General features: G+C 72.8%; 80 protein-coding genes and 3 tRNA genes. 56 read left to right on the top strand and 27 right to left on the bottom strand.

What is annotated here, in order from left to right:
* From AC4BG9_RS17845 to AC4BG9_RS17830, 4 genes are all read left to right on the top strand, one after another.
* Nucleotides 1–302: hypothetical protein (locus AC4BG9_RS17845; protein WP_490572467.1), on the top strand; the 302-nt coding region annotated here is incomplete at its 5' end.
* 147 nt (nt 303–449) lie between these two features.
* Entirely contained in the window at nt 450–1,220 is a 771-nt protein-coding gene (locus tag AC4BG9_RS17840) for an electron transfer flavoprotein subunit beta/FixA family protein (protein ID WP_490572466.1), read from the top strand.
* Nucleotides 1,221–1,234: 14 nt separating this feature from the next.
* A complete protein-coding gene (locus AC4BG9_RS17835) occupies nt 1,235–2,188 on the top strand; it encodes an electron transfer flavoprotein subunit alpha/FixB family protein (protein WP_490572465.1) in 954 nt (317 codons plus the stop codon).
* A gap of 256 nt (nt 2,189–2,444) precedes the next feature.
* A complete protein-coding gene (locus AC4BG9_RS17830; RefSeq protein WP_490572464.1) occupies nt 2,445–5,345 on the top strand; it encodes a DEAD/DEAH box helicase family protein in 2,901 nt (966 codons plus the stop codon).
* Here AC4BG9_RS17830 and AC4BG9_RS17825 read toward each other — a convergent pair.
* Together AC4BG9_RS17825 and AC4BG9_RS17820 are read right to left on the bottom strand one after the other, a co-directional pair.
* Entirely contained in the window at nt 5,314–5,862 is a 549-nt protein-coding gene (locus AC4BG9_RS17825) for a GDSL-type esterase/lipase family protein (protein WP_490572463.1), read from the bottom strand. The two genes, AC4BG9_RS17830 and AC4BG9_RS17825, sit on opposite strands and share 32 nt — an antisense overlap.
* A complete protein-coding gene (locus tag AC4BG9_RS17820) occupies nt 5,859–7,370 on the bottom strand; it encodes a lysyl oxidase family protein (protein ID WP_490572462.1) in 1,512 nt (503 codons plus the stop codon). Before AC4BG9_RS17820 ends, AC4BG9_RS17825 begins: the two co-directional genes overlap by 4 nt.
* 90 nt (nt 7,371–7,460) lie before the next feature.
* Here AC4BG9_RS17820 and AC4BG9_RS17815 point away from each other — a divergent pair, with 90 nt between their 5' ends.
* From AC4BG9_RS17815 to holA, 13 genes are all read left to right on the top strand, one after another.
* Nucleotides 7,461–8,711, top strand: a complete 1,251-nt coding sequence (locus AC4BG9_RS17815) for a glutamate-5-semialdehyde dehydrogenase (protein ID WP_490572461.1) — start codon at nt 7,461–7,463, stop codon at nt 8,709–8,711.
* Between the two features lie 35 nt (nt 8,712–8,746).
* Nucleotides 8,747–8,896, top strand: a complete 150-nt coding sequence (locus tag AC4BG9_RS17810; RefSeq protein WP_490572460.1) for a hypothetical protein — start codon at nt 8,747–8,749, stop codon at nt 8,894–8,896.
* Entirely contained in the window at nt 8,893–9,534 is a 642-nt protein-coding gene (nadD, locus tag AC4BG9_RS17805) for a nicotinate-nucleotide adenylyltransferase (RefSeq protein ID WP_490572469.1), read from the top strand. The genes AC4BG9_RS17810 and nadD overlap by 4 nt, the downstream gene beginning before the upstream one ends.
* Complete coding sequence (rsfS, locus tag AC4BG9_RS17800) at nt 9,531–9,989, top strand: ribosome silencing factor (protein ID WP_490572459.1); 459 nt, start codon at nt 9,531–9,533, stop codon at nt 9,987–9,989. Before nadD ends, rsfS begins: the two co-directional genes overlap by 4 nt.
* A complete protein-coding gene (locus tag AC4BG9_RS17795) occupies nt 9,982–10,608 on the top strand; it encodes a histidine phosphatase family protein (protein ID WP_490572458.1) in 627 nt (208 codons plus the stop codon). The genes rsfS and AC4BG9_RS17795 overlap by 8 nt, the downstream gene beginning before the upstream one ends.
* 71 nt (nt 10,609–10,679) lie before the next feature.
* Nucleotides 10,680–10,752 (top strand) — tRNA-Ala (locus AC4BG9_RS17790).
* 462 nt (nt 10,753–11,214) lie between these two features.
* Nucleotides 11,215–11,661, top strand: coding sequence for a hypothetical protein (locus AC4BG9_RS17785; protein WP_490572457.1), 447 nt, complete (start codon nt 11,215–11,217; stop codon nt 11,659–11,661).
* A gap of 172 nt (nt 11,662–11,833) precedes the next feature.
* Entirely contained in the window at nt 11,834–12,214 is a 381-nt protein-coding gene (locus AC4BG9_RS17780) for a DUF4870 domain-containing protein (RefSeq protein ID WP_490572456.1), read from the top strand.
* Nucleotides 12,215–12,386: 172 nt separating this feature from the next.
* On the top strand, nt 12,387–14,903 hold the full coding sequence (leuS, locus tag AC4BG9_RS17775; protein ID WP_490572455.1) for a leucine--tRNA ligase: 2,517 nt from the start codon (nt 12,387–12,389) through the stop codon (nt 14,901–14,903).
* 70 nt (nt 14,904–14,973) lie between these two features.
* A complete protein-coding gene (locus AC4BG9_RS17770) occupies nt 14,974–15,831 on the top strand; it encodes a DegV family protein (protein ID WP_490572454.1) in 858 nt (285 codons plus the stop codon).
* 68 nt (nt 15,832–15,899) lie between these two features.
* On the top strand, nt 15,900–17,027 hold the full coding sequence (locus tag AC4BG9_RS17765) for a ComEA family DNA-binding protein (RefSeq protein ID WP_490572453.1): 1,128 nt from the start codon (nt 15,900–15,902) through the stop codon (nt 17,025–17,027).
* Between the two features lie 5 nt (nt 17,028–17,032).
* Entirely contained in the window at nt 17,033–19,456 is a 2,424-nt protein-coding gene (locus AC4BG9_RS17760; protein WP_490572452.1) for a ComEC/Rec2 family competence protein, read from the top strand.
* An 81-nt stretch (nt 19,457–19,537) separates the two neighbouring features.
* The gene (gene holA, locus AC4BG9_RS17755; RefSeq protein ID WP_490572451.1) at nt 19,538–20,524 is read left to right on the top strand and encodes a DNA polymerase III subunit delta; all 987 of its coding nucleotides are present in this window, start codon (nt 19,538–19,540) and stop codon (nt 20,522–20,524) included.
* A gap of 120 nt (nt 20,525–20,644) precedes the next feature.
* On the opposite strand, the gene rpsT is transcribed toward holA, so the two are convergent.
* Nucleotides 20,645–20,905: a 30S ribosomal protein S20 gene (rpsT, locus tag AC4BG9_RS17750; RefSeq protein ID WP_490572450.1), complete on the bottom strand. Its 261-nt coding sequence runs from the start codon at nt 20,903–20,905 to the stop codon at nt 20,645–20,647.
* 130 nt (nt 20,906–21,035) lie between these two features.
* The gene (locus tag AC4BG9_RS17745; protein ID WP_490572449.1) at nt 21,036–21,995 is read right to left on the bottom strand and encodes a phosphotransferase family protein; all 960 of its coding nucleotides are present in this window, start codon (nt 21,993–21,995) and stop codon (nt 21,036–21,038) included.
* A 136-nt stretch (nt 21,996–22,131) separates the two neighbouring features.
* Between AC4BG9_RS17745 and lepA the strand changes: the two genes are divergently transcribed.
* From lepA to hemW, 6 genes are all read left to right on the top strand, one after another.
* A complete protein-coding gene (lepA, locus tag AC4BG9_RS17740) occupies nt 22,132–24,003 on the top strand; it encodes a translation elongation factor 4 (RefSeq protein ID WP_490572448.1) in 1,872 nt (623 codons plus the stop codon).
* Nucleotides 24,004–24,006: 3 nt separating this feature from the next.
* Entirely contained in the window at nt 24,007–24,927 is a 921-nt protein-coding gene (locus AC4BG9_RS17735; RefSeq protein ID WP_490572447.1) for an aminoglycoside phosphotransferase family protein, read from the top strand.
* A gap of 11 nt (nt 24,928–24,938) precedes the next feature.
* Nucleotides 24,939–25,586, top strand: coding sequence for an MOSC domain-containing protein (locus AC4BG9_RS17730; RefSeq protein ID WP_490572446.1), 648 nt, complete (start codon nt 24,939–24,941; stop codon nt 25,584–25,586).
* A 33-nt stretch (nt 25,587–25,619) separates the two neighbouring features.
* Nucleotides 25,620–27,086, top strand: coding sequence for a peptide MFS transporter (locus AC4BG9_RS17725; RefSeq protein ID WP_490572445.1), 1,467 nt, complete (start codon nt 25,620–25,622; stop codon nt 27,084–27,086).
* A gap of 163 nt (nt 27,087–27,249) precedes the next feature.
* Nucleotides 27,250–29,070: an AMP-dependent synthetase/ligase gene (locus AC4BG9_RS17720; protein WP_490572444.1), complete on the top strand. Its 1,821-nt coding sequence runs from the start codon at nt 27,250–27,252 to the stop codon at nt 29,068–29,070.
* 111 nt (nt 29,071–29,181) lie between these two features.
* Nucleotides 29,182–30,402, top strand: coding sequence for a radical SAM family heme chaperone HemW (gene hemW, locus AC4BG9_RS17715; protein ID WP_490572443.1), 1,221 nt, complete (start codon nt 29,182–29,184; stop codon nt 30,400–30,402).
* A 30-nt stretch (nt 30,403–30,432) separates the two neighbouring features.
* On the opposite strand, the gene AC4BG9_RS17710 is transcribed toward hemW, so the two are convergent.
* From AC4BG9_RS17710 to AC4BG9_RS17700, 3 genes are all read right to left on the bottom strand, one after another.
* Entirely contained in the window at nt 30,433–31,287 is an 855-nt protein-coding gene (locus tag AC4BG9_RS17710; RefSeq protein ID WP_490572442.1) for a DUF3097 domain-containing protein, read from the bottom strand.
* 59 nt (nt 31,288–31,346) lie between these two features.
* The gene (locus tag AC4BG9_RS17705; protein WP_490572441.1) at nt 31,347–31,724 is read right to left on the bottom strand and encodes a hypothetical protein; all 378 of its coding nucleotides are present in this window, start codon (nt 31,722–31,724) and stop codon (nt 31,347–31,349) included.
* 70 nt (nt 31,725–31,794) lie between these two features.
* The gene (locus tag AC4BG9_RS17700; RefSeq protein WP_490572440.1) at nt 31,795–32,556 is read right to left on the bottom strand and encodes an MBL fold metallo-hydrolase; all 762 of its coding nucleotides are present in this window, start codon (nt 32,554–32,556) and stop codon (nt 31,795–31,797) included.
* 117 nt (nt 32,557–32,673) lie between these two features.
* On the opposite strand from AC4BG9_RS17700, the gene hrcA reads away from it, so the two are divergent.
* From hrcA to AC4BG9_RS17685, 3 genes are read left to right on the top strand one after another with little or no spacing between them, the layout of a single operon-like run.
* Entirely contained in the window at nt 32,674–33,705 is a 1,032-nt protein-coding gene (hrcA, locus tag AC4BG9_RS17695; protein ID WP_490572439.1) for a heat-inducible transcriptional repressor HrcA, read from the top strand.
* A 35-nt stretch (nt 33,706–33,740) separates the two neighbouring features.
* The gene (dnaJ, locus tag AC4BG9_RS17690) at nt 33,741–34,919 is read left to right on the top strand and encodes a molecular chaperone DnaJ (RefSeq protein ID WP_490572438.1); all 1,179 of its coding nucleotides are present in this window, start codon (nt 33,741–33,743) and stop codon (nt 34,917–34,919) included.
* 11 nt (nt 34,920–34,930) lie between these two features.
* A complete protein-coding gene (locus AC4BG9_RS17685) occupies nt 34,931–35,668 on the top strand; it encodes a 16S rRNA (uracil(1498)-N(3))-methyltransferase (RefSeq protein ID WP_490572437.1) in 738 nt (245 codons plus the stop codon).
* Nucleotides 35,669–35,708: 40 nt separating this feature from the next.
* Here AC4BG9_RS17685 and AC4BG9_RS17680 read toward each other — a convergent pair whose 3' ends face one another.
* The 3 genes from AC4BG9_RS17680 to AC4BG9_RS17670 are packed head-to-tail and all read right to left on the bottom strand — an operon-like array spanning nt 35,709 to nt 38,277.
* Nucleotides 35,709–36,653: a Gmad2 immunoglobulin-like domain-containing protein gene (locus AC4BG9_RS17680; RefSeq protein WP_490572436.1), complete on the bottom strand. Its 945-nt coding sequence runs from the start codon at nt 36,651–36,653 to the stop codon at nt 35,709–35,711.
* A complete protein-coding gene (locus AC4BG9_RS17675) occupies nt 36,650–37,756 on the bottom strand; it encodes a Gmad2 immunoglobulin-like domain-containing protein (RefSeq protein ID WP_490572435.1) in 1,107 nt (368 codons plus the stop codon). The genes AC4BG9_RS17680 and AC4BG9_RS17675 overlap by 4 nt, the downstream gene beginning before the upstream one ends.
* Complete coding sequence (locus AC4BG9_RS17670; RefSeq protein WP_490572434.1) at nt 37,753–38,277, bottom strand: SigE family RNA polymerase sigma factor; 525 nt, start codon at nt 38,275–38,277, stop codon at nt 37,753–37,755. Before AC4BG9_RS17670 ends, AC4BG9_RS17675 begins: the two co-directional genes overlap by 4 nt.
* A 156-nt stretch (nt 38,278–38,433) precedes the next feature.
* Between AC4BG9_RS17670 and AC4BG9_RS17665 the strand changes: the two genes are divergently transcribed.
* From AC4BG9_RS17665 to era, 10 genes are all read left to right on the top strand, one after another.
* On the top strand, nt 38,434–38,802 hold the full coding sequence (locus tag AC4BG9_RS17665; RefSeq protein WP_490572433.1) for an HIT domain-containing protein: 369 nt from the start codon (nt 38,434–38,436) through the stop codon (nt 38,800–38,802).
* Nucleotides 38,799–39,995, top strand: coding sequence for a hypothetical protein (locus AC4BG9_RS17660; RefSeq protein WP_490572432.1), 1,197 nt, complete (start codon nt 38,799–38,801; stop codon nt 39,993–39,995). Before AC4BG9_RS17665 ends, AC4BG9_RS17660 begins: the two co-directional genes overlap by 4 nt.
* Nucleotides 39,996–40,103: 108 nt before the next feature.
* The gene (locus AC4BG9_RS17655; protein WP_490572431.1) at nt 40,104–41,114 is read left to right on the top strand and encodes a PhoH family protein; all 1,011 of its coding nucleotides are present in this window, start codon (nt 40,104–40,106) and stop codon (nt 41,112–41,114) included.
* A complete protein-coding gene (gene ybeY, locus AC4BG9_RS17650; protein ID WP_490572430.1) occupies nt 41,111–41,572 on the top strand; it encodes an rRNA maturation RNase YbeY in 462 nt (153 codons plus the stop codon). The genes AC4BG9_RS17655 and ybeY overlap by 4 nt, the downstream gene beginning before the upstream one ends.
* A 25-nt stretch (nt 41,573–41,597) precedes the next feature.
* A complete protein-coding gene (locus tag AC4BG9_RS17645) occupies nt 41,598–42,920 on the top strand; it encodes a hemolysin family protein (RefSeq protein ID WP_490572429.1) in 1,323 nt (440 codons plus the stop codon).
* The gene (locus tag AC4BG9_RS17640) at nt 42,913–43,296 is read left to right on the top strand and encodes a cytidine deaminase (protein WP_490572428.1); all 384 of its coding nucleotides are present in this window, start codon (nt 42,913–42,915) and stop codon (nt 43,294–43,296) included. The genes AC4BG9_RS17645 and AC4BG9_RS17640 overlap by 8 nt, the downstream gene beginning before the upstream one ends.
* 60 nt (nt 43,297–43,356) lie before the next feature.
* Nucleotides 43,357–44,727 carry an FAD-binding oxidoreductase gene (locus tag AC4BG9_RS17635; RefSeq protein ID WP_490572427.1) on the top strand — a complete coding sequence of 457 codons (1,371 nt, stop codon included), beginning with the start codon at nt 43,357–43,359 and terminating at the stop codon, nt 44,725–44,727.
* The gene (locus tag AC4BG9_RS17630; RefSeq protein WP_490572426.1) at nt 44,724–46,007 is read left to right on the top strand and encodes a class I SAM-dependent methyltransferase; all 1,284 of its coding nucleotides are present in this window, start codon (nt 44,724–44,726) and stop codon (nt 46,005–46,007) included. Before AC4BG9_RS17635 ends, AC4BG9_RS17630 begins: the two co-directional genes overlap by 4 nt.
* Nucleotides 46,008–46,020: 13 nt before the next feature.
* Nucleotides 46,021–46,797, top strand: coding sequence for a siderophore-interacting protein (locus AC4BG9_RS17625; RefSeq protein WP_490572425.1), 777 nt, complete (start codon nt 46,021–46,023; stop codon nt 46,795–46,797).
* Complete coding sequence (gene era, locus AC4BG9_RS17620; protein WP_490572424.1) at nt 46,794–47,723, top strand: GTPase Era; 930 nt, start codon at nt 46,794–46,796, stop codon at nt 47,721–47,723. Before AC4BG9_RS17625 ends, era begins: the two co-directional genes overlap by 4 nt.
* Nucleotides 47,724–47,747: 24 nt before the next feature.
* On the opposite strand, the gene AC4BG9_RS17615 is transcribed toward era, so the two are convergent.
* Both AC4BG9_RS17615 and AC4BG9_RS17610 read right to left on the bottom strand, forming a co-directional pair.
* Nucleotides 47,748–48,581 carry a septum formation family protein gene (locus tag AC4BG9_RS17615; protein ID WP_490572423.1) on the bottom strand — a complete coding sequence of 278 codons (834 nt, stop codon included), beginning with the start codon at nt 48,579–48,581 and terminating at the stop codon, nt 47,748–47,750.
* 122 nt (nt 48,582–48,703) lie between these two features.
* On the bottom strand, nt 48,704–49,189 hold the full coding sequence (locus tag AC4BG9_RS17610; RefSeq protein WP_490572422.1) for a flavodoxin family protein: 486 nt from the start codon (nt 49,187–49,189) through the stop codon (nt 48,704–48,706).
* Between the two features lie 177 nt (nt 49,190–49,366).
* On the opposite strand from AC4BG9_RS17610, the gene leuA reads away from it, so the two are divergent.
* The gene (leuA, locus tag AC4BG9_RS17605) at nt 49,367–51,136 is read left to right on the top strand and encodes a 2-isopropylmalate synthase (protein WP_490572421.1); all 1,770 of its coding nucleotides are present in this window, start codon (nt 49,367–49,369) and stop codon (nt 51,134–51,136) included.
* A gap of 37 nt (nt 51,137–51,173) precedes the next feature.
* Here the strand turns inward: leuA and AC4BG9_RS17600 are convergent, their stop codons facing one another.
* A complete protein-coding gene (locus tag AC4BG9_RS17600; RefSeq protein WP_490572420.1) occupies nt 51,174–53,951 on the bottom strand; it encodes a PAS domain S-box protein in 2,778 nt (925 codons plus the stop codon).
* A gap of 77 nt (nt 53,952–54,028) precedes the next feature.
* Between AC4BG9_RS17600 and AC4BG9_RS17595 the strand changes: the two genes are divergently transcribed.
* Together AC4BG9_RS17595 and recO are read left to right on the top strand one after the other, a co-directional pair.
* Nucleotides 54,029–54,889, top strand: coding sequence for an alpha/beta fold hydrolase (locus tag AC4BG9_RS17595; protein WP_490572419.1), 861 nt, complete (start codon nt 54,029–54,031; stop codon nt 54,887–54,889).
* Between the two features lie 29 nt (nt 54,890–54,918).
* Nucleotides 54,919–55,647 carry a DNA repair protein RecO gene (recO, locus tag AC4BG9_RS17590; protein WP_490572418.1) on the top strand — a complete coding sequence of 243 codons (729 nt, stop codon included), beginning with the start codon at nt 54,919–54,921 and terminating at the stop codon, nt 55,645–55,647.
* A 9-nt stretch (nt 55,648–55,656) separates the two neighbouring features.
* Here the strand turns inward: recO and AC4BG9_RS17585 are convergent, their stop codons facing one another.
* The 5 genes from AC4BG9_RS17585 to AC4BG9_RS17565 are packed head-to-tail and all read right to left on the bottom strand — an operon-like array spanning nt 55,657 to nt 59,636.
* A complete protein-coding gene (locus AC4BG9_RS17585) occupies nt 55,657–56,433 on the bottom strand; it encodes an isoprenyl transferase (RefSeq protein WP_490572417.1) in 777 nt (258 codons plus the stop codon).
* Nucleotides 56,434–56,442: 9 nt separating this feature from the next.
* Nucleotides 56,443–56,895 carry a Fur family transcriptional regulator gene (locus tag AC4BG9_RS17580; RefSeq protein ID WP_490572416.1) on the bottom strand — a complete coding sequence of 151 codons (453 nt, stop codon included), beginning with the start codon at nt 56,893–56,895 and terminating at the stop codon, nt 56,443–56,445.
* On the bottom strand, nt 56,882–57,901 hold the full coding sequence (locus AC4BG9_RS17575; RefSeq protein ID WP_490572415.1) for a metal ABC transporter permease: 1,020 nt from the start codon (nt 57,899–57,901) through the stop codon (nt 56,882–56,884). The genes AC4BG9_RS17580 and AC4BG9_RS17575 overlap by 14 nt, the downstream gene beginning before the upstream one ends.
* On the bottom strand, nt 57,898–58,707 hold the full coding sequence (locus AC4BG9_RS17570) for a metal ABC transporter ATP-binding protein (RefSeq protein ID WP_490572414.1): 810 nt from the start codon (nt 58,705–58,707) through the stop codon (nt 57,898–57,900). The genes AC4BG9_RS17575 and AC4BG9_RS17570 overlap by 4 nt, the downstream gene beginning before the upstream one ends.
* Nucleotides 58,701–59,636, bottom strand: a complete 936-nt coding sequence (locus AC4BG9_RS17565) for a metal ABC transporter substrate-binding protein (RefSeq protein WP_490572413.1) — start codon at nt 59,634–59,636, stop codon at nt 58,701–58,703. Before AC4BG9_RS17565 ends, AC4BG9_RS17570 begins: the two co-directional genes overlap by 7 nt.
* An 80-nt stretch (nt 59,637–59,716) precedes the next feature.
* Between AC4BG9_RS17565 and AC4BG9_RS17560 the strand changes: the two genes are divergently transcribed.
* From AC4BG9_RS17560 to AC4BG9_RS17540, 5 genes are all read left to right on the top strand, one after another.
* Complete coding sequence (locus AC4BG9_RS17560; protein ID WP_490572412.1) at nt 59,717–60,037, top strand: antibiotic biosynthesis monooxygenase family protein; 321 nt, start codon at nt 59,717–59,719, stop codon at nt 60,035–60,037.
* 47 nt (nt 60,038–60,084) lie between these two features.
* On the top strand, nt 60,085–61,482 hold the full coding sequence (locus tag AC4BG9_RS17555) for a glycine--tRNA ligase (RefSeq protein WP_490572411.1): 1,398 nt from the start codon (nt 60,085–60,087) through the stop codon (nt 61,480–61,482).
* A 35-nt stretch (nt 61,483–61,517) separates the two neighbouring features.
* Complete coding sequence (gene dusB, locus AC4BG9_RS17550) at nt 61,518–62,666, top strand: tRNA dihydrouridine synthase DusB (RefSeq protein WP_490572410.1); 1,149 nt, start codon at nt 61,518–61,520, stop codon at nt 62,664–62,666.
* A gap of 190 nt (nt 62,667–62,856) precedes the next feature.
* Nucleotides 62,857–63,789 carry an SH3 domain-containing protein gene (locus tag AC4BG9_RS17545; protein ID WP_490572409.1) on the top strand — a complete coding sequence of 311 codons (933 nt, stop codon included), beginning with the start codon at nt 62,857–62,859 and terminating at the stop codon, nt 63,787–63,789.
* Nucleotides 63,790–63,859: 70 nt separating this feature from the next.
* Nucleotides 63,860–65,125 carry a deoxyguanosinetriphosphate triphosphohydrolase gene (locus tag AC4BG9_RS17540; RefSeq protein ID WP_490572408.1) on the top strand — a complete coding sequence of 422 codons (1,266 nt, stop codon included), beginning with the start codon at nt 63,860–63,862 and terminating at the stop codon, nt 65,123–65,125.
* An 11-nt stretch (nt 65,126–65,136) separates the two neighbouring features.
* Here AC4BG9_RS17540 and AC4BG9_RS17535 read toward each other — a convergent pair whose 3' ends face one another.
* Genes AC4BG9_RS17535 through AC4BG9_RS17520 form a run of 4 tightly spaced genes read right to left on the bottom strand, consistent with a single transcriptional unit; the run spans nt 65,137 to nt 67,179 of the window.
* Entirely contained in the window at nt 65,137–65,466 is a 330-nt protein-coding gene (locus AC4BG9_RS17535) for a hypothetical protein (RefSeq protein WP_490572407.1), read from the bottom strand.
* Between the two features lie 24 nt (nt 65,467–65,490).
* On the bottom strand, nt 65,491–66,525 hold the full coding sequence (locus AC4BG9_RS17530; RefSeq protein WP_490572406.1) for a YihY/virulence factor BrkB family protein: 1,035 nt from the start codon (nt 66,523–66,525) through the stop codon (nt 65,491–65,493).
* A 2-nt stretch (nt 66,526–66,527) separates the two neighbouring features.
* On the bottom strand, nt 66,528–66,749 hold the full coding sequence (locus AC4BG9_RS17525) for a DUF3618 domain-containing protein (RefSeq protein ID WP_490572405.1): 222 nt from the start codon (nt 66,747–66,749) through the stop codon (nt 66,528–66,530).
* Nucleotides 66,742–67,179: a phage holin family protein gene (locus tag AC4BG9_RS17520; RefSeq protein WP_490572404.1), complete on the bottom strand. Its 438-nt coding sequence runs from the start codon at nt 67,177–67,179 to the stop codon at nt 66,742–66,744. Before AC4BG9_RS17520 ends, AC4BG9_RS17525 begins: the two co-directional genes overlap by 8 nt.
* 51 nt (nt 67,180–67,230) lie before the next feature.
* Between AC4BG9_RS17520 and dnaG the strand changes: the two genes are divergently transcribed.
* The 10 genes from dnaG (at nt 67,231) to AC4BG9_RS17470 (ending at nt 76,493) form a co-directional block, all read left to right on the top strand.
* Nucleotides 67,231–69,150, top strand: a complete 1,920-nt coding sequence (gene dnaG / locus AC4BG9_RS17515) for a DNA primase (protein ID WP_490572403.1) — start codon at nt 67,231–67,233, stop codon at nt 69,148–69,150.
* Nucleotides 69,151–69,154: 4 nt separating this feature from the next.
* Nucleotides 69,155–69,694, top strand: coding sequence for a hypothetical protein (locus AC4BG9_RS17510; RefSeq protein ID WP_490572402.1), 540 nt, complete (start codon nt 69,155–69,157; stop codon nt 69,692–69,694).
* Between the two features lie 78 nt (nt 69,695–69,772).
* Nucleotides 69,773–69,845, top strand: a tRNA-Asn gene (locus AC4BG9_RS17505).
* A 182-nt stretch (nt 69,846–70,027) separates the two neighbouring features.
* Entirely contained in the window at nt 70,028–72,016 is a 1,989-nt protein-coding gene (locus AC4BG9_RS17500; protein ID WP_490572401.1) for a CotH kinase family protein, read from the top strand.
* A gap of 66 nt (nt 72,017–72,082) precedes the next feature.
* Nucleotides 72,083–72,613: a hypothetical protein gene (locus AC4BG9_RS17495; protein ID WP_490572400.1), complete on the top strand. Its 531-nt coding sequence runs from the start codon at nt 72,083–72,085 to the stop codon at nt 72,611–72,613.
* A gap of 83 nt (nt 72,614–72,696) precedes the next feature.
* Nucleotides 72,697–73,563 carry an ABC transporter ATP-binding protein gene (locus tag AC4BG9_RS17490; RefSeq protein ID WP_490572468.1) on the top strand — a complete coding sequence of 289 codons (867 nt, stop codon included), beginning with the start codon at nt 72,697–72,699 and terminating at the stop codon, nt 73,561–73,563.
* Entirely contained in the window at nt 73,560–74,453 is an 894-nt protein-coding gene (locus tag AC4BG9_RS17485) for an ABC transporter permease subunit (protein ID WP_490572399.1), read from the top strand. Before AC4BG9_RS17490 ends, AC4BG9_RS17485 begins: the two co-directional genes overlap by 4 nt.
* On the top strand, nt 74,450–75,370 hold the full coding sequence (locus AC4BG9_RS17480; RefSeq protein WP_490572398.1) for an ABC transporter ATP-binding protein: 921 nt from the start codon (nt 74,450–74,452) through the stop codon (nt 75,368–75,370). The genes AC4BG9_RS17485 and AC4BG9_RS17480 overlap by 4 nt, the downstream gene beginning before the upstream one ends.
* Entirely contained in the window at nt 75,367–76,074 is a 708-nt protein-coding gene (locus AC4BG9_RS17475) for an ABC transporter permease (protein ID WP_490572397.1), read from the top strand. The genes AC4BG9_RS17480 and AC4BG9_RS17475 overlap by 4 nt, the downstream gene beginning before the upstream one ends.
* A gap of 80 nt (nt 76,075–76,154) precedes the next feature.
* The gene (locus tag AC4BG9_RS17470) at nt 76,155–76,493 is read left to right on the top strand and encodes a hypothetical protein (protein ID WP_490572396.1); all 339 of its coding nucleotides are present in this window, start codon (nt 76,155–76,157) and stop codon (nt 76,491–76,493) included.
* Between the two features lie 22 nt (nt 76,494–76,515).
* On the opposite strand, the gene AC4BG9_RS17465 is transcribed toward AC4BG9_RS17470, so the two are convergent.
* Nucleotides 76,516–77,256, bottom strand: a complete 741-nt coding sequence (locus tag AC4BG9_RS17465) for a PIG-L deacetylase family protein (RefSeq protein WP_490572395.1) — start codon at nt 77,254–77,256, stop codon at nt 76,516–76,518.
* Between the two features lie 29 nt (nt 77,257–77,285).
* Here AC4BG9_RS17465 and AC4BG9_RS17460 point away from each other — a divergent pair.
* Nucleotides 77,286–77,359: transfer RNA gene (locus AC4BG9_RS17460), tRNA-Ile, on the top strand.
* A gap of 78 nt (nt 77,360–77,437) precedes the next feature.
* Here the strand turns inward: AC4BG9_RS17460 and AC4BG9_RS17455 are convergent.
* From AC4BG9_RS17455 to AC4BG9_RS17440, 4 genes are all read right to left on the bottom strand, one after another.
* Nucleotides 77,438–78,061 carry a DUF3618 domain-containing protein gene (locus AC4BG9_RS17455; protein WP_490572394.1) on the bottom strand — a complete coding sequence of 208 codons (624 nt, stop codon included), beginning with the start codon at nt 78,059–78,061 and terminating at the stop codon, nt 77,438–77,440.
* The gene (locus AC4BG9_RS17450) at nt 78,037–78,489 is read right to left on the bottom strand and encodes a phage holin family protein (RefSeq protein ID WP_490572393.1); all 453 of its coding nucleotides are present in this window, start codon (nt 78,487–78,489) and stop codon (nt 78,037–78,039) included. Before AC4BG9_RS17450 ends, AC4BG9_RS17455 begins: the two co-directional genes overlap by 25 nt.
* Nucleotides 78,486–79,301: a hypothetical protein gene (locus AC4BG9_RS17445; RefSeq protein ID WP_490572392.1), complete on the bottom strand. Its 816-nt coding sequence runs from the start codon at nt 79,299–79,301 to the stop codon at nt 78,486–78,488. Before AC4BG9_RS17445 ends, AC4BG9_RS17450 begins: the two co-directional genes overlap by 4 nt.
* A gap of 164 nt (nt 79,302–79,465) precedes the next feature.
* On the bottom strand, nt 79,466–80,920 hold the full coding sequence (locus AC4BG9_RS17440; protein ID WP_490572391.1) for a serine/threonine-protein kinase: 1,455 nt from the start codon (nt 80,918–80,920) through the stop codon (nt 79,466–79,468).
* 94 nt (nt 80,921–81,014) lie between these two features.
* Here AC4BG9_RS17440 and tyrS point away from each other — a divergent pair, with 94 nt between their 5' ends.
* A complete protein-coding gene (tyrS, locus tag AC4BG9_RS17435) occupies nt 81,015–82,280 on the top strand; it encodes a tyrosine--tRNA ligase (protein ID WP_490572390.1) in 1,266 nt (421 codons plus the stop codon).
* Nucleotides 82,281–82,814 lie beyond the last annotated feature (534 nt).

Below are 82,814 nucleotides of genomic sequence, written 5' to 3'. Positions count from 1 at the left end.
GGCACGGGCACCTACCAGGGCTCCGTGACCCCGACGCCGACCCCGACCCCCACGCCGACGCCGACCCCGACGCCGACTCCGACCCCGACGCCGACGCCGACGCCGACTCCGACGCCGACCCCCACCCCCACGCCGACGCCGACCCCCACCCCGACCCCGTCGGTGACGCCCACGCCGACCCCGACGCCGACCCCGTCGGTGACCCCGTCGCCCACCCCCAACCCGGGTGGCGACTGGTTCACCCAGCTGCTCAACGCCCTGAAGAAGCTGGCCTGCCGCATCTTCAGGTGCTGATCAACTGATACCCGTGACACCGCCTCACCGGGCGGTGTGAGAGACCCCACCGTGGACCGAGTTCCACGGTGGGGTCTCGCGGTTGTAACCTCGCGATCACATTCGAGTGCACAGGAGGGGCCTTCGGGCCACACACCATGAACATTGTTGTCTGTGTGAAGTACGTCCCCGATGCAACTGCAGATCGCCAGTTCGAGTCCGACCAGACCGTCGACCGCGTAGGTGTCGACGGCCTGCTGTCCGAGCTCGACGAGTACGCCGTGGAGCAAGCCCTCCAGATCAAGGAGAAGGCAGGCGACGGCGTGGAGGTGACCGCGCTCTGCGTGGGCCCGGAGAAGGCGGTCGACGCGGTCCGCAAGGCCCTGCAGATGGGCGCCGACAAGGGCGTGCACGTGGTCGACGACGCGATCGCCGGCTCCGACGCCATCGCCACCTCGTTGGTTCTCGCCAAGGCCGTGGAGAAGATCGGCCCCGCCGACCTCGTCATGTGCGGCATGGCCTCGACCGACGGCGCCATGAGCGTCGTCCCGGCGATGCTCGCCGAGCGGCTCAACCTGCCTCAGGTGACCCAGGCCTCCGTCGTGGAGACCCAGGGCGACCAGGTCCGGATCAAGCGCGACGGCGACGCCGCCACGGAGGTCATCGGTGCCACCATGCCGCTGGTCCTCTCGGTGACCGACCAGTCCGGGGAGGCTCGCTACCCGTCGTTCAAGGGCATCATGGCGGCCAAGAAGAAGCCGCTGGAGACCCTCTCGCTCAGCGACCTCGGCGTCGACGCCGGCGAGGTCGGCCTTTCGGTGGCCTGGTCGGCCGTCGAGGAGACCACTGCCCGCCCGCCGCGCACCGCCGGCGAGATCGTCAAGGACGAGGACGGGACCGGCGCCAAGGCGCTGACCGACTTCCTCGCCTCGAAGAAGTTCATCTGAGGAGCGTGTGAGCCATGTCTGAAGTTCTCGTTGTCGTCGACCATGTCGACGGTGCGGTCAAGAAGCCGACCTACGAGCTGCTCACCATCGCCGCGCGCCTTGGTGAGCCCTCCGCGGTCTTCATCGGTGGAGCCGACAAGGGTGCCGAGGTCGCCGAGGCCGTCAAGAAGTACGGTGCCGAGAAGGTCTACGTCGTCGACGACGCGCAGATCAAGGGCTACCTGGTGGCGCCCAAGGCCGAGGCGCTCCAGCAGCTGGTGGAGAAGACCTCTCCGGTCGCGGTGCTGATCCCCTCCTCCGTCGAGGGCAAGGAGGTGGCGGCACGACTGGCGATCAAGACCCAGTCCGGGCTGATCACCGACGCCGTCGACGTCCAGGAGGGTCCGGTGACCACGCAGTCGGTCTTCGCCGGCAACTACACGGTCACCGCCAAGGTCACCAAGGGCACGCCCATCATCACCGTCAAGCCCAACTCCGCGGCCCCGGAGGAGAAGGCCGGCGCCGGCGCCGTCGAGGAGTTCGCGGCGACGATCTCCGACGCAGCGAAGACCGCCCAGATCGTGGCTTCGCAGCCCCGTCAGGCGTCGGGTCGTCCTGAGCTGACCGAGGCCGCGATCGTGGTCTCGGGCGGCCGTGGCACCGGTGGCAACTTCGAGCCGGTGGAGAACTTCGCCGACGCGCTCGGTGCCGCGGTCGGTGCCTCGCGTGCCGCCGTCGACTCGGGCTGGAAGCCGCACACCTTCCAGGTCGGTCAGACCGGCAAGACGGTCTCCCCGCAGCTCTACGTGGCCGCGGGCATCTCCGGTGCGATCCAGCACCGGGCCGGCATGCAGACCTCCAAGACCATTGTGGCGGTCAACAAGGACGAGGAGGCGCCCCTCTTCGAGCTGGTCGACTTCGGCGTCGTCGGCGACCTGCACACGGTCCTGCCGGCCGCGACCGAGCAGATCAACGCCCGCAAGGGCTGATCGACCGCACGCGTCCACGACGCCCCGTCACCTCCGGGTGACGGGGCGTCGTGCCGTTCCGGGGTCGCCGACCGGCGCCCCGACCCGTGCCCCGACCCGTGCCCCGACCCGTGCCCCGACCCGTGCCCCGACCCGTGCCCCGACCCGTGCCCGACCCGTGCCCCGCCCCGTGCCCCGACCCGTGCCCCGACCCGTGCCCGACCCGTGCCCCGACCCGTGCCCCGGCCTCGGTGACCGGGCGGTTAGCGTGTCGGCCATGACGGTCCCGCCGCCGCTGCGCACCCACCAGCGGAAGGCACTGGAAGCCCTCGAGCAGGCGTGGTCGCTGGGACGACGCCGTGCCTGGGTGGTGCTGCCACCCGGAGCGGGCAAGACAAGGGTCGGGCTGGAGACCGCGACCCGGCACCTCGCCGCGGGAGACGTGAGCCACGTGGTGGTGCTCAGCCCCAACACCGCCATCCAGGATCAGTGGGTGCGAGCGGCACGCTCGCACGATCTCGAGGCAGGGACGGACCGCGAGCTCCCCGGTCGGCTCACCTCGCTGACCTACCAGTCCCTGGCGGTCTTCGACCCCGACGCGGAGGTCGGCGACGACCCGGAGCAGCCGGACGACCCCGGGCCCCGGACGCCCGGCTCACGTACCGCGCCGGGCCCCTTGCTCGACCGTCTCCATCCCCGCGGCCGTGAGCTGGTCGGGAGGCTGGCCGGCCAGGACGGTCTGCTGCTCGTCCTGGACGAGTGCCACCACCTCGTCGAGGTGTGGGGGCGTCTGCTGGCAGAGCTCCTCGAGCTGCTCCCGGGAGCGCGGGTGCTGGGTCTGACCGCGACGCCCCCCGAGGCGCTGCGGGGCGACCAGGCCGAGCTCGTCGACGAGCTCTTCGGCTCCACCGTCTTCGCGGCCGGCGTGCCGTCGGTGGTGCGGGAGGGCGATCTCGCACCCTTCGCCGAGCTGGCCTGGCTCACGACCCCCACCGAGCACGAGGAGCAGTGGCTCGCGGAGGAGGCCGTCCGCTTCGCGGAGCTGACCACGCGGCTGACCGACCCTACGTTCGGTTCCGTCTCCTTCCTGACCTGGATGGACCTGCGCGCCGTCGTCCCCGTCCCCGAGGTGATGTCGTGGGCGGCCCTGGCCAAGGGGGAGCCGGGGTTCGCGCGCGCCGCCCTGCGCCTCCACCACGCCGGTCTCCTCGCCCGGCCCGCCGGCGCCCGGCTGCTCGAGGAGCACCGGCGACCCCCGAGCGTGGAGGACTGGATGCTCCTCCTCCAGGACTGGCTGCTCAAGCAGGTCGTCCCCAGCCCGGACCCCCGCGACCATGAGGCGGCCGAGGTGGTGCGGTCGGCACTCCCGGCCGTCGGGCACGTGTGGACCCGGAACGGGATCCGGCGTGGGCGCTCGGGCGTGGACCGGGTCCTGGCCCGGTCCGAGGCGAAGACCCGCGCAGCGGTGGAGATCGTGGCGACGGAGTCGGCGGAGCTCGGGGAGCGGCTGCGGATGCTGGTGCTCTGCGACCACGAGCGGGCGGCGGCGACGCTGCCCAGCGGGCTGCACGGGGTGATCGCCCAGCAGTCGGGCTCGGCGGTCGCCACCCTGGCCGCCCTGGCCGGGGACGGGGCGACGCGCCTGCTCGCCCCGGTGCTGGTCACCGGCTCGACGGTCGCGGCCGCCCCCGAGACGGTGGAGGCGCTGCGCGACCACGTGGCGCGGACCGAGCCGGAGCTCGCCCGGCGGCTCGTCCTCGAGCCGCTCGAGGAAACCGGTCTCTGTGCGCTGGTCGGAGGCTGGAGCGCCCGACGCTGGGTCCGGCACGTCACGACGTTCTTCGAGGAGGGGCACTGCCAGGTGCTGGTCGGCACCCGCGGCCTGCTGGGGGAGGGGTGGGACGCGCGGCGGGTGACCGGGCTGGTCGACCTCACCACCGCCACCACGCTGACCGCCGTGGTGCAGACGAGGGGCCGCGCCCTGCGCACGGACCCGGCGTGGCCCGAGAAGGTGGCGGTCAACTGGTCGGTGGTGTGCGTCTCGGAGGCGCACCCCAAGGGCGACAACGACTGGGCCCGGCTGGTCCGCAAGCACCAGGGCTTCCACGGGGTCGACGAGGACGGCGACGTGGTCGACGGGGTCGCGCACCTGGACTCGTCCTTCTCGGCCTTCGCCCCGCCGCCCGTCGCGCAGTTCGCCGACGTCAACGCCCGGATGCGGCGGCGCAGCGGCCGGCGCCCGGAGATCGCGGCGCGCTGGCAGGTCGGGACGCCGTACCAGGACCGGGTGGTCCCGACGCTGCGGGTGGTGTCCGGGTTCGACCGGGCAGGGTCGGGCCGACCCGTCGCCCCGGTCCCCGCCGGGGACGCCGTGGTGCGGCTGCCCCGACCCGACCCGGCGCGAGTCGTGCCGACGGCCGAGGGCGTCGTCCTCCGCTCGTCGTCGGCGTCCCCGGGCCCGCGATCGGGTGGGCTGCTCGCGCTCGGTGGGATCGGACTGGTCAGCGGGGTCGGCGGCGGTCTGGTCGCCACCGGCGAGGGCGCTCTCGGTGCGGCCGGGGTCCTCGCCGCGGTCGGCCTGGGAGGAGCGGGGGCGCTGGCCGAGGTGGGCCGCGGTCGCATTCGCGACCTCAACCGTCGGGCCCGCGAGCAGCTCACGCTCGCCTACGGCGTCCCCTCGGTGCACCGGGTGGCGTGCGTCGTGGCCGAGGCCCTGCAGGGGGTCGGTGCGGTCCGCAGCGGCTCCGCGGAGGTGGTCGTGGAGGCGCATCCCGGGGGCGAGCACCGGTGCCGGCTCTCGGGGGCCACCACCGAGGAGGCGGCGCTCTTCGCCGAGGCGCTGGACGAGGCGCTGGGACCCATGGGGACGCCCCGCTACGTGCTGGCGCGGTACGTCGGACGGACCCCCGAGAACCCCCTCGGACCCGTCCTCACCGCGCGGGGGGCGCGGCGTCGCCTGGGGCGGCTCCGTCCCGAGGGGGTCGTCTGGCACAGCGTCCCCACGGTGCTGGGCACCCATGCCGAGCGCGCCCGGCAGTTCGCCCGGGCCTGGGACCACTGGATCGGTGGCGACCGGCTCCTCTACACGGGCTCGCCGGAGGGGGCGGGGGTGCTGGCAGCCCAGCACGGGAGCGACCCCTTCGCGGTCACGACCGTCGTGCGCCGCCACTGGACGTGAGCCCGGCGGCCGTCGCCACCTCGGGCAGGAGCACCTCGTAGGCGGCGGGCGTCAGGTGAACGCCGTCGTCGAGGAAGGCCCGCGGACCCAGCGGCCGCAGCAGGGAAGCGGAGTCGACCACCGTGCCACCGGCGCCGAGCACGACCTCGGCGAACGTCGCGCGGTAGGTCTCGACTCCAGCGTTGGTGCGGTCCGCAGCACGACGCAGCCGGGCCTCGTCCACTCCGGGGGGTGCCAGCAGGACGACGGGTCGCACCAGCGCGCGCACCACCGCGGCCAGCGCCGCCGCGCCGTCCGCGACCGGAACCCGCTTCCACGGCGCCGCGTCGTTGGTGCCGACCGAGATCACCACCGCACCGCACCCGGCCACGTCGACGCCCTCGACCTGCGCCGGGAGGTCGGAGGTGAAGGCGCCGCCGCGGGCCCGGTTGAGCACGTCGGCGCCGAGTGCGGGGACGCTGCTGCCCAGTCGTGCGAGGTGGCTGTCGCCGAGGAGCAGGATCCGGGCCGGACTCACCCCACCACGTCCTCGCGGACCAACCCGACCGGAGGGACCTTCACCGTGCGGGCCCCCGGGCGCCCGCCGAGGTGGATGCGTCTCATGCTCACATTGTTGCCGGTGTCGTGCTCGACCAGCCGGCCTGACGGGTTCGCCTCCACCGCGATCCAGTACCACCCGTTCGGCAGGCCCTCGATCTTGAAGGCCTGCCCGGCGCGGTACTGCATGTAAGTGTCCCCGGACCCGGCCGCGAGCACCTCGCGGACGGCCAGCGAGCCGGGGGTGCCGCACGCGGTGCTGAGGTCGGTGCCCTCCGGCTGCCAGTCGGCGCCGGGGACGGTGTAGTCGATCGCGTCGGTGTTGGCCAGGCAGAAGGAGACCTTGCCGGAGGTGGCGACCGGCGACCGGTCGGCCCGCAGCAGGCGGTAGCGGGCGAAGTCCTGGAAGTGCCAGTGCTGGTGGTTGGCCCGGTGGAACTTCATCTCGCCCACCACCTGGTGGCCGACCTGGTTGCCCTCGGTGTCGAAGAAGTACTGGTAGGCGTCCATCACGTCCTGCTGGCCCCGCCGGAAGCCGTCGACGACCAGGGGCGAGTCGCCGGCGTTCCAGACCGTGGCGGAGAACCGCAGGTGCGTGCTCCTGCCGTTGAGCTCGATCCCGGAGGCCGGGAGGGAGCGCAGGTCGGGGCGGGGTCCCGCCGCGCTGCCCGCCGCCTCGGTGGCGGGCCTGGTCGGCGCCGGGAGCGGCACCCCCCGGGACGCCGTGCGCTGTCCGCCCGCCTGCGCGTCGTGCTCGTGCTGGTGCTCCCCGCCGCGCCTCACCTTCAGGGTGGTGGTCAGCCGGCGCGAGGCCGACGGCAGGCCGAACGCGTCGGCCCAGCGCCGGTTGACCCGGATGGCCACGTCGTACCGGCCCGGTGCCAGGCGCACGGCCCGGGTGTCCCAGGTCAACGGCGCCGCCCACCCGGCCTGGACGCCCTGCACCGAGCCCACCGTGAACGGGTTCCACGGACAGCCCAGGGGGTAGGGCGACGTGGCCGGGGCCTCGGGGTGGGCCCGCTCGCCCCCGTTGTTGAGGCACGCGTCCACCCGACGGGTCTCCACCAGGCGTCCCCGGCGGTCGCGGTACTCGACCCGGAGGAAGTTGGAGAGGCCCTGGAAGTCCCGCTGCAGGCCCGCGGGCACCGTGCCGCTCAGGGGGCCCGCCGTCCAGGTGCCGGAGATCGGCTCGTCCCAGCCGCGGCGGTGCGTGCGCACCTCCAGGGGCGAGGAGCCGGCGACGGCGCGGACGCCGAGGTCGGCCCAGACACGGTCGCGGGGCCCTTCGGTGGTGGCCTCCACGAGGCGGGGCGCCCACAGCGTGAAGGGCGCCGCCTCGTCGGCCGCGGCGGCGCCCGCGGGGTGCTGCTCGGCGCTCGCGCCCCCTGCCTCCACGGCCACCAGGCCCGTGCCGAGCACCGCCGTCACTGCCGCGGCCACCGTCCCGGCCACCGCCGCGCCGGTCCTGCCTCGTCGCGTCGTCGACATGTCCGTCCCCCTGGTTGCCGTCGTCCTGCGGTGGCGCCGTCCTGCAAGACCGGCATCCGCCATCATGGCGGTCGATCTAGGGTGGGCGCCATGAGCGACACCCACGAGTTCCAGCAGGTCGCCCTCCGCGCCCGGGTCGCCAGCCACGACCTGGCGCTGGCCACCCGCGAGGTCAAGGACCGGGCGCTGCACGCCATGGCCGACGCATTGGAGGAGCGCTCCGCCGAGGTGCTCGCCGCCAACGGGACCGACGTGGACCGCGCCCGGGAGAACGGCACCCCGGAGAACATCATCGACCGCCTGCGCCTCGACCGGGACCGTCTGGGGGCGATGGCCCAGGGGCTGCGTGACGTCGCCGGTCTGCCGGACCCGGTCGGCGAGGTGGTGCGGGGCTCCACCCTGGCCAACGGGCTCGAGCTGCGCCAGGTGCGCGTCCCCTTCGGCGTCGTGGCGATGATCTACGAGGCGCGGCCCAACGTCACGGCCGACGCGGCGGGGATCTGCCTCAAGTCCGGCAACGCGGTGCTGCTGCGCGGCTCCTCGAGCGCCAGGTCCTCCAACGCCGCGGTGGTCGCGGTGCTGCGCGACGCCGTCGCGAGCGCCGGCCTGCCCGCGGACGTCGTCCAGCTGGTGCCGGGGGAGAGCCACGAGAGCGTCAAGGTGCTGATGCGGGCCCGGGGACTGGTCGACGTGCTGATCCCCCGAGGAGGGGCCGGCCTGATCCGGTCGGTGGTGGAGGAGTCGACGGTGCCGGTGATCGAGACGGGCACCGGCAACTGCCACGTCTACGTCGACCGTGCCGCCGACCTGGACCGTGCCCTGGCGATCGTGCTCAACTCCAAGACGCACCGGACCAGTGTCTGCAACGCCGCCGAGTCGCTGCTGGTCCACGAGGACGTCTCCGGGGTCTTCCTGCCGCGCGTGGTGGAGGCCCTGCAGGCCGCAGGGGTCACCATCCACGGCGACGAGGCGTTCGCCGACTTCGACGGTGTGCAGGCCGCCACCGACGAGGACCACGGGGCGGAGTACCTCTCCCTGGACATCTCGGCCCGGGTGGTGGGGTCGCTCGACGAGGCGGTGGAGCACATCCGCCGCTTCTCCACCGGGCACAGCGACGCGATCGTCACCGACGACATCGACGCCGCCCGGAGCTTCGTGGCGCGGGTCGACTCGGCTGCGGTCCTGGTCAACGCCTCGACCCGCTTCACCGACGGCGGCGAGTTCGGCTTCGGGGCCGAGATCGGCATCAGCACCCAGAAGCTGCACGCCCGCGGGCCCATGGGCCTGCCGGAGATGACTTCCACCAAGTACGTCGTCACCGGGGCCGGGCACGTCCGCTGACGGGTGCCCCGAAGGGTGCCGCTAGGATCGACGACATGGCGCACAACGACCTTCTCCTCGCGGCGGCCGAGTCCCACACCTGGGCCGGCGTCAACCCCTGGGCCGTGGGTGTCATCACCCTGGTCGTCTTCCTCGCCCTGCTGGGCGCTCTCATCGCCTTCGGCGCGGGACGCGAGCACAGCTGAGCGTGCGTGGCCCACGCCGGGTCGGGGTGATGGGCGGGACCTTCGACCCCATCCACCACGGCCACCTCGTGGCCGCCTCCGAGGTGCAGGCGTGGTACGACCTGGACGAGGTGGTCTTCGTGCCCACCGGCGATCCGTGGCAGAAGTCCGAGCGAGCCGTCTCGCCGGCCGAGCACCGCTACCTGATGACCGTCATCGCGACGGCCTCCAACCCACGCTTCCGCGTCTCCCGGGTCGACATCGACCGCTCCGGCCCGACCTACACCATCGACACCCTGCGCGACCTGCGCGTCGAGCTGCCGGACGCCGAGCTCTTCTTCATCACCGGCGCCGACGCCCTCGCCGACATCTTCACCTGGCGAGACGCCGAGGAGCTCTTCGAGCTCGCCAGCTTCGTGGGCTGCACGCGGCCGGGCTACGAGATGGACGCCAAGACCCTTTCCGCGATCCCGGCCGACCGCGTGGAGATGGTCGAGATCCCGGCCCTGGCGATCTCCTCCACCGACTGCCGCCGGCGGACGCGGCGCGGTGAGCCCGTCTGGTACCTCGTCCCCGACGGGGTCGTGCAGTACATCGCCAAGCACCACCTCTACCTCGACACACCCATCCCGCTCCACCAGCACCAGGAGACCTCGTGACCGCCACCGACCATGCGCTCGAGCTGACTCGCACCGCAGCCGCTGCGGCCTCGGAGAAGCTCGCCACCCAGATCATCGCCTTCGACGTCAGCGAGCAGCTGGCGATCACCGACGTCTTCCTGATCGCCTCGGCCCGCAACGACCGGCAGGTCCGCGCGGTCGTCGACGAGGTGGAGGACAAGCTCCGCGAGATCGGCGCCAAGCCCATCCGTCGCGAGGGCGAGCGCGACGGGCGCTGGGTGCTGCTCGACTACGGCGACCTCGTCGTCCACGTCCAGCACGAGGAGGAGCGGCAGTTCTACGCCCTCGAGCGGCTGTGGCGCGACTGTCCCGCGATCGACCTCGGCGACCTCGGTGCCTCAGCCGCGCAGGTGCCGGACGCCGACGCGGCCGAGGAGACCGGTGGGACCCGCGTGACCGGTGACGGCGACGCGGACGACCACGAGGATGCCTGAGCCGCGCACGCTGCTGCTGCTCCGGCACGGACGCACGGCCTACAACGCCGAGAAGCGGATCCAGGGTCAGCACGACGTGCCGCTGGACCGGGTCGGCGAGCGGCAGGCCGACCAGGTCGCCGACCTGCTGGCCGGTCTCGGGCCGCACTTCGTACGCTCCTCCGACCTCGTCCGGGCGAGGGCCACCGCCGAGGTGGTGGCCGCGGCGGCAGGCCTTCCGGTGACCACCGACCCGAGGCTGCGCGAGTTCGACCTGGGGGAGCGGAGCGGCTGGTCCCACGAGGAGTACCGCGCCGCCCACCCCGAGGAGTTCGCCCGTTTCAGGGCCGGTGAGTACGACGCGGCTCCCGGCGCGGAGACGCTCGGAGCGCTGCTGGCACGTACTCTGCCCGCCCTCGACGAGGCGGTCGCCGCGCTGCCCGACGGGGGCCTGGGCATCGTGGTCTCCCACGGCGCTGCGCTCCGGGTCACGGTCGCGCAGTGGGTGGGGCTGCCGCCGGGCGCCGGGCTTCTCTTCGGCGCCCTCGGCAACTGCCACTGGGCCCTGGTCCAGGAGTCGACCGACCCCGAGACCGCGGCGCCGGTGCGGCGTCTGGTGGCCTGGAACCGTCACGCGTGACCCCCGATTCGCATCCCGGCGGGCCATTGGCTAACATTCTGCGAGTTGCCACCGCTCGCGGTGGAAACGATGGGGCTGTGGCGCAGCTGGTAGCGCATCTGCATGGCATGCAGAGGGTCAGGGGTTCGAGTCCCCTCAGCTCCACCGAAGTAGCAGGTCAGAGGCCATGACGGCGTCCCGCAGGGGGGCTGGCATGGCCTTCGGCCATTTCTCGGTGCCCCCGGGGGAGTCCGCAGGGCTCGTGGCCCCGCTCGCCGGCCCGCTCGCCGGCGGGATGATCTGGGCCACATCCGGGTACGGGTAGGCAGGCGTCAAGCAGCGGCGCCCACCGTCCTGCCCGTGAAGGTGAGCCCACATGCGACGGCCTCTCCCTCTCCCTGAATCAGATCCCTCGGACCGCAGCGCGGTCCACCACTTCATCCGAGTCCACGGGCGACGACCGTTGCCCGGCGAGCTGGCCCAGGAGCCGATGACGGGCGCTCTCGCGCCGCCCGGCTCCCGGTGGACCGGCTCGGTGGCGACCATCCCGGGTCATGCCACGGCGCTGGTCCGCCGCGAGCTGTCCCGGCTCATCGGGCGCCTCTGAGAGCGCCGAGAGGAGCGGACATGGAACCAGGTCGACGAGGTCCCGACCGTGGCCGGGCGCCTGGGGCCGGGCCGCCCGGCCAGGAGACCACGATCGCCGAGAGCCTCGTCCGAGCGGTCGTCGAGCACGACCGGGCCGCCCTGCGGGACCTGCTCGCCCCGGACGTGGACTTCCGCGGGCTGACGCCTGGTCGCTCCTGGGAGGCGACGACGGCGGACGAGGTGGTCGGGGTGTTCCTCGACGAGTGGTTCGAGGACGGCGACCGGGTCGACTCGGTCCTCTCCCTCCAGCACGGGGAGGACGTCGAGGACGTGCGGCGCCTCTCCTACCGGTTCGCCCTGACCAACGCCGCCGGCCCTCACACGGTCGAGCAGCAGGCGTACTACCGGACCGAGGCGAGTCGGCTCACCTACCTCCGGGTGCTCTGCTCCGGCTTCCGGCCGAGCCTCGACGCGACACCGCGCTGACGCCCCGGCCCTCCCGCGCGCGACGGGGCCACCCCGGCCCCACCCGGGTCTCGACCCTGCGCCGCCCCCGGGGTTTCCCTGAACCAGCCTCCATCCGGGAACGTTCGGCGCCCGGGCGTGGTTGAGTGGAACAGGAACACCAGCGGTCAGCGCCGCTCGGAGAGGAGCAGAGATGGACGAGTACTACGCCGCGCCGCGGACCCCGATCTCACCCGCGCAGGAGCGCAGCTGGGGGACGGGCGCCCACGTCGTGCCCCTGGTGGCGATGGTCCTGTCGGCCGGACTGCTGGGCTTCGTCGGCTCCCTGGTGATCTACCTGATGTACAAGGACCGCGGCCCGTTCGTCCGGGCCCACGCGGCCAACTCGCTCAACGTGCAGATCCTCACCGGGATCGTGCTGCTGGTCTCCTTCCCCCTGATGCTGCTGCTCGTCGGGTTCCTCACCTACCCGGCGGCGCTGGTCTATGCCTTCGTCATGCACCTGATCGGCGCGATGAAGGCCAACAAGGGCGAGTGGTGGAGCCCGCCGTTCACGCCGCAGTTCGTGCGCTGACCGGTCGGCGGTCGCCGCGCCCGTCGCCGACGCCGGCGAGCACCGGGGTAGGATGAGCGCGTGCGTACCGCCCTCCTTCTTGGCCAGCCGCGCTGATCACCCCGATCGCGCGGCCACCCTCCCTCGTCCGGAGGGTTTTTTTGTGCCTCGCAGGAGCCGACCAGGAGAGACCATGAGCGACCAGCCGAAGACCACCGGGACCGAGCGCGACGAGGAGCGCGAGACGTCGTACGACGTCGCGGCCGTCGAGAGGAAGTGGCAGCAGGTCTGGGCCGAGCTCCAGCCGTTCCGCGCCGACGACGAGGCCGTGCTCTCCGGGCGCAAGGAGAAGCGCTACGCGCTGACGATGTTCCCCTACCCCAGCGGCGACCTGCACATGGGTCACGCCGAGGTCACCGCGCTGCACGACGTCATCGCGCGCTACTGGTGGCAGCGCGGCTACGAGGTGCTCAACCCGATGGGCTGGGACTCCTTCGGCCTGCCGGCCGAGAACGCCGCCATCCGCAACGACGCACACCCGGCCGACTACACCTACGGCAACATCGCGACCCAGCTGGAGTCCTTCCAGCGCTACGGCGTGAGCTTCGACTGGACGCGTCGGTTCAACACCTCCGACCCGTCGTACTACCGCTGGACCCAGTGGCTCTTCCTGAAGCTGCACGAGAAGGGGCTGGCCTACCGCAAGAACTCGCCGGTCAACTGGTGCCCGCAGGACCAGACGGTGCTGGCCAACGAGCAGGTCGTCGACGGCGCCTGCGACCGGTGCGGAGCCGAGGTGACCAAGCGCGAGCTGACCCAGTGGTACTTCCGCACCACCGCCTACGCCCAGGAGCTGCTGGACTCCCTCGACGACCTCCAGCCGACCTGGTCGGACAAGGTGGTCAACGCCCAGCGCAACTGGATCGGCCGCTCCGAGGGCGCCCACGTCACCTTCACCCTGGCGACCGCCGACGGACCGCGGGACGTGGACGTCTACACGACCCGCCCCGACACCCTCTACGGCGCCACCTTCATGGTGGTCGCCGCCGACGCCGCGCTGGCCGCCGAGGTCGTGGCGCCCGAGCGTCGCCAGGCGCTGGAGGACTACCTCGCCGAGGTGCGCAAGGCCAGCGACATCGACCGGCTCTCCACCGAGCGGAAGAAGACCGGCGTCGATCTCGGCGTCACCGCCACCAACCCGGTCTCCGGGGAGCAGGTCCCGGTCTGGGCCAGCGACTACGTGCTGGCCGACTACGGCACCGGCGCGATCATGGCCGTCCCGGCCCACGACCAGCGCGACCTCGACTTCGCCCGGGCGATGGGCCTGCCGGTGCGTCGCGTGATCGACACGGGGGAGGAGAACCCGGAGGAGACCGGGATCGCCACCACCGGCGACGGCACCTACGTCAACTCCGGTCCGCTGGACGGGTTGGCCGACCGGGCCAGCGGCATCCGCACCATCATCGAGCGCCTGGAGGCCGAGGGCCGGGGCACCGGCGCGGTCAACTTCCGGCTGCGCGACTGGCTGCTCTCCCGGCAGCGCTACTGGGGCGCCCCCATCCCGATAGTGCACTGCCCGGTCGACGGCGAGGTCCGGGTGCCGGAGGACCAGCTCCCGGTGGAGCTGCCCGAGCTGCGGGGTGCCGACCTCAAGCCGAAGGGCACCTCGCCGTTGGGCGCCGCCACCGAGTGGGTCGAGGTCAGCTGCCCGACCTGCGGCGGGCCCGCCCGCCGCGACACCGACACGATGGACACCTTCGTCGACTCCTCCTGGTACTTCCTGCGCTACGTCTCGCCGCACGACGACCAGCAGGCCTTCGACAGTGAGCTGGCCAACGCCTGGGGGCCGGTCGACCTGTACGTCGGCGGCGACGAGCACGCCGTCCTGCACCTGCTCTACGCCCGGTTCTTCACCAAGGCGCTGCGCGACCTGGGCCTGATCGACTGGGACGAGCCGTTCTCGGCCTACCTCTCCCAGGGCAAGGTGATCAACGGCGGCCGGAAGATGAGCAAGTCGCTGGGCAACGGGGTCAACCTGGGGGAGCAGCTGGAGCTCTTCGGGGTCGACGCCGTCCGGCTGACCCTGGTCTTCGCCAGCCCGCCGGAGGACAACATCGACTGGGCCGACGTCTCGCCCGGCGGCGCGATGCGCTTCCTGCAGCGTGCCTGGCGGCTCAGCGGCGACGTCACCAGCGACCCGGGCGCCGACCCGGCGGCCGGCGACGAGGCGCTGCGGCGGGTCACCCACCGCACCGTGCGCGAGGCCGAGACCCTGGTGGAGTCGCACCGCTTCAACGTCGTGGTCGCCCGCACCATGGAGCTGGTCAACGCCACCCGCAAGGCGATCGACTCCGGCTGCGGCCCGGCGGACCCAGCGGTCCGGGAGGCCGTGGAAGCGGTGGCGATCCTGCTCTCGCTGGTGGCCCCCTACGTCGCGGAGGAGATGTGGGAGCGGCTGGGCCACGAGCCGACGGTGGCCCGGGCCGGCTGGCCGGTCGTCGACGAGGCGCTGCTGGTCGAGGAGTCCGTGACGGCGGTGGTGCAGGTCCTTGGCAAGGTCCGGGCCCGGCTCGAGGTCTCCCCGGACATCACCGCCGACGACCTGGAGGCGGCCGCGATGGCCGACGAGGCCGTGCTCCGGGCGATCGACGGGCGGCCCGTGCGCAAGGTCGTGGTCCGCGCGCCGAAGCTGGTCAACATCGTCGTCTGAGTCCCGGTCCGGCCGTCCGCGCCCGGAGATGCACCCCCTGCCGGGACCGGACTTCGCTAGCCTTTCGTCCGTGCCCGGGACCGTGATCGTCACCGACTCCACCGCCAGCCTGCCACCCGAGGTGGCCGCCGCCCGCGGCATCGTCGTGGTCCCGTTGCAGGTGGTGATCGGCGCCAAGGTGCACGACGAGGGGCCGGGCGGGGCGACCCCCGACATGGTGGCCCAGGCGCTGCGCGACTTCGTGCCCGTCTCGACGTCGCGCCCGGCGCCGGCCGCGCTGCTCGAGGTCTACGAGCAGGTGGCCGCGCAGGGCGCCGAGTCGGTGCTGTCGGTCCACCTCTCCGGCGACATGAGCGGCACGTTCGAGTCCGCCCAGCTCGCGGCCCGCGAGGCGTCGATCCCGGTGATCGCGGTCGACAGCCGCCAGGTCGCGGCCGCCACCGGCTTCGCAGCGCTGGCGGCGGCCGACGTGCTCGACGCCGGGGGCAGCCTCGAGGAGGCGGCCGAGGCCGCCACCGCACGGGCGGCCGCCTCCCACTCGTGGTTCTACGTCGACACCCTGGAGTACCTGCGCCGGGGCGGGCGGATCGGGGCCGCGGCGGCCCTGCTCGGGGGTGCCCTCTCGGTCAAGCCGCTCCTGGAGATCCGGGACGGCAAGGTCTGCTCGCTCGAGCGGGTGCGGACGGCGGGCCGGGCGCTCCAGCGTCTCGAGGACCTGGTGGTCGCCGCGGCGTCGGACGGGCCGGTCGACATCTGCGTGGCCCACCTGGCCAACCCGGAGCGGGCCGATCACCTGGCCACCCGGCTGGCCGAGCGTCTCGGCGACCAGCTGGCCGGCGGCGAGGTGTGGTGCACCGAGCTGGGTGCGGTCCTGGGCGCCCACGTGGGCCCCGGGATGGTGGCCGCCGCCCTGTCTCCGCGCCTGTAGCGCCCCGGTTCTCCACAGGCCGCCGGCAGGCGCGCGCGGCGGAGCGCGGACTTCCCTAGCGTCGGGGCATGCGCCCGCGTCGTCCCAGCCCCGAGCACGAACAGGCGGTCGCGCGCCGGCTGGCCCTGCTGTCGGCGGAGCTGGCCGCGGTGCGCGCCGAGCAGGCGGCCGCCGCGGCCGAGCCCGCTGACCCAGCAGCGGGGGAGACGGGCGACGGGGCGGGAGTGTGGGCCTGGGGCGAGCAGCACACCCGGATCCGTGGGCTCCCAGCCCCGGTGGCCCCGGTGGCCCCGGTGGCCCCGGTGGCCCCGGTGGCCCCGGTGGCCCCGGTGGCAGAGCAGTGGCCGGGCGCCCCGGTCCTCGCGGCACCGGTGCTCGCGGAGATGACGGCCCCGCAGACGGCACCCGCGCAGACGGTGCCGGCGCTGCCGCACCCCGGCCGCCATGCCGCGCGCCGCGGGGTCGCCGGGTGGCGGCTCGACCCGAGGGTGCCCGCCGGGATCAGGCTCCAGCCGGCACACCTCGCCGTGGTGGCCGTGCTCGTGGCGCTGGGCCTGGGGTGGACGACGTGGTGGGTGGTGGCGAGCGAGCCTCGCACCAGCGCGGTCCCGGAGCTGTCGGTCGACCCGTCGCCGGTGGCCGCGACCCCGCCCGTGGCCACGGGCGACACCACGGGGCCGACCGGCGCCACCGGGCCGGTCGGGGGAGCCCAGGACGGCGTCCCGGGTGCGGCCGCCCCCGGCGGGCCGGGCGGAGCCGAGGTGGTCGTCGACGTCGCCGGACGGGTGCGCCGTCCGGGGCTGGTGGTCCTGCCCGCAGGCTCCCGTGTGGCCGACGCCCTGGCGGAGGCCGGCGGACCCCGGCCGGGCGTCGAGCTGGTGAGCCTCAACCTCGCCCGGGTCCTGGTCGACGGGGAGCAGCTGCTCGTCGGGGTCCGCGCCCCCGCCGCCCCGCTCGCTCCGCCGAGCCCCGGCGGGCCGGGCGGAGCGGCGCCGGTGCCGCCCGGCCTGGTCAACCTCAACACGGCCGACGAGGCGATGCTCGACACCCTGCCCGGCGTCGGGCCGGTGACCGCCGCGGCGATCGTGGCCTGGCGCACCGAGCACGGCGGGTTCACGGCGGTGGAGGAGCTGCTGGAGGTCAACGGCATCGGTGAGGTGACGCTCGCCGAGCTCGCCCCCCTCGTCACCGTGTGAGCGCCATGCCGCGAGCCGGCGCCCCGCCGGCTCCCCGTGACCTGCGCACGGCGGCGCTCGGCGTCGCGGCGTGGGCCGGCGGGCTGGTCGGTCTCCGGGCGTCCGGCTGGGTGGTCGCGCTCACCCTGGCGGTGCTCCTGGCGGTGCTCCCTGCCATCCTCCTGGTCTCCCTGCGCGCCCCCCGCGTTCCCGGCGTCCCCCGCGTTCCCCGCGTTCCCGGCGTCCCCCGCGTTCCCCGCGTTCCCGGCGTCCCCGGCGTCCCCGGCGTCCCCGGCGTCCACGGTGGCGGGGTCGCGGTGGCCACCGTGGCGCTGGTCGCGGCCGCCGTCCTGCTCTCGGGCTGGGCTCGCGCCTCCCAGACGTCGTCGGGGCCGGTGGCCGACCTGGCGGCGTCCGGAGCCTGGGCCGAGGTCGAGCTGGAGGTCGCCTCCGACCCGCGCCCCACCCTGGGCGAGCACGGCGAGCAGGTGGTGGTGCGGGGCCTCGTCCGGCAGGTCGCCGGGCGGGGAGGGCGGTGGCAGGTGCGGACTCCGGTCGTGGTGCTCGCCGGGCCCGGCTGGCGGGAGGTGCCCCTGGGTGCGCGGGTGCGGACCGACGGCCGGCTGCTGCCCGCGGAGGGGGAGGTGGCGGCGCTGCTGCGGGTGCGCGACGGGCCCCCGGAGCGGCTCGAGGAGCCGGACGTGTGGTGGCGGGGCGCCGCGACGGTGCGAGCGGGGATCAGGGTGGCGGTGGCTCCCCGGCCCGAGGCCCAACGGGTGCTGGTGCCGTCGCTGGTGGTCGGGGACGACGCCGGGTTGGACCCCGCCCTGGCCGAGGACTTCCGGACGACCGGGCTGACCCACCTGCTCGCGGTCAGCGGCACCAACCTCACCCTGATGGTCGGGTTCCTGCTGCTGGCCGGCCGGTGGCTGGGGGTGCGGGGCCGGTGGCGCTACGCCCTGGGGGCGGCCGGGATCGTCGGCTTCGTCCTCCTGGCCCGGACCGAGCCCAGCGTCGTGCGCGCCGCGACGATGGGCTCCATCGCCTTGATGGCCTTCACCAGCAACGGGCGGGACAGAGGCATCCGGACGCTGGGTGCCGCCGTGGTGGCGCTGCTGCTCTGGGATCCCCGGCTGGCGGTCTCGGTGGGGTTCGCCCTCTCCGTCCTCGCCACCGCCGGCATCCTCCTGCTCGCGCCGAGGTGGCAGGAGTCCGCGCAAAGGTGGCTGCCCCGCGGCGCCGCCGCGGCGGTCGCCGTGCCGGCCGCCGCGCAGCTGGCCTGCACGCCCGTGGTGGCGGCGATCTCGGGGCAGGTGAGCCTGGTGGCGGTGCTGGCCAACCTGCTGGTCGCCCCGGCGGTCGCCCCGGCCACCGTCCTGGGACTCGCCGGCGGGCTCTGCGCCATCCTGTGGCCGGCGCTGGGCCAGGTCGTGGCGCTCCCGGCGGCCTGGTCGGTGGCCTGGATCGTCGCGGTCGCCCGGTGGGGCTCCGCGCTGCCGACCCCGGCGATCGGCTGGGGGACCGGGGTGGGAGCGCTGGTGCTCCTGACGGTGCTGTGCGGAGCGATCGCGGTGGCCGCGCCCTACCTGCTGCGTCGCGCCTGGCTGACGCTCGCCCTGTGCGCGGCCGTGCTCGCGGTGGTCGTCCTCCGACCGCCCACTCCGGGGTGGCCGCCCGAAGGCTGGCTGCTGGCCGTCTGCGACGTGGGCCAGGGGGACGCGCTGGTGGTCCGGGAGGGGGAGAGGTCGGCGCTGGTGGTCGACGCCGGACCCGAGCCCGCGGCCGTCGACCGGTGCCTGGCGCGTCTCGGCGTCGAGCGGGTCCCGCTGCTGGTGCTCACCCACTTCCACGCCGACCACGTCGGCGGGCTGCGCGGGGTGCTGTCGGACCGACAGGTCGGCGAGGTCCGCGTCTCTCCGCTCGGAGCGCCGGCGGAGGGCGTCCGTCAGGTGACCCGGGAGCTGTCTCGGGCGGGTCTCGCGCCGACGGTGGCCTCCCACCCGGCCACCGAGGAGCTCGGGCCGCTCACCGTGCAGCAGGTCTGGCCGGCGGACGGCTCGTCGCCACCCACGCACGTGCGGGGCGACGAGGGCGCCAACGACGCCAGCCTGGTGCTGCTGGTCGAGGTCCGGGGCGTCCGCATCCTGCTGACCGGAGACATCGAGCCCGAGGCCCAACGGCAGGTCGCCCGCCTCCTGGCGGGGGTGACGGTGGACGTGCTCAAGGTCCCGCACCACGGCAGCCGGCACCAGGACAGCCGGTTCCTGGCCGCCCTGCGTCCCCGGGTGGCGCTGGTGCCCGTCGGAGCGGAGAACACCTACGGTCATCCGGCCCCCGATGTGCTCTCCATGCTCGAGCGCAACGGCGCCCGGGTGCTGCGCACCGACACCTCCGGGGACCTGCTGGTCCTGGAGCGGGACGGCGTGCTGCACACCGCCTCGCTGGACTGAGCGGCCGGACCGGCGGCGCGCCGGCGGGGGCCGACGGCGGCGCCGGACCGGTCGGTGGGATGTGGCAGGCTGGTGCGCACCATGGCTCAGGGTCCCAGCGCATCCCAGGTCCTCGGCCGCGTCACCCTGGTGACCGGCAAGGAGGAGTTCCTCAACGAGAGGGCCGTCACGGCCGTGCGGCGTGCGGTGAGCGCCTACGACGCAGACGCCGAGTTCTCCGAGTCCTCAGCGGCCGATCTGACCGCCGCCTCCCTCGACGAGATGTGCGCCCCCTCCCTCTTCTCCTCCACCAGGTGCGCGCTGGTGCGGGGCCTGGAGGACCTGCCCGACGACCTCTACGACGACGTCCTGTCCCGGGCCACCGAGCCGGTCGAGGGCGTGGCGCTGGTGCTCATGCACGGGGGCGGCGCGCGGGGCAGCGGCCTGCTGGCCAAGCTGCGCAAGCAGTCCGCGGTGACCGAGGTCAAGGCGGCGGAGGTGAAGTACGCCGCCGGCTTCCAGGAGTTCGTCCGCGGCGAGTTCGGTCAGCTCGGCGCCCGCGTCACGCCGGAGGCGAGCGAGTTCCTGGTGCAGGCGGTCGGTCACGACCTCCGGTCACTGGCCGCGGCGGCCCATCAGCTCACCAGCGACTTCCCCGGCGAGCAGGTCAGCCTCGAGCTGGTCAAGCGCTACTTCGGTGGCCGGGCGGAGGCGAAGTCGTTCGCCGTGGCCGACGCCGCGATGGCCGGTGAGGCGGCCCAGGCGCTGGAGGAGCTGAGGTGGGCGCTCGACGGCGGGACGCCGGCCGTGCTCGTCACCTCCGCGGTCGGGCAGTCGGTGCGGGGGGTGGCCCGGTTCCTCGGCGCCCCCCGTGGGCTGCGCGAGGGCGACCTCGCCCGAGAGCTCGGGGTTCCGCCCTGGAAGGTCAAGACCGTCCGGGCGCAGGCACGCAGCTGGGACGACCGCGGCATCGCCCGGGCGCTGCGCGAGGTCGCGCGCGCCGACGCCGACATCAAGGGTGCCGCTCACGACGCCAGCTACACGCTGGAGCGGCTGGTGCTGAGCGTGGTGGCGCTGCGCTCCCGCTGAGCCGGGGGAGGGACGCGGCGACCGACCCGGCTCGTCGTGGCGCTCCTGAGACGACGAAGGCTGAAATGACGAAGGCGCCGCGCTCCCAGGGAGCACGGCGCCTCGACGGTTGGTCCTGGCTCAGAGAGCGGCGGACTTCTTCGCGATGGCCGACTTGCGGTTCGCGGCCTGGTTCTTGTGGATGACGCCCTTGGAGGCGGCCTTGTCGAGCTTGCGCGCGGCGTCACGACCGAGGGTGATGGCGGTGTCCTTGTCGCCGGTCTCGGCAGCCTCGCGGAACTTGCGGACGGCCGTCTTGAGGCCGGTCTTGACCGCCTTGTTGCGCTCGTGCCGCTTCTCGTTCTGCTTGTTGCGCTTGATCTGGGACTTGATGTTCGCCACTGAGCAACCTTCGGTCTCGGTCTGGACTGGAAAAGAAGAATAGGTGTGTCGGCTGCCTGGCAACCCCATGGAGGGTCGGGCGCCGGACATGCGGGCAAGAGATTACCAGTGGGCTCGCCGCCCACCCAAATCACTCGCCCGTCCAGCCCCGCCGCTCGCACAGCCACTGCCAGCAGACCTCACCCTGCCACCCCTGGTGAGCCCGGAGCCAGGGGGAGGAGGCCGGGACCGGCTCGGCCGCCATCCGCAGGAAGTAGCCGGTCAGCAGTGCGAGGAAGGAGTCGAGGTGCTCGGCCGGCACGTCGCGCAGCAGCGGCCGGGTGGAGATGACCTGCTCCACGTCGAGCCCGTCGCCGCGGGGGCCGACGAGCGCCATCAGGGAGTCGACCCAGGCGGCGCCCCGCACCGGCCAGTTCCAGTCGCACAGCCACGCCTTGCCCTCCTCGTCGACCAGGACGTTGTCGGCCCGGACGTCGGTGTGCACCAGGGTCTCGCCGTCGGCGCCCGAGGCGAAGCCGGCGGCCAGCGCGGCCGCCTCGTCGAGCCACTTCGTGCCGGGGCGTGAGCGGCGTACCGCCTCCCAGTGCGAGGGCCAGTCGGCCAGCTCGACCACCAGCGGGTCGAGAGCCAGCTCCTCGGGGGGCGGGGTGGCGGCCGCGGCCACCACCTCGAGCGCGTCCAGGGTCGCGTCCAGGTGGGGCCGGCTCCAGGGGCGCGGCGGGTTGACGCCGGGGTGGTGGTCGATGCCGAGGACCACCCAGTCGTCGTCGAGGTGCCAGGCCAGCCGGGGCGCCGGCACCGAGGCGGGAAGGGCGGAGAGCTTGCGCGCCTCCTCGCGGTAGGAGTCGGCGAAGGCGCGCTGGGCAATGGCCGAGGCCGCCTTCACGAAGTGCCGCGACCCGTCCTCGCAGACCAGCACCGAGGCGAAGCCCGGGGTGAAGCCGGCATCGCAGGAGATCGCCTCCACCACCGGTGAGCCGCACCGGCGTTCGACCCAGGCCCGGATGCCCGGGGGCAGGAACGGCCATCCCAGTCGCAGCGCCGTGGCGTCGGGCGGAGCGGGGTAGGCGGGGGTCGGCGAGTGGGGCACGGAGCGCATCATCCACCACCGGCGCCGGACACGGGGTGGCGCCGCGGGCGACGGGACCTGTCGCGAATCCCGGGAGCGGTCGGCCCCGTGGAACAATGGCCCCACCCGCACCCCACGTCGTACCCGAAAGTCATCCGTGTCCTCCAAGAGCGCCCCGAAGCCCGGACAGACCGACCCGTCGATCATCCGGAACTTCTGCATCATCGCCCACATCGACCACGGCAAGTCGACCCTCGCCGACCGGATGCTCCAGCTGACCGGGGTGGTGGACGAGCGCGCTGCCCGCGCGCAGTACCTCGACCGGATGGACATCGAGCGCGAGCGCGGCATCACGATCAAGAGCCAGGCCGTCCGCATGCCGTGGACGGTCCCGGCCGACAACGACGAGCTGGCCGAGCCCGGCACCTACGTGCTCAACATGATCGACACCCCGGGCCACGTCGACTTCACCTACGAGGTCTCGCGCTCGCTCGAGGCCTGCGAGGCCGCGGTGCTCCTGGTCGACGCCGCCCAGGGGATCGAGGCGCAGACCCTGGCGAACCTCTACCTGGCCATGGGCGCCGACCTGCACATCATCCCGGTCCTGAACAAGATCGACCTCCCCGGCGCCAACCCCGAGAAGTACGCGGCAGAGCTCGCCGGCCTGGTCGGGTGCGAGCCGGAGGACGTGCTGCGGGTCAGTGCGAAGACCGGTGTGGGCGTCGAGGGGCTCCTCAACGAGATCGTCAAGCAGACCCCGGCCCCCGTGGGCGACGCCGACGCGCCGCCGCGGGCCCTGATCTTCGACTCCGTCTACGACACCTACCGCGGTGTGGTGACCTACGTCCGAGTCATCGACGGCAAGCTGACCCACCGCGACCGGATCAAGATGATGTCGACCGGCGCGGTCCACGAGATGCTCGAGGTCGGCGTGATCAGCCCCGAGCCGGTCAAGGCCGGAGACCTCGGCGTCGGCGAGGTGGGCTACCTGATCACCGGGGTGAAGGACGTCCGGCAGTCGCGCGTCGGCGACACCGTCACCAGCCAGCACCACGGCGCCACCGAGGCGCTGGGCGGCTACAAGCACCCCAACCCGATGGTCTACTCCGGGCTCTACCCGATCGACGGCGACGACTACCCGACGCTGCGCGACGCGCTCGAGCGGCTCCAGCTCAACGACGCGGCGCTGACCTTCGAGCCCGAGACCTCGGGTGCCCTGGGCTTCGGCTTCCGGATCGGCTTCCTCGGGCTGCTCCACATGGAGATCACCCGGGACCGCCTCGAGCGCGAGTTCGACCTCGACCTCATCTCGACCGCCCCCAACGTGGTCTACCAGGTCGTCATGGAGGACGGCTCCGAGCTGACGGTGACCAACCCCAGCGAGTACCCGGAGGGCAAGATCTCCGAGGTCCGCGAGCCGGTGGTCAAGGCGACGATCCTCAGCCCCAGCGACTACATCGGCACCATCATGGAGCTGTGCCAGACCAAGCGCGGCAGCCTCCAGGGGATGGACTACCTCTCCGAGGACCGCGTGGAGATGCGCTACACGCTGCCGATGGGCGAGATCGTCTTCGACTTCTTCGACCAGCTCAAGTCGCGGACCAAGGGCTACGCCTCGCTCGACTACGAGCGCTCCGGCGAGCAGGCCGCCGACCTGGTCAAGGTCGACATCCTGCTGCAGGGCGAGCCCGTCGACGCCTTCTCCGCCATCGTGCACCGCGACGCGGCGTACGGCTACGGCGTGATGATGGCCGGCAAGCTCAAGGAGCTGATCCCGCGCCAGCAGTTCGAGGTGCCGATCCAGGCGGCGATCGGAGCCCGGGTGATCGCGCGGGAGAACATCCGCGCCATCCGCAAGGACGTGCTGGCCAAGTGCTACGGCGGTGACATCAGCCGCAAGCGCAAGCTGCTGGAGAAGCAGAAGGCGGGCAAGAAGCGGATGAAGAACATCGGCACCGTCGAGGTGCCGCCGGAGGCCTTCGTCGCCGCGCTCTCCACCACCCAGCCCTCGGAGAAGTCCAAGAAGTAGGCCGTGACCCAGCGTGGCGTGGTCCGGGTCCCGGACGGGCTCGAGGCCCGCCGCGCCCTGGGCGAGCCGTGGGTCTCCTGGCTGGACGCGCTGCCCCGGCTGGCCGGCGAGGTCGTCGCCGAGTGGGGCCTGAGCCACGACGGGGACGCCCAGCACGGCTGGTGCTCCCTGGTGCTCCCCGTGCGGGACCCGGACGGCGAGCGGCGCGTCCTCAAGCTCGGGCTGCCCGACGAGGAGTCCCGCCACGAGTCGCTGGCGCTTCAGCGCTGGTCGGGTGAGGGCGCGGTCCGACTCGTCCGGGCCGACCCGGCGCGCCGGGCGATGCTGCTGGAGCGGCTCGGGCCCGAGAGCCTGGAGAGCGTCTGGGACGTGGCGGCCTGCGAGGTCGTGGGTGAGCGCTACGCCCGCCTGCACCTGCCCGCGCCGCCCCAGGTCGGCCTGCTGGCCTCCAGCGTGGCGAGGTGGACCGAGGCGCTCGCCCGGCTGGGGCCCGGAGTGCCGCTGCCCCGGCGCCTCGTCGAGCAGGCCGTCTCGCTGGGGCGGGACCTCGTCGCCGACGACGCCTCCCCGGCCCGGCTGCTCCACACCGACCTGCACTACGCCAACGTGCTCGCCGGCACCCGTGAGCCCTGGCTGGTGATCGACCCCAAGCCGCTGGCGGGTGACCCGCACTACGAGGTGGCGCCGCTGCTGTGGAACCGCTGGGAGGAGCTGGCCGGAGACGTGCGCGCCGGGGTCCGCCGCCGCTTCCACGCCGTGGTCGACGCGGCGGGGTTCGACGAGGAGCGCGCGCGGGACTGGGTGGTGGTCCGGATGCTGCACAATGCCCTGTGGTGCGTGTCGGACGATCCGGACCTGGCGCGGCGTGGGACCCGGGAGCAGCTCACCACCTGCGTCGCGGTCGCCAAGGCCGTGCAGGACTGAGAGGGGGGCGGGTGGAAGCGCAGGTGCTGGCGGTCAACGTCGGCCGGCCCGAGACCGGCCCCTGGACGGGGCGGGTCGGGCGCAGCGCCATCCGCAAGCTGCCCGTGGAAGGTCCGGTGATGGCGCGCCGGACGGGTATGGCGGGTGACTCGGTCTGTGACCGCAAGTTCCACGGCGGCCCGGACAAGGCCGTCTACGCGTTCGCCCGCGAGGACCTCGACCACTGGCAGCGCGAGCTCGGCCGGCCCGTTCCCGACGGGCAGTTCGGCGAGAACCTCACCACCTCCGGGATCGACCTGAACGCCGCGCTCCTCGGTGAGCGCTGGCGGGTGGGGGCGGCTCTCGTCGAGGTGTCGACGGTGCGGACACCCTGCCGGGTCTTCGCGAGCTGGATGGGGCTGACCGGCTTCGACGACACCTCGTGGGCCAAGCGCTTCACCGCGCACGGGCGGCCCGGCGCCTACCTGCGGGTGCTGGAGGAGGGGGCGGTCGAGCGCGGCGACGGCCTCACCGTGGTGCACCGACCCGACCACGGCGTCACCATCGGGTTGGCCTTCCGGGCCGTCACCACCGAGCGTGCGCTGCTGCCGGAGCTGCTGGTGGTCGACGACCTGGCCGAGGAGCTGCGGCGCAAGGCGGGCACCCACCACGCCCGCTGATCCGGGTGGTCGGGCGGAGGTACCCTTGAATGAGTGAGCACATCTCGCCCTGGAACCACACGGGAGAGCCGCGACGACTCGTTCTTCGGTCAGCCGCGGGTCCTGGCCAACCTCTTCGGAGTCGAGCTGTGGGAGCGGTTCAGCTTCTACGGCATGCAGGGGATCCTGCTGATCTACCTCTACTTCAGCGTCGCCGACGGCGGGCTGGGGCTCGACCGTGGGGTCGCGGCCGGGATCGTCGGCGCCTACGGGGGATCGGTCTACCTCGCCACCATCCTCGGAGCCTGGCTCGCCGACCGGCTCCTCGGTGCCGAGCGGACGCTGTTCTACGCCGCGGTCCTGGTAATGGCAGGCCACGTGGCCCTCGCGTTGCTTCCCGGGCTGGTGGGCGTCGGGGTGGGCCTGATCCTGATCGCGCTCGGCAGCGGCGGCGTCAAGGCCAACGCCACGTCGCTGGTGGGCTCGCTCTACGGCGAGCACGACGAGCGCCGGGACGCCGGGTTCTCCATCTTCTACATGGGGATCAACATCGGCGCCCTGGTGGGACCGCTGCTGACCGGGGTGCTCCAGAAGGAGTGGGGCTTCCACTTCGGCTTCGGCCTGGCCGCCATCGGGATGGCCTTCGGGCTCCTGCAGTACGCCCGGGGTCGCGGCCGGCTGCCCGCCGAGACCCACCACGTCCCCAACCCGCTGCCGCCCGGCCGCCTCCCGCGCTACCTGGTGGCCGGCGTCGTGGTCCTGGCCCTGGTCGGCGTCCTGGTCGCTGCCGGGGTGATCACCGCCGACCGGCTGGACGACCTGGTCATCGGCGTCACCCTGGTCTCCACCCTCGCCCTGTTCGCCCTGATGCTCCTCGACCGGTCGGTGGTGGGGGCGGAGCGGAGCCGGGTGCTCGCGATGATCCCGCTGTTCGTCTGCAGCGCGGTCTTCTGGTCGCTCTACCAGCAGCAGTTCACCGTGGTGACCATCTACGCCGACGACCGGTTGAACCGCGACCTGTTCGGCTGGGAGATGCCGATCTCGTGGGTGCAGTCGATCAATCCCGTCTTCATCATCGCGCTGGCCGGCGCCTTCGCGGCCCTGTGGACCCGGTTGGGCGCCCGGGCCCCCAGCACGCCCGTCAAGTTCGGCCTCGCCGCGGTGGTGATGGGCGTGGCCTTCCTCGCCTTCCTCGCGATGCCCCAGGGCGAGGCCGCGGCGCCCCTGCTCGGCCTGGTCGGCATCCTGCTGCTCTTCACGGTCGCGGAGCTGCTCATCTCGCCCGTCGGCCTCTCGGTCTCCACCAAGCTGGCACCAGCGAAGTACCGCACCCAGATGGTCGCTCTCTTCTTCCTCTCGGTGGCGCTGGGCTCGGCGATCGCCGGGACCCTGGCCGGCTACTACGACCCGGACGACGACACCGGGTTCTTCCTGATCGTCGGGGCGGTCTCGGTCGCGGTAGGCCTGGCCGTGCTCGCGGCGAAGGGCCCCATCCGGCGCCTGATGGCCGGGGTGCGCTGAGCGCCGGACCCGCGGACGGGTACGGCGACCACCCCGGAGGGGCGAAACGCCCAAAACCGTCTTCAAACGGGGCATACGGCTACCCGTGGGTCACTTAGTGATCTACGTTACTCCCAAGCAGTCAGCCGGCGTATGCACGCGCCACGAACGAAGTCAGGGAGAAATGCCGAACAACGACACCAGCTTCATGGCGAACATGCACCCCAATGTCGCGGTCCAGTTCTACGACCGCGTCGCAAAGTCGCCCGAGCGCGAGGCGTTCCGGTACCCGACCGAGTCGGAGGCGTGGGAGTCGGTCACCTGGGCCCAGGCTGGGGAGATCGTCCGCAACCTCGCCGGAGGCCTGCTCTCGCTGGGTCTCCAGCCGGAGATGCGAGTCGGCATCGCTTCGAGCACCCGCTACGAGTGGGTCCTCGCCGACCTGGCCATCATGTGTGCCGCCGGTGCCACCACGACGGTCTACCCGACCACCAACGAGGAGGACACCTCCTACATCCTCTCCGACTCCGAGAGCCGGCTCGTCTTCGCCGAGGACGACGTCCAGATCGCCAAGCTGGTCAACCGCAAGTCCGAGCTGCCCTACGTGGCCAAGGTGATCACCTTCGAGGGCAAGACCGACGGCGACTGGGTGATCAACCTGGACGACCTCTCGGCCCTCGGTGAGGCCTACCTGGCTGCCAACCCCGGCGTGCTCGAGGCGAAGGCCGAGGCGATCCGCCCCGACCAGCTGGCCACCCTGATCTACACCTCCGGCACCACCGGTCGTCCCAAGGGCGTGCGCCTGCGCCACGAGTCGTGGGTCTACGAGGGCAGCGCCATCGCCTCGCTGGGCATCCTCGGCGAGGACGACCTGCAGTTCCTCTGGCTCCCGATGGCCCACTCCTTCGGCAAGGTGCTGCTCTCGACCCAGATGGCGTGCGGCTTCCCGACCGCCATCGACGGCCGCGTCGAGAAGATCGTGGAGAACCTCGGCATCGTCAAGCCGACCTTCATGGGTGCGGCCCCCCGCATCTTCGAGAAGGCCCACGGCAAGATCGTCACCATGCAGGCCGCCGAGGGCGGTGCCAAGGAGAAGATCTTCAAGAAGGCCTTCGAGGTCGGCATCGAGGTCGACCGCCTCCGGGCCGAGGGCCGCCCGATCCCCTTCGGCCTGGGCCTGAAGCACAAGGTGCTCGACAAGCTGGTCTTCGCCAAGATCCGCGACCGCTTCGGAGGACGCGTCCGCTTCTTCATCTCGGGTGCGGCCGCGCTCAACCAGGACATCGCCGAGTGGTTCGGCGCCGCCGGGATCACCATCCTCGAGGGCTACGGCCTGACGGAGACCTCCGCCGGCACCTTCGTCAACCACCCCGACCAGAACAAGTTCGGCACGGTGGGCCCCCCGTTCCCCGGCACCGAGGTCAAGCTCGGCGAGAACGACGAGGTCCTCATCAAGGGCCCCGGTGTGATGGAGGGCTACCACAACCTGCCGGAGGAGACCGCCAAGGCGCTCACCCCCGACGGCTGGCTGCACACCGGTGACAAGGGGACGCTCGACGAGGACGGGCACCTCAAGATCACCGGCCGGATCAAGGAGCTCTTCAAGACCTCCGGCGGCAAGTACATCGCCCCGCCGGCCATCGAGTCGAAGTTCAAGGCCGTCTGCCCCTACGCCAGCCAGTTCATGGTCTTCGGTGACGAGCGCAACTACTGCGTCGCGCTGGTCACCCTCGACCCGGACGCCATGGTGACCTGGGCCGAGGAGAACGACATGGCCGGCGCCTCCTACACCGAGATCGTGCGCAGCCCGAAGGTCCGCGAGATGGTCCAGGGCTACGTCGACGAGATGAACTCCCAGCTCAACCGCTGGGAGACCATCAAGAAGTGGGAGCTGCTCGACCACGACCTGAGCGTGGAGTCCGGCGAGCTGACCCCGTCGATGAAGGTCAAGCGCAACGTCGTCGAGGGCAACTACAGCGACCTGATCGAGAAGATGTACGTCTGACCCTCGCCCCGGCGCGACGCGCGCCGAGGACGACCAGCAGGGCCCCGCGGTGACCGCGGGGCCCTGCTCGGCGTTTCCGCCCCGCGCCCAGGGGCGTGGTGGGATGGGCGGGTGCCATCAGCGTTGCCAGCCGGTGAACCGGCCCCCGAGGACGGGTCGCTCCCGCTCCACGCCCTGGCGGGGGCGCAGGACCGTCCCCTCGCCGTCTACCTGCACGTGCCCTTCTGCCGGGTGCGGTGCGGCTACTGCGACTTCAACACCTACACCCCCTCCGAGCTGGGCGACGTGGGTGGCACCTCGATGGCCTCCTACGCCGACCAGGCGGTCGCGGAGATCAAGCTGGCGCGCCGGGTGCTGGGGGAGGCGGCCCGGGAGGTCACGACCGTCTTCGTGGGGGGCGGCACCCCCACCCTGCTCCCGGCCGGCGACCTGGCCGCGATGCTCGGTGCGGTCCGCACCGAGCTGGGGCTGGCGCCGGACGCGGAGGTCACCACCGAGGCCAACCCCGACAGCGTCACCCCGCAGGGGCTGGCCCAGCTGCGGGAGGCCGGCTTCACCCGCATCTCCTTCGGCATGCAGTCGGCCGTCCCGCACGTGCTGGCCACCCTGGACCGGACGCACGACCCGGCGCGCGTCCCGCTCGCGGTCGAGTGGGCGCGGGCGGCGGGCTTCGAGGAGGTCAGCCTCGACCTGATCTACGGCACCCCGGGGGAGAGCCAGGACGACTGGGCGGTCTCGCTGGAGTCGGCGCTGGCCTCGGCGCCCGACCACGTCTCGGCCTACTCGCTGATCGTGGAGCCGGGCACGGCACTGGCGCGGAGGGTGCGGCGCGGTGAGGTGCCGATGCCGGACGACGACGACCTCGCCGACAAGTACCTGAGGGCCGACGAGCGGCTCAGCGCGGCCGGGATGGAGTGGTACGAGGTCTCCAACTGGGCCCGCCGGCCCGAGAGCCGGTGCCTGCACAACCTCCTCTACTGGCGCGGGGCCGACTGGTGGGGTGTCGGCCCGGGCGCCCACTCCCACGTCGGCGGCGTGCGCTGGTGGAACGTCAAGCACCCCGCGGCGTACGCCACCCGGCTCGCCGCTGGCCTGAGTCCGGCACAGGGGCGTGAGGTGCTCACCGCCGCCGACCAGCACGTGGAACGGGTCCTGCTGGAGCTGCGGCTGCGTGAGGGCCTGCCGCTGGAGGTGCTCTCGGCGGCCGAGCGGGCCGGCGTCCCCGGCGTCGTCGCCCGCGGGCTGGCGGTGGAGTCGGGGGACCGGCTGGTCCTCACCCGCGACGGACGGCTGCTGGCCGACGCGGTCGTCCGCGACCTGCTGGTCGACTGAGCCCGCCCGACGGCGGTCCGGGAGCCGCTCTCAGGGCGCGGTGACGAAGTCGATCAGCTCCTCGACCCGGCCGAGCAGGGCGGGGTCGAGGTCCTGGAAGCCGCGCACACCGCCGAGGACGTGCTTCCAGGCGCGCGCGATGTCGGCCTGGTCCCGGTGCGGCCAGCCCAGCTGCTGGCAGGTGCCCTTCTTCCAGTCGATCGAGCGCGGCACGTCGGGCCAGCGGGTGAAGCCGAGGCGCTCGGGCTTGACGGCCTGCCAGATGTCGATGAACGGGTGGCCCACGATCAGCACGTGCTTGCCCACCGGCGAGCGCATGATCCCCTGGGCGATCCGGCTCTCCTTGGAGCCGGGGACCAGGTGGTCGACCAGCACGCCGACGCGGCGCTCGGGTCCGGGCTTGAAGTCCTTGAGGTGGTCGGCCAGGTCGTCCACGCCGCCCAGGAACTCCACCACGACGCCCTCGATGCGCAGGTCGTCGCCCCAGACCTTCTCGACGAGCTCGGCGTCGTGCCGGCCCTCCACGAAGATCCGGCTCTGCCGGGCGACCCGGGCCTTGGCTCCGTGGACCGCCACCGACCCCGAGGCGGTCCGGGTGGCCTTGGCCGGGGCGGCGCGCTGGACCGGCGGGGTCAGGACCACCGGGGCGCCCTCGAGCAGGAAGCCGGGGCCCATCGGGAAGGTCCGCCGCTTGCGCCGGCGATCCTCCAGGGTGATCGTCCGCAGGTCGCGGTCCATGGCGACGATCTCGCCGCACCACTCGGTGGTGACCTCCTCGACCACGAGGCCGAGCTCGGCGGCCCGCTCCTGGGCGCGACCCCGCTTGGGGGCGCGCCAGTCGCCGGAGAGGACGTCGGAACCGTAGCGGTCGGTGGGGGAAGGCACCGGTCCACGCTAGGACGCCGGGGGTCCGCCCGGCGTGAGGACGCGCGGAGCCGTCCAGATCATCCGCCGCTGATCCCGGCCTGACCCTGGTCGCCGGAGTCCTGCATCGCCTCCGCGTCGGTGGCGGGCTCGTCCGCGTCGTCGGCCCCGGACCTGTCGGCGTCGTCGCCCTCCTCGAGCACCGCGAGCTCCTCCTGCGACTTGGTGGCCGGGTCGTCGGGGTCCAACGGGTCGGCGAGGGGGTTGTCCTCGCCCGGCTTGAGGTCGTCGGGCAGCTGCTCGTCGGAGATGGTGGCGACCGAGCGGTCCTGCGGGGCCGCGTCGTCCGAGCCGTGGTCGGCGTCGGCCTCGCTGGTGGTGCTGTGCGCCTGGGGCAGGTCGGGGGTCTCGGAGGTGTCGGTCATGGCCTCGGCGTACCCGCGGGTGAGTCGAGTCACACCTGGAATGCTCGGCAGGGGTGCCGGGCCGGGAGGCCGCGGGGCAGTCTGCAGGGCGGCCGGCGGTGCCTCACACCAGGGGGAGCTGACGCTGCGACCGGGGCAGCTGGTCGTAGGCCCGGTCCACGGCCGGGGCCACGTGCTCGAGCGGGAAGGGCCAGCTGGCCGCGGCGAGCGCCTCGGTGCGTGGCACCCCGCGTCCGGCCAGGTCGCGCAGGGTCTCCGCGACCGTGCCGATGTCGCCGCGCTGCTGCTCGAGGAAGTCGCGGTCCACCGGGGCCCCGTGGCCCGGGACGACGACGGTGCCGGGTGTGGTGAGACCCAGCACCAGGTCGAGCGCGACCGGCCACTCCATCGGCCACGAGTCGTCGCCGTACCAGGGGGCGGTGGACTCCGTCACCAGGTCGCCGACGACCAGGACGTCGGCGTCGCCGACCCGGACCACCAGGTCGCCCCCGGTGTGGGCGCGCCCGGGATGGAAGAGCTCGACGACCCGGTCGCCGAGCTCGACCACGTGCACCGAGGAGAAGGTCCGGGTGACCTCCGGCACGTCGGCGTCCTCGTGTGCCACCACCGCGGCGTCGGGGAAGGCGGAGACGAGGGCGTCGTTGCCGCCGACGTGGGCGACGTGGTCGTGGGTGTTCACCACGGCGACCACCTCGCCGACGTCGAGGGCCCGCACCTGCTCGACCAGCTCGCGGCCGGCCTCCTCGGACTCCCCGGTGTCGACGACCAGCGCTCCCCGGGCACCTCCGACCACGGTGACGTTGACGTCGTGGGCGGCGTACCGTGCCACCCAGACCCGGTCCGCGACCTGCTGGAACTCCGGCATGTACGTGAGCCTAGCCCGCGGGATCCTTCCTTGTAGACTTGGCACTCGGGGGTCTGGAGTGCCAGCCTGCCATCCGAGAACTCCAAGCACGCACGAACGATCCGAACGGAGGAGCCCATGTCGGAGGAACGCAAGCTCGCCGTTCTCCGCGCCATCGTCGAGGACTACGTCGCCACCGAGGAGCCGGTGGGCTCGAAGGCGCTGGTGGAACGGCACCAGCTGGGTGTCTCCCCGGCGACCGTGCGCAACGACATGGCGGCTCTCGAGGACGAGGGCTTCATCCACCAGCCGCACACCAGCGCCGGACGGGTCCCCACCGACAAGGGGTACCGGCTGTTCGTCGACCGGCTCAGCACGGTCAAGCCGATGTCCAGCGCCGAGCGGCGGGCGATCGCTTCCTTCCTCGACGGCGCCGTGGACCTCGACGACGTCGTCCAGCGCTCCGTGCGGACGCTCTCCCAGCTGACCCGTCAGGTCGCCGTCGTGCAGTACCCGACGCTGTCGCGCAGCACCGTGCGCCACGTCGAGGTCGTCGTGCTGGCGCCGGGTCGGCTGCTGGTCGTGCTGATCCTCTCCACGGGCCGGGTCGAGCAGAGGCTGGTCGAGCTGCCTCCGGAGTCCGACGAGATCGGGGACGAGCAGCTCGTCGCCCTGCGCAACCGGATCGGCCGCGCGACCTCCGGACGACGGATCGCCGAGGCCGCCAGCGCGCTGACCGCCCTGGCGGAGGAGGTCCCGGACACCGACGCTGCCCTGACCGGTGCGGTCGTCGAGAGCCTCACCGAGGCCATGTCCGACCACCGTCGCGACGAGCGGGTGGCGGTCGGCGGCGCGGCCAACCTGGCCCGGTTCGGTCAGGACTTCGACACCGCCGTGCGGCCGCTGCTGGAGGCCCTGGAGGAGCAGGTCGTGTTGATGCGGCTCCTGGGCGAGGCCGCCGACGCCGGTGCCGTGACGGTCAGGATCGGGCACGAGGGGCCCTACACCGAGCTCTCCGGGACCAGCGTCGTGGCCACCGGGTACGGCCCGGGGCAGGACGCGCTGGCGAGCCTGGGCGTCGTGGGCCCGACCCGGATGGACTACCCCGGCAGCATGGCGGCGGTCCGTGCGGTCGCCCGATACGTCTCCCGCATCCTCGACGAGGCCTGAGCGGCCTCGCACCCCCACCAAGACGAAGGACGAAGTTGAGCCAGGACCTCTACGAGTTGCTCGGTGTTCCCCGGGACGCCGATGCCGACACGATCAAGAAGGCCTACCGCCGGCTGGCCCGCCAGCTCCACCCGGACGTCAACCCGGACCCGGAGACCCAGGAGCGGTTCAAGGAGGTGACGGGGGCCTACGAGGTACTCTCGGACCCCCAGAAGCGCGCCCACTACGACCGGGGCGGCGACCCCTTCGGGGGAGCCGGTGGCTTCGGCCAGGGTGCCGGGTTCTCCTTCACCGACATCATGGACGCCTTCTTCGGCGGCCAGGGCCCCGGTGGCGGCGCGGCCGGCGGCGGCGGGCGGGGGCCCCGGCCGCGGACCAGGCGGGGCCAGGACGCGCTGATCGCGCTCGAGGTCGAGCTGGCCGAGGCCGCGTTCGGCGTCACCAAGGAGATCAAGGTCGACACCGCGGTGGTCTGCTCGACCTGCCACGGCGAGGGCACCGCCCCCGGCACCCACCCGCAGACCTGCGAGACCTGCCGCGGGGCCGGCGAGGTGGCCCAGGTGCAGCGGTCGTTCCTGGGTGAGATCCGCACCCTGCGCCCCTGCGCGGCCTGCCGCGGCTTCGGGTCGATCATCGCCGACCCCTGCCGGGAGTGCGCCGGAGACGGGCGGGTACGGTCCCGCCGCACCCTCACGGTCAAGATCCCGCCGGGCGTGGACGACGGCACCCGGGTGCAGCTCGCCCACGAGGGGGAGGTCGGGCCGGGCGGTGGCCCCGCCGGCGACCTCTACGTGGAGATCCGGGTGGCCCAGCACCCCACCTTCATCCGCAACGGCAACGACCTGCACTGCACGGTCGCCCTGCCGATGACCGCGGCGGCGCTCGGCACCACCCTCACCCTGTCCATGCTCGAGGCGGACCTCGACGACGACGAGAGCGACGCGGAGCGCTCGCTCGAGCTGGAGGTCCGTCCCGGCACCCAGTCGGGCACCGAGCAGGTGCTCAAGGGCCGCGGCGTGCCCGGCCTGCGCGGCGGACGCGGTGACCTGGTCGTCACCATCGTGGTCGAGACGCCGACCCGGCTCGACCACCGTCAGGAGGAGCTGCTCCGCGAGCTCGCGGAGCTGCGCGGGGAGGAGTCCCCCGAGGGCACCGTCCGCTCCTCGGGCAAGTCGGTCTTCGGCCGGCTGCGCGACGCCTTCCACGGCGGCTGAGCGGAGGCCCCGTGTCGTTGCCCGTGCACTGGGTGCCCTCGCTGGAGCGCGCGCGTCCCGGAGACGTCGTGGACGTGACGGGGGACGAGGGCCACCACGCCGTCGCCGTCCGGCGCCTGCGGACCGGCGAGCGGGTCGCCCTCACCGACGGTCGCGGCACCCGGGTCGTCGGCGAGGTGACCGCGACCGGGAAGCGGCTGCTCTCGGTGGAGGTGGCCGAGGTGGAGCGGGCCGAGCGACCCGTGCCGTCGTTCACAGTGGTCCAGGCCCTGCCCAAGGGCGAACGCGGCGAGCTGGCCGTCGAGGTCCTCACCGAGGTCGGCGTGGACCGGCTCGTGCCCTGGGCCGCCTCGCGCAGCGTGGCGGTCTGGCGGGGGGAGCGGGCCGCCCGCTCGCACGCCCGCTGGGTGAGCACCGCCCAGGAGGCTGCCAAGCAGGCCCGCCGCTCCTGGTTCCCCGAGGTCGCCGCGCTGAGCTCCACCGCGCAGGTGTGCGACCTGCTCGGCGCCGCCGACCTCGCCCTGGTGCTCCACGAGGACGCCACCACCCCGCTCTCCGCGCTGGAGGTGCCGGCCGGCGACGTGGCGCTGGTGGTCGGCCCCGAGGGCGGGGTCTCGCCCGAGGAGCTCGCCGCCTTCGAGGCCGCGGGGGCCCGGCCCGTGCGGCTGGGTCGTGAGGTGCTCCGCACCTCGACCGCCGGCGTCGTCGCCGTGGGAGCCTTGATGGCGCGGACGGCGCGCTGGTCCTGACCGGGCCGCGCGCTCGTCGGGAGCCGACCCCGGTGGGGCGTCAGCGGATCTCGATCTCCTTGCTGTCGGTGGTCGGCCCCGGACCCTCGCCGTCCGAGGCGTCTCCCGTGGACGCCACGAAGGTGTAGCTCCCCGGCTCGAGCCCGGAGACGTCGATCTCCTCGCTCTGCCACGGGTAGAGCCGGTCCATCCATCCCTCGGCGGTGGCGAAGCCCTCCAGCACGACCTCGTCCCCGCGCCGGAGCTCCCAGGGCACGGTGGCCTCGAAGGCGCTGGCGACCCCGCTGGCGCGGAACGAGCCGCTCACCACGGCGTCCTGCTCGGGCGCGGTGACGCTGACGAGCGCCAGCACGTCGAGAGGGTCGTCATTGCCGACCCCGTCGGTGGTGTCCACGCCGAAGAGGCTGGTCGGCGTGCCCCCGAGCGTCACGACGACCGGCACCCGCTCCTGCACCACCGCCTGCGCGGTGTGCACCAGCTGCTGGACGGCGAGGCGCGCCTGCCGCGCGCTCATCCCGTCCGGGCGGGCGACCCACGCGTCGTCGGCCAGCTCGGCCACCACCCGTCCGGCGCCCCGGTCGTGGACCACCGAGGCGAAGGAGCCCGTCGGGAAGAGGGAGCGGTAGTCGGGGTCGAGCGTGTCGCCGGTGGTGACCAGCGCGACCGCCGCGCTCAGGGCGTCGTCGGACCCGACGGCGCGGAACTCGCGGTAGAGGCGCGGCCCCTGGGGTGTCTCGCCGACCAGGTAGGCCGCGACGGTGCGCCCGGCGGTCGATCCGGTGGGCGTCGCCGACGGGGCGGGCCCGCCAGGGGCCGCAGGGGCCGTGGACTCCGTGGGGGAGGGGCTCGGGGCGCTCGCGTCGGTGGTGTCGGCCCCCGGTGTGCCGCCGGTGGCCGTGGTGTCGGCGTCGCCGCAGCCGCCCAGGACGAGCAGGCACCCCAGGACCAGGGCCGCGGAGCCGGAAGCGGGGAAGCGGTGCCTCATCGGATCGTGAACTCCTTCGTGTCGGTCATCGCGCCGGACCCCTCGGTGCCGGCGGTGGGGTCGTCGGTGGTGGCCCAGACCGTGTAGTCGCCCGGTGGCAGGTTGCTCACGTCGATCTCCTCCTCGAAGGGGTAGAGCCGGTCCTCCATCCAGCCCGTCGCCGCGGGGCCGCTGAGCAGGACCCTCTCACCCTGCCGGATCTCCCAGTACACGGAGGCCTCGAAGCTGTTGGCCACGCCGGAGAGCCGCAGGGTCGACCCCACGACCTGCCCCTGCTCCGGAGTCGTCAGGTTGAGGTGGTTGAGCATCTCCAGCGTCGAGCCCCGGCTCACCGGCCCCTCCAGCGGGACGCCGAGCAGCCGGGGCGCCTCCACCCATCCGGGCAGGGAGAACCGCACCGGTGCGCTGGACTGGCTCACGCCCTGCAGGGTGCGGACCACCTGCTCGACCGCGGCCCTGGCCTCCTGGTCCGACATCCCCGGGGGGCGGTCGAGGACCTTCTCGGAGACGGTGACTCCGAACGAACCGTCGTCGCCGATCCCGTCGAAGCTGGACCCGAGCAGCGACCCCTCGGGCCAGGCGGTGCGGTAGTCGGGGTCGAGGGCGGGACCCGTGAGCAGGGCGAGCGCGTCGCCGAGCCGTCGTGCGGGCTCGCCCTCGCGGAACTCGCGGACGAGCCGGACCCCGGCCCGCTCGGTGTCCACCAGGTAGTAGATCGGCAGCGCCATCGTCCGGCGACCGGGGGAGCCGGTGGGCATCTCGGTCGCGCTCTCGACCGGGGGAGCGGTCTCCGGAGCGGTCGGGGAGACAGGCGGGGAGGCAGTCGGGGAAGCAGCCGGTGGGGAGGCCGGCGCGACGGTCTCCTCCGTCGGCCCGTCGAGGAAGCCGCCCAACGCGACGACGCCGGCGACCACGGCGGCCACCGAAGCGGCGCCCGCCAGGGTCAGGGGCCAGGTGCGCCGGGCGTCTCCCAGCCGGCGGCCCGCCGTACGGGCCCGGATGCTCGGAAGGCGGTCCGTGGGCTCGACGTCCGCGGCGGCAGCGGTCAGCAGCCGCCGCAGCTCGGCGTCGTGCTGGCGCGGGTGCTCGTGGTCGTGGGTCATGCCTGCTCCTTGACGAAGGGCTCGAGCAGCTCCCGGAGCGCGGCGCTGCCGCGGGAGGCGTGGCTCTTCACCGCGCCCCTGGAGATGCCGAGGGTGGAGGCGATCTCCGCCTCCGAGAGCTGCAGGTAGTGACGGAGCACCAGGACCTCCCGCTGCCGTCCGGGCAGGGCTGCGAGCGCCTCGGTCACGGCGGCGCGCTCGGAGAGCCGTTCCGCCCGGGAGTCGAGCACGTCGGGGAGAGTCGCCGGCACCGCCTCACGGTGGGCGTGGCGAGCGCGGACCACCCGGTGCCGCAGCGCCGACCTCGACCCGTTCACCACGCTGCGCCGCAGGTAGGCCGGTGCGGCGCCCTGGTCGCGGATCCGGTCCCAGTGCCGGTGCATCGCGACGAAGGCGTCCTGGACCACCTCCTCGGCGGTGCCCTGGTCGCGGACCAGCAGGGTGGAGAGACGGACCAACGCGTGCCAGTGGTGGGCGTACAGGTGCTCCAGCGCCTCGTCGGCGTCCAGGGGCCGGCTCACGTGGTGCACCGCCCGGCAGGGGAGAGCAGCATCGGTCGTCACGCTAGTGGGACGCGCGCCGCAGCCGCGGGGTTTACCCGGCGCGCCGCACGGACCGTGTCTCCCCTGCTGAGCGGAGGCGAGACAGCTCTCTGTCTCCCGTGGGAGAGTCCTGCCATGAGCCCATCGAGTGATCCCGGCCACACGGCCGAGTGCCTGTTCTGCCGGCTGGTGGCGGGCGACGTGCCGGCCGAGGTGCTCGACGCCTCCGACCGCTCCGTGGCCTTCCGCGACGTCAATCCCCAGGCCCCCACCCACGTCCTGGTGGTGCCCCGGGCCCACCACGCGAACGCCGTGGAGCTGGCCACCCAGGACCCCGAGGGCCTCGCCGACCTGGTGCGGATGGCAGACGCGGTGGCCGAGGCCGACGGGCTCGCCGGTGACTACCGCCTGGTCTTCAACACCGGGGCGGGTGCCGGCCAGGTCGTCTTCCACACCCACCTCCACGTCCTCGGTGGCCGCCCGCTGAGCTGGCCGCCCGGATGAGGCGACGACTGGCCTCGCTGGCCGCCCTGGCGCTCTCGCTGACGATGCTGGGCGCGTGTGCCGACGACGACGCCCCCGACGCGGGCACGCCCGCCGACCGGCTCGTCGAGCCGAGCGACGCGGCCACCGCCGGCGACGACCACCACGAGGGGGCCGAGGCGGTCGCGGCCAAGAAGCTGCGTCCCGACGAGCGCCGGGTCACCGTCTCCATGGACGAGACCTACACGCCCTCGTCCCCGACCGGCAAGGGCACCGACGACTACCGGTGCTTCCTCATCGACCCCGGCCTGGAGAAGCCGGAGTTCCTGACCGGCACCCACGTGCTGCCCGGCAACCCCGAGGTCGTGCACCACGTCATCCTCTTCAAGGTGGAGCCCTCGGACGTGCCGCGCGCCGAGGACCTGGACGCCGCCGAGGACGGCCCCGGCTGGACCTGCTTCGGCGGCTCCGGCCTCCAGGCGCCGGCCGACCAGCTGACCGACGCGGGCTGGCTCGCCGCGTGGGCGCCCGGTGGCGAGGAGTCGGTGACCAAGCCGGGACACGGCGTGCGCCTGGAGAAGGGGACGCGGGTGATCATGCAGGTGCACTACAACCTGCTCGCCGGCCCCCAGCCCGACGTGAGCGCCACCCAGCTGCGGCTCAAGCCCGTCTCGGAGTCGATGACCGGGCTGCAGACGGTGCTGCTGCCGGCACCGGTGGAGATGCCGTGCCGTCCGGAGCATGCCGATGGCCGGTTCTGCGACCGGAGCCTGTCCATGCTGGACCTGCGCAACCGGATCGGGCCCGACGGCGACCGGACGGCCAACCTGCTCCACCTGCTGTGCGGCGACGACTGGGAGGCCGGCGAGCGCACCGAGTGCGTGCGCACCTTCCGGGAGCCGATGACCGTCCACGGCGTCGCCGGTCACATGCACCTGCTGGGCAAGGAGATCAAGATCGAGGTCAATCCGGGGACGCCACGTGCCCGGACGATCCTCGACATCGGGGTGTGGGACTTCGACGACCAGGGCGGGATCCCGATCGACCCGATCAAGATCGCCCCGGGAGACGAGGTCAAGGTCAGCTGCCGGCACAGCCAGGAGCTCCGCGACCAGCTGCCGTCGTTCGAGGGCCAGCCGGACCGGTACGTCGTGTGGGGCGACGGGACGACCGACGAGATGTGTCTGGGGATGCTGACGGTCAGCAAGCCGTGACCCCGGCTCCCGCCGCTCGGGAGAAAGTGACTGGGGGCGGCACCCATGCTCGGCGTAGCATGGGTGCCGCCCACTCGTCGTCCCGGAAGGTCGCCCCACAGGGGATCCATGACTGACTCACCGCTCATCACCAAGCACACCGTCGTGGTGCCGAACAGCATCAACATGGTCAGCGTCCTGGGTCCGGGGGACGAGCACCTCGCCTTCATCGAGGAGTCCTTCGACACCGACGTCCACGTCCGCGGCAACCGGGTCACCTTCCACGGCGACGCCGCCGAGATCGCGCTGGCCGAGCGGCTCCTGGACGAGGTCGTCGCGATCCTGCGCACCGGCCAGGGCGTGACCATCGAGACCATCGAGCGCATCGTCTCGATGCTGCGTCAGGAGACCACCGAGCGCCCGGCCGACGTGCTGTCGCTCAACATCCTCTCCAACCGCGGTCGCACCATCCGCCCCAAGACGCTTAACCAGAAGCGCTACGTCGACTCCATCGACAAGCACACGATCACCTTCGGCATCGGCCCCGCCGGCACCGGGAAGACGTACCTGGCCATGGCCAAGGCGGTCCAGGCCCTGCAGACCAAGGCGGTCACCCGGATCATCCTCACCCGTCCCGCGGTGGAGGCCGGCGAGCGGCTGGGCTACCTGCCCGGCACGCTCAGCGAGAAGATCGATCCCTACCTGCGGCCGCTCTACGACGCGCTGCACGACATGATCGACCCCGAGACCATCCCCAAGCTGCTGGCGGCCGGGACGATCGAGGTGGCACCGCTGGCCTACATGCGCGGCCGGACGCTGAACGACGCGTTCATCATCCTCGACGAGGCCCAGAACACCTCCCCGGAGCAGATGAAGATGTTCCTGACCCGCCTCGGGTTCGGCTCCAAGATCGTGGTCACCGGTGACGTCACCCAGGTTGACCTGCCGGGCGGGGTCAAGTCGGGGCTCAAGGTCGTGGAGAGCATCCTGACCGGGGTCGAGGACGTCGTCTTCAACCGGCTCACCAGCCACGACGTGGTGCGCCACCGCCTCGTCGGCAAGATCGTCGCGGCCTACGACGAGTTCGACGCCCGTGCCGAGAGCGCGCCGCACGCCTCGGGCAAGGAGCGCCGCTCGTGACGATCGAGATCCTCAACGAGTCCGGTCACGAGCTCGACGTCCAGCGCCTGGCCTCCCTGAGCCGCTTCGTGATGGACAGCATGCGGGTGCACCCGATGGCCGAGCTCTGCATCAAGGCCGTCGACGAGGCCACGATCGCCGAGCTCAACGAGAAGTGGATGGAGAAGGAGGGCCCGACCGACGTGCTGGCCTTCCCGATGGACGAGCTGCGTCCCGGCCTGGTCGATGAGGAGCCGGAGGAGGGGGTGCTGGGCGACCTGGTGCTCTGCCCGGCGGTGGCCGAGCGCCAGGGCGAGGCCGCCGGCCACGGCACCACCGACGAGATCGAGCTGCTGACCGTGCACGGCATCCTCCACCTGCTGGGCTATGACCACGCGGAGCCCGAGGAGCACAAGGTGATGTTCGACCTGCAGGCCCAGCTCCTGGACCGCTGGCGCACCGCGCCTGCCGACCGGTGAGCGCCGCCACAGCGGGGGTGCCACGATGACCGAGCTCGCCTGGGCGCTGGGGGCCGCCGCGATGGTGCTGCTGGCCGGGGTCTTCTCGGCCGCCGACGCGGCGCTGAGCGGGTTCTCCCGGGCGCGCGCGGAGGAGCTCCTCGCCGAGGGGCGGACGCGGGCCCGGCGGGTGCTGCAGATCCTCGACGACTCCCCGCGCTACCTCAACACCGTGCTGATGCTGCGCTTGCTCTTCGAGGTCGGCGCGATCGTCGTGGTCACCCTGCTGCTGCACGACTTCTGGGACGGCGAGTGGTGGCCCACCCTGCTCTCGGCCCTGGGGACGATGCTGCTGATCTCCTTCGTCGTCATCGGCGTCGCGCCGCGGACGCTGGGGCGCCAGCACCACGTCAGCGTGGGTCTCGCCCTGGCCGGGCCGGTGGCGCTGGTGACCCGGATCCTGGGCCCGGTGCCTCAGCTGCTGATCCTGCTGGGCAACGCGATCACCCCGGGGCGGGGCTTCCGTCGCGGCCCCTTCTCCACCGAGACCGAGCTGCGCGAGCTCGTCGACCTGGCGGAGGCCTCCTCGGTGATCGAGGAGGGGGAGCGCAAGATGATCCACTCCGTCTTCCAGCTCGGCGACACCATCGCCCGCGAGGTGATGGTGCCCCGACCCGACATCGTCTACCTCGAGCGGCACAAGAACCTCCGCCAGGCGATGTCGCTGTTCCTGCGCAGCGGCTATTCCCGGGTCCCGGTGATCGAGGAGAACCTCGACGACATCGTGGGGATCGCCTACTTCAAGGACATCGTGCGGCGGGACTTCGAGGACCCCGACGTGGAGACGACCCAGCGCATCGACGAGCTGATGCGGCCGGTTTACCACGTGCCCGACTCCAAGCCCGCGGACGCGCTGCTCGCGGAGATGCAGGCCTCGCGCCAGCACATCGCGGTGGTCGTCGACGAGTACGGCGGCACCGCCGGCCTGGTCACCATCGAGGACGTCCTCGAGGAGATCGTGGGTGAGATCACCGACGAGTACGACGAGGCCGAGGTGCAGGTCGAGAGCACCCCGCACGGCACCCGGGTCTCCTCCCGCTTCCCCGTGGGCGACCTGGGGGAGGTCTTCGGGATCCACGTGATCGACGACGACGTCGACACGGTGTGGGGACTGATGGCCAAGCACCTGGGCAAGGTCCCGATCCCTGGGTCCGCGGTCGAGGTGCACGGCCTGCGCTTCGAGGCGGAGGGGCCCTCGGGGCGTCGGAACAAGGTGGGCACCGTCCTGGTCAACCGGGTGGCGGACGAGGACGACGAGGACGACGAGTCGGCCGTGGCGGCCGGGAGCGAGGGTGGATCCGATGGCTGAGAACGGCGGCGGACAGGTGCTGGAGGCCGAGGACGCCAAGCTGGTGACGCTGGCCCGAGCCACCCGCGCTCGGGTGGGTGCCGCGCAGGGCGCCGCGGTGCGCGACACCGACGGCCGGACCTACGCGGCCGCCAGCGTCGAGCTGCGGTCGCTGCAGCTCAGTGCGCTGCAGGTCGCGGTGGCGATGGCCCACTCCTCGGGCTCGCGGGGCCTGGAGGCCGCCGTCCTGCTCGGAGCCGACTCGCTGGGCGAGGAGGACCGCGCGGTCCTGGTCGAGTTCGCCTCGCCCGAGGTCGTCGTCCACCTGGGCGACATCCGGGGCACGGTCAGCGCCAGCGGCGCCGCGGCGGAGCTGGGCACGGTGCCGGGCGCCTGACACGGTCAGGCGGTGGTCAGGGGCTGTCGCGCGGGGCCGGAGCGCCCTAGCCTGTCGTAGGTGAGCCTTCTCGTGGCTCCTTCCGAGGGGCGCAGGCACCAGGCCGCGGTCGACCGACTGCGGGCCTCCTGGGCGGCCCTGCCACCCGACGCCCCGGTGCGGCTGAGCAAGAGGACGACGAACCTCTTCCGCCCCCGCGACGGCGCCTCCCAAGGGCTCGACGTCTCCGGCCTGGACGGGGTCCTCGCGGTCGACGCGGCCGGCATGACCGCCCAGGTGCAGGGCATGTGCACCTACGAGCGCCTGACCGCCGCCACGCTGCCGCACGGGCTGGCGCCGCTGGTCGTGCCCCAGCTGCGCACCATCACCCTGGGCGGGGCGGTGAGCGGCCTCGGCATCGAGGCGACCAGCTTCCGCAACGGCCTGCCCCACGAGTCGGTCACGGAGATGGACGTCCTCACCGGAGCCGGGGAGATCGTCACGGTCCGGCCGGGGGACGACCTCTTCGACGCCTTCCCCAACTCCTACGGCTCGCTCGGCTACGCCACCCGGCTGGAGATCGAGCTCGAGCGGGTGGGCGGGTTCGTCGCCCTGCGCCACGTCCGGTTCCACTCCGTCGACGACCTCGCGGCGGCGGTGGCGGAGGTGGTGGGCACCCGGCAGTGGCAGGGCGAGCAGGTGGACGCCATGGACGGCGTCGCCTTCGCGCCCGCAGACCTGCGGCTCACGCTGGCCCGCTACGACGCGGAGCCGGGGCCCACCTCGGACTACACCCGGGAGGCGGTCTACTACCGGTCCGTGCGGAGCCGCTCGGCCGACCTCCTCACCGCCCACGACTACCTGTGGCGCTGGGACACCGACTGGTTCTGGTGCTCGGCCGCGTTCGGGCTGGAGCGGCCGTGGGTGCGCCGGCTCTGGCCCCGTCGCCTGCGCCGCTCCGACGTCTACCAGCGACTCGTCGCGCTGGACCGCCGCTACGGGGTGGTGGACCGGCTGGACCGTCGGGCGGGGCGGCCGGCCCGGGAGCGGGTGGTCCAGGACGTCGAGGTCCCGCTCGAGCGCCTCGGCGAGTTCCTCGGCTGGTTCGACGCCGAGGTGGGCATGCGGCCGGTCTGGCTCTGCCCGCTGCGCCTCCGCTCCCCGCGCCCCTGGCCGACCTATCCGCTGCGACCGGGCACGACGTACGTCAACCTCGGCTTCTGGGGGACCGTCCCGGTGGGTCCGGGTGCCGCCGAGGCCCCGGTCAACCGCGCCGTGGAGCGGGCGGTCGCGGAGCTGGGCGGCCACAAGTCCCTCTACTCCGAGGCGTTCTACGACCGCGAGACGTTCGACAGCCTCTACGGGGGCGACGTGCTCGCCGCCGTGAAGGCGACGTACGACCCACAGGACCGGCTCACCCCCCTGTACGACAAGGCGGTACGACGACGATGACTGCGACCATGCCCCGCACCATGACGATCGCCGAGGCGGTCGAGTCGCTGATGCGCGACGAGCTCCCCCTGAGGTTCACCGCCTACGACGGCAGCGCGACCGGGCCCGAGGACTCGCCGCTGGGCCTGCACCTGCGCGCCGAGCGCGGGCTCTCCTACCTCCTCACGGCGCCCGGTGACCTCGGTCTGGCCCGCGCCTACGTCGCCGGGGACCTCGAGATGGAGGGTGTCCATCCGGGGGACCCCTACGACCTGCTCGCGCTGCTGCTGGACCGCACCGGGTTCCGCGTCCCCGGAGCGGCCGAGAGGATGCCGCTGCTCCGCTCCCTCGGGCTCGCCCACCTGGTCCCGCCCAAGCCGCCGCCGGAGGAGCACCTGCCCCGGTGGCGCCGGGCCGTCGAGGGACTGCGGCACACCAGGGCCCGGGACGCCGCGGTCATCGAGCACCACTACGACGTCTCCAACCGCTTCTACGAGAGCGTGCTCGGCCCCTCCATGACCTACACCTGCGCCCTCTATCCGGAGGCCACCTCGACGCTGGAGGAGGCACAGGCGGCCAAGCACGAGCTGGTGGCGAGCAAGCTGGGGCTCACCGCGGGCCAGCGGCTGCTCGACACCGGCTGCGGGTGGGGCGGGATGGCGATGCACGCCGCCCGCGAGCACGGGGTGAGCGTCCTGGCGGTGACGCTCTCCGCGCAGCAGGCCGCCTGGGCGCGTCACCGCGTCGAGGAGGCCGGTCTCGGTCACCTCGTACAGGTGCGGCACCAGGACTACCGCGAGGTCTCCGAGACGGGGTTCGACGCGATCTCGTCCATCGGCCTGACCGAGCACATCGGCGTGCGCAACTACCCGTCCTACTTCCGTCACCTGCACGACCGGCTGCGGCCCGGGGGGCGGCTCCTCAACCACTGCATCACCCGGCCGCACAACCGGCGCGCCGAGACGGGGGCGTTCATCGACCGCTACGTCTTCCCCGACGGGGAGCTGACGGGGGTGGGGCGCATCGTCACCGAGGCCCAGAACGCCGGCCTGGAGCTGCAGCACGTGGAGAACCTGCGCGAGCACTACGCCCTGACGCTGCGGGACTGGTGCGCCAACCTGCGCGAGCACTGGGACGAGTGCGTCGCGGAGTCCGGCGCCGGGACCGCGCGGGTGTGGGGCCTCTACATGGCCGGGTCCCGGCTGGGCTTCGAGCGCAACACCGTCGAGCTGCACCAGGCGCTGCTCACCCGCACCGAGCCCAGTGCCCCCGGGGGATTGGGGCTGGGGTCCCACTGGTGACTAGCCTGAGCGGGTGAGCACCCGCGCCGAGCACTACACCGCCCAGGTGCTGAGCCGTGAGCAGCTCTCGCCGCACCTGGTGCGTCTCGTGCTGGGCGGCCCGGGGCTGGCCGGCTTCGAGACCACCGGGGTCCCCGACGAGTGGGTGGGCCTGGTGGTGCCCGGCCAGTTCCAGAGCCGCTACTACACGGTCCGGTCCTGGGACGGCTCCCAGCTGGTGCTCGACGTGGTGGTGCACGAGACGGGACTGGTCACCGAGTGGGCGCGGGGCGACTGCGCGGGCGACACCGTCACCGTCACCGAGCCGAAGGCGTCCTTCGCCCCGCCGCCGGGCGCGCAGTGGCTGGTGCTGGCCGGCGACCTGACGGCCGTGCCGGCGATTGCGCGGATCGCGGAGTCGCGGCCGGACCTTCAGACCTACGTCCTGGCCGAGGTCTCCGACGACCTGGCCGACTACCTGCCCGCTCACGTGCACGTCACCTGGCTCGCCCCGCCGGCCGAGGGCGAGAGCCGGCTGGCGAGCGTGGTCGAGTCCCTGGAATGGCCCCCGGGTGAGGGCTACTTCTGGATGGCGGGGGAGTCCGCCCAGATGCGGGCGATCCGCAAGCACCTCATGCGCGTGGTGCGGATGCCCTCGAGCCACTACGACGTGATGGGCTACTGGCGGTCGACCGCCGGGCGCCAGCCGAGGTCCGTGGACCCAGGACCGATCCACCGGGCGGGGATCGCCGCCGGCAAGAGCGACCAGGAGATCTGGGCGGACTACGACGCCGCCCGGGAGGACACATGACAGAGACCACCCCGGCCCACCGCAGCGGCTTCGTGTCGTTCGTCGGCCGTCCCAACGCGGGCAAGTCGACCCTGACCAACGCCCTGGTCGGCAGCAAGGTGGTGATCACCTCCTCCAAGCCACAGACCACCCGCACCGTGGTCCGGGGCATCGTGCACCGTCCCGACGCCCAGCTGATCCTGGTCGACACCCCGGGACTGCACCGGCCCCGCACCCTGCTCGGCGAGCGCCTCAACGACCTGGTCAAGACGACCTGGGCCGAGGTGGACGTGGTGGCGGTCTGCTTCCCGGCCAACGAGAAGATCGGCCCCGGCGACCGGTTCATCGTCAAGGAGCTCGGCAAGGTGAGGCGCACCGTCAAGGTCGCCATCGCCACCAAGACCGATCTGGCCACCCCCGAGCAGATCGGCGAGCACCTGCTCGCCATCCAGGCGCTGGGCGAGGAGACGGGCACCGAGTGGGCCGAGATCGTCCCCGTCTCGGCGCTCGCCGGCAGCCAGGTCGGCCTCCTCGCCGACCTGCTCGTCGGTCTGCTCCCGGAAGGGCCGCAGCTCTACCCCGACGGTGACCTGACCGACGCCCCGGAGGAGATCCTGGTGGCCGAGCTGATCCGTGAGGCGGCGCTGGAGGGCGTGCGCGACGAGCTCCCGCACTCGATCGCGGTGACGGTCGAGGAGATGAACCTGCGTGAGGACCGGCCCGAGGACAAGCCGCTGCTCGACATCCACGCCAACCTCTACGTCGAGCGGGACTCCCAGAAGGGGATCATGATCGGCCACAAGGGCGCCCGCCTGCGCGACGTCGGCCGGGCCGCCCGGCTCCAGATCGAGGCGCTGCTCGGCACCCCGGTCTACCTGGACCTGCACGTCAAGATCGCCAAGGACTGGCAGCGCGACCCCAGGCAGCTGCGCAAGCTCGGCTTCTAGTCCCGCTGCCGGCGCGACGGTCCCCTAGTCGGTGACGGCGGTCCAGCAGAGGCCGTGGTGCCGGCCCGCGCGCCACTGCTCCCGGGTCGGGCGCTCCTCGGCCCAGGAGAAGTCCAGGGGGTCGTCGGCGCGCTCGCGAGCCGCCTCGGTGCACGGGCCGTCCATCAGCCGCTTCGTGCGGGCGGCCCCGGGATAGCGCCCGTCGCCCAGGTCGACGCTGGCCACCGCCCGCCAGGTGTGCCGGCGCGAGCAGGGGACGCGCCGGGACGCGCGGGTGCCCGGCTCGGCGGTGGCGCAGGTGGCGAAGGCGTCGCGCCGCCCGGGGGCGTCGAGGATCCCGGCCAGCGCGCCCGGGGCCGGCAGCGGGACCAGGGAGCGGTCGGGCCCGGGCGCGACCACGTCGCAGCGCAGCCAGCGGGCACCCCGCTCGGCCTCCTCCACCGTGGGGGTGAACCACACGGTGGTGAGCATGCTGAGCCGGAGCTGCTCCTCGGTGCCGCCCAGGTGGCGGCGCAGGCGTCGCGAGCAGGTCTGGGCCGCCTGGCGCTGGACGCGGGGTGCGTCGACCCGCAGCCGGCGGCCCCGGTGGCGCAGGTCGAGCTTGCCGACGTGGAAGGTCACCGAGGTGTGCTTGCGCCGGCACGGCACGGCGGGGCGGTCGACGACCGCGGCCAGGGCATCGCGGTGGCGCAGCCGGTAGCACCGGCCGGCCCGCGGCGGCTTGGGTCGTTCCTGCGCCGCCGCGCTGCCGGCAGTGCTGGGGGAGTCGGAGTCGGCCGGGTCGGACCCGCCGCCCCCTGAGCAGCCCGACAGGAGCAGGAGCAGCAGGCAGCCGACCGTGAGCGCCCGGCGGGTCATCCGGCCTCCACCGGCACCGGTGCGGGGTGTCGCGTGGGCGGGAGAGTCGTCACGATGTTCACCGCTCCCGACACTAGCGCGGACGCCCTCCGGCGGCGGGGCGTTCCCAGCCCGTCGCCTGCCTAGCCCATCAGCAGGGCCGCGACCGTTCCCCCGAGCTCGTAGGCCGCCTCGCGATGACCGTCGTCCACGTCGCCGAGGACCTCCACCACCTCCGCCGCCTGCCGCCAGGGAAGGGCGCCGACGATCGACTGCACCGAGCGGACCGCCCCCGTGGTGTCGTAGCGCCCGTGGACCAGCAGGCCGTAGGGCTTCCGCCCGCCCTCCGCGGCACCGGCTGCGCCGTCGTCGGTGAGCGCGCCGCCGGCCTCGAGGAAGACGGAGTCGAAGAAGTGCTTCAGGGCGCCCGACATGTAGCCGAAGTTGGCCGGGGTGACCAGGAGGTAGCCGTCGGCGGCCAGCACCTCGGCCGCGCTCGCCTCGAGGGCCGGACGCACCGTCACCTCGACGCCCTCGATCGCCTCGTCGCGCGTCCCGGCCACCACGGCGTCCGTCAGTCGACGGACCGACGGTGTGGGGGAGTGGTGGACGATCAGCAGGCGGGCCATGGGCCCGAGACTAGAACGACCGCCCGCCCCGGGAGGTCGATGGGCTAGGGTGTGGGCGTCATGACGAGCTCTCTTCTCCTCCTTCGCCGCCGCAACGAGGCCTGACCCACCGGCCACCTCGTTGCGGAGTGCGTGCTGCGTGCCGGTCGCCCCATCTCCTGCGACGAGAGAGAAACCATGACTGACCTGAGCAACACCCACAACCGGCAGCGCCCCACCCCGATGCCGTTCGAGCGCTACCGGCCGTTCGTCCCCGTCGACCTGCCCGACCGGACGTGGCCGACCCGCAAGATCGAGCGCGCCCCGAGGTGGCTCTCCACCGACCTGCGCGACGGCAACCAGGCCCTGATCGACCCGATGACCCCGGCCCGCAAGCACGCGATGTTCGAGCTGCTGGTCAAGATGGGCTACAAGGAGATCGAGGTCGGCTTCCCGAGCGCCAGCCAGACCGACTTCGACTTCGTGCGCGAGCTGATCGAGCAGGACCGGATCCCGGACGACGTGCAGATCTCGGTGCTGACCCAGGCGCGTGAGGACCTCATCGAGCGCACGGTGCAGTCGCTGGTCGGGGCGGACCGGGCGACCGTCCACCTCTACAACGCGACCGCCCCGCTCTTCCAGCGGGTGGTCTTCCAGGTCACCCCCGACGAGTGCCGCAGCATCGCCACCCGGGGGACCGAGCTGGTCGTCAAGTACGCCGAGGAGCTGCTCGGGGACGTCGTCGGCTCCGGGAGCTTCGGCTACCAGTACAGCCCCGAGATCTTCACCCAGTCCGACACCGACTTCGCGCTCGAGGTGTGCGAGGCCGTCTCCGACGTGTGGCAGCCGGAGGCGGGCCGCGAGATCATCCTCAACCTGCCGGCGACCGTGGAGATGTCCACGCCCAACACCTACGCCGACCAGATCGAGTACTTCTCCCGCGGCCTGACCCGCCGGGAGCACAGCGCGATCAGCCTGCACCCGCACAACGACCGAGGCACCGCGGTGGCCGCCACCGAGCTCGGCCTGATGGCGGGGGCGGACCGGGTGGAGGGCTGTCTCTTCGGCCACGGGGAGCGCACCGGCAACGTCGACCTCGTCACCCTGGCGATGAACCTCTTCAGCCAGGGGGTGGACCCGCAGGTCGACCTCTCCGACATCGACGAGGTGCGCCGCACCGTCGAGTACTGCACCAACCTGCCGGTACACCCGCGACACCCCTACGCCGGCGACCTCGTCTACACCGCCTTCTCCGGGTCGCACCAGGACGCGATCAAGAAGGGGCTGGAGGACCTCCAGCGCCGCGCCGCCCAGCAGGGCGTCCCGGTCCAGCAGATGCCGTGGGAGGCGCCGTACCTGCCGATCGACCCCAAGGACGTGGGCCGCAGCTACGAGGCGGTCATCCGGGTCAACAGCCAGTCCGGCAAGGGCGGCGTGGCCTACCTGCTGAAGGCCGAGCACAACCTGGACCTGCCGCGGCGCGCCCAGATCGAGTTCAGCCGGGTGATCCAGCAGCGCACCGACGCCGAGGGCGGCGAGGTCACGCCCGACGAGATCTGGTCGGTCTTCCGCAGCGAGTACCTGGACCGGACCTCCCCGCTGTCGCTCAACTCCGTCCACACCTCCTCCGCCGCGGGGGAGAAGGACCGGTTGAGCGTCAAGGTCTACGTCGACGGCGCCGAGCGCACCCTGGAGGGCATCGGCAACGGGCCCATCAACGCCTTCACCAACGCCCTCAACGACCTGGTCGCCGAGGAGCAGGCCAAGGGCAACCCCGACTACGCCGACCGCGGTGACGTGCGCGTGCTGGACTACCACGAGCACGCGCTCTCCGCCGGCGGGGACGCGATCGCCGCCGCCTACGTGGAGTGCGCCGTCGGCGACCAGATCCTGTGGGGCGTCGCCCTGGACGCCAACATCGTCACCGCCTCCCTCAAGGCCGTGATCAGCGCGGTGAACCGGGCCTGAGCGCCACCCCCACAGGCCGGGCCGGCGCGGCCCGGCCTCAGGGGGAGCTGACGGGCAGCCGCACCGTGACGGTGGTCCCCGCCAGGTGCGCCGACTCCAGCGTCACCGTCCCCCCGTGGGAGGTGACGATGGCGTGGACGATCGACAGGCCGAGTCCCGTGCCCTGGATGTGGCGTGACTGGGCCGTCGTGCTGCGCCAGAAGCGCGTGAAGAGGTTGCTCTGCTCCTCGCGCGGGATGCCGAGACCGGTGTCGGCCACGGTGAGGACGGCCGTGTCGTCCTCCACGGCCAGGGAGCAGGTCACCCGTCCCCGCGCCTCGGTGAACTTCATCGCGTTGCTGAGCAGGTTCTCCAGGGCGCGCTCGAGCTGGGACCAGTCCCCGTCGACGAGCACCGGCTCGTCGGGGCGGTCGAAGCAGAGGGTGAGGCGCCGGGCGGCCTCCGACGCGGCGGCGCTGTGCTCGAGCGCGTCGACGAGGTCGACCAGGTCGATCCTGGACCGCTCCCACCCGGGTACGTCGTCGGCGATGCCGTTGAGGGCCAGCAGGTTGTCGACGAGGGTCACCAGTCGCTCGCCGTTGCGGTTGATCGCGTCGACCACCGGGGTCTGCTGCTCGGGGATCTCCCCGAAGTCGCCGTCCTGGAGCAGCTCGGTGTAGCCGACGATGCTGGCCACCGGGGTCCTCAGCTCGTGGCTGACGGTGGAGACGAACTCGTCCTTGGCCGAGTCGAGGTTGCGCAGGCGCTCGACGACCATCCGCTCCTTCTCCAGGGCGGTGGCCAGCATCTCCTGGGTCCGGCGCGACTCGGTCACGTCGGTGGCCACGCACAGGTAGCCGATCAGCGAGGAGCTGTGGTCGGTGACCCGGGTCAACGACATCGAGACCAGGGCCCGGCTGCCGTCCGAGCGTCGCCAGGACCAGTCCTGCGACGGCGCGTCGACGAGCTGGTGCAGCAGGGTCAGGAACGAGGGGGAGGAGCCGTGCTCGTGCGCCCAGGCGGCGAGCTCGTCGGGGACGAGGAGGTCGACGAAGGGGGTGCCGATCATCTCGAAGGGGGCCACGGCGAGCAGCTTCTCCGCGCCGGCGTTGAAGAGGGTGATCCGACCCTCGAGGTCGACCCCGATCATGGCCGTGTCGAGCGCCGCGGCGAGCAGGTGCTGGGTCATCTCGGAGGCGTTGAGCTCGGCGGTGATGTCGATCCCGGTCATCACCACGTAGGAGGCCTGGCCCTCGGGGTCGGTGGCGATCCCGCTGGTCCAGGCGAGCCGGCGCTCCCGCCCCTCCCCGTCGAGCAGGACCCCGTCGATGCTGGCGGGGACGTCGGGCAGGCCGCCCCCCGAGAACAGCTCGCGTGCCAGGTCGCGGTGCTCGGGCATCACGAGCACGTCCCAGACCGGCCGCCCGACCAGCTTCTCGACGGGCATCCCCAGCAGCCTGCCGAGGGCGGGGTTGGCCCGGACCAGGGTGCCCTGCAGGTCGCTCACCACGATCACGCAGGCGGTGGTGGCCAAGGTGATGTCGGTGAGCCGCCGCTCCGCGTCGAGGTCGGCGCGCGCCTCCCGCTCGCTGGTCAGGTCGAGGAGCTGGGCGTTGAACATGGGCTCGCCGGAGGAGCCCGAGAGCCTGGTGATGCTGAGCAGCACCTGACGCTCGGGGCGGTGGCGGATGCGACCCTCGCCCCGCCACCCGGTGACTCCTGGGGCAGCCATCTGGGCGGCGATGTCGGTCAGGGAGGTCTCGGTGCGGAGGATCTTGTCGAGGGGACGCCCCACCACCTCACCGCGCTCGAGGCCCAGCAGGGTCGTGGTCTGCTGGTTGGCGTCGTAGACCGTGAAGCGGTCCCGGTCCATCCGCAGGACGAGCATCGCCACCAGGGACTCGGAGAAGTTGCGCTGGAAGAGGTCGCTGCTGGCCCGCAGCCGCTCGGTCAGGCGCAGCGTCTGCTCCACGTTGAGGGCCAGCGGCACGCAGATGAGCACCAGGCAGATGAGGAAGGTCTGGAGGAGCGAGGTGGCGTCCATCCGGTCGAGCGCGGGCCCTCCGATGCGTACGGCGAACGGACCCTGGCCCCGGGTGGTGGCCGCGGAGGCGACCACGGCCATCACGACGACCTCGACCGCGACCACCCGGAGCCCGAACCTGAAGGCGGCCCACACCAGGAAGGGGAACGGGACGAAGGTCATGGCCAGCACGTTGCCGAAGCCGAAGACGACGAGGGCCGCGAGGGTGACCCCGGTGGTCTGCAGGACCAGCTCCCAGAGCCGGATCGGCATCAGGGGCAGGCGCAGGCTGAGCAGGACGGGGGCGATCACCAGGATCGAGGCCGCGTGCGAGGAGCAGATCGCGAGCAGGTAGTGCCGCGGACTGTCGCCCCCGCCGGCCGGGGGCACGATCAGCGCCGCCACGACCCCGCCCAGGGCGCTGGTCAGGGCCGTCGCCCCGACCAGGCGCAGGAAGTCGGTCTGGTCGGCGAGGACGGCGAGCCCGCCGTGACGCAGGCGCATGACCAGGGCGAAGACGACCGCCTCCAGCCCCACCAGGAGGCTGAGGACCAGGGCGAGGGCCACCGGGCGGTCACCGGCCAGGTTGGCGCCGGCGTTGGCGAGCACCACCAGGGGGACGGTCCACCACCACCAGCGACGCGGGGTCACCACCACGAGGGTGCACGCGATGCCGACCGGCGGCCACCAGGTGACCAGCGCGGAGGAGCCGGCCGACGAGATGGTCAGGGTCAGGATGCCCGTGGCCAGGATGAGCACGACGAGTCCGAGCACGGTGCTGCGCCGCTCGAGCTCGCGGACTCGCGTGGACATGGGCACAGTGTTCCAGTCAGGCGGCCCGTTGGTGGGCATTCCTCGGTACTCGCGCCCACGGTCGCTAGATTGCCCTCATGTTGGTCTCTGAGCGGATCGGTCAGCTCTTCCTGCCGTCGGGGGACCGACTGGAGTTCACCGAGTACGGCGGAGGCGAGCGGTGGGTGGTGCTGCTCCACGGCGAGCTGCTCTCCCGGCGGATGCACCAGCCCCTGGCCAGGACCCTGGCGGCCGAGGGATTCCACGTGGTCACCCTCGACCTGCTCGGCCACGGCCGCTCCGACCGGCCGGCAGACCCCCTGGCCTACTCGGTGACCGCCTTCGGCGAGCAGGTGGTGGCCCTGCTCGACCACCTCGGAGCCGCGCGGGCGCTGGTCGGCGGTGTCTCCCTGGGGGCCAACGTGGCCCTGGAGGTGGCGGTGCAGGCACCCGAGCGGGTGCGGGGGCTGCTGCTGGAGGCGCCGCTGCTCGACAACGGGTTCGCCGCCGCCCTGGCCTGCTTCGCGCCGCTGATGGTCGGCGCGCGGGTGGCGCCGGCGGTCTTCTCGGGGGTGCGCAAGGCGAGCCGGGCGGTGCCCCGGGGCCTCGTCCCCTTCTGGGTGGGGGTGGCCCTGGACACCGGCAACCAGCGAGCCGACTCGGTCGCCGCGATGCTCCACGGGGTGCTCTTCGGCCGCCTCGCCCCGGACGCCGCGCAGCGCCGGGCCGTCACCGCCCCGGCCCTGGTCCTGTCCCACCGCGGCGACCCGGCCAGGCCCCTGGCGGACGCCCGGATGCTGACCCAGGAGCTGCCCCAGGCCCGCCTGGTGCGGACCCGGGGCCCATGGGAGTGGCGGCTCGAGCCCGCCCGGATGGACGCCGAGGCGCTCTCCTTCGCGCTGGACGTCTGGGAGGCCCGCGGGACGCGCCGTACCCGCAGGCGCAGCAGCAGCCGCTGATCGCCGGCCCCGTCGGGCACAATGGTCCGGTGCCCCTGTACCGCGACGAGGCGGTCGTCCTGCGCACCCACAAGCTGGGGGAGGCCGACCGCATCATCACCCTGCTGACCCGCCAGCACGGGCTGGTGCGGGCGGTGGCCAAGGGCGTACGCCGGACCAGCTCCCGGTGGGGCTCCCGGCTGGAGCCCTTCACCCACGTCGACCTCCAGCTCGCCGAGGGACGCTCGCTGGACGTGATCACCCAGGCGGAGACGCTGACGCCCTTCCACTCCCGGCTGGGACTGGACTACGACCGCTACACCGCGGGCACCGTCATGCTGGAGACCGCCCAGCGGCTGGTGGTGGAGGAGCGGGAGCCGGCGGTGCAGCAGTTCCTGCTCCTGGTGGGAGGTCTGCGGGCGATGGTGTCGGGGGAGCACGCGCCCGGGCAGCTCCTCGACTCCTACCTCCTGCGCTCCCTGTCGGTGGCGGGCTACGCGCCCTCCTTCGACCACTGCGTGCGGTGCGGCACCGAGGGTCCGCACCGGTTCTTCAGCCCCGCCGCCGGGGGCGCGCTCTGCACCCTGTGCAAGCTGCCGGGGTCGGCGACCCCGGCGCCGGAGACCCTGCGGCTGCTGGGCGCGCTGCTCGCCGGCGACTGGCCGGTCGTGCACGCGGCCGAGCCGCGTCACCTGCGGGAGGCCAGCGGCCTGGTCTCGGCCTACCTGGCCTGGCACGTCGAGCGAGGACTGCGCTCCCTGGAGCACGTGGAGCGCTGAGCGGCCAGGTCAGGCCGATCCGTACCGCCGGTCGCGGCGGGCGTACTCCTCCACGGCGGCCCACAGGTGGGTCCGGTCGACGTCGGGCCACAGCACGTCGGAGAAGACGAACTCGCTGTAGGCCGACTGCCAGGTCATGTAGTTGGACAGACGCTGCTCGCCCGAGGTGCGCCACACCATGTCGGCCTCCGACCACTCCGGCACGTAGAGGTAGCGGGCGATGGTCCGCTCGTCGATCCGGTCCGGGTTGAGGCGGCCGGCCGCGACCTCGCGGCCGATGGCCCGGACCGCGTCGGCGATCTCCGCCCGGCCACCGTAGTTGACGCACATGGTCAGCGTCAGCACGTCGTTGTCCCGGGTGAGCTCCTCGGCGGTCTTCAGCTCCTTGATCACCGACCGCCACAGACGGGGAGCCCGGCCGGCCCACCTGACCCGCACCCCGAGCTCGTGCATCTCGTCGCGCCGGCGGCGGATGACGTCGCGGTTGAAGCCCATGAGGAAGCGCACCTCCTCGGGCGACCGGGACCAGTTCTCGGTGGAGAAGGCGTAGGCCGAGATCGCCTTCACGCCGATCTCGATGGCGCCCTCGACCACGTCGAACAGGGAGCTCTCGCCCTGCTCGTGGCCGCGGGTGCGCGGCAGGCCCCGCTCCTTGGCCCACCGGCCGTTGCCGTCCATCACGACCGCGACGTGACGCGGCACCAGCTCGGCCGGAACGGCCGGGGGCCGGGCGCCCGAGGGATGGGGGGTCGGACGTCGGACCTCACGCTTCGCACCGGGACGCACAGCGGGAGCCTAGCCGCCGGACCCGGTGTGGTCGTCGTCGCCGGCCGGCGCGGTCAGGCAGGCCGGGCAGGTCCCGAAGATCTCCAGCTCGTGGCTGAGGTCGGCATAGCCGTGCTCGCGCGCGATGGCCTGGGTCCACCGCTCAACCGCCGGGCCCTCCACCTCCACCGTGGCCCCGCACCCGCGGCAGACGAGGTGGTGGTGGTGGGTGGCCGAGCAGCGCCGGTACATCGCCTCGCCGTCCTCGTTGCGCAGCACGTCGACCGCGCCCGCGTCGGCGAGGGCGGCCAGGGTGCGGTAGACGGTGGCCAGGCCCACCTTCTCCCCTCGGGCCCGAAGCAGGTCGTGGATCTGCTGGGCGGAGCGGAAGTCGTCGAACGTGGCGAGGGTCTCCGAGACGGCCGTCCGCTGCCGGGTGGGGCGCAGGCCGGGCTCGGGCCGGGTGCTGTCAGTGCTCGTCATAGTGGGCCTCGTGCGGTGCGTGCCGGTGTCCGTCGTGCAGGTAGTCGACGTGGTCGCCGTGCGCCACCCCGCGGTGACCGCAACCCTCGCCGTGCCGGTGCGGGTGGTCCTCGGGGCGCAGGTGGGCCGCGTCCTGCGGCTCCGGACCCTCGTCGACGAAGGGGAGACGGAGCCGCTGGCGTCGGCGCAGCAGCGCCCCGACCGGCCAGGTGAGCCCGAACAACAGCAGGCTCAGCAGCACGATGGACGCGCCGGGGGCCACGTCGGCGCGGTAGGAGGCGGCGGCCGCGATCACCAGGCCGCCGAAGGAGGCGGCCAGGCCCACGCCCATCGCCAGCACCAGGGTGGCGCGGAACGAGCGGGCCAGCTGTTGTGCGGTGGCCACCGGCACCACCATCAGCGCCGAGACCAGCAGCAGGCCCACGGTGCGCATCGCGACGGTCACCGAGACCGCGGCCAGCACCGCGACGAGGAGGTTGTAGCCCCGGACCCGGAGCCCGGCGACCCGGGCGAACTCCTGGTCCTGGGAGACGGCGAAGAGCTGGGGTGAGAGACCCAGGCAGAGCACGGTCAGCACCACGGCGAAGGCGAGGGTGAAGACGACGTCCCCGCGGGAGACGCTGAGCAGGGAGCCGAAGAGGTACTGCTGCAGACGCGCGGTGCTCTCCCCGCCGACGCCGGCCACGAAGATGCCGCCGGCCAGCCCGCCGTAGAAGAGCAGCGCCAGGGCGAGGTCGCCGTTGGTGTTGCCGCGCTCACGGATCACCTCGATCGCCACCGCGCCGAGCACGGCCGCGAGCACCGCGGTCCAGGTCGGGGAGAAGCCGGTGACCAGGCCGATCGCGACGCCGGTGACCGCGACGTGGCCGAGGCCGTCGCCCATCAGGGACATCCGGCGCTGCACCAGGTAGGTGCCGACCGCGGGGACGGCGAGGCCGGTGAAGATCGCCGCCAGCAGGGCGCGCTGCATGAAGGGCAGGGAGAACAGCTCGAGAAGGTCGTTCATCGGTCGCCCTCCGGCGGGTCCAGGGGCGAGGCGACGAAGGGGACGTGGTCCTGCTGGGGCTCGACGTGGTGGTGGGTGTGCGCCTCGCCGAGATGGGGGGAGTGCACCTCGTGGTCGTCCAGGGGGGCGCCGTCGTAGGCGATCCGGCCGCTGCGCATCACCACGGCGCGGTCCACCAGCGGGCGCATCGGGCCCAGCTCGTGGGCGACCAGGATGATCGTCGCGCCGCGTCGCGCCAGGGTGCGCAGCGCGTCGGCGAGCGCCTCCTGGTGGGGCAGGTCCACCCCGGCCGTCGGCTCGTCGAGCAGGAAGAGCTCCGGCTCGCCGGCCAGCGCCCGGGCGATCAGCGCGCGTTGCTGCTGCCCCCCGGAGAGGGCGGTGATCCCGGTGCGGGACAGCTGCTCGAGGCCGACCACCTGCAGGGCGTCCTCGATCACCTGGCGGTCGTGGCGGCCCAGGGGCCGGAAGAGGCGCCGCCGGGTGAGCCGGCCGGAGGCGACCACCTCCCAGACCGAGGCGGGCACGCCCGAGCCGGCCCCGGCGCGCTGCGGGACGAAGCCCACCCGGTGCCAGTCGCGGAAGGTCGCGAGCGGGGTGCCGAACAGGGACGCCGAGCCGGCGGCCAGGGGGCGCAGGCCGGTGGTGGCGCGCACCAGGGTGGACTTGCCGGAGCCGTTGGCGCCCATCAGGGCGACGAACTCCCCGGTCCGCACGGTGAGATCGACGCCGCGCACCACCGGGCGGCCGTCGATGGACACCGACACGTTGCGCAGCTCGACCGGCGGCTGGCCGGGGTCGCTCAGCATCCGTCGGCCCGCCGGAGCGCCGCGAGGTTGTCGCGCATCAGGGAGAGGTAGTCGGCCCCCGCGCTGCTGTCGGCCAGCCCTTCGATCGGGTCGAGGGTGTCGGTGGTCAGCCCGGTGTCCTCGGCCAGGGTGCGGGCCGGCGCCGCGGAGCCCAGGGTCTCGCTGAAGACGGTGGTGAGTCCTTCTTCGCGGATCAGCTCCTGGAGGTGCTGGAGGTCGGCGGCCGTGGGCTCGGCGTCGGGGGAGAGGCCGGCGATCGGCTCGAACTCCAGCCCGTACTTGCGCAGGTAGCCGAAGGCGTCGTGGCTCACCACCACCACGTTGCGCTCGCACCCGGCCAGCCCGTCGACGTACTCCTGGTCCAGCTCCTCCAGTCGGCTGCGGAGCCGAGCCGCGCCGGCGGCGTACTCCTCGGCGCCCTCGGGGTCGACCTGCGCGAGCTCGTCGGCCACGGCGTCGCCCAGGTCGGCCATCAGCAGCGGGTCGAGCCAGAAGTGGGGGTCGTCCTCGCCGTGGTCGTGCCCCTGGTCGGCGTGGTCGTCGGCGTGCTCGTGGTCGTGGCCCTCGGCGGCGGGGGCCAGGTCGATGACGTCCTCGACGTCGAGGACGGCGCCCTCGGCGTTCTGCTCGGCCGCCTCCTCCACCTCGGGCTGGAGGGCGGCGTGGGTGAGCACCAGGTCGGCCGAGGCGAGGTCCGCGGTCTTCTCGATCGTCAGCCCGCCGTCGTGCGCCTCCTGGCCCGGCTTGGTCAGGTTGACCACGTCGGCCCGGTCTCCGGCGACCTGCTCGGCGACCCAGGCCAGGGGGTAGAACCCGGCGGCCACCTCGACGGGGGCGTCCGCGGCCCGGCCCTGGTCGTCCGAGGTGCCGCACCCGGCGGCGAGGAGGGCGGTCGGGAGCAGCAGTGCGAGGGTGGTGCGACTGTTCATGAGAACCATTCTCACACCGGTCGCCAGCGCGTGCCACCTCGGGCCCCATCCCCGGGTCGGCCGGCGCCTAGGCTGGCCCGGTGATCGTGATCAACAGGTTCCAGGTGCCCGCCCAGGCCGCGGAGCAGTTCCGCGACGACCTCCAGCGCGCGCTGGAGACCCTGGCGCAGCGGCCGGGCTACGTCCGCGGCGGCGTCGGCCGCAACCTCGACGACCCGGAGCTGTGGGTGCTGCACAGCGAGTGGCGCGACGTGGGCTCCTACCGCCGCGCGCTCTCCTCCTACGAGGTCAAGCTCACCGCCGTCCCGGTGCTGAGCCGGGCCGTCGACGAGCCCAGCGCCTACGAGACCGTGCTGCCGGGAGCCGCCCTCAACGAGGCGCGGAGCCGCTCGATACCCTGATCCTTCGAGGTCGGCAGCCAGCCGGCCGTGCGCTCAGGAGCTCACCCGTGGCCAAGCCGCCCCCCACGCCCGTCGACAACGTCGTCTCGCTCGCCAAGCGGCGGGGCTTCGTCTACCCCTGCGGGGAGATCTACGGCGGCACCCGGTCGGCCTGGGACTACGGCCCGCTCGGTGTCGAGCTCAAGGAGAACATCAAGCGGCAGTGGTGGCGCTCGGTGGTGCAGCGCCGCCAGGACGTCGTCGGCCTCGACTCCAGCATCATCCTCCCGCGTCAGACCTGGGAGGCCTCCGGCCACGTCGACACCTTCAACGACCCGCTGACCGAGTGCCAGTCGTGCCACAAGCGCTACCGCGCCGACCACCTCCAGGAGGCGTACGCGGAGAAGAAGGGCCTCGACGACCCCGACGCCGTCGATCTGCGCGAGGTCGCCTGCGCCAACTGCGGCACCCGTGGCGCGTGGACGGAGCCGCGCCAGTTCTCCGGGATGCTCAAGACCCACCTCGGTGTCACCGAGGACGAGTCCGGCATGCACTACCTGCGTCCCGAGACCGCGCAGGGCATCTTCCTCAACTTCGCCAACGTGGTGACCTCGAGCCGGATGAAGCCCCCGTTCGGCATCGCCCAGATCGGCAAGAGCTTCCGCAACGAGATCACGCCGGGCAACTTCATCTTCCGCACCCGCGAGTTCGAGCAGATGGAGATGGAGTTCTTCGTCAAGCCCGGCGAGGACGAGGAGTGGCACCAGTACTGGATCGACGAGCGCACCCGCTGGTACACCGACCTCGGGATCAACCCCGACAACCTGCGCCACTTCGAGCACCCGAAGGAGAAGCTGAGCCACTACTCCAAGCGGACCGTCGACATCGAGTACCGCTTCCGGTTCGCCGGCTCGGAGTGGGGCGAGCTCGAGGGGGTGGCCAACCGCACCGACTTCGACCTGACCACCCACTCCCAGCACTCCGGCCAGGACCTGAGCTACTTCGACCAGGCGGCCAACGAGCGCTACGTCCCCTACGTCATCGAGCCGGCAGCGGGCCTCTCCCGCAGCCTGATGACCTTCCTGGTCGACGCCTACGCCGAGGACGAGGCGCCCAACACCAAGGGCGGCGTGGACAAGCGCACCGTGCTGCGGCTGGACCCGCGGCTGGCTCCGGTCAAGGTCGCGGTGCTCCCCCTGAGCCGCAACGCCGGCCTGAGCCCCAAGGCCAAGGGCCTGGCCGCCGAGCTGCGGGAGAACTGGAACGTCGAGTTCGACGACTCCGGCGCGATCGGCCGGCGCTACCGCCGCCAGGACGAGATCGGCACGCCGTACTGCGTGACCGTCGACTTCGACACCCTCGAGGACGGCGCGGTCACGGTGCGCGAGCGCGACTCGATGAACCAGGAGCGGATCAGCCTGGACGGGATCACCCGCTACTTCGCCGAGCGGCTGCTCGGCTGCTGACGACCGCGTCCACCGCAGCGAGGAAGGAGGGCCCGGTGCTCGACCCCGCCCTGCCCACCGAGCTGGTCCTGGGGGACCTCAGGATCGCGACCCCGGTCGTGCTCGCCCCGATGGCCGGGATCACCAACGCCGCCTACCGCCGCCTCTGCGCCGAGCAGGGGGCGGGGCTCTACGTCTGCGAGATGATCACCTCCCGCGGGCTGGTCGAGGGCGACGAGACGACCCGGAAGATGCTGGTCTTCGACGAGCTGGAGACGGTCCGCTCGGTCCAGCTCTACGGCACCGACCCCGGCTACGTCGGCAAGGCCGCCGAGATCCTGTGCGCCGAGTACGGCGTGCACCACGTCGACCTCAACTTCGGCTGCCCGGTGCCCAAGGTCACCCGCAAGGGCGGTGGCGGAGCCCTGCCGTGGAAGCGGGGGCTGCTCGCGGAGATCCTCGAGGCCGCGGTGGCGGCGACCGCGCCGTACGGCGTGCCGGTCACCATGAAGACCCGCAAGGGACTCGACGAGGACCACCTCACCTACCTCGACGCCGGCCGCATCGCCCAGGAGGCGGGGGTGGCCGCGATCGCGCTCCACGGGCGCACCGTGGAGCAGGCCTACTCCGGCGCGGCCGACTGGGAGGCCATCGCCCGCCTGGTCGAGCACGTCGACATCCCGGTCCTCGGCAACGGGGACGTGTGGGAGGCGGGCGACGCCGTGCGGATGGTGCGCGAGACGGGTGCGGCGGGAGTGGTCGTGGGCCGGGGCTGCCTGGGGCGGCCGTGGCTCTTCAGGGACCTGGCCGCGGCCTTCTCCCAGACGCCGGTCGAGACGACGCTGCCCACCCTCGGCGAGGTGCGGACGATGATGCGGCGCCACGCGGAGCTGCTCTGCCAGCACATGGGGGAGGAGCGCGGGTGCAAGGAGTTCCGCAAGCACGTCAGCTGGTACCTCAAGGGCTTCCGGGCCGGCGGGCCGCTTCGGCACTCCCTGGCCCTGGTCGACTCCCTGGCCGCGCTCGACCGGCTGCTCGAGGAGCTGGACCCGGACGAGCGCTTCCCGGTCACCGAGCTGGGGGCGCCGCGGGGTCGTCAGGGGTCGCCCCGCAAGCGGGTGGTGCTTCCCGAGGGCTGGCTCGACGACACCGACGGACGGGGCGGCCACGTCCGGGAGGACGCCGACGAGGCCACCGGCGGGTGACGCCCGGGCCGGGTGTGAGCGGTGGCGCGGGTCCGTCGTCCGGATAGCGGAGGGTGAGCGGAGACACCCTGAGACAGGCAGTTGAAATGTCTAGATCTGTCCGACAGTGTGCTTGACTCATCGACCGCGCCGCCCGTGCACGATCTGCACGCCGGCACGACCTGTCAGCAACAGCAAAGGAACAAACGCTGTGGCAAAGCATCGCCACAAGCGGGAGACCAATGCCCGCACCCCCCTGGCCCGAGCCGCTCTCTTCGCGGCACCGGTCGCCTTCTTGACCACCACCTCCGCTGTCGCTCTCGGCGTCGTGTCGCAGCACCCCGACCCGTCCCGCGACCTGCTCGCCGGTACCTCGATCGGCGGTGTCGTCGAACTCCCGGAGCGCTCCGCCCCGGTCACCCGCAGCGGGTCCCGCACCGGCGACGGGACTCAGACGGCCAAGCAGGCGGCCAAGAAGGCCGCAAAGAAGGCCGCCAAGCAGGCGGCTCGCAAGGCGGACCAGAAGAAGGGGGCCGCCCAGGCCCGCCAGCGCCAGGCCCAGGTGACGGCCCTGGCCGTCCAGCAGGCCGACACCCGGCTCTGGACCACCGAGGCCCTGAACCTGTGGACCGACGCCGGGGCGTCCGCCGAGAAGACGGGCGTCCTGGACTCCGGGGAGCGGGTCCTGGTCACCGGACGTTCCCAGGAGGGCCGGGTCGAGGTCGTCGTCGACGGCACGTCGCGCTGGGTCACCGCCGGCTACCTCGACGAGGAGAGGCCCGTGGCCGGCATCGGCGGCGACTGCCGCAACGGCACCTCGGTGCCGTCCGGGGTCGACCCCGACATCACGAAGGTCCACCAGGCCGTGTGTGCCCGGTTCCCGCAGATCACCTCCTACGGCACCTTCCGCAGCGACGGCGAGCACGGCCAGGGCCGGGCCGTCGACGTGATGGTGAGCGGTGCCCTCGGCTGGGAGATCGCGGAGTACCTGCGCGCCAACTACGTCGGGCTCGGCATCGAGTACCTCATCTACGCGCAGAAGATCTGGTCGGTGGACCGGGCGGGCGAGGGCTGGCGGGGCATGTCGAACCGCGGCTCGACCACCGCCAACCACTACGACCACGTGCACGTCACGGTCTACTGAGCCGGCCTCGCGCCCGGCCTCTCCCGCCCGCGGGGTCGTGCGTCGGCGGCGGCCGGTAACGTCGCGTCCGATGGAGCACCTGTACGACGAAGCCGCGCGCGAGCGGCTCGTTCCCGAGCCGCCCAAGAGGGTCGACGCCCCCGTCCGCATGCCCTTCGAGCGCGACCGCGCCCGAGTGGTGCACGCGGCCGCCAGCCGACGGCTGGCGGCCAAGACGCAGGTGATGGGCCCGCAGACCGACGACTTCGTGCGCAACCGGCTCACCCACAGCCTCGAGGTCGCCCAGGTGGCCCGTGACCTGGCCAAGGCGCTGGGCTGCCACCCCGATCTGGCCGAGACCGCGGCGCTCGCGCACGACCTGGGCCATCCGCCGTTCGGTCACAACGGCGAGCGGGTGCTGGCCGAGCTGAGCCAGGCATGCGGCGGGTTCGAGGGCAACGCCCAGACGCTGCGGCTCCTCACCCGGCTGGAGGCCAAGACCTTCGACGCCGAGGGGGCCAGCGTGGGTCTCAACCTGACCCGGGCCACCCTCGACGCCTGCACCAAATATCCCTGGACGCGCGAGTCGGCCCAGCCGCCGGCCGGCGTCCACGGCGACGGCACTCCCCGGGTGGTGGTCAAGTTCGGCGTCTACACCGACGACCTCGGGGTCTTCGAGTGGATGCGGCGAGGCGTGAGCGGCACCCGTCAGTGCCTCGAGGCCCAGGTGATGGACCTCGCCGACGACGTCGCCTACTCCGTCCACGACGTCGAGGACGGCGTGGTCGCCGGTCGGGTCGACCTGACCAGGCTGGATCGCGACGCGCTCTGGGAGACCGTGCGCGGGTGGTACACCCCGGACGCCACCGACGACGTGCTCGACGACGTGCTCGCGGGGCTGCGGGCCCAGGAGAGCTGGCCCACCGCCGCCTACGACCACGGCCGACGCGGGCTGGCCTCGCTCAAGAACCTCACCAGCGACCTGATCGGGCGCTTCTGCGGCAGCGTCCAGCAGGCGACGTTCGCGGCCTCGGGGGGCCCGTTCGTGCGCTACCGCGGCGACCTGGTGGTGCCGGAGCGGACCCGCCTCGAGATCGCCGTGCTCAAAGGGATCGCGGCGCACTACGTGATGAGCGCCGACGACCGGGTCGCGCTGATGGTCCGGCAGCGCGAGCTGATGGCCGAGCTCGTCGAGACCCTCCTGGCGCGGGGGCCGGACGCACTCGACCGCCCTTTCGCCGAGGACTGGGAAAGGGCGGTCGACGAGGCGAGCCGCCTCCGGGTCGTCATCGACCAGGTGGCCTCGCTGACCGACTCGAGCGCGGTCTCACGGTTGGCCGCCCTGGCCGGTAGCTGAACCGGCTCGGCTCAGGGCAGGTCGCCCTTGGGGTAGGGGTCGTCCTGGCGTGCGGTGCTGTCCGGGTTGAGCTGGTCGACCAGGTCGTCCTTGCCGCTGTCGCTGCCGCCCCCGGGACGGACCTTGTCGGCGGCGGCGCCGGCGACCCCGGAGACCTTCTCCTTCACCAGCGGCGCCTTCTCCTTGGCCAGGTCGGCGGCCTGCTGGGCCCCGGCCTGCACCTGCGGGTTGGACTTGAAGCGGTTGAAGCCGGTGCGGATCTGCTCGTAGCGCTCGCGCCCCGCCTTGGCGCCGAGCACGTAGCCGGCGCCGGCTGCGATCAGCAGCATGGACTTCTTCATCGTGGATTCCACCTTTCGTGTGGGTCAGTCCGAGGCCCGGGTCCGGACGCCCGGTTCGGTATGAGGGTCTTCCTGCGGGTCCTCGCCGGAGGCGAGCCGGATGGCCCGGCCCTCCTCGATCTCCTGCTGCTCCTTGGCGGCGGCCTTGTCCACGTTGCGATGGTCGCGCAGCGGCAGCTGGAGGTCGACCTCCGCCGGCACGCCCTCCTCGAGCTCGCGGCCGCGCTCGAGCTCGGAGTCGATCTCGGCGCCCAGCAGCAGCGCGAGGTTCATGATCCAGAGGAAGAGCAGCGCGACGATGACGCCGGCCAGGGAGCCGTAGGTCTTGTTGTAGCTGGCGAAGTTGGCCACGTAGAACGAGAAGCCGACCGAGGCCAGCACCCCGGCCAGCACGGCCACCACGGCGCCGGGCGAGAGCCACTTGATCTTGGGATGCTTCACGTTGGGGGTGAAGTAGTAGAGCAGGGCGATCATCACCATCACGATCACCGCGAGCACCGGCCACTTGGCGATGTTCCAGACCGTCACGGCCGTGCCGCCGAGACCGATGACGTCACCGATCGAGCGCGCCAGGTCGCCGGAGACGATCAGCATGACCAGCACCAGCGCCATCAGCACCAGGAGCACGGCGGTCAGCAGCAGCATCTGAGGGCGGAGCTTCCAGATCGGCCGGCCCTCGTCGATCTCGTAGATCCGGTTCATGGCCCGCGAGAACGCGCCCACGAAGCCCGACGCCGTCCACAGGGCACCCGCGAGACCCGCGACCAGGGCGAGGCCGGCGCCCTGGGAGGTGGCCAGCTCGCGCAGCGTCGGCTCCACCGAGCCCAGCATGCTGTCCGAGACGAGCGGGGCCAGGACCTCCAGGAGCGTGTCGACCGACTTCTCGGGGTCCTGCCCGACGACGCCGAGGAGCGCGCTCAGGGCGATCGCCGCGGGGAAGATCGAGAGCACCGCGTAGTAGGTGAGGGCGGCGGCCAGGTCGGTGCACTGGTCGCGGGAGAACTCCCGGAAGGCCCGCTTGAGGACGTACTTCAGTGAGCGGCGATCGAGCTTGTCCATGCTCACCGGCGACGCCGCCAGACGACGAGGGCCACCAGGGCCACCAGGACGGCTCCGGCGATGGCGAGCTGCTGCGGCTCGACCCGCTCACGCACCTGCTTCTTCACGTCCAGCCGCGTCCCCAGCTCGTCCAGGGTGCGCGCGAGCTCGAGCCGCTTGCGCTCGATCTCGGCCTCCAGCTCGTCCTGGGAGGGGGTGTGGGTGGTGCCGTCCTGCTCAACCATGGTGTCCTCCCTTGACGGTCTCGATGTCCTCCCTGAGCCCGCCCAGCGCCTTCTCGGGCTTGGCGGGGGTCGCCCCGGCCACCTTCTTCTTGCCCGCCAGGCCGGCGACGCCCGCGGCGACGAAGAGCACGGCCGCGACGATCAGGGCCGCGGCCCAGGTGGGCAGGACCAGTGCCAGCGCGGCAGTCACCGCGGTCAGCAGGGCGGCGATCCCGAAGAAGGCGAGCAGGCCCGCCGCGCTGAACATGCCGAGGCCGATCCCCGCCTGCTTGCCCTTGGCGGTCATCTCCGCCTGCGCGAGCCGGAGCTCGGAGCGGATGAGGTCGGGGACCTGCTGGGTGAGGTCGTGAACAAGTGCCCCGAGCGTCGGCTCCGGCTGCTGCCCGGGTGCGCTCGCCCCCTGAGCCTGGGGGGGCTGCGGTGTGGTCATGAGCCCCCCGTGCCCGGGCTTCCACGGGGTCAAACCCCGTAGACTCCGCCCGTGGCCGGCAGGATTCGAGAAGACGACATCGCGCAGGTGCGCGAGAAGGCTCGGATCGACGACGTCGTCGCTTCCTACGTCACGCTCCGCAAGGCCGGGGGCGGATCCCTCAAGGGGTTGTGCCCCTTCCACGACGAGAAGTCGCCCTCCTTCCACGTCACGCCGTCACGGGGCTTCTTCCACTGCTTCGGCTGCCAGGAGGGCGGCGACGTCATCAGCTTCCTGATGAAGGTCGACGGGCTCGGCTTCTCCGAGGCCGTCGAGCAGCTCGCCGACAAGTACGGCGTCGCGCTGCGCCGCGAGGACGGCGACGGGCCGGCCCAGCAGCGCCCCCGAGGCCCGGCCCGGGGCCGGCTGCTCGAGGCGCACAAGGTCGCCCAGGAGTTCTACGCCGACCACCTCTCCCGCCCCGAGGCCCTGGCGGCGCGCCAGTTCCTCTCCCAGCGCGGCTTCGACCAGGAGGCGGCCGAGCTCTTCGGCGTCGGCTTCTCCCCGCGCGGCGGCGAGGAGCTGACCAAGCTGCTGCGCCAGCGCGGGTTCTCCGAGGAGGAGATGACCGTCTCCGGCCTGGTGGCGGTGGGCAGGTCGGCCTACGACCGGTTCCGCGGGCGACTGATGTGGCCGATCCGGGAGGCCAACGGCGACACCATCGGCTTCGGTGCCCGCCGGATCTTCGACGACGACCGGATCGAGGCGAAGTACCTCAACACCTCCGAGACCCCGATCTACAAGAAGAGCCAGGTGCTCTACGGCCTGGACCTGGCCCGCCGGGAGATCGCGCGCAGCTCCCAGGCGGTGGTGGTGGAGGGCTACACCGACGTGATGGCCTGCCACCTCGCCGGCGTCGGGACCGCGGTCGCGACCTGCGGCACGGCGTTCGGCGACGAGCACGCCCGGGTGCTGCGGCGGTTCCTGCACGACCACGAGGAGTTCCGCGGCGAGGTGATCTTCACCTTCGACGGCGACGCCGCCGGCCAGAAGGCCGCGCTGCGTGCCTTCGGCGGCGACCAGAACTTCGTCTCCCAGACCTACGTGGCCGTGGAGCCCTCGGGCATGGACCCGTGCGACCTGCGCCTCGCGGAGGGGGACGCCGCGGTGCGCGAGCTGGTCGCCCGCCGCCAGCCGCTCTACCGCTTCGTGCTGGGCAACATCACCTCCCGCTACGACCTGGACCGGGCGGACGGCAGGGTCGACGCGCTCCGCGAGGCGGCCGGGCTGGTCTCCAGCATCCGCGACCGCTCCAAGGTCGAGGCCTTCACCCGGGAGCTCTCCGCGATGATCGGGATCGACGTGGACGAGGCTCGGGCCGAGGTCCGCCGGGCGTCTGCCCGCGGTCGCTCGGACGACCGGTCGGGTGAGCGCCGCGGCGACCGGCGCGGGGAGGCCGGCGCCCGGGGCGAAGGGGCCGTCGGCCGTCCGGCCCGCCCGCGGCCCGACGTCCCCGACCTGCGGGACCCCCGCTTCTCGATCGAGCGCGAGACCCTCAAGCTGGTGCTCCAGCACCCCTCGGCCGTCGGCCGTGCCGTCGCCGGCATCGGCGTCGAGGACTTCAGCCACCCGACCTACCGGCACGTCTGGGAGGCGATCGTGGGGGCCGGGGGAGCGTCCCAGGGCGCCACCGACCCCGGGTGGGCGGCCCGGCTCCGCGGGGCGGTGGAGAACCCCCTGGTCTCCTCGGCGATCAGCGAGCTGGGGGTCGAGCCGGTCCGCTCGGCGGGCGAGCCGGGGGAGTCCTACGTCAACGCCCACGTCTACCGGCTGCGGGAGCTCACCGCGATGCGCCGCATCGCCGACCTCAAGTCCCGCCTGCAGCGGACCAACCCGGTCGAGCACGCGACGGAGTACAACAGGATGTTCGGTGAGCTGGTGGCGCTGGAGCAGCACCGTCGCGAGCTGCGCGACAAGGCCGTGGGAGCCTGAGCGGGTGAAGCTCTCCTTGAAGCCCGCCCGGCGCCGACGGCCTCCCGTCGCGGTCCGCGTCCTCCCCGGCGAGAAGGTCCTGGCCTGGTCCGTGAGCGCCGACGGGCGCGTCGCGGCCGGCACCCGGGACGCGTTCTACCTCACCGAGGGCCCCACCGGTGCGGGGTCGCCGGTCCCGGCCCGCAGGGTGGCGTGGGAAGAGGTCGAGGCCGCCGACTGGGACGCGGAGTCCGACACCTTCCGCCTCACCGAGGTGGGCTCCTGGGGGGAGCCCCGGGTCGCCCACGAGCTCACGCTGACCGAGCCCGGGCGGTTGCTCGAGCTCGTGCGCGAGCGGGTGACGGCCAGCGTGGTGCTCCAGCGGCACGTCCCGGTGAGGGGACGCCGCGGGATCCGGGTGATCGCCCGGCGCGCACCGGGTGGCCGCGCGCAGGTGCAGTGGGTCTACGAGTTCGACGAGGGGGTCGACCCCGAGGACCCGGAGGTCAGCAGGGTCGCCCAGGACGCCCTGGCTCGGATGCAGGCCGAGGTCGGGCTGGACTGAACGGCGGGGCCGGGGCCGGATTCGCCCGGTGGGGACCGGCTTGCTAGTCTTCTCTGGCGCCGCTCGCAGAGCGGCCGATCCCCTGTAGCTCAACTGGCAGAGCATTCGGCTGTTAACCGGAGGGTTGTTGGTTCGAGTCCAACCGGGGGAGCCGACGAGAGCCCCTGACCTGCACACAGGTCAGGGGCTCTCTGCGTGCCTGGGGTGTGTCCGACGCGTCTCGCAGGACCACCGGCACGAGGGGCCTCTTGCGCGATCCGGGGCGCAGGAGCAGGGTGTGCCCTGCCGCAGCCGACGCCCGTGTCGAGGTGCGCGCGGCACGAGGGGGAGAACATGCTCGGACGACGATCACGCCCGGTCCGCGGAGTGGTGGGGGGCCTGCTGGTCCTCGCCCTGGGAATCCCGGCCGGTGCGGCCGCCGTGCCGGGGGAGCGGGCGGCGTCAGGGGGACGGGACGCGGCGGACGCCGCCTGGGCGGTTCCGGCGGCCCCCCAGCCCCTGGCCGTCGACACCCGCGGCGGGGCGCCGGTGGTGAGCAAGGACGACTACGTCAAGGGGACCATGCAGCTGGCCGGTGTCCCCTACGAGTTGGAGATCAAGGGGCGGGGCAACTCCACCTGGAAGTGGGACAAGAAGCCCTACAAGATCAAGCTCTCGGCGCCCGCGAGCCTGCTCGGGATGCCGGCCCACGACGAGTGGGTGCTGCTGGCCGACTACGCGGACCGCAGCGCGCTGCGCAACCACCTGGCGTTCCAGCTTGGCCGGCGCACCAGGCTCGCCTGGACCCCCGACACGAGGTTCGTCGACCTGGTCCTCAACGGCCGCCCGGTGGGTCTGTACCTCCTCACCGACCAGGTCGAGCAGTCGCCCGACCGGGTGGCGCTGGCCGACGAGGGACACCTCCTCGAGGTCGACCAGCGCTTCCGGGCCAGCGGCGACCCGGGCTTCCGGACCCGCCGTCGCACGCCGATCTCGTTCAAGGACCCCGACGAGCTGACCCGGCGCGCGAGCCGGCGGGTCAAGAAGGCCGTCAACGCCTTCGAGGACGTCCTCTACGGTGACGACTTCGCGGACCCGGTGCGCGGCTACGCCCCGTTGGTCGACGTGGCCTCGTTCGTCGACTGGTACGTGGTCGAGGAGCTCTTCCGCAACCAGGACTCAAACTTCCACTCCAGCGTCTACGTCACCTGGACGCCGGACGGCCTGATCGGGATGGGTCCGCTCTGGGACTTCGACCAGAGCGCCGGCACCCGGTGGAACGGCGCCACCACGCCCCAGGGGTGGCACACCCGCGAGGGTCGGCACTGGATCTCCCGGCTGATGGAGGACCCCGCCTTCTCGCGTCAGGTCAAGGACCGGATCCTCCAGCTGCGTCCCGTGGTGGAGGAGCTGGTCGCGCAGATCCCGGCCGTGGCCGACGCGGTGCGGCCCTCCGCGCTCGCCGACTGGTCGTTGTGGCACACCGCCGGCGCCGCCATCCCGGGAGCGGTCCACGCCGAGGACTTCGACGGCGAGGTGGACTTCCTCCACCGGTGGCTCACACAGCGGATCGACTGGATGAGCGCACCTGAGGTCGCCTTCGACCAGGCCGCGGCGACGGTGAGCGAGGTCGGCCAGGTGCTGGAGGTGCCGGTGCGGGTGCTCGCGTCCTCGGGTCCGTCCTCGGTCGCCTACGACGTGGTCGGGGGCACCGCCACCCCCGGCGAGGACTACGCCCTCACCCCAGGCACCCTGCGGTTCGGGGCGGGGGAGTCGGTCCGGACGATCCCGCTGACCGTCCTGGACGACGCGGTCCCGGAGGGTGAGGAGAAGATCCACCTGGCCCTGCGCGCCTCCGAGGGCGTCCGCCTCGGCCATCCCCAGCGCCTCACGCTCACCATCGGCGCCAGCGACCTGCTGGCCGACGCCCGGGTCCGGGTGGGCGAGCGCGGCGGGTTCCTCGGGGGCAGGGTGCACGACGCGACGGGGCACAGCCAGACCGTGCGCACCACGCTGGGGCGCGGGGGGCGCCGCAGCGTCCACGTGCGGGTGACCGACCGGACCGGCGTCGCGGGCAGCTATCGCCTGCGCGGCGCGCTCGAGGGACGCGGCCTCAAGGTCCGCTGGTTCCAGGGGAGCACCGAGGTGACCAAGCGGGTCCGCTCCTCGCGCGGCTACCGGGTGCGGATCCGTGCGGGCCGCACCCTTGCCCTGCGGGCACTGGTCAAGGTCCGTTCCGGTGCGCGCCCCGGGACCACCCCGACCCTCTCGCTCCAGTCGGTGTGGCCGGGCACGCCGGAGGCCTTCGACACGGTCAGGGCGGTGGTGCGGGTCCGGAAGTGACGCCCGGCACGTAAGATCTGGGTCACAGTCGCGCGCCACAGAGTCGCGCACCGGGGAGGAGAGACGATGGACGGCGCATTTCTCGGCTTGGGCGCCTTCATGATCTTCTTCCTGGGGCCGCCCTTCGTGATCGGCATGACGGTGGGCTGGTTCGCCCGCGGGCGCAAGGAGCGGCACTCCGGCCACTTCGCCCTGCAGGAGGTCCGGCGGCTGGACGCCCTGGTGGAGCAGATCCGGCACGACGCCTACGAGCACATGACCCTCGACTCCCGACTGGCGCCGATCATCGTCGACACGATCCGCAGCAGCGACCTGGCCCGCGAGCGGGAGATGGCGCGCACCAAGGCCGTCCCGCTGCCGTACGGGCAGGCGCCGCCCTACGGCCCCGCCCCGTACGGCCAGCCCACCTACGGCCAGGCGCCCTACGGCCAGGCGCCCTACGGCCAGACCCCGCACGGCCAGGCCCCGTACGCCCAGACCCCGCACGGCCAGGACCCGTACGCCCAGACGAAGTACGGTCAGGTCAACGGCCAGGCACGGGGACAGGACCCCTCCGGTCAGGCGCCGCCTGCGCCGGGACGGGTCGAGGAGCCGTGACCGAGCGCCGGGAGCGGCCCGGCGAAGGGGAGGCGACCGTCCGGGTCGACGGTCTGACCAAGCACTACGGACAGGTCCGGGCCCTGGAGTCGCTCTCGGTCGAGATCGGGACCGGGGTCACCGGTCTCGTCGGCGCCAACGGCGCGGGAAAGTCGACCCTGATCAAGATCCTGCTGGGGCTGACCCCGCCCACGTCGGGTCGGGCCTGGGTCCTCGGTCACGACGTGACCACCGAGGGGCGCGACGTCCGGGCCCAGGTGGGCTACCTGCCCGAGCACGACTGCCTCCCGCCGGACGTCACGGCGAGCGACCTCGTGGTCCACCTGGCGATGATGTCGGGCCTGCCCCGGGTCGCGGCCCGCGAGCGTGCCGCCGAGGTGCTGCGCCACGTCGGGCTGGCGGAGGAGCGCTACCGCCCGATGGGTGGCTACTCGACGGGGATGAAGCAGAAGGCGAAGCTCGCCCAGGCGCTGGTCCACGACCCCCGGCTGGTCCTGCTCGACGAGCCGACGAACGGTCTCGACCCGGCCTCCCGGGACGAGATGCTCGGCCTGGTGGAGCGGATCGGCAAGGACTTCGGCATCGCGGTCCTCGTCACCTCGCACCTGCTCGGTGAGCTGGAGCGGGTCAGCGACCACGTGGTCGTCCTCGACGGCGGCCGGCTGCTGCGCGCGTCGGCGACCGGCGACTTCCTGGACGCGACCGGCTCGGTGCTGGTCGAGGTGCTCGGCGACGATGCCCAGCGGCGGATGGGGGAGGCGCTCGCCTCCCGGGGCCTGACGGTCCGGCCGCGTGGCCGGCTGCTGGTGATCGAGTCGGCGCCGGACCGGGGGGAGCTCCACGACCTGGTGCGCGACCTGGCGTGCGACCTCGGGGTGGGTCTGGTCAGGGTGCAGGCCGATCACCACCGGATCGAGGACGTCTTCGCGATGAGGGGTGTGGGCTCATGACCAGCAGCGGCGGAGGCGGGGAGACCCGCGGGGTGATCCACGACCTCGGCTACCGCCCCTACCGGGGACCCCGCCTGGGGGAGGGGGCCATCGCCCGCGCGCTGGTCGTGACGGGGCTGCGCAACGCCTTCGGCATCGGACGGTCCGGCCGCTCCAAGGTGCTGCCCTTCGTGCTCCTCGGGCTCAACCTGCTGCCGGCGGCGGTGGTGGCCGGCATCCTGGTCTTCGTCGGGCTCGACCAGCTGCCCATCGGCTACGCCGCCTATGCGTCGACCACCCAGGTCCTGCTGGGCATCTTCGTCGCGGCTCAGGCCCCGGTCCTCTTCTCCCGGGACCTGCGCCACGGCAGCATCACCCTCTACCTGGCCCGGCCGCTGCGACCGAGCACCTATGCGCTCGGCCGAGCGGGCTCGCTGCTGGCGGCGACCCTGATCTTCCTGCTGCTGCCCGTCGTGGTGCTCTACGTGGTCGCCCTCCTGGGGGAGCTCGACTTCGTCGACCAGACCCGCGACGCGGCCCTGGCGGTCCTGCTGGCTCTGCTCCTTGCCCTCTCGCTGACCGCGGTGGCCTCGCTGATCGCCGCGTCGTCGACGCGGCGGGGCTTCGCGGTCGTCGGCACCATCGCGGTGCTGCTCGTCGGCAACGGCCTGGTCAGCGCCGTGCAGGGGGTCGCCGCGCTCGAGGACGCCGACCGGGTGGGGGAGGTGGCGGGGCTGCTGTCGCCGTACTCGCTCTACCGCGGCCTGGTCAGCGCCTGGGTGGAGGGCGGGGGAGTCACGCCCCCCAGCGACACCGCCATGGAGGTGCTCTACGTCGTGGTGCTGGCCGGGTCCTCGCTGGGCCTGCTGGCCGCCCTCGTCGCGCGCTACCGCAAGGTGGCCGGCGCATGAGCACCCTCACGCTGGACGGCGTCTCCCGCTGGTTCGGCAACGTCGTGGCCGTCAACGGGGTCACCATGTCGGTCGGGCCCGGGATCACCGGACTCCTCGGCCCCAACGGGGCCGGCAAGACCACCCTGATCGCCATGATGGCCGGCTTCCTCGCCCCGTCGGCCGGACAGGTGAGCCTGGACGGCGACCGCATCTGGCGCAACACCGAGGTCTACCGCACGCTCGGCCTGGTCCCCGAGCGCGAGCTGAGCTTCGGCTACCTGACCGGTCGGCAATTCGTGCGCGCCAACGCCGAGCTGCACGGGCTCCCCGATCCGGGGGCCGCCACCGAGCGGGCCCTGGACACGGTCGAGATGGTCGAGCCCGCCGCCCGCCGGGTGGACACCTACTCCAAGGGGATGCGGCAGCGGGTCAAGCTGGCCTCGGCGCTGGTGCACGACCCGAGCGTGCTCCTCCTCGACGAGCCGTTCAACGGGGTGGACCCGCGCCAGCGGATGCACCTGATGAGCCTGCTGCGCCGGATGGGCGAGGAGGGACGCACCGTGCTCTTCAGCTCCCACATCCTCGAGGAGGTGGAGCAGGTGGCCCGCCAGATCGAGGTCGTGGTCTCCGGGCGGCACGCGGCCTCGGGCGACTTCGGCCAGATCCGCCGCCTGATGACCGACCGCCCGACCCGCTACATCGTGGTCAGCGACCAGGACCGGACCCTGGCCAGCGCCCTGATCGCGGAGGGGTCCGTGGTGGCGGTGTCGGTGCGTCCCCGGGGCGGCCTGGACGTCGCGGTCTCCGACTTCGGGACGTTCGCGCTGCGGCTGCCCGTCCTGGCGCGGGAGCTCGGCGTCCGGATCCGTGAGCTGGCCCCCACCGACGACTCGCTGGAGAGCGTCTTCGCCTACCTGGTCGGAGGTCGTCCGTGAACCCCACGATCGTCCGGCTCTCGGTGCAGGCCCTGCTGGGGCGGCGGCGCGGCGCCGTTCTCCTGGCCATCCCGGTCGTGCTCCTCCTCCTCGCCGCGGTGATCCGGTTGCTGACCAGCCAGGGGGTGGGGCACGAGGCGGTCCTCAACCTGGGCTACACCCTGGCGCTCCCGCTGATCGCGCTGCTGGCCGCATCGGCCGTGCTGGGCCCCGAGGTGGACGACGGCTCGGTGGTCTACCTGCTGGCCAAGCCGGTCGACCGTCACGCCATCGCCTTCAGCAAGTTCGTCGTGGCCTGGTCGAGCGCGTTGGTGCTCGGGGCCCTTCCGCTGGCGGCGTGCAGCCTCGTGCTCGACGACTCCGACCCCCGGCTCGCACTCGCCTGGGCGGCTGGCGGCGCGGTCGCCGCCACCGCCTACACCGGCCTCTTCCTGGGGCTGGCCGCGCTGACCAGGCACGCCGTCGTCCTCGGCCTGCTCGTCGTGCTGCTGTGGGAGGGGCTGCTGGGCAACCTGTTCGTCGGCATCCGCTGGGTCTCGGTCGGTGCCTGGGGGCGCGAGGTCGCGCACTCGGTCAGCGGCGCGCTGGTGTCGCCCGAGGTGGGGCTGGGCTACGCCCTCGGGGCCGCTGCCGTGCTGGCGCTGGGCTCGGTCTGGTTCGCGGGGGACAGGCTCCGCTCCTTCACCCTGCGAGGGGACGAGTAGCAGCCACCGCTCCGCCCGGCCGTAGGACTCCGTGGGGTGCGCGCCGTCGCCTGCGGTTCGAACACATGTTCTAATGAGACATGGCTCGTGGTGGATACGGATCGGGCAGCGGCATCCCGCTGCGCGACCGGGTGCGGGCGGGCGAACCGGGGTCTCCGGCGAGCCCCCGGGACGCCGGGGTCGACCCTCGGAGCCCCGGAGGCCGGCCTCCGGAGAGCCGAGCGGGGTCGCCGGCCCGCCACTGCTGGGTGACGGTGCCGGTGGACGGGCCCCGGCCGAGGCCCGGCCTCCTGCTGGAGTGGCGCCGGGCCGATCGTGGCCGCTGGGAGGGGCGGGTGGTCTACGCCGCCGAGCTGCGGCCGCAGCGGTGGTCGCTGGTCGAGGAGTGGGTGCCGGCCGAGCTCCTGACACCCCCCTGAGCGTCGTGGCGCTCCGGTGGGCTCAGTCGCCCCAACCCATGGGGAAGACCTCGAAGGGGGCCGCGTAGGTCACGCCGAGCGACTGGCCGGTGGGCCGGGCCATCGCCTCGAGGAACTCGGCTGCGTCCCAGTTCTCCCAGCCGAGGCCCTCGATGTAGGCGGCGTGGGCCTCCAGGGAGGCCACGCCGGCCTCGAACGTCGCCGTGGTGTCGACCGCGTGAGTGGCCTGGGGCGACCCGAACGCCCAGACCTCCCGGACGCCGCCCCACGGCTGGAGCCCGTCGTCGACCTGCTCGGGGAAGATCCAGCGGTTGCCGGCGTCACGCACGGCGTCGACGACCGCCCGGCCCACCGCGATGTGGTCGGCCTGGTTGAGGTTGCGGCCGCCCCAGGTGTCGCGGAAGTTGCCCGTGACCACGATGTCGGGGCGGTGCCGGCGGACCACCGCCGCGATCTCCCGCCGCAGCGGCACGCCGTACTCAAGGACGCCGTCGCGCAGCCCGAGGAAGTCGACGGTCTCCACCCCCACGAGACGGGCGGACTCCACCTGCTCGGCCTCGCGGACCGGTCGGCACTCCTCGGGTGGCAGAGCGTCGATGCCGGCCTCCCCGCTGGTGACCATGCAGTAGACGACCTGCTTTCCCTGACCGGTCCAGCGGGCCACGGCGGCGGCCGCGCCGAACTCCATGTCGTCGGGGTGGGCCACCACGCACAGCATGCGGCCCCATTCCTCGTTCAGCGGGCTCAGCTCCGGACGCTCCATCGTTCGAGGATAGGCTCATCCGCGCACGAGGGGCGGTAGCTCAGCCGGTCAGAGCAGAGGACTCATAATCCTTGGGTCGTGGGTTCGAGCCCCACCCGCCCCACTCACTTGACGGACCCGGTGTCGCTGAGTAGGTCGGCGGCCCAGGCTCGTGTGCCTGGGCCGCCGTGCCCGGGAACCGTCAGCCTCCCGGAGCCTCGTCCTTGACCGCCTTCGCCGAGGACTGACCCTGCTCCTTCACGTGCTCGACCGATTCCTGGGCCGTGGAACGGACCCCCTCGGCCGCCTGCTGGGCCGACTCCTTGAGGTTCTGCCCCACCTCCTGGCCCACCGACCTGGCCTCGTCCATGAGCGGCTGCCCGTGCTCCTTCGCCGCGTCGGTGGCCTGCTGGGCGAGATGCGCCTCCTTCTCGCTGGCGGGGATCAGTGCCGAGATGACCATGCCTGCCCCGAAGGCCATGAGACCTGCAGCGAGCGGGTTGCCCGTGGTCTTCGACTGCACCGTGCTCGCGGTTCCCTGCGCGGTGCCGGCGACCGAGTCGCGGACGCTGCTCATCGAGTCTGCGACCGTTCCGGTGATCGAGCTGCCCGAGGACCCGGAGCTGCCGCCCCCGAGGCTCGGCGCGGATCCCATCACCCTGTCTCGAAAAGAGCCCAGGCGACCCTTGACGGCCTCGGTACGGCGCTCCACCACGCGTTGGGGGCTCACCTTGTCGCCGAGCTCGTCCAGGTCGCGGGACAAGGCGACCCTGGTGCGCTCGATCTCGGCTTCCTTGACGTTCAGCTCCTCTGTTCCTTCGCCCATTGGACGTCCTCCTTCAGGCTCGCCTGCGTGTTGGGCAGGTCCGGATTTGCTTCCTTGATCTCCTGCTTGCCGCGCAGAGCGAGTACGGCCGTGACCGCGGCCCAGACCAGGCCCACGATCAACGCCGCCAGCTCGGCCGGCAACCAGTTGTCGAGCAGGTGCACCAGGGCGAGGGAGAGGAAGATCAAGGTCAGGAGACCGGCGACCCCGGCTCCGCCGAACATCCCCGCACCCTTGCCGAGCTTGGTGACCTCCTGCTTCAGCTCGGTGCGCGCCAGGTCCAACTCCTGGCGCACCAGTGCGCTCAGGTCCCGACTGATGTCACCGACGATGTCGCCCAGGGACCTGGTGCCCTCCGTGGTCCCGGCCCCCCCTGGTGGAGGGGGCGGCGGGGTCGGCGTGGCAGCGGGCAGGTCGGGCTGGGTCATGGCCTGGCTCCCGGGGTTCCCAGGTCCGAACCGGGCACAGGGCCGGGCGAGGCGCCAGGGGGCATCGCGGTGGCATCTCCGAGCGTCTCGCCGGACCCGGAGGGCGACGCGACGCCGGGCGCCCCGTACGTGGGTGCGTCGGCAGCCGGCGACGTGGCGGTGGAGGACCCGGCGACGTCGGCGGGCGCGCCGCTGGAGTAGGCCGGGACGGTGCCGCCGAACGCGGTGTCGGGAGTGCTTGTCGGCACCGTCGTGCCGCCGTTGCTTCCGGCGCCGTCCCTGGCCGCCTTGGCAGCACGCGCCATCCTCCCGGCGACGACGCCGGCGGCGAGGGCGCCGGCCAGGAAGGTGCCGGGCCTGCGCCGGGCGAAGGCCCGCACGTCCTCCAGCAGGTCCTGGGGTTCCTTGTCCTGCAGCCGGGTCGAGAGGTCACGTGCCCGGTCGGCCACCTCGTGGGCGAGGTCGGCGGCGAGGCCGCCTCCCTGCTCGGCCATGGAGCCCAGGTCGTCGCCGAAGGTACGCAGTGTCTCGGCGAGGCGATCCTTCTGCGACCGTGCCTGGTCATCCATCTGGGTGGTGGCGTCCGAGAAGAGCGCCATGAACTGGCTCTTCGCCTCGGCGGCCACCTGGCCGGCCTCCGTCTTTGCGGTGTCGGCAACCTGCTTGCCCTGCTCGCCGGCGGTGCCGGCCACGTTCTGTGCCTGTTCCTTGAGCCCCGAGCCTGAGCCCGAGCCCGACTCGTCGGTCGTGGGATGGTCCCGGTCACCCGCACTGTCGAACCCTGGGGTCCCGGGGAACTGTCCTGTGGTCATGGGTGCCTCCTTCACTGGGGAGTCCTTCCGTACCCACCACTGGCACCGACACGCGCGAGCACCGGGACTTCCGTGTGCGTTCGGCGAATGCAGCCGTTCGACACCCCTAGCCCCTGGTGCGCGTGGTGCGCGAGGGGCGTGACGGGCCCAGGCTCAGCGAGTGATCAGGACTCCCCGGCCACCTGGAAGCCGTCGTCGACCTGCTCGAGCTGAAGGGTCACCGAGTCGGTGGTGCGCCTGCCGTTCTTCATCACGTAGTCGACCGTGTAGGTCACCGTCAGCTGCTCGGGGTCCGCCTCGACGTCGACCGCCTCGGCGTCCTCCACGGTCCGCCAGAACCCGCTGTACCGCCCGAAGCCACCGCTCGCCTCCTGGAACTGGGGGGTCAGCTGCTCCCAGGTGGCGCGGGGGTCGGTGGTGACCGTGTCCAGGTAGCCGGAGACGAAGTCCTCCATGGCCGCCGGGTCCGGGGCAGCCGGGGAGGGCGCCACCGTCTCGGGGGAGGGAGTCGGCGAGGTGCCGGCATCCGACTCGGAGGTGGGCTCGGCGGACGGTGGCGCGCTGTCGTCGCCGCCGCGGCTGCCCAGCCAGAAGCCACCGACCAGGAGGGCGAGGACCGCGACGCTGCCACCCGCCCAGAGCAGGACGGCGGGCAGGGGGCGGGACCGGGTCTCCAGATCCCCGGCACGCGGCGCCGCTGCGCCCGGGACCGGGGCGCCGCCCACCGGGGGGAAGGCGGACGTGTGCTCGGCCGGGGCGGCGGGGACCGGACGTGCGGAGGCGGGCTCGGGCATCGGTTCGGGCGCAGGCAGGGGAGCGGTCGGCTGCTCGGAGGCCGGGCCACGGAGCAGGAAGTCGCGGGCCTGGACGGCCGTCCACCGCTGCGCCGGGTCGGTCGCCATCGTGTGCTCCAGCAGCGGAGCGAGCCAACCGGCGTCCTCGGGACGTGGAGGCTCCTCGTGCACGATCTGGTAGAGGGCGCCCAGGACGCTGTCACCGACGTCGTAGGGCGGCCGCCCGGCCAGGACGTGGAAGGCGGTGGCACCCAGGGCCCACATGTCGCTGGCCGGAGTGGCCGAGGCGCCGGAGGCGACCTCCGGAGACAGGTAGGCGGGCGAGCCGGTGACCAGTCCCGTCTGGGTCAGCGAGGCGTCCGCCTCGGCGCGGGCGATGCCGAAGTCGGTCAGCTTGGCGTGGCCCTCGGGGGTGACGAGGATGTTCGACGGCTTCACGTCACGATGGACGATGCCGTGGGCGTGGGCGGCGGCCAGCGCGTCGGCGACCTGGCGCAGGACCGACGCGGCGCTCTCGTGGGGGAGGGGGCCGTCGCGGCGGATCCGGGTGGCGAGGCTGTCGCCCTCGACGTGCTCCATCACCAGCCAGTGCTCGTCGCCCTCGGCGAACAGGTCGAAGACAGCGACCACGTGGGGGTGGTTGAGCGCCGCGGCGAGACGCGCCTCGCGCTCGGCCCGCTCGAGGTCGGGCTCGGAGCCACCGGGGACGACGCCCACCCGCTTCAGCGCCACGGGGCGGCCCAGCACGGTGTCCCGACCGAGCCACACCGTGCCCATGCCGCCACGGCCGATCTCTGTCTCCCGGACGTACTTGTCTGCACTCACCCGGCCCACCCTAGGCGGCGCGACGCCGGCCCAGGAGGTCTGGCAAGGTGGGTGTGCCGACGAGTAGACGCCGGCCACACCAGAAGGGAACACCGTGTCGACCGACAACATCCTGGACGAGCTCGAGTGGCGAGGACTGATCGCGCACTCCACAGACCTCGACGCGCTGCGCGAGGCCCTGGCGGGTGGCAGCGTCCGGTTCTACGTCGGTTTCGACCCCACCGCGCCCAGCCTGCACATGGGCAACCTGGTCCAGATCCTCACTGCCCGCCGGCTGCAGCAGGCGGGCCACACGCCGTTCGCCCTGGTGGGCGGCGCCACCGGCATGATCGGCGACCCGAAGGAGTCTGGGGAGCGCACGCTCAACTCGCTCGACACCGTCAAGCAGTGGGTGGAGCGGGTACGCGCGCAGATCGAGCCCTTCCTCGACTTCGAGGGGCCGAACGCGGCGACGATGGTCAACAACTACGACTGGACCGCGTCCCTGTCGACGATCGACTTCCTCCGCGACATCGGCAAGCACTTCCCGGTCAACCGGATGCTGGCGCGCGACGTGGTGAGGTCCCGGCTGGAGGCCGGGATCAGCTACACCGAGTTCAGCTACGTGCTCCTGCAGGCGATGGACTTCCTCAACCTGCACCGTGAGTACGGCGTCGTGCTCCAGTTCGGCGGGTCCGACCAGTGGGGCAACCTCACCGGCGGCGTCGAGCTGATCCGGCGGGCCGAGGGGGGACGCGCCCACGCGTTCGCCACCCCGTTGGTCACCAAGACCGACGGCACCAAGTACGGCAAGACCGAGGGCGGCGCCCTGTGGCTCGACCCGCAGATGATGTCGCCCTACGCCTTCCACCAGTTCTGGCTCAACGTCGAGGACGAGAAGGTCGGAGAGCTGCTGCGGATCTTCACCTTCCTCTCCCGCGAGGAGATCGAGGCCTTGGAGGAGCAGACGCGGGAGCAGCCCTACCTGCGCGCCGGGCAGAAGGCGTTGGCCGACCACGTCACCACCCTGGTCCACGGGGCCGCCGAGACGGAGGCGGCCAAGTCGGCCGCCCAGGCCCTCTTCGGGGGCGGCGACCTCTCGACCCTCTCCGGCGACGCGCTGGGCAGCGCCCTCCGCGAGGCCGGCAGCGTGCAGGTGTCGCGCGGCGAGCTGCCCAGCGTGGTGGAGCTGCTCGTGCTCTCCGGGCTGACCAAGAGCAGGGGCGAGGCCAGGCGCACCATCGCCGAGGGCGGCGCCTACCTCAACAACGTGCGGGTCGAGGACCCCGAGCTGGTTCCCGGCCCGGAGCACCTCCTGGGCGGCGCATGGCTGGTGCTGCGACGGGGCAAGAAGAAGGTCGCCGGCGTCGAAGTGCGCTGAAAAGCGCCTCTGACCTGGGCAAACGTGATTGTGCCCGCCGTCACAGCCGATTGATTTGCAAGGCCGTGGGAGTTCGCCTACTGTTTCACCTCGTTGCCCGGTGACGCCGGGGAGCAAGGCCGGTCAGGCCGGGCTCCCGATCCCGACAACCACCTCTCGCAAGACACCTCGGAAGAGGTCGACAAGAGCGCGCGACAGCGGCCTTGGAGATCCGACCCAGGCAGAATTGTCGAGAGAATGCAGAGAACAGGCCGGAATTGCTCCGGCGGGAAACGATCTGCTAAGTTTCACCAGCAGCTGGAAGCGGAGAACAAGCCGGAATTACTCCGGCGGGAAACGATCTGCTAAGTTTCACCAGCAGCTGAAAGCGGAGAACAAGCCGGAATTACTCCGGCGGGAAACGATCTGCTAAGCTTAACCAGCACCGCTACCGAGGTCGAGAGGCCGAGGGGCGGGGGCGATTGATTCTTGAGAACTCAACAGTGTGTCATAGTCGACGAATTAGTTTGTTATGCCCCGTCAACATGATGTGGT

Source organism: Nocardioides sp. Z40_12 (assembly GCF_058215795.1).
This window is presented reverse-complemented; position numbering and strand designations above follow the sequence as displayed.

What these genes read in the sequence shown, in the direction of transcription:
- AC4BG9_RS17835 (WP_490572465.1), top strand. Translation starts at nt 1,235, where the DNA reads ATGTCTGAAGTTCTCGTTGTCGTCGACCATGTCGACGGTGCGGTCAAG.
- AC4BG9_RS17830 (WP_490572464.1), top strand. Translation starts at nt 2,445, where the DNA reads ATGACGGTCCCGCCGCCGCTGCGCACCCACCAGCGGAAGGCACTGGAA.
- AC4BG9_RS17820 (WP_490572462.1), bottom strand. Translation starts at nt 7,370, where the DNA reads ATGTCGACGACGCGACGAGGCAGGACCGGCGCGGCGGTGGCCGGGACG.
- AC4BG9_RS17815 (WP_490572461.1), top strand. Translation starts at nt 7,461, where the DNA reads ATGAGCGACACCCACGAGTTCCAGCAGGTCGCCCTCCGCGCCCGGGTC.
- AC4BG9_RS17810 (WP_490572460.1), top strand. Translation starts at nt 8,747, where the DNA reads ATGGCGCACAACGACCTTCTCCTCGCGGCGGCCGAGTCCCACACCTGG.
- AC4BG9_RS17795 (WP_490572458.1), top strand. Translation starts at nt 9,982, where the DNA reads ATGCCTGAGCCGCGCACGCTGCTGCTGCTCCGGCACGGACGCACGGCC.
- AC4BG9_RS17785 (WP_490572457.1), top strand. Translation starts at nt 11,215, where the DNA reads ATGGAACCAGGTCGACGAGGTCCCGACCGTGGCCGGGCGCCTGGGGCC.
- AC4BG9_RS17780 (WP_490572456.1), top strand. Translation starts at nt 11,834, where the DNA reads ATGGACGAGTACTACGCCGCGCCGCGGACCCCGATCTCACCCGCGCAG.
- leuS (WP_490572455.1), top strand. Translation starts at nt 12,387, where the DNA reads ATGAGCGACCAGCCGAAGACCACCGGGACCGAGCGCGACGAGGAGCGC.
- AC4BG9_RS17765 (WP_490572453.1), top strand. Translation starts at nt 15,900, where the DNA reads ATGCGCCCGCGTCGTCCCAGCCCCGAGCACGAACAGGCGGTCGCGCGC.
- AC4BG9_RS17760 (WP_490572452.1), top strand. Translation starts at nt 17,033, where the DNA reads ATGCCGCGAGCCGGCGCCCCGCCGGCTCCCCGTGACCTGCGCACGGCG.
- holA (WP_490572451.1), top strand. Translation starts at nt 19,538, where the DNA reads ATGGCTCAGGGTCCCAGCGCATCCCAGGTCCTCGGCCGCGTCACCCTG.
- AC4BG9_RS17720 (WP_490572444.1), top strand. Translation starts at nt 27,250, where the DNA reads ATGCCGAACAACGACACCAGCTTCATGGCGAACATGCACCCCAATGTC.
- AC4BG9_RS17700 (WP_490572440.1), bottom strand. Translation starts at nt 32,556, where the DNA reads ATGCCGGAGTTCCAGCAGGTCGCGGACCGGGTCTGGGTGGCACGGTAC.
- hrcA (WP_490572439.1), top strand. Translation starts at nt 32,674, where the DNA reads ATGTCGGAGGAACGCAAGCTCGCCGTTCTCCGCGCCATCGTCGAGGAC.
- AC4BG9_RS17680 (WP_490572436.1), bottom strand. Translation starts at nt 36,653, where the DNA reads ATGAGGCACCGCTTCCCCGCTTCCGGCTCCGCGGCCCTGGTCCTGGGG.
- AC4BG9_RS17675 (WP_490572435.1), bottom strand. Translation starts at nt 37,756, where the DNA reads ATGACCCACGACCACGAGCACCCGCGCCAGCACGACGCCGAGCTGCGG.
- AC4BG9_RS17665 (WP_490572433.1), top strand. Translation starts at nt 38,434, where the DNA reads ATGAGCCCATCGAGTGATCCCGGCCACACGGCCGAGTGCCTGTTCTGC.
- AC4BG9_RS17660 (WP_490572432.1), top strand. Translation starts at nt 38,799, where the DNA reads ATGAGGCGACGACTGGCCTCGCTGGCCGCCCTGGCGCTCTCGCTGACG.
- AC4BG9_RS17655 (WP_490572431.1), top strand. Translation starts at nt 40,104, where the DNA reads ATGACTGACTCACCGCTCATCACCAAGCACACCGTCGTGGTGCCGAAC.
- AC4BG9_RS17645 (WP_490572429.1), top strand. Translation starts at nt 41,598, where the DNA reads ATGACCGAGCTCGCCTGGGCGCTGGGGGCCGCCGCGATGGTGCTGCTG.
- AC4BG9_RS17640 (WP_490572428.1), top strand. Translation starts at nt 42,913, where the DNA reads ATGGCTGAGAACGGCGGCGGACAGGTGCTGGAGGCCGAGGACGCCAAG.
- AC4BG9_RS17630 (WP_490572426.1), top strand. Translation starts at nt 44,724, where the DNA reads ATGACTGCGACCATGCCCCGCACCATGACGATCGCCGAGGCGGTCGAG.
- era (WP_490572424.1), top strand. Translation starts at nt 46,794, where the DNA reads ATGACAGAGACCACCCCGGCCCACCGCAGCGGCTTCGTGTCGTTCGTC.
- AC4BG9_RS17615 (WP_490572423.1), bottom strand. Translation starts at nt 48,581, where the DNA reads ATGACCCGCCGGGCGCTCACGGTCGGCTGCCTGCTGCTCCTGCTCCTG.
- AC4BG9_RS17610 (WP_490572422.1), bottom strand. Translation starts at nt 49,189, where the DNA reads ATGGCCCGCCTGCTGATCGTCCACCACTCCCCCACACCGTCGGTCCGT.
- leuA (WP_490572421.1), top strand. Translation starts at nt 49,367, where the DNA reads ATGACTGACCTGAGCAACACCCACAACCGGCAGCGCCCCACCCCGATG.
- AC4BG9_RS17600 (WP_490572420.1), bottom strand. Translation starts at nt 53,951, where the DNA reads ATGTCCACGCGAGTCCGCGAGCTCGAGCGGCGCAGCACCGTGCTCGGA.
- AC4BG9_RS17595 (WP_490572419.1), top strand. Translation starts at nt 54,029, where the DNA reads ATGTTGGTCTCTGAGCGGATCGGTCAGCTCTTCCTGCCGTCGGGGGAC.
- AC4BG9_RS17580 (WP_490572416.1), bottom strand. Translation starts at nt 56,895, where the DNA reads ATGACGAGCACTGACAGCACCCGGCCCGAGCCCGGCCTGCGCCCCACC.
- AC4BG9_RS17575 (WP_490572415.1), bottom strand. Translation starts at nt 57,901, where the DNA reads ATGAACGACCTTCTCGAGCTGTTCTCCCTGCCCTTCATGCAGCGCGCC.
- AC4BG9_RS17570 (WP_490572414.1), bottom strand. Translation starts at nt 58,707, where the DNA reads ATGCTGAGCGACCCCGGCCAGCCGCCGGTCGAGCTGCGCAACGTGTCG.
- AC4BG9_RS17565 (WP_490572413.1), bottom strand. Translation starts at nt 59,636, where the DNA reads ATGAACAGTCGCACCACCCTCGCACTGCTGCTCCCGACCGCCCTCCTC.
- AC4BG9_RS17540 (WP_490572408.1), top strand. Translation starts at nt 63,860, where the DNA reads ATGGAGCACCTGTACGACGAAGCCGCGCGCGAGCGGCTCGTTCCCGAG.
- AC4BG9_RS17535 (WP_490572407.1), bottom strand. Translation starts at nt 65,466, where the DNA reads ATGAAGAAGTCCATGCTGCTGATCGCAGCCGGCGCCGGCTACGTGCTC.
- AC4BG9_RS17530 (WP_490572406.1), bottom strand. Translation starts at nt 66,525, where the DNA reads ATGGACAAGCTCGATCGCCGCTCACTGAAGTACGTCCTCAAGCGGGCC.
- AC4BG9_RS17525 (WP_490572405.1), bottom strand. Translation starts at nt 66,749, where the DNA reads ATGGTTGAGCAGGACGGCACCACCCACACCCCCTCCCAGGACGAGCTG.
- AC4BG9_RS17520 (WP_490572404.1), bottom strand. Translation starts at nt 67,179, where the DNA reads ATGACCACACCGCAGCCCCCCCAGGCTCAGGGGGCGAGCGCACCCGGG.
- AC4BG9_RS17500 (WP_490572401.1), top strand. Translation starts at nt 70,028, where the DNA reads ATGCTCGGACGACGATCACGCCCGGTCCGCGGAGTGGTGGGGGGCCTG.
- AC4BG9_RS17495 (WP_490572400.1), top strand. Translation starts at nt 72,083, where the DNA reads ATGGACGGCGCATTTCTCGGCTTGGGCGCCTTCATGATCTTCTTCCTG.
- AC4BG9_RS17485 (WP_490572399.1), top strand. Translation starts at nt 73,560, where the DNA reads ATGACCAGCAGCGGCGGAGGCGGGGAGACCCGCGGGGTGATCCACGAC.
- AC4BG9_RS17480 (WP_490572398.1), top strand. Translation starts at nt 74,450, where the DNA reads ATGAGCACCCTCACGCTGGACGGCGTCTCCCGCTGGTTCGGCAACGTC.
- AC4BG9_RS17470 (WP_490572396.1), top strand. Translation starts at nt 76,155, where the DNA reads ATGGCTCGTGGTGGATACGGATCGGGCAGCGGCATCCCGCTGCGCGAC.
- AC4BG9_RS17465 (WP_490572395.1), bottom strand. Translation starts at nt 77,256, where the DNA reads ATGGAGCGTCCGGAGCTGAGCCCGCTGAACGAGGAATGGGGCCGCATG.
- AC4BG9_RS17455 (WP_490572394.1), bottom strand. Translation starts at nt 78,061, where the DNA reads ATGGGCGAAGGAACAGAGGAGCTGAACGTCAAGGAAGCCGAGATCGAG.
- AC4BG9_RS17450 (WP_490572393.1), bottom strand. Translation starts at nt 78,489, where the DNA reads ATGACCCAGCCCGACCTGCCCGCTGCCACGCCGACCCCGCCGCCCCCT.
- AC4BG9_RS17445 (WP_490572392.1), bottom strand. Translation starts at nt 79,301, where the DNA reads ATGACCACAGGACAGTTCCCCGGGACCCCAGGGTTCGACAGTGCGGGT.